Source organism: Streptomyces sp. NPDC001493, assembly GCF_053597235.1.
Map to the genome: position 1 here is coordinate 1 of NZ_JBSFHV010000023.1, position 113,604 is coordinate 113,604.

The 113,604-nt window shown below is 72.7% G+C and carries 91 protein-coding genes, 11 tRNA genes, 1 other RNA gene, 1 pseudogene and 2 riboswitches (1 of these 106 only partly in view); of the genes and pseudogenes, 48 read left to right on the forward strand and 56 right to left on the reverse strand.

The genetic code is table 11. From position 1 onward, the window contains the following. From ACWCWD_RS27800 to ACWCWD_RS27825, 6 genes and pseudogenes are all read left to right on the forward strand, one after another. A pseudogene (locus tag ACWCWD_RS27800) lies at positions 1-85 on the forward strand (IS5/IS1182 family transposase); the annotation flags it as partial. Between the two features lie 112 nt (positions 86-197). After that, complete coding sequence (locus ACWCWD_RS27805) at positions 198-1,121, forward strand: DUF2797 domain-containing protein (RefSeq protein WP_450776829.1); 924 nt, start codon at positions 198-200, stop codon at positions 1,119-1,121. A 220-nt stretch (positions 1,122-1,341) separates the two neighbouring features. Beyond that, a complete protein-coding gene (locus ACWCWD_RS27810) occupies positions 1,342-2,091 on the forward strand; it encodes a response regulator transcription factor (protein WP_450776831.1) in 750 nt (249 codons plus the stop codon). Positions 2,092-2,096: 5 nt separating this feature from the next. Next, complete coding sequence (locus tag ACWCWD_RS27815) at positions 2,097-3,749, forward strand: HAMP domain-containing sensor histidine kinase (protein ID WP_450776833.1); 1,653 nt, start codon at positions 2,097-2,099, stop codon at positions 3,747-3,749. Positions 3,750-3,851: 102 nt separating this feature from the next. Continuing rightward, positions 3,852-5,357, forward strand: a complete 1,506-nt coding sequence (locus ACWCWD_RS27820) for a glycosyltransferase (protein ID WP_450776835.1) — start codon at positions 3,852-3,854, stop codon at positions 5,355-5,357. Continuing rightward, complete coding sequence (locus ACWCWD_RS27825) at positions 5,354-7,612, forward strand: glycosyltransferase family 39 protein (protein ID WP_450776837.1); 2,259 nt, start codon at positions 5,354-5,356, stop codon at positions 7,610-7,612. Before ACWCWD_RS27820 ends, ACWCWD_RS27825 begins: the two co-directional genes overlap by 4 nt. 123 nt (positions 7,613-7,735) lie before the next feature. Here ACWCWD_RS27825 and ACWCWD_RS27830 read toward each other — a convergent pair whose 3' ends face one another. Next, entirely contained in the window at positions 7,736-8,905 is a 1,170-nt protein-coding gene (locus tag ACWCWD_RS27830; protein ID WP_450776839.1) for a serine hydrolase domain-containing protein, read from the reverse strand. 270 nt (positions 8,906-9,175) lie between these two features. Between ACWCWD_RS27830 and ACWCWD_RS27835 the strand changes: the two genes are divergently transcribed. Next, positions 9,176-10,750, forward strand: a complete 1,575-nt coding sequence (locus tag ACWCWD_RS27835) for an MFS transporter (RefSeq protein WP_450776841.1) — start codon at positions 9,176-9,178, stop codon at positions 10,748-10,750. Between the two features lie 106 nt (positions 10,751-10,856). Next, a complete protein-coding gene (locus tag ACWCWD_RS27840) occupies positions 10,857-11,669 on the forward strand; it encodes a TetR/AcrR family transcriptional regulator (RefSeq protein ID WP_450776843.1) in 813 nt (270 codons plus the stop codon). Here the strand turns inward: ACWCWD_RS27840 and ACWCWD_RS27845 are convergent. From ACWCWD_RS27845 to ACWCWD_RS27865, 5 genes are all read right to left on the reverse strand, one after another. After that, on the reverse strand, positions 11,663-12,658 hold the full coding sequence (locus tag ACWCWD_RS27845; RefSeq protein ID WP_450776989.1) for an NAD(P)-dependent oxidoreductase: 996 nt from the start codon (positions 12,656-12,658) through the stop codon (positions 11,663-11,665). The genes ACWCWD_RS27840 and ACWCWD_RS27845 overlap by 7 nt on opposite strands. 69 nt (positions 12,659-12,727) lie before the next feature. Continuing rightward, entirely contained in the window at positions 12,728-13,204 is a 477-nt protein-coding gene (locus tag ACWCWD_RS27850) for a PPOX class F420-dependent oxidoreductase (RefSeq protein WP_450776845.1), read from the reverse strand. 159 nt (positions 13,205-13,363) lie between these two features. Further along, a complete protein-coding gene (locus tag ACWCWD_RS27855) occupies positions 13,364-14,179 on the reverse strand; it encodes a YceI family protein (RefSeq protein ID WP_450776846.1) in 816 nt (271 codons plus the stop codon). A gap of 172 nt (positions 14,180-14,351) precedes the next feature. Then, on the reverse strand, positions 14,352-16,823 hold the full coding sequence (locus ACWCWD_RS27860) for an MFS transporter (RefSeq protein WP_450776848.1): 2,472 nt from the start codon (positions 16,821-16,823) through the stop codon (positions 14,352-14,354). Between the two features lie 23 nt (positions 16,824-16,846). Further along, a complete protein-coding gene (locus tag ACWCWD_RS27865) occupies positions 16,847-17,428 on the reverse strand; it encodes a MarR family winged helix-turn-helix transcriptional regulator (RefSeq protein WP_450776850.1) in 582 nt (193 codons plus the stop codon). A gap of 309 nt (positions 17,429-17,737) precedes the next feature. On the opposite strand from ACWCWD_RS27865, the gene ACWCWD_RS27870 reads away from it, so the two are divergent. Next, a complete protein-coding gene (locus ACWCWD_RS27870) occupies positions 17,738-17,956 on the forward strand; it encodes a hypothetical protein (protein ID WP_450776852.1) in 219 nt (72 codons plus the stop codon). Positions 17,957-18,246: 290 nt separating this feature from the next. Here ACWCWD_RS27870 and ACWCWD_RS27875 read toward each other — a convergent pair whose 3' ends face one another. The 10 genes from ACWCWD_RS27875 to ACWCWD_RS27920 form a co-directional block, all read right to left on the reverse strand. Further along, a complete protein-coding gene (locus tag ACWCWD_RS27875; RefSeq protein ID WP_266706395.1) occupies positions 18,247-19,101 on the reverse strand; it encodes an RNA polymerase sigma factor SigF in 855 nt (284 codons plus the stop codon). Between the two features lie 234 nt (positions 19,102-19,335). After that, positions 19,336-20,214 carry an RNA polymerase sigma factor SigF gene (locus tag ACWCWD_RS27880; protein ID WP_450776854.1) on the reverse strand — a complete coding sequence of 293 codons (879 nt, stop codon included), beginning with the start codon at positions 20,212-20,214 and terminating at the stop codon, positions 19,336-19,338. Positions 20,215-20,626: 412 nt separating this feature from the next. Further along, the gene (locus tag ACWCWD_RS27885; RefSeq protein WP_450776856.1) at positions 20,627-20,920 is read right to left on the reverse strand and encodes a Dabb family protein; all 294 of its coding nucleotides are present in this window, start codon (positions 20,918-20,920) and stop codon (positions 20,627-20,629) included. 12 nt (positions 20,921-20,932) lie between these two features. Then, positions 20,933-21,097 (reverse strand): hypothetical protein, encoded by a 165-nt coding sequence (locus ACWCWD_RS27890; RefSeq protein WP_266706389.1) that lies wholly within the window; start codon positions 21,095-21,097, stop codon positions 20,933-20,935. Positions 21,098-21,560: 463 nt separating this feature from the next. After that, positions 21,561-21,998 (reverse strand): PIN domain-containing protein, encoded by a 438-nt coding sequence (locus ACWCWD_RS27895; RefSeq protein ID WP_450776858.1) that lies wholly within the window; start codon positions 21,996-21,998, stop codon positions 21,561-21,563. Then, positions 21,995-22,237 carry a FitA-like ribbon-helix-helix domain-containing protein gene (locus ACWCWD_RS27900; protein WP_450776860.1) on the reverse strand — a complete coding sequence of 81 codons (243 nt, stop codon included), beginning with the start codon at positions 22,235-22,237 and terminating at the stop codon, positions 21,995-21,997. Before ACWCWD_RS27900 ends, ACWCWD_RS27895 begins: the two co-directional genes overlap by 4 nt. 123 nt (positions 22,238-22,360) lie before the next feature. Then, positions 22,361-22,445: transfer RNA gene (locus tag ACWCWD_RS27905), tRNA-Ser, on the reverse strand. A 45-nt stretch (positions 22,446-22,490) separates the two neighbouring features. Beyond that, entirely contained in the window at positions 22,491-22,919 is a 429-nt protein-coding gene (tadA, locus tag ACWCWD_RS27910; protein ID WP_450776991.1) for a tRNA adenosine(34) deaminase TadA, read from the reverse strand. A 111-nt stretch (positions 22,920-23,030) separates the two neighbouring features. Then, positions 23,031-23,606 (reverse strand): tRNA adenosine deaminase-associated protein, encoded by a 576-nt coding sequence (locus tag ACWCWD_RS27915; RefSeq protein ID WP_450776862.1) that lies wholly within the window; start codon positions 23,604-23,606, stop codon positions 23,031-23,033. 219 nt (positions 23,607-23,825) lie between these two features. After that, positions 23,826-24,080, reverse strand: a complete 255-nt coding sequence (locus tag ACWCWD_RS27920) for a hypothetical protein (protein ID WP_450776864.1) — start codon at positions 24,078-24,080, stop codon at positions 23,826-23,828. 151 nt (positions 24,081-24,231) lie between these two features. On the opposite strand from ACWCWD_RS27920, the gene upp reads away from it, so the two are divergent. Continuing rightward, complete coding sequence (gene upp, locus ACWCWD_RS27925) at positions 24,232-24,867, forward strand: uracil phosphoribosyltransferase (RefSeq protein WP_390963987.1); 636 nt, start codon at positions 24,232-24,234, stop codon at positions 24,865-24,867. Between the two features lie 76 nt (positions 24,868-24,943). Here the strand turns inward: upp and ACWCWD_RS27930 are convergent, their stop codons facing one another. From ACWCWD_RS27930 to ACWCWD_RS27950, 5 genes are all read right to left on the reverse strand, one after another. Beyond that, entirely contained in the window at positions 24,944-25,543 is a 600-nt protein-coding gene (locus ACWCWD_RS27930) for a LytR C-terminal domain-containing protein (protein WP_450776993.1), read from the reverse strand. A 178-nt stretch (positions 25,544-25,721) separates the two neighbouring features. Then, complete coding sequence (locus ACWCWD_RS27935) at positions 25,722-26,018, reverse strand: type II toxin-antitoxin system VapB family antitoxin (RefSeq protein ID WP_266706381.1); 297 nt, start codon at positions 26,016-26,018, stop codon at positions 25,722-25,724. A gap of 331 nt (positions 26,019-26,349) precedes the next feature. After that, positions 26,350-27,900, reverse strand: a complete 1,551-nt coding sequence (locus ACWCWD_RS27940; protein ID WP_450776866.1) for a M28 family metallopeptidase — start codon at positions 27,898-27,900, stop codon at positions 26,350-26,352. Next, positions 27,897-28,583 (reverse strand): HhH-GPD-type base excision DNA repair protein, encoded by a 687-nt coding sequence (locus tag ACWCWD_RS27945; protein WP_450776868.1) that lies wholly within the window; start codon positions 28,581-28,583, stop codon positions 27,897-27,899. The genes ACWCWD_RS27940 and ACWCWD_RS27945 overlap by 4 nt, the downstream gene beginning before the upstream one ends. A 60-nt stretch (positions 28,584-28,643) precedes the next feature. Beyond that, positions 28,644-29,063, reverse strand: coding sequence for a YciI family protein (locus ACWCWD_RS27950; RefSeq protein WP_450776870.1), 420 nt, complete (start codon positions 29,061-29,063; stop codon positions 28,644-28,646). A gap of 190 nt (positions 29,064-29,253) precedes the next feature. Between ACWCWD_RS27950 and cbiE the strand changes: the two genes are divergently transcribed. Both cbiE and cobM read left to right on the forward strand, forming a co-directional pair. Continuing rightward, entirely contained in the window at positions 29,254-30,546 is a 1,293-nt protein-coding gene (gene cbiE / locus ACWCWD_RS27955) for a precorrin-6y C5,15-methyltransferase (decarboxylating) subunit CbiE (RefSeq protein ID WP_450776871.1), read from the forward strand. Next, the gene (gene cobM / locus ACWCWD_RS27960) at positions 30,543-31,292 is read left to right on the forward strand and encodes a precorrin-4 C(11)-methyltransferase (RefSeq protein ID WP_450776873.1); all 750 of its coding nucleotides are present in this window, start codon (positions 30,543-30,545) and stop codon (positions 31,290-31,292) included. The genes cbiE and cobM overlap by 4 nt, the downstream gene beginning before the upstream one ends. 16 nt (positions 31,293-31,308) lie before the next feature. Here cobM and ACWCWD_RS27965 read toward each other — a convergent pair whose 3' ends face one another. Further along, complete coding sequence (locus tag ACWCWD_RS27965) at positions 31,309-32,427, reverse strand: cobalt-precorrin-5B (C(1))-methyltransferase (RefSeq protein WP_450776875.1); 1,119 nt, start codon at positions 32,425-32,427, stop codon at positions 31,309-31,311. Positions 32,428-32,476: 49 nt separating this feature from the next. Here ACWCWD_RS27965 and ACWCWD_RS27970 point away from each other — a divergent pair, with 49 nt between their 5' ends. After that, positions 32,477-33,289 carry a cobalt-precorrin-6A reductase gene (locus ACWCWD_RS27970; RefSeq protein ID WP_450776877.1) on the forward strand — a complete coding sequence of 271 codons (813 nt, stop codon included), beginning with the start codon at positions 32,477-32,479 and terminating at the stop codon, positions 33,287-33,289. Positions 33,290-33,293: 4 nt separating this feature from the next. Here ACWCWD_RS27970 and ACWCWD_RS27975 read toward each other — a convergent pair whose 3' ends face one another. The 3 genes from ACWCWD_RS27975 to cobG all read right to left on the reverse strand — a co-directional run bounded on the left by ACWCWD_RS27975 (position 33,294) and on the right by cobG (position 36,917). Continuing rightward, a complete protein-coding gene (locus ACWCWD_RS27975; protein WP_450776878.1) occupies positions 33,294-34,862 on the reverse strand; it encodes a precorrin-2 C(20)-methyltransferase in 1,569 nt (522 codons plus the stop codon). Continuing rightward, entirely contained in the window at positions 34,859-35,485 is a 627-nt protein-coding gene (locus tag ACWCWD_RS27980) for a precorrin-8X methylmutase (RefSeq protein ID WP_450776880.1), read from the reverse strand. The genes ACWCWD_RS27975 and ACWCWD_RS27980 overlap by 4 nt, the downstream gene beginning before the upstream one ends. 109 nt (positions 35,486-35,594) lie before the next feature. After that, on the reverse strand, positions 35,595-36,917 hold the full coding sequence (gene cobG, locus ACWCWD_RS27985; protein ID WP_450776995.1) for a precorrin-3B synthase: 1,323 nt from the start codon (positions 36,915-36,917) through the stop codon (positions 35,595-35,597). Between the two features lie 109 nt (positions 36,918-37,026). After that, a riboswitch (cobalamin riboswitch) is annotated at positions 37,027-37,143 on the forward strand. A 47-nt stretch (positions 37,144-37,190) separates the two neighbouring features. On the opposite strand from cobG, the gene cobN reads away from it, so the two are divergent. Further along, the gene (gene cobN / locus ACWCWD_RS27990) at positions 37,191-40,799 is read left to right on the forward strand and encodes a cobaltochelatase subunit CobN (protein WP_450776882.1); all 3,609 of its coding nucleotides are present in this window, start codon (positions 37,191-37,193) and stop codon (positions 40,797-40,799) included. A 16-nt stretch (positions 40,800-40,815) separates the two neighbouring features. Here cobN and ACWCWD_RS27995 read toward each other — a convergent pair whose 3' ends face one another. After that, the gene (locus ACWCWD_RS27995) at positions 40,816-41,601 is read right to left on the reverse strand and encodes a VOC family protein (protein WP_450776884.1); all 786 of its coding nucleotides are present in this window, start codon (positions 41,599-41,601) and stop codon (positions 40,816-40,818) included. Positions 41,602-41,901: 300 nt separating this feature from the next. On the opposite strand from ACWCWD_RS27995, the gene ACWCWD_RS28000 reads away from it, so the two are divergent. Together ACWCWD_RS28000 and ACWCWD_RS28005 are read left to right on the forward strand one after the other, a co-directional pair. Further along, the gene (locus ACWCWD_RS28000) at positions 41,902-43,014 is read left to right on the forward strand and encodes a hypothetical protein (protein ID WP_450776886.1); all 1,113 of its coding nucleotides are present in this window, start codon (positions 41,902-41,904) and stop codon (positions 43,012-43,014) included. A 151-nt stretch (positions 43,015-43,165) separates the two neighbouring features. Further along, on the forward strand, positions 43,166-44,731 hold the full coding sequence (locus ACWCWD_RS28005) for an alpha/beta hydrolase (RefSeq protein ID WP_450776888.1): 1,566 nt from the start codon (positions 43,166-43,168) through the stop codon (positions 44,729-44,731). A 21-nt stretch (positions 44,732-44,752) separates the two neighbouring features. On the opposite strand, the gene ACWCWD_RS28010 is transcribed toward ACWCWD_RS28005, so the two are convergent. Next, positions 44,753-45,280, reverse strand: a complete 528-nt coding sequence (locus tag ACWCWD_RS28010) for a peptidylprolyl isomerase (protein ID WP_450776890.1) — start codon at positions 45,278-45,280, stop codon at positions 44,753-44,755. Between the two features lie 218 nt (positions 45,281-45,498). Here ACWCWD_RS28010 and ACWCWD_RS28015 point away from each other — a divergent pair, with 218 nt between their 5' ends. The 3 genes from ACWCWD_RS28015 (at position 45,499) to ACWCWD_RS28025 (ending at position 47,828) form a co-directional block, all read left to right on the forward strand. Then, positions 45,499-46,968: a glycoside hydrolase family 76 protein gene (locus tag ACWCWD_RS28015; RefSeq protein WP_450776892.1), complete on the forward strand. Its 1,470-nt coding sequence runs from the start codon at positions 45,499-45,501 to the stop codon at positions 46,966-46,968. Between the two features lie 118 nt (positions 46,969-47,086). Further along, positions 47,087-47,299, forward strand: coding sequence for a DUF4287 domain-containing protein (locus ACWCWD_RS28020; protein ID WP_266706347.1), 213 nt, complete (start codon positions 47,087-47,089; stop codon positions 47,297-47,299). A 67-nt stretch (positions 47,300-47,366) separates the two neighbouring features. Continuing rightward, entirely contained in the window at positions 47,367-47,828 is a 462-nt protein-coding gene (locus ACWCWD_RS28025; RefSeq protein ID WP_450776894.1) for a redoxin domain-containing protein, read from the forward strand. Positions 47,829-47,847: 19 nt separating this feature from the next. Here ACWCWD_RS28025 and ACWCWD_RS28030 read toward each other — a convergent pair whose 3' ends face one another. Further along, positions 47,848-48,621, reverse strand: coding sequence for a hypothetical protein (locus ACWCWD_RS28030; protein ID WP_450776896.1), 774 nt, complete (start codon positions 48,619-48,621; stop codon positions 47,848-47,850). Positions 48,622-49,007: 386 nt separating this feature from the next. Here ACWCWD_RS28030 and ACWCWD_RS28035 point away from each other — a divergent pair, with 386 nt between their 5' ends. Both ACWCWD_RS28035 and ACWCWD_RS28040 read left to right on the forward strand, forming a co-directional pair. Continuing rightward, complete coding sequence (locus tag ACWCWD_RS28035; protein ID WP_450776898.1) at positions 49,008-55,904, forward strand: glycoside hydrolase domain-containing protein; 6,897 nt, start codon at positions 49,008-49,010, stop codon at positions 55,902-55,904. A gap of 306 nt (positions 55,905-56,210) precedes the next feature. After that, positions 56,211-57,554: a ricin-type beta-trefoil lectin domain protein gene (locus ACWCWD_RS28040; protein ID WP_450776900.1), complete on the forward strand. Its 1,344-nt coding sequence runs from the start codon at positions 56,211-56,213 to the stop codon at positions 57,552-57,554. A gap of 382 nt (positions 57,555-57,936) precedes the next feature. Here the strand turns inward: ACWCWD_RS28040 and ACWCWD_RS28045 are convergent. Continuing rightward, positions 57,937-58,024, reverse strand: a tRNA-Ser gene (locus ACWCWD_RS28045). A 154-nt stretch (positions 58,025-58,178) separates the two neighbouring features. Between ACWCWD_RS28045 and ffs the strand changes: the two genes are divergently transcribed. The 6 genes from ffs (at position 58,179) to ACWCWD_RS28075 (ending at position 67,546) form a co-directional block, all read left to right on the forward strand. After that, positions 58,179-58,273, forward strand: an RNA gene (gene ffs / locus ACWCWD_RS28050) — signal recognition particle sRNA small type. A 227-nt stretch (positions 58,274-58,500) separates the two neighbouring features. Continuing rightward, entirely contained in the window at positions 58,501-60,744 is a 2,244-nt protein-coding gene (locus tag ACWCWD_RS28055; protein WP_450776902.1) for a DNA polymerase III subunit gamma and tau, read from the forward strand. 132 nt (positions 60,745-60,876) lie between these two features. Next, positions 60,877-62,142, forward strand: coding sequence for a phosphoribosylamine--glycine ligase (purD, locus tag ACWCWD_RS28060; protein ID WP_450776904.1), 1,266 nt, complete (start codon positions 60,877-60,879; stop codon positions 62,140-62,142). Between the two features lie 446 nt (positions 62,143-62,588). Next, entirely contained in the window at positions 62,589-64,526 is a 1,938-nt protein-coding gene (locus ACWCWD_RS28065) for a hypothetical protein (RefSeq protein ID WP_450776906.1), read from the forward strand. A gap of 492 nt (positions 64,527-65,018) precedes the next feature. Beyond that, positions 65,019-66,476, forward strand: a complete 1,458-nt coding sequence (locus ACWCWD_RS28070; RefSeq protein WP_450776908.1) for a N,N-dimethylformamidase beta subunit family domain-containing protein — start codon at positions 65,019-65,021, stop codon at positions 66,474-66,476. Positions 66,477-66,631: 155 nt separating this feature from the next. Further along, on the forward strand, positions 66,632-67,546 hold the full coding sequence (locus ACWCWD_RS28075; protein ID WP_450776910.1) for a phosphoribosylaminoimidazolesuccinocarboxamide synthase: 915 nt from the start codon (positions 66,632-66,634) through the stop codon (positions 67,544-67,546). A gap of 157 nt (positions 67,547-67,703) precedes the next feature. On the opposite strand, the gene ACWCWD_RS28080 is transcribed toward ACWCWD_RS28075, so the two are convergent. From ACWCWD_RS28080 to ACWCWD_RS28115, 8 genes are all read right to left on the reverse strand, one after another. Further along, a tRNA-Gly gene (locus tag ACWCWD_RS28080) sits at positions 67,704-67,779 on the reverse strand. 24 nt (positions 67,780-67,803) lie between these two features. Further along, the gene (locus tag ACWCWD_RS28085; protein ID WP_450776997.1) at positions 67,804-68,406 is read right to left on the reverse strand and encodes a response regulator transcription factor; all 603 of its coding nucleotides are present in this window, start codon (positions 68,404-68,406) and stop codon (positions 67,804-67,806) included. Between the two features lie 71 nt (positions 68,407-68,477). Continuing rightward, on the reverse strand, positions 68,478-69,836 hold the full coding sequence (locus tag ACWCWD_RS28090; RefSeq protein WP_450776912.1) for a sensor histidine kinase: 1,359 nt from the start codon (positions 69,834-69,836) through the stop codon (positions 68,478-68,480). Continuing rightward, complete coding sequence (locus tag ACWCWD_RS28095) at positions 69,818-70,618, reverse strand: ABC transporter permease (RefSeq protein WP_450776914.1); 801 nt, start codon at positions 70,616-70,618, stop codon at positions 69,818-69,820. The genes ACWCWD_RS28090 and ACWCWD_RS28095 overlap by 19 nt, the downstream gene beginning before the upstream one ends. Next, positions 70,615-71,643 (reverse strand): ABC transporter ATP-binding protein, encoded by a 1,029-nt coding sequence (locus ACWCWD_RS28100; protein ID WP_450776916.1) that lies wholly within the window; start codon positions 71,641-71,643, stop codon positions 70,615-70,617. The genes ACWCWD_RS28095 and ACWCWD_RS28100 overlap by 4 nt, the downstream gene beginning before the upstream one ends. 236 nt (positions 71,644-71,879) lie before the next feature. After that, positions 71,880-71,955: transfer RNA gene (locus ACWCWD_RS28105), tRNA-Gly, on the reverse strand. Positions 71,956-72,034: 79 nt separating this feature from the next. Then, positions 72,035-72,106, reverse strand: a tRNA-Gly gene (locus tag ACWCWD_RS28110). A 178-nt stretch (positions 72,107-72,284) separates the two neighbouring features. After that, the gene (locus tag ACWCWD_RS28115; RefSeq protein ID WP_450776918.1) at positions 72,285-72,620 is read right to left on the reverse strand and encodes a histone-like nucleoid-structuring protein Lsr2; all 336 of its coding nucleotides are present in this window, start codon (positions 72,618-72,620) and stop codon (positions 72,285-72,287) included. Positions 72,621-73,028: 408 nt separating this feature from the next. Between ACWCWD_RS28115 and purS the strand changes: the two genes are divergently transcribed. Genes purS through purL form a run of 3 tightly spaced genes read left to right on the forward strand, consistent with a single transcriptional unit; the run spans position 73,029 to position 76,212 of the window. Then, the gene (gene purS / locus ACWCWD_RS28120; RefSeq protein ID WP_266706271.1) at positions 73,029-73,289 is read left to right on the forward strand and encodes a phosphoribosylformylglycinamidine synthase subunit PurS; all 261 of its coding nucleotides are present in this window, start codon (positions 73,029-73,031) and stop codon (positions 73,287-73,289) included. Next, positions 73,286-73,966, forward strand: coding sequence for a phosphoribosylformylglycinamidine synthase subunit PurQ (purQ, locus tag ACWCWD_RS28125; protein WP_450776920.1), 681 nt, complete (start codon positions 73,286-73,288; stop codon positions 73,964-73,966). Before purS ends, purQ begins: the two co-directional genes overlap by 4 nt. Continuing rightward, the gene (purL, locus tag ACWCWD_RS28130) at positions 73,963-76,212 is read left to right on the forward strand and encodes a phosphoribosylformylglycinamidine synthase subunit PurL (RefSeq protein ID WP_450776922.1); all 2,250 of its coding nucleotides are present in this window, start codon (positions 73,963-73,965) and stop codon (positions 76,210-76,212) included. Before purQ ends, purL begins: the two co-directional genes overlap by 4 nt. 76 nt (positions 76,213-76,288) lie before the next feature. On the opposite strand, the gene ACWCWD_RS28135 is transcribed toward purL, so the two are convergent. Then, positions 76,289-77,794 carry an MFS transporter gene (locus ACWCWD_RS28135; RefSeq protein WP_450776999.1) on the reverse strand — a complete coding sequence of 502 codons (1,506 nt, stop codon included), beginning with the start codon at positions 77,792-77,794 and terminating at the stop codon, positions 76,289-76,291. 211 nt (positions 77,795-78,005) lie between these two features. Here ACWCWD_RS28135 and ACWCWD_RS28140 point away from each other — a divergent pair, with 211 nt between their 5' ends. Together ACWCWD_RS28140 and ACWCWD_RS28145 are read left to right on the forward strand one after the other, a co-directional pair. Then, the gene (locus ACWCWD_RS28140) at positions 78,006-78,644 is read left to right on the forward strand and encodes a TetR/AcrR family transcriptional regulator (protein ID WP_450776924.1); all 639 of its coding nucleotides are present in this window, start codon (positions 78,006-78,008) and stop codon (positions 78,642-78,644) included. 86 nt (positions 78,645-78,730) lie between these two features. Continuing rightward, complete coding sequence (locus ACWCWD_RS28145) at positions 78,731-79,531, forward strand: sterol carrier family protein (RefSeq protein WP_450776925.1); 801 nt, start codon at positions 78,731-78,733, stop codon at positions 79,529-79,531. Between the two features lie 134 nt (positions 79,532-79,665). Here the strand turns inward: ACWCWD_RS28145 and ACWCWD_RS28150 are convergent, their stop codons facing one another. Together ACWCWD_RS28150 and ACWCWD_RS28155 are read right to left on the reverse strand one after the other, a co-directional pair. Further along, positions 79,666-81,219: a sulfatase family protein gene (locus tag ACWCWD_RS28150; RefSeq protein WP_450776927.1), complete on the reverse strand. Its 1,554-nt coding sequence runs from the start codon at positions 81,217-81,219 to the stop codon at positions 79,666-79,668. Between the two features lie 263 nt (positions 81,220-81,482). Then, positions 81,483-81,575 carry a putative leader peptide gene (locus ACWCWD_RS28155; protein ID WP_327269069.1) on the reverse strand — a complete coding sequence of 31 codons (93 nt, stop codon included), beginning with the start codon at positions 81,573-81,575 and terminating at the stop codon, positions 81,483-81,485. Between the two features lie 464 nt (positions 81,576-82,039). On the opposite strand from ACWCWD_RS28155, the gene purF reads away from it, so the two are divergent. Both purF and purM read left to right on the forward strand, forming a co-directional pair. Then, positions 82,040-83,566, forward strand: a complete 1,527-nt coding sequence (purF, locus tag ACWCWD_RS28160; protein ID WP_450776929.1) for an amidophosphoribosyltransferase — start codon at positions 82,040-82,042, stop codon at positions 83,564-83,566. Between the two features lie 57 nt (positions 83,567-83,623). Continuing rightward, positions 83,624-84,697, forward strand: a complete 1,074-nt coding sequence (purM, locus tag ACWCWD_RS28165; protein ID WP_450776931.1) for a phosphoribosylformylglycinamidine cyclo-ligase — start codon at positions 83,624-83,626, stop codon at positions 84,695-84,697. Positions 84,698-84,999: 302 nt separating this feature from the next. On the opposite strand, the gene ACWCWD_RS28170 is transcribed toward purM, so the two are convergent. Then, positions 85,000-85,251 (reverse strand): DUF3073 domain-containing protein, encoded by a 252-nt coding sequence (locus ACWCWD_RS28170; protein ID WP_327176660.1) that lies wholly within the window; start codon positions 85,249-85,251, stop codon positions 85,000-85,002. A 336-nt stretch (positions 85,252-85,587) separates the two neighbouring features. Beyond that, positions 85,588-86,688, reverse strand: coding sequence for a Leu/Phe/Val dehydrogenase (locus tag ACWCWD_RS28175; protein ID WP_450776933.1), 1,101 nt, complete (start codon positions 86,686-86,688; stop codon positions 85,588-85,590). Between the two features lie 174 nt (positions 86,689-86,862). On the opposite strand from ACWCWD_RS28175, the gene ACWCWD_RS28180 reads away from it, so the two are divergent. Together ACWCWD_RS28180 and bldC are read left to right on the forward strand one after the other, a co-directional pair. Continuing rightward, positions 86,863-87,708, forward strand: a complete 846-nt coding sequence (locus tag ACWCWD_RS28180; RefSeq protein ID WP_450776935.1) for a hypothetical protein — start codon at positions 86,863-86,865, stop codon at positions 87,706-87,708. A 965-nt stretch (positions 87,709-88,673) separates the two neighbouring features. Beyond that, positions 88,674-88,880 (forward strand): developmental transcriptional regulator BldC, encoded by a 207-nt coding sequence (gene bldC / locus ACWCWD_RS28185; protein ID WP_003949541.1) that lies wholly within the window; start codon positions 88,674-88,676, stop codon positions 88,878-88,880. Between the two features lie 1,258 nt (positions 88,881-90,138). On the opposite strand, the gene ACWCWD_RS28190 is transcribed toward bldC, so the two are convergent. After that, positions 90,139-90,213: transfer RNA gene (locus ACWCWD_RS28190), tRNA-Asp, on the reverse strand. Between the two features lie 136 nt (positions 90,214-90,349). Next, the gene (gene hrpA / locus ACWCWD_RS28195) at positions 90,350-94,291 is read right to left on the reverse strand and encodes an ATP-dependent RNA helicase HrpA (RefSeq protein ID WP_450776937.1); all 3,942 of its coding nucleotides are present in this window, start codon (positions 94,289-94,291) and stop codon (positions 90,350-90,352) included. Between the two features lie 634 nt (positions 94,292-94,925). Between hrpA and ACWCWD_RS28200 the strand changes: the two genes are divergently transcribed. Next, complete coding sequence (locus ACWCWD_RS28200; RefSeq protein WP_450776939.1) at positions 94,926-95,696, forward strand: DsbA family protein; 771 nt, start codon at positions 94,926-94,928, stop codon at positions 95,694-95,696. Between the two features lie 338 nt (positions 95,697-96,034). Here ACWCWD_RS28200 and ACWCWD_RS28205 read toward each other — a convergent pair whose 3' ends face one another. The 7 genes from ACWCWD_RS28205 to ACWCWD_RS28235 all read right to left on the reverse strand — a co-directional run bounded on the left by ACWCWD_RS28205 (position 96,035) and on the right by ACWCWD_RS28235 (position 99,758). Beyond that, a complete protein-coding gene (locus ACWCWD_RS28205; RefSeq protein WP_450776941.1) occupies positions 96,035-96,616 on the reverse strand; it encodes a hypothetical protein in 582 nt (193 codons plus the stop codon). Positions 96,617-96,742: 126 nt separating this feature from the next. Continuing rightward, complete coding sequence (locus ACWCWD_RS28210; protein WP_450776942.1) at positions 96,743-97,009, reverse strand: Txe/YoeB family addiction module toxin; 267 nt, start codon at positions 97,007-97,009, stop codon at positions 96,743-96,745. Next, positions 97,006-97,296 carry a type II toxin-antitoxin system Phd/YefM family antitoxin gene (locus tag ACWCWD_RS28215; protein WP_450776943.1) on the reverse strand — a complete coding sequence of 97 codons (291 nt, stop codon included), beginning with the start codon at positions 97,294-97,296 and terminating at the stop codon, positions 97,006-97,008. Before ACWCWD_RS28215 ends, ACWCWD_RS28210 begins: the two co-directional genes overlap by 4 nt. 379 nt (positions 97,297-97,675) lie before the next feature. Continuing rightward, positions 97,676-97,749: transfer RNA gene (locus tag ACWCWD_RS28220), tRNA-Phe, on the reverse strand. Between the two features lie 22 nt (positions 97,750-97,771). Then, positions 97,772-97,846 (reverse strand) — tRNA-Asp (locus ACWCWD_RS28225). A gap of 38 nt (positions 97,847-97,884) precedes the next feature. Next, positions 97,885-97,957: transfer RNA gene (locus ACWCWD_RS28230), tRNA-Glu, on the reverse strand. Positions 97,958-98,048: 91 nt separating this feature from the next. Beyond that, complete coding sequence (locus ACWCWD_RS28235) at positions 98,049-99,758, reverse strand: metallophosphoesterase family protein (protein ID WP_450776945.1); 1,710 nt, start codon at positions 99,756-99,758, stop codon at positions 98,049-98,051. A 156-nt stretch (positions 99,759-99,914) separates the two neighbouring features. Here ACWCWD_RS28235 and ACWCWD_RS28240 point away from each other — a divergent pair, with 156 nt between their 5' ends. From ACWCWD_RS28240 to ACWCWD_RS28265, 6 genes are all read left to right on the forward strand, one after another. Beyond that, the gene (locus ACWCWD_RS28240) at positions 99,915-100,265 is read left to right on the forward strand and encodes a metallopeptidase family protein (protein WP_327176650.1); all 351 of its coding nucleotides are present in this window, start codon (positions 99,915-99,917) and stop codon (positions 100,263-100,265) included. After that, positions 100,262-100,741, forward strand: coding sequence for a fluoride efflux transporter CrcB (crcB, locus tag ACWCWD_RS28245; RefSeq protein ID WP_450776947.1), 480 nt, complete (start codon positions 100,262-100,264; stop codon positions 100,739-100,741). The genes ACWCWD_RS28240 and crcB overlap by 4 nt, the downstream gene beginning before the upstream one ends. Positions 100,742-100,778: 37 nt before the next feature. Then, positions 100,779-101,159, forward strand: a complete 381-nt coding sequence (locus tag ACWCWD_RS28250) for a fluoride efflux transporter FluC (RefSeq protein ID WP_450776949.1) — start codon at positions 100,779-100,781, stop codon at positions 101,157-101,159. Between the two features lie 105 nt (positions 101,160-101,264). Further along, on the forward strand, positions 101,265-101,789 hold the full coding sequence (locus ACWCWD_RS28255) for a hypothetical protein (RefSeq protein WP_450776951.1): 525 nt from the start codon (positions 101,265-101,267) through the stop codon (positions 101,787-101,789). A 296-nt stretch (positions 101,790-102,085) separates the two neighbouring features. Then, positions 102,086-104,374 carry a DEAD/DEAH box helicase gene (locus tag ACWCWD_RS28260; protein ID WP_450776953.1) on the forward strand — a complete coding sequence of 763 codons (2,289 nt, stop codon included), beginning with the start codon at positions 102,086-102,088 and terminating at the stop codon, positions 104,372-104,374. Between the two features lie 374 nt (positions 104,375-104,748). Continuing rightward, positions 104,749-104,822, forward strand: a tRNA-Lys gene (locus tag ACWCWD_RS28265). Between the two features lie 120 nt (positions 104,823-104,942). Here ACWCWD_RS28265 and ACWCWD_RS28270 read toward each other — a convergent pair. The 4 genes from ACWCWD_RS28270 to ACWCWD_RS28285 form a co-directional block, all read right to left on the reverse strand. Beyond that, entirely contained in the window at positions 104,943-105,773 is an 831-nt protein-coding gene (locus ACWCWD_RS28270) for a protein phosphatase 2C domain-containing protein (RefSeq protein WP_450776955.1), read from the reverse strand. 266 nt (positions 105,774-106,039) lie between these two features. Beyond that, positions 106,040-106,882 (reverse strand): hypothetical protein, encoded by an 843-nt coding sequence (locus ACWCWD_RS28275; protein WP_450776957.1) that lies wholly within the window; start codon positions 106,880-106,882, stop codon positions 106,040-106,042. A 160-nt stretch (positions 106,883-107,042) separates the two neighbouring features. Next, positions 107,043-107,240: a hypothetical protein gene (locus tag ACWCWD_RS28280; RefSeq protein ID WP_450776959.1), complete on the reverse strand. Its 198-nt coding sequence runs from the start codon at positions 107,238-107,240 to the stop codon at positions 107,043-107,045. After that, positions 107,237-107,650, reverse strand: a complete 414-nt coding sequence (locus tag ACWCWD_RS28285; protein WP_450776960.1) for a hypothetical protein — start codon at positions 107,648-107,650, stop codon at positions 107,237-107,239. The genes ACWCWD_RS28280 and ACWCWD_RS28285 overlap by 4 nt, the downstream gene beginning before the upstream one ends. A gap of 108 nt (positions 107,651-107,758) precedes the next feature. Between ACWCWD_RS28285 and ACWCWD_RS28290 the strand changes: the two genes are divergently transcribed. Then, the gene (locus ACWCWD_RS28290; protein ID WP_450776962.1) at positions 107,759-108,514 is read left to right on the forward strand and encodes a GntR family transcriptional regulator; all 756 of its coding nucleotides are present in this window, start codon (positions 107,759-107,761) and stop codon (positions 108,512-108,514) included. Between the two features lie 245 nt (positions 108,515-108,759). Here ACWCWD_RS28290 and ACWCWD_RS28295 read toward each other — a convergent pair whose 3' ends face one another. Next, on the reverse strand, positions 108,760-109,203 hold the full coding sequence (locus tag ACWCWD_RS28295; RefSeq protein WP_450776964.1) for a hypothetical protein: 444 nt from the start codon (positions 109,201-109,203) through the stop codon (positions 108,760-108,762). Positions 109,204-109,692: 489 nt separating this feature from the next. On the opposite strand from ACWCWD_RS28295, the gene ACWCWD_RS28300 reads away from it, so the two are divergent. The 4 genes from ACWCWD_RS28300 to ACWCWD_RS28315 form a co-directional block, all read left to right on the forward strand. Then, positions 109,693-109,766, forward strand: a tRNA-Met gene (locus ACWCWD_RS28300). A gap of 492 nt (positions 109,767-110,258) precedes the next feature. Then, the gene (locus tag ACWCWD_RS28305; RefSeq protein ID WP_450777001.1) at positions 110,259-111,386 is read left to right on the forward strand and encodes a PP2C family protein-serine/threonine phosphatase; all 1,128 of its coding nucleotides are present in this window, start codon (positions 110,259-110,261) and stop codon (positions 111,384-111,386) included. A 292-nt stretch (positions 111,387-111,678) separates the two neighbouring features. Beyond that, positions 111,679-111,831, forward strand: a riboswitch (cyclic di-AMP (ydaO/yuaA leader). Positions 111,832-111,842: 11 nt separating this feature from the next. Beyond that, on the forward strand, positions 111,843-112,898 hold the full coding sequence (locus tag ACWCWD_RS28310; RefSeq protein ID WP_450776966.1) for a M23 family metallopeptidase: 1,056 nt from the start codon (positions 111,843-111,845) through the stop codon (positions 112,896-112,898). Between the two features lie 218 nt (positions 112,899-113,116). After that, positions 113,117-113,604: the 5' portion of an aldo/keto reductase gene (locus ACWCWD_RS28315; RefSeq protein WP_450776968.1), read on the forward strand. The gene runs 460 nt beyond the window's last position; only the first 488 of its 948 coding nucleotides appear in the window; it begins with the start codon at positions 113,117-113,119; its stop codon lies off the right edge, out of view.

Consider the following 113,604-nt stretch of genomic DNA (forward strand, 5'->3'; position numbering starts at 1 on the left):
CCGCGACTGCCGGCAACGCGGCAACGGCCTCCACTACGCAGTCCAAGCCGTCGCCACCATGCACAACCACGCCCTCACACCATGATCCACAAAGGTGCGGAACCCGGCTCCGCCTGCCCGCCCACAGGCTTCTGCAACACGCTTTAGGGTTGGTCCCTCGCCGATGGTGATGGTGGGAGTGACCGGGGGTTGTCGACGTGGGTTGGCGGTGCACCGGACTGCGGTGGCCCGGGGACGCCCCGGAGCTGGGCTGGGAGAACGGCCGGGACCGGCGCGGGAGCGTCCTCGTGTTCGGGAGCGACCTCGGCTTCCGGGCCCTCGGGGAGCGGGGCTGCGTGGGGGCGCGGGGGAACGCCTGCCCGCTGGGGGCGTCCGTGCCGGGCCGGAGCACGGGGGCCCGGTGCGCGGAGTGCGCGCGGCTGGACCGGGCGCACTCGGTGGCGGCGGACACGATTGCGGACGACCCGCGTACGTACCGGGTCTACCTCGCCTGGTTCGGGCCCGGGATGGTCAAGGTCGGGATCACCGCCGAGGAGCGGGGCGGCGCACGGCTGCGGGACCAGGGCGCCGTGGTCTTCAGCTGGCTGGGCCGGGGGCCGCTGATGGCGGCGCGGCGGACCGAGGAGGTGCTGCGCGCCGCACTCGGGGTGCCGGACCGGATTCCGTACGCCCGTAAGCGCGCGGTGCGCGGGGCGCTGCCGGACGCCCGGGAGCGTGCCGGCGAGGTGGCGGAGCTGTACGGGCGGGCGGCGGCGCTCGAAGGGCGCGGCTGGCCGGAGTCGCTGGAGCGGCTGCCGTACGAGGCGGTGGACCACGCCGGGCTGTTCGGGCTGGCGCGTCTGGAGCCGGACGCGAGGGTCGGGGCGGTACGGGAGCTGGTCGCGGGCGGCGGAGTGTCCGGGCGGCTCGTGGCGGCCGCCGGACCGGACCTGCACCTGGCGACCGGCGACGGCGGTGCGGTGGTGGTGCTCGACACCCGGCTGATGACGGGCTGGGAGCTCGTACGGGCGGCGGCGGGGCCCGAGGCGCCGGGTGACGAGGGCGGTGGTGGCCGGGGTCCGGCGGTGACCGTTCCGGTCGACGACCTGGGGCGCGGCGGGGTGCAGGACGGGCTCTTCTGAGCGTGCGGGGCGGGCTCTTCCGAGCGTGCCGGAGGGGCTCTCCGAGCGTGCGGCACTGGCTTTCCGGGCGTGCGGGGCGGTCAGTTCCGACCGGTTCCGCTTCGGTACGGATCGGTCTTGGAGCGTCTTGGGTTCTTCATGACCAGAGCCTGACTTGTTTCTCAGGCTTTTCACAGAAACGGGCAAGCTCCCTCTCAGAGCGGTCTCACAGGGTGGGGGGATGACGACGACCTCGCCCCAGGGGCGTACCGAAGTGCTCAGGGCCGACCGCAACTCCGCCAACCCCGTCCGCGTGCTGGTCGTGGACGACGAGCCGCCGCTCGCCGAGCTGCTCTCGATGGCCCTGAGGTACGAGGGATGGGACGTACGGAGCGCCGGGGACGGTGCCGGTGCGCTGCGTACCGCCCGGGACTTCCGCCCCGACGCGGTGGTGCTCGACGTGATGCTGCCGGACATGGACGGTCTGGCGGTGCTCAGCAGGCTGCGCCGCGACCACGCCGACGTGCCGGTGCTCTTCCTGACGGCCCGGGACGCGGTGGAGGACCGGATCGCGGGGCTCACGGCGGGCGGCGACGACTACGTCACCAAGCCGTTCAGCCTGGAGGAGGTCGTGGCGCGGCTGCGCGGGCTGATCCGCCGCTCCGGTACGCACACCAGCGCCCGCAGCGAGTCCACGCTCGTCGTCGGCGACCTGCTGCTCGACGAGGACAGCCACGAGGTGAGCCGGGGCGGGACCTCGATCCACCTCACCGCCACCGAGTTCGAACTGCTCCGGTTCCTCATGCGCAACCCCCGCCGGGTGCTCAGCAAGGCGCAGATCCTGGACCGGGTGTGGAACTACGACTTCGGCGGCCAGGCCAACGTCGTCGAGCTGTACATCTCCTACCTGCGCAAGAAGATCGACGCGGGCCGTACGCCGATGATCCACACCCGCCGGGGCGCGGGCTATCTCATCAAGCCCGGCGAGTAACGGGGATGAGCGGGCGTACCGGCCGGCGGGCGGCCACCCGTGGCGGAGCCGACGGCGGCACCGGCCGGAGGCGCGGCCGGCCCTGGACGCTGCGGACCCGGCTGGTGGTCTCCGCCGTCTCGCTCATCGCCGTCGTCGCGGCGGTGATCGGTTCGGTGACCGCGATCGCCTTCCACAGCTACATGTACGGGAAGCTCGACGGCCAGCTGGACTCCATCGCGGTCCGGGCGGGGCTCGGCCCCGGGGTCGGTGAGCCGGGGCCGCGCGGTGTTCCGGGCACCGGCCTGCTCGACTTCATCGGCAACGGCGGCCAGCCCATCGGTACGGTCGGCGCGGTCGTCGCCGAGGACGGTACGGTCCTCGACTCGAAGGTCCTCGCCGACCTCGGCAAGGACACCATGCCCAGCTCCGCGCCGCTGACCGGTGCCCAGTCGAAGGCGCTGGAGTCCTCCGGGGCCGCGGGCGACTCCGCCACGCACGACGTCGAACTCCCCGGACTCGGCTCCTACCGCGTCGAGTCCGCCGCCGGGAAGGGCGGCGTCACCTTCCTCGTCGGCATCCCGAGCGAGGAGGTGAGCAGCGACATCACCGCGCTCCTCCTGGTGGAGGTGTGCGTCACCGGGGCGGGGCTCATCGCCGCCGGTATCGCGGGGGCCACCATGGTCGGGGTGGCGCTGAGGCCGCTGCGCCGGGTCGCCGCGACGGCGACGCGCGTCTCCGAACTACCGCTGCACAGCGGTGAGGTGGCTCCGCTGGTACGGGTCCCCGAGGCGGAGGCCGATCCCCGTACCGAGGTGGGGCAGGTCGGGGCCGCGCTCAACCGGATGCTGGGGCACGTGGGTTCGGCCCTGGCCGTCCGGCAGGAGAGCGAGACGCGGGTCCGGCAGTTCGTCGCGGACGCCAGCCATGAACTGCGCACCCCGCTCGCCTCGATCCGCGGGTACGCCGAACTGACCCGCCGCGGGCGCGAGTCCATCGGGTCCGACACCCGGCACGCGCTGGGACGCATCGAGTCCGAGGCCGAGCGGATGACCGGGATGGTGGAGGACCTGCTGCTGCTGGCCCGGCTGGACGCGGGCCGCCCGCTCGACCACCGGCCCACCGACCTCTCGCCGCTCGTGGTGGACGCGGTGAGCGACGCCCGTGCGGCGGACCGTGCCCGGTCGGCGGAGGGCGGCCACCTCTGGCGGCTGGAGCTGCCGGACAACCCGGCGACGGTACGGGCCGACGCGACCCGTATCCATCAGGTGCTGGTCAACCTGCTCGGCAACGCGCGCACCCACACTCCGCCGGGTACCACCGTCACCGCCGGTGTGCGCCCCGCCGGGCCGGGGGTTCCCTGGGTGACGCTGGAGGTACGGGACGACGGGCCGGGGATCCCGGCCGCGCTGCTGCCGCACGTCTTCGAGCGGTTCGCCCGGGGCGACGCCTCGCGCTCGCGCCACGCGGGCTCCACCGGACTGGGGCTCGCCATCGTGCAGGCGGTCACGGCCGCGCACGGCGGGGAGGTCGCGGTGCGCTCGGTACCGGGCGAGACGGTGTTCTCCGTCCGGCTGCCGGCCTGTGCGGAACCCGGTGGCGCGCCCGGTGCGGGGCCGGGTGCGGGGCCCGGTACGGAGAGCGCTGGGACACCTGCCGTTCATCTCAACTCCCTTTGAATTAAGGTGTTGTGAGGATTCGTCAGGCAACGTCGGAGACTCACAGTCCGGTCACAGCCTCAGCACACCGTCGTGACAGCGCGGCCCGCGAATGTCGTGACCATGCGAACCGACAACCCCTGGAGCGCCGGCACCAGTGCCCTGCCGGCCCGGCAGCATCTCCCGGCCGGGACGGTGGACGCGCACGGAGCGCCCGTACTCGTACTCGACGTGGTCGTGCCCGTGTACAACGAGGAGAAGGACCTCGAAACCTGTGTCCGGCGGCTGCACGAGCACCTGTCCCGGACCTTCCCCTACCGCTTCCGCATCACGATCGCGGACAACGCGAGCACCGACACCACCCCGCAGGTGGCGTCCCGGCTCGAAGCGCTGCTGCCGGAGGTGGTCTCGTACCGGCTGGAGCAGAAGGGGCGCGGGCGCGCCCTGCGCACGGTGTGGTCGCGGTCCGGTGCGCCGGTCCTCGCCTACATGGACGTCGACCTCTCGACCGACCTGAACGCGCTGCTGCCGCTGGTCGCGCCGCTGATCTCCGGCCACTCGGACCTGGCGATCGGGTCCCGGCTGGCGCGCAGCGCGCGGGTGGTGCGCGGGTCGAAGCGCGAGTTCGTGTCGCGCTCCTACAACCTGATCCTGCGCTCCTCGCTCTCCGCCCGGTTCAGCGACGCCCAGTGCGGGTTCAAGGCGATCCGGCGTGAGGTGGCCGAACGGCTGCTGCCGATGGTCGAGGACACCGGCTGGTTCTTCGACACCGAGATGCTGGTCCTCGCCGAGCGGGCCGGCCTGCGCATCCACGAGGTGCCGGTCGACTGGGTCGACGATCCCGACTCCACGGTGCACATCGTGAAGACCGCCACCGAGGACCTGAAGGGCGTCTGGCGGGTGGGGCGGGCGCTGGCCGTCGGCGCGCTGCCGCTCGACCGGCTGGCCCGGCCGTTCGGCGACGACCCCCGGGACCGTACGGTGCCCGGCGTACCGCGCGGGCTGGCCCGGCAGCTGGTCGGGTTCTGCGTGGTCGGGGCACTCTCGACCGCCGTCTACCTCGCGCTCTACTCCCTCTTCCGGCTGGGGGTCGGCCCACAACTCGCCAACGCGGGAGCCCTGTTGGTCTCCGCCGTCGCCAACACGGCGGCGAACCGGCGTCTGACCTTCGGGGTGCGCGGCCGGGGCGGCGCGGTCCGCCACCAGGCGCAGGGCCTCGTGGTCTTCGCCATCGGCCTCGCGCTCACCAGCGGTTCGCTCGCCGCGCTGTCCACCACGGCCCCGTCCACCTCGCACTCCACGGAGGTCGCCGTGCTGATCGCGGCCAACCTGGCGGCGACCGTGCTCCGCTTCCTGCTCCTGCGCGCCTGGGTCTTCCCGGAGCGGCGCGGCGAGCGGCCCGCCCCGGTTCCGGCCGCCGCCGACGGGCCCGCCCCGACGCAGGCCACCGCCGACGACCGGCCCACCGCGCGCCCCGCCGGACACCCGGCCCCCGCCGGACACCCGGCCCCCTTCGACGCCTTCGGCACCGCCCCGCACGCCGACCCGTTCGCGGGCTCCCGTACGGCTCCGATCACGGCCCCCGGCACCGACCCGTACGCCGACGACGAACTGAGGAACGCCCGATGACCGCCTCCCTCCACCCCGACGCGTACCCCGCGCCGCCGCCCCCGGTGCCGCCCGCCGCGCCGCAGCCGTCCCACCGGGCGGCCCCCGCCGCCGGGACCGGCCGGGCCGGACGGCTCTGGCGCGGCCGGCCCGAGGACCCGGCCTGGGCGCGTCCGGCCTTCCTCGGGCTGCTGCTGGTGGTCGCGCTCGCCTACCTCTGGAACCTGAGCGCCTCCGGGTACGCGAACTCCTTCTACTCCGCGGCCGTCCAGGCCGGCAGCGAGAGCTGGAAGGCGTTCTTCTTCGGCTCCTCGGACGCGGCCAACGCGATCACCGTCGACAAGCCGCCGGCCGCGCTGTGGCCGATGGCGATCTCGGTGCGGATCTTCGGCCTCGGCTCCTGGGCGATCCTGCTGCCCGAGGTGCTGATGGGCGTCGCCACCGCCGGGGTGCTGTACGCGGCGGTGCGCCGCCGCTTCAGCGCGGCGGCGGGCCTCCTCACGGTGGGCGCGTTCGCGCTGACCCCGGTCGCCGCCCTGATGTTCCGCTTCAACAACCCGGACGCGCTCCTCGCGCTGCTGATGACCGTCACCGTGTACTGCGTGCTCCGCGCGGTGGAGAACGGCCGCACCAGGTGGCTGGTGTGGGCGGGCGTCGCGGTCGGGCTCGCCTTCCTGGCGAAGACCCTCCAGGCGTTCCTGATCCTGCCGCCGCTGGCCGTGCTGTACGCGGTGGTCGCGCCCGTGCCCGTACGGAAGCGGTTCGGTCAACTCGCCCTCTCCGCCGTGACGATGGTCGTCGCCGGCGGCTGGTGGGTGGCGATCGTCGAGCTCTGGCCCGCCTCCTCCCGCCCGTACATCGGCGGCTCGCAGAACAACTCCTTCCTCGAACTGACCTTCGGCTACAACGGACTCGGCCGCATCAGCGGCGACGAGACCGGCAGCGTCGGCGGCGGTGGTGGTGGCGGTCAGGGCGGCGGCTGGGGCGAGACCGGCATCGGCCGCATGTTCAACTCCGAGATCGGCAGCCAGATCTCGTGGCTGCTGCCCGCCGCGCTGATCCTCCTGGCGGCCGGGGTCTGGCTCACCCGGAAGGCACCGCGCACCGACGCGCGCCGGGCCGCGTTCCTCGCGTGGGGCGGCTCGCTGCTGATGACCGCGGTGGTCTTCAGCTTCATGGCCGGCATCTTCCACCAGTACTACACAGTGGCCCTCGCCCCCTACCTCGCGGCGCTCGTCGGCATCGGTGCCGTCGCGCTCTGGGAGGAGCGGGCCGCCTGGTGGGCGAGCGCGGTGCTCGGCGGGACCGTCGCGACCACGGCGGTCTGGGCGTACGTGCTCCTCGCCCGCACCCCGGACTACCTGCCGTGGCTGCGCTGGGCGGTCCTGCTCTTCGGCCTGATCAGCGCCGTGTGGCTGGTGTTCGCGGGACGGCTGGGCCGGCCGCTCGGGCTCGTGGTGGCGGCGGTCGCGGTCGTCGCGTCGCTGGCCGGCCCGGCCGCGTACACGGTGTCCACGCTGAACACCGGGCACCAGGGCTCCATCGTGACGGCCGGCCCCTCCGGCGCCAGCACGATGGGCGGTGGCGGCGGCCCCGGCGGTGGTGGTGGCGGCATGCAGCCTCCGGGCGGCATGACCGGCGGTCAGGGCAACGGCGGCCAGGGCTTCGGCCAGAACGGTCAGGGTCAGGGCCCCGGTGGCGGCGGCACGCCTCCCACCGGCACGGCCCCGAACGGTACGGCCCCGAACGGCACGTCTTCGAACGGCACGGCGGGCCAGATGCCCGGCCAGGGCACCAACGGGCAGAACGGCGCCAACGGCCAGAACGGTACGAACGGCCAGAACTTCGGCCAGATGCCCGGCGGTGGAATGGGCGAAGGCGGCCCCGGCGGCGGCGGAGGCGGCGGCATGGGCGGTCTGCTCAACGGCGCCACGGTCTCCGACGCCGCGAAGAAGCTCCTGGAGAAGAACGCCGACGACTACACCTGGGTCGCCGCGGCCATCGGCTCGCAGAACTCCGCCAGTTACCAGCTCGCCACCGAGGACCCGGTGATGGCCGTCGGCGGCTTCAACGGCAGCGACCCGTCCCCGACCCTGGCCCAGTTCAAGAAGTACGTGGCCGACGGGAAGATCCACTACTTCATCGGCGGCGGGATGGGCATGGGCGGCGGCGACAGCGGCACGTCCTCGAAGATCTCGTCCTGGGTCGAGGCCAACTACAAGGAGGTGACCGTCGGGAGCGCCACCCTCTACGACCTGACGCAGCCCAAGAGCTGACCTCGGTCCACGGCAACGCACCACCTCATGACCACCCGTCCCCACGGGCGGGCGGGCCCGGCAGCCCCACGGCTGTCCGGGCCCGCCCCGGTCGTGTCCGGGGGTGTCGCGAGGAGGCCCCGCTCAGTCCCCCGCCGCGTCGAGCCGCGCCGCGTACGTCCAGAAGTCCCGCATCAGCTCGGGCGGCTTCGGCCCGCCCAGCTCGACCTGGGTCAGCAGCAGGGTGACCAGCCCGGTCGACGGTACGAGGTGCCCGGCGGTGCCGGTGCCGCCGATCCAGCCGTACCGCCCGCGTACGTTCCACGGGTCCTGGGTCTCCACGTCGACCGACCCGCCGAACCCCCAGCCCTGCCCCTCCGTGAAGAGCCCGCTCGCCCTGCGCTGGGCGGGGGTGAGGTGGTCGGTCAGCATCTGCCGCACCGAGCCGGCCGACAGCAGCCGCCGCCCGTCGCCGGTCAGGCCGCCCGCGAGGAGCATCCGGGCGAAGGCGAGCCAGTCGTCCGCGGTGGAGACCAGGCCGCCCGCCCCCGAGGGGAACGCGGGCAGGGTGCTCCACTGCCCGTCCGCCGGGTCCACCAGGTCGAACCCGCCGTCCGGGTGCGCCCGGTAGTAGCCGGTGAACCGGCCGAGGTCCGCCGCCGGAACGGCGAACCCGGTGTCCTTCATCCCCAGCGGTTCGAACACCCGCTCCGCCAGGAACTCCGGCAGCGACTGCCCCGAGACCCGGGCGACGAGCACCCCGAGGATGTCCGAGCAGGTGTTGTAGAGCCACGCCTCACCGGGCTGGCGGAGCAACGGGATGTGGGACAGGGTCCGCATCCAGGTGTCCGGTTCCGCCACCGCCTGCGGCTGCGGCGGGCCCTGGTGCAGCTCGGAGAAGAGCGGTGCGACGGCCGGGAGCGCGAAGTCGGAGGGGAAGCCGTACCCGGCGCGGAAGGTGAGCAGGTCGAACACGGTGATCGGCCGCCGGGCCGGCACGACGTCCTCGACCGGGCCGTCCGGGGTGCGTACGACCCTGGGGGAGGCCAGCTCCGGCAGCCAGGTCCCGACGGGCTGGCCGGGGGTGAGACGGCCCTCGTCGACCAGCACCATCGTGGCGGCGGCGGTGACCGGCTTGGTGAGGGAGGCGATCCGGAAGAGGGTGTCGCGGGCCATCGGCGTGCCGCCGCCGGTGTCCGCCGAGCCGGACGCGGTCACGTCCACCCGGTCGCCGCGGGCCACGAGCGCCACGGCGCCGGGGACCGCGCCCCGTTCGACGTAGGGGTCCAGGAATGCGCGCAAGTCCGTCGTCATGGGTCCCACCCTCTCGGTCCGTTCGCCGCGAGGGTGACTCCCGCGCCGACCGGGATACGGCGGGGGTGCCGGCCGGCCGTACTGATGGACGCGCGCCCGTTCGACCCGTGCGGTCGGCTGTTCGCCCGTTCGGATGAGTGCCGGAGGCATGTCTTGTACGCCGTACAGCGATCGCCTTACGGTGTATGGCGTTCGGCTCCTCCCGCCGCTGCCCAGCACCCGTCCCGCACCGACAGGCCCGCCGCGGTGCGAGAGGCCCAAGGAGACCGCATGACGGCGAACGCCTCCACCCCTGCCACCGGCCCCGGCCCGACCGGGCACCCCCAGCGCTGGCTGATCCTCGGCGTGATCTGCCTGGCCCAGCTCACCGTGCTGCTCGACAACACCGTCCTCAACGTCGCGATCCCCTCCCTCACCGAGGAGCTGGGCGCGACCGGCGCCGAGGTGCAGTGGATGATCAACGCCTACTCGCTCGTCCAGTCCGGCCTGCTCCTCACCGCCGGCAGCGCCTCCGACCGCTACGGCCGTAAGAAGCTGCTGCTCGCCGGGCTCACCGTGTTCGGTCTCGGGTCCCTGGCGGCGGGCCTCGCCGAGACCCCCGGCCAACTCGTCGCGGCCCGTGCGGAGATGGGCGTCGGCGCCGCTTTCCTGCTGACCAGTACGCTCGCCGTGGTGGTCCAGGTCTTCGACGCGACCGAGCGGGTCCGCGCGATCGGGCTCTGGGCCACGGTCAACTCCCTCGGGTTCGCGGCCGGTCCGCTCCTCGGCGGGGTGCTGCTCGGCCACTTCCGATGGGGCGCGATCTTCCTCGTCAACCTCCCCGTCGCCGCCCTCGCCCTGGTCGCGGTGGCCCTGCTCGTACCGGAGTTCAAGAACCCGGGGAGCGAACGCCCCGATCTGGTCGGCGCGTTGCTCTCCACCCTCGGCATGAGCGCCCTGGTGTACGCGATCATCTCCGGCCCGGAACACGGCTGGAGCTCCTTCCGGGTGCTGCTCACCGCGTTCGCCGGGGCCGCCGTGCTGGCCGGGTTCGCGCTCTGGGAGCTGCGGGTGCCGTACCCGATGCTCGACCCGCGGTTCTTCCGGAGCCGCTCGTTCACCGGCGCGGTGGCGGGCGCGGTGCTGGTGGCGTTCGGGATGGGCGGCTCGCTCTTCCTGCTCACCCAGCACCTTCAATTCGTGCTCGGATACGGCCCGTTGGAGGCGGGCCTGCGTACCGCCCCGCTGGCGCTCACCGTGGTCGCGCTCAACCTCACCGGGTTCGGCGCCCGGCTGGTCCCCCGGCTGGGCACGCCCGCCACGATCGCGGCCGGGATGTCCCTGCTGGCGGCCGGTCTCGCCGCCGTGGCGCTGCTCGCCGGGCGGGGGTACGACGGCATGCTGCTCGGCCTGGTCGTGATGGGGGTGGGGATCGCCCTGGCGGCCCCCGCGATGGCCGCCGCGATCATGGGCGCCATCCCGCCGGAGCGCGCGGGGGTGGGCGCGGGCGTCAACGGCACCCTCGCCGAGTTCGGCAACGGCCTCGGGGTCGCCGTCCTCGGCGCGGTCCTCACCTCCCGCTTCACCGCCCTGCTCCCGCTCGCCGCAGCCGGAGCCGCCTCCCTGCCCGCCGCCCTGGCGGCCGTCGGGGACGGCCCGGAGCGCGCCGCCGTCACCGACGCCTTCGCCGCGGGGCTGGAGCGGGGCCAACTGGCGGGCGCGGCAGCGGTGCTGGCCGGCGGGCTGGTCGCGGCCCTCCTGCTGCGGAGGGCGGAGCGGACGCCGCGACCGTCCGCCGGTACCCGGGAATCCGCGCCGGAGGGAGAGGCGAACACGGCGGGGGAGCCGTCCGGTTCGGCGGCATAGCATCGGACCGGGCATCCGGGGCATCCGTGACGATGCCCCGCCCGGTCCGTCCCCCGCCCGGTCCGTCCCGCCCGGTCCGTCCCCCGGAGAACGAGGAGAGTGCGTCATGGAGTCCGCGGCCGACCCCGCGCCGGAACCCGCACCGGAGGCGGCCGACGCCTCCCCGCCGGCCGTACGGACCAGCGTGTGGCTGGTCCGCCGCCCGGCCTCGCGCACCCGCAGGTCGCAGGGGTCACCCGCCGGTCTCGACCGCGACCGGATCACCGCCGCGACGGTCCGGCTGCTGGACGCGGAGGGTCTCGCGAAGTTCTCCATGCGCCGCCTCGCCGCCGAACTCGACGTCACCGCGATGTCCCTCTACTGGTACGTCGACACCAAGGACGACCTGCTGGAGCTCGCCCTCGACGCCGTCCACGGAGAGATCGAGCCGCCCCCCGATGACGCCCCCTGGGCCGACCGCCTGCGCGAACTCGCTGGAAAATACCGGGCGTTGCTGGTGCGCCACGTATGGGCCTCGTCGCTCGTCGGGAGCTTCCTCAACATCGGCCCGCACTCCCTGCGCTTCACCCGCGCCGTCCAGGACGTGATCCGGGCGACCGGCCTGCGGCTGCACCAGCAGACCGGAGCGCTGTCGGCGGTGTTCCAGTTCGTGTACGGCTTCGGCACCATCGAGGGGGACCTCCGCAGGCGCTCCGCCGCCGCCGGGGTCAGCCAGGACGAGTACTTCCGGCAGGCGATGACCGCGTACCGCTCCGAGCCGAGCCTCAAGCAGGTCGTGGACGTCTCGCAGGACCTGATGGACGCGCGCGGTGGTGACACCGTCGAGGAGATGCGCGAGCGGGACTTCACCTTCGCGCTCGACCTGCTGATCGCGGGCATCGAGGCGATGCGGTACCGCACGCCCGGGGCCTCTCAGTAACCGCGGTCCACGTCCACGGTCAGCGCGGGCCGCCGCCCCGCACGCAACTCGCCCCAGCAGGCGGCGAAGTCGGTGAGGACGTCCTCGTCCGCCGTGATCCCCGCAGAGTGCGAGGTGACGACCGTGCGCGGCAGCCGCCAGCAGGGGTCGCCGGGGGCGGCCGGTTCGGACGCAAGCACGTCCAGCACCGCACGCCGTACGGCCCCGGTCCGCAGCGCCTCGTCCAGCGCCGCCAGGTCCACCGTCGCCCCGCGCCCCACGTTGACGAACGAGGCTCCCCGTACGCACCCGAAGCGCTCCGCCCCGAAGTAGTTCTCCGTGGCGGGGGTGAGCGGCAGCGCCGCGACGACCCAGCGCGCCTCGCCGAGCGCCTCCCGCTCCGCCTCCCCGCCGGCCGGCACCACCCGGTCGAAGCCGGGCGGCAGGGCGGCGGGCACGGTCCGGGCCACGCCGACCGTACGCAGCCCGCAGGCGCGCAGGCGCGAGGCCACGGCGGAGCCGATCCGGCCGGTGCCGTGGACCAGGGCGGTCTGTCCCGCGGCGAGTTCGGACGGCATGCGCCGCCACTCCTCGCGTGCGTGCATCGCGGCGAACTCGGGTACGGACTGGCACTCGGCGAGAACCCAGGCGAGGACGTACTGAGCGATCCGCGCGTCCATCCGGCCGACCGTCCGGGTCAGCAGCGCCCCTGCGGGCCAGGGCCCGGGGGCGAGCAGCGCGTCCGTACCGGCGTTGACGCTGTGGAACCAGAGCAGGTCCTCCTCCGGCAGTCCGACCGGCCGCGTCGCCCCGACGCAGACGACCGGCCCACCGCCCGGCCCACCGACCGGCGGACCGCCCGGCCCGCCGGAGGCCACCGGCTCCGGGTACGCGGCCCAGGGGCGGCCGGTGATCTCCGCCAGCCCGTCGCGCACCGCGGGTGCGAGGCCGGGGGCGGTGAGCAGCCGGGCGCGGGCGAGGAGGCCGGGGTCGGGCAGGACGGCGGTCACGGGAGGCACTCGGGGCGTTCCTCAGGCGTCGGTGGAGGTGGCGATGGCGCGGCAGGGCACGGGCGGGTCTCAGGCGTCGGCGTCGGGCACCAGCCGGGCGGGGAAGCCGCCGGTGGCGATCGGGCCCCAGCGTTCCGGGGTGATCCGGATGATCGACTTGCCCTGCTTGACCATGGCGGCCCGGTACTCGTCCCAGTCCGGGTGCTCGCCGGAGATGTTGCGGAAGTACTCCACGAGCGGCTCGACCGAGTCCGGCGAGTCGATCACCTCGGCGGTGCCGTCGATCTGCACCCAGGGGCCGTTCCAGTCGTCGGAGAGGACGACCACGCTGACCTGGTCGTTCCGCTTGGCGTTGCGGGTCTTGGCGCGCTCCGGATAGGTGGAGACGACGATCCGGCCGGAGTCGTCGACCCCGCAGGTCAGCGGGGATGCCTGGGGGCGGCCGTCGGACCGGGCGGTGATCAGCAGCGCCCGGTGGCGGGGCCGGACGAACTCCAGCAACTCGTCACGGTCGGCGGTGGTGTTGGTCGCGATGTGGGGAGCCATGCGGCCAGCCTAAAGGCGGGACAGCCTTTGAGCAGGGGGGTGCCCCGGACGCACGACGGGCCGGTCACCGGCGGAAGGCGTACCTTCCGCGCGTGACCGGCCCGTACGACGCGGCTCGGAACGGCCGCACTCGCGCACGGCCCAGGAGGGCCGCACGGCTCAGGAGGGCAGCGTGTTCCCCTGCACCGCCTGGATGTCCAGCTCCACGCGGAGCGTCGTGCCGATGGCGGAGATGCCCGCCTTCACGACCTGGTTGTAGTTCATCGCGAAGTCGTCGCGGCGCAGCTCGGCCGTGGCGCGGAACGCCGCGCGGACCCCGCCCCACGGGTCGGGGCCGGTGCCGAGGTAGGTGAGGTCGAGGTCGACCGGGCGGGCGATGCCCCGCATCGTCAGCTCGCCGTGCACGGTCCAGCGGTCCGGTCCTGCCGGGGTCAGACCGTTGGAGTTGTACGCGAGCTCGGGGAACCGGTCCACGTCGAGGAAGTCCGCCGACCGCAGGTGCTTGTCGCGCATGCCGTTGCCGGTGTCGATGCTGGCCGCGTCGATGACGGCGTCCACCCGGGAGCGGGCGATGTCCTCGTCGATCACGATGCGGCCGCTGAACTCGGTGAAGCGGCCGCGCACGCTGGAGATGCCCAGGTGCTGGGCGGAGGCGGCCACCGAGCTGTGCGCGGGGTCCAGCGACCAGTCGCCGGGCGGCGGGAGTTCCACGCCGCCCTGGCGGGCCAGGACCACGGTGCCGGCCTCGATACGGCCGCTGGCCGTGACGAGGGCGGTGGAGGCGGCGGGCGCGTAACCGATGGCGGTCACGATCACCGTGTACGCGCCGGCGGGCAGCGGTTCGTCCGTGCGGGTCGCTCCGTCCTCGTCGGCGGTGGCGCGCAGTATCTGGTTGCCGGTCATGTCGGTGACCGTGACGATCGCGTGCTGGACGGCCCAGCCGTCCCGCGTCCGTACCTGTGCGCGAAGTCCCATACCGTTCTCTCTCCTTGTTCACTGACTCGCTGACTCATGGAACGAGTCGGGCCCCGGCGGCGGGGCGGCAGGCCGTCCCCTGCCTGCCGCACGCGCCACCGGGGCCCATTTCCACCGGCCGGGACCGACTCTCCGCTGAAAGTACTGTCCCGGCAGGGGGCTTATCGCCCGGTCACTCGCCGGGGTGGACGAGTTCGATGTCGTGTCCGTCGATCCCGTGACCGGCGACGGTCACGGTGCTCGCCACCGGCGGGTAGCCGGTCGCGACGACGGAGTACTCACCGGCGTCCAGATCGGTGAAGGCGTACGCGCCGTCCGCACCGGTCGTGGAGGTGGCGACGACATTGCCCGCCGCGTCGATCAGGGTGACGCGGGCGTCCGTGAGGGCGTTGCCCGCGGACCCGGCGCGCACCGTGCCCTGGACCAGCGCGCCCGCCTGGAGGGCGGCCTCGGCCCGGGTGACACCCGTGCCGGCGATCTCCACCGGGAGGGCCAGCGGACGGTATCCGGCCGCGTTCACCGCGAGCGTCACCGGGCCGGGGACCAGCTCGCCGAAGGCGAAGTCACCGGTCTCGCCGGAGGTGCCGGTGGCGAGCACGTCGCCGCGCACGTCGGTCACGATGACCATGGCGCCCTGGATCGGGGTGCCGGCCTCGGCGGCCCGGACCGTACCGGCCAGTCCGCTGGTGCCGGAGAGCAGGATGTCGAAGGCCAGCGGCTCGTCACCGACGACGATCGTGGACGCCTGCGGCTGGCAGCCGTCGGCGGACGCGATCAGCACGTAGCTGCCGTTGCCGGGGGCGTCGAGGACGTACGAGCCGTCCTCCTGGGCCACCGAACGGCCCAGCTGACGGCCGCCGAGCGAGATCAGCGTGACGGCGGCCCGGGCGACCGGAGCGTTGTCCGCGCCGCGCACCACACCGCGCACCGGGGTGCCCTGGATGACGGGCGCCTCGGTCGGGGTGACCGCCGGAGCGACGGCCACCGGGGCGGCGACGGTCTCGGCCGGGGCGGCGTCCGCCGGGGCGGCGACGGCGGCGGCCGGAGCGGCGTCCGCCGGAGCCGCCGCGGCCTCGCCGCCGGCGTTCGTCCGGAGCGCGACCTCCTTGATGAAGATCGCGAAGAGGAAGGCGAGCAGTGCGCACGGGGCGGCGAACAGGAAGACGTCACCGACGCCGTGGCCGTACGCGGCCTCGACGACCGCACGCATCGGGGCGGGCAGCGTCGCCAGGTCCGGGATGCCGCCGCCGGTGCCGCCGGTGCTCTTGACACCGAGGTCCGAGAGACCGTCCGTCACGTAGTGGGTGACGCGGTTGGCCATGACGGCACCGAGCGCCGAGACGCCGATGGCGCCACCGAGCGAACGGAAGAACGTGACCACGGAGCTGGCCGCACCGAGGTCCTGGGGGGCGACCTGGTTCTGCGCGGCGAGGACCAGGTTCTGCATCATCATGCCGACACCGGCACCGACGAGGAACATGAAGATCGCGACGTGCCAGTACGTCGTGTCGTACCGGATCGTGCCCAGCAGGCCGAGACCCGCGGTGACCAGGACGCCACCGGAGACGAGCCAGTACTTCCAGCGGCCGGTCCGGGTGATGACCTGACCGGAGATGGTCGAGGAGAGGAAGAGACCCGCGATCATCGGGATCGTCATGACGCCGGACATCGTCGGCGTCTTGCCGCGCGCCAGCTGGAAGTACTGGCTGAAGAAGACGGTGCCCGCGAACATCGCGACACCGACGAAGAGCGAGGCCACGGAGGCGAGGGTGATCGTCCGGTTGCGGAAGAGCCGCAGCGGGATGATCGGCTCGCGGGCCTTCGACTCGGTGAAGACGAACGCGCCGATGAGGGCCACGACGCCCAGCAGCATCACGACGGTCTGCCAGGAACCCCAGGCGTACTTGTCGCCGGCGAAGGTCACCCAGAGCAGCAGCAGCGAGACGCCCGCGCTGATGAAGAACGCGCCGGTCCAGTCGACCTTGACGTCACGCTTGACGACCGGGAGCTTCAGGGTCTTCTGGAGCACGAAGAGGGCGATGATCGCGAACGGCACACCCACGTAGAAGCACCAGCGCCAGCCCATCCAGCTGGTGTCGGTGATGACACCGCCGAGCAGCGGACCGCCCACGGTGGCGACGGCGAAGACGGCACCGAGGTAACCGCTGTACCGGCCGCGCTCACGCGGGGAGATCATCGCGGCGAGCACGACCTGGGCGAGGGCGGAGAGACCGCCGACGCCGATGCCCTGGACCACGCGGAAGACGATGAGCATCCCGGAGCTGGTCGAGAGACCGGCGGCGCAGGAGCCCAGCACGTAGATGACCAGGGCTATCTGGACGAGCAGCTTCTTGGAGAAGAGGTCCGAGAGCTTGCCCCAGATCGGGGTGGTCGCGGTCATCGCCAGCAGGGAGGCCGTGACCACCCAGGTGTAGGCGCTCTGGCCGCCGCCGAGGTCGGAGATGATGTGGGGGAGGGCGTTGGAGACGACCGTCGACGACAGGATCGCGACGAACATGCCGAGCAGGAGCCCGGTCAGGGCCTCCATGATCTCCCGGTGAGTCATCGGCGTGCCGGCGGGAGCTTCTGAGCCCCCGTGCTTGGCGTGGCCGCCCCGCACACCGGTTGGTGTGGTCGTAGCCATGAATGTCCTTTGCTTTGCTTCTGTTACAGAGGTGTACGGGTGTCCGTCGGGTCGCCGGCGACCGGAACGAGCCCTTCCGCGGGCTTCTGGTCCGGGTCGGAACCCTTCGGGACGGTGGGTCCGGTGAGCCGCGCGCGACAGTCGTCGGTGTGCCGTCCGGGGGTGCACGCACTGGGCGTGCGGGCGGCGAAGCTGCCGCAGAGCCGTGCCAGCAAGGTGACGAGATGTCCGACTTCGTCGTCGGACCAGTCCGCGAGGGTGTGCGCGAACACCTCCGTGCTCCGACGGCTGAGGTCGGCGAGCACGTCGTGTCCGGACGAGGTCAGCCGCAAGATGCGCGACCGCTTGTCCGTGGGGTCGGAAAACCGCTCTATCCAGCCGCGTTCCGCCACGTGGGCGACGTGCCTGCTGGTCACGGACATGTCCACGGAGAGCAGCTCGGCGAGCCGGCTGATGCGCATCTCGCCGTGCTGCGCGAGCAGGGTGAGCACCGCGGCCGAGCCGCCGGGGCAGTCGGCGGGCAGCGCGCGGGAGAGTCCCCGCTTCACGACGCCCACCGCGCTGAGGTGCCGGGCCAGCTCTTCGTACTGACTCCGTGCGGCCACGGGCACCCCCAGACTTCTGCATATCTTGTTGCTTAGGGCAACCATAGAAGCCGTTGGTTGCTGCAGGCAAACTAAATGGTGCTTGCAAAAGTAAAGGAACCCAAAAGGCTGCGTAGGCTCTCGGTCAAAGCCCCAGCGTGTGGCCTCGGCGAGTCAATCGTGTGTCTCACACCACAGAGTGAAGGCGCCCGCGTGCTCATGTTGACGTCGCGCGGTCTTGTGGAGATGAGGGGAATGTCCGTACGAACCGGCGCCCGCCCGTCCCCCGGGGGTTGGGCGGAAGGCCCGAGTTCGCTAGGGTCCTGGCCCATGGCACACAACCCCCACGCCCCTCAGCAGGGCCCCGCGGGCAATGACGACCCGGCAGGCAGCACGCAGATGTTCCGCGCCTTCGTCGACGACGGAGAGCCGCAGCGCCGGCCGCAGCAGGCCGCCCCGTCCGGCGGCGGTCCGAAGACCGGGGTGATCGTGGCCGTCGTCGCGGTCGTCGTCGTCCTCGCCGCGGTCGCCTGGCTCGCACTCGGCTGATCCGCAGCACCGTCCGGCCACTCGGCGGCCTCCGTCCTACGGGGGCCGCCGACGCGTTTCCCGGCGCAGGCGCAGGCGCAGGCGCATGGCGCACGGCGGCGCACGAGGAACGGTGCGCCGCTTACGGCACGGCGCGGCACGGTGCGGCACACCGCGCAGGCGCGTCGCGGCGCCTGGAACCGGACCGGCCGGACGTACCGGGGCGCGACCCGGGGACGTCCGGGCACGGCCCGGGCTCTGGGGGTACCGCCGGGGGCGCGTGGACGCGTCTCCCCGGCGGCCGGGACCCGTCAGTCGGTGATGAGCCCCTCGCGCAGCTGCGCGAGCGTACGGGTCAGCAGGCGGGAGACGTGCATCTGCGAGATGCCGACCTCCTCGCCGATCTGCGACTGGGTCATGTTGGCGAAGAACCGCAGCATGATGATCTGCCGCTCGCGGGGCGCGAGCTTGGCCAGCAGCGGCTTGAGGGACTCGCGGTACTCGACCCCTTCCAGCGCGGTGTCCTCGTACCCCAGGCGGTCCGCGAGGGAGCCCTCGCCGCCGTCGTCCTCGGGGGACGGGGAGTCGAGCGAGGAGGCGGTGTAGGCGTTGCCGACGGCGAGCCCGTCGACGACGTCCTCCTCGGAGACACCGAGCGCCTTGGCCAGCTCCGGGACGGTCGGCGAGCGGTCGAGCCGCTGCGCCAGTTCGTCGCTGGTCTTGGTGAGCGCCAGGCGCAGCTCCTGGAGCCGGCGGGGGACCCGCACGGACCACGAGGTGTCACGGAAGAACCGCTTGATCTCGCCCACGACGGTCGGCATGGCGAACGTCGGGAACTCCACCCCCCGTTCGCAGTCGAACCGGTCGATCGCCTTGATCAGGCCGATGGTGCCGACCTGGACGATGTCCTCCATCGGTTCGTTGCGGCTGCGGAACCGCGCCGCCGCGTACCGCACCAGCGGGAGGTTGAGCTCGATGAGTGTGTCGCGTACGTAGGCCCGCTCCGGGCTGTCCGTTCCCTCGGGACCGAGTGCGGCGAGCCGCAGGAACAGGGAGCGGGACAGCGTACGGGTGTCGATGGCTTCCGACGAGCTGGTGAGCACGGCAGGCGCGGGCGCGCTCTTCGTGAGCGTGAGCACCTTCGAGCTGCCCTGGTCTACGGACATGCCACCCCCTTGAGGTCGCGGACGGTCGCGGTGGCCGCGACCATCGGAGGAACGCAGCCTCCACCTGAATACCGGAGGGGAGGCTGCGGCAAACGCGGTTCCAGCAGAATGTCACATGTCGGCAACACGCTGTAGTGACATGTCGATAAGTCAGCGCCGCGTATGCGCAGGAAGCAAGGGGTGCGGGGGAGAAGGGCGCCGGAAAACCGCTTGGAGACGGTCTACCCGTTCTGGTTAGGCCTCGATCCTGTTTGCGGATCGCAGTCGGGCGAAACTTCTGGCCAAAAGTCTTGACACGTGCATCTGGGAGACGCCCAGTTCGGCACTGATCTGGGACTGTGTCAGGTTGCTGTAGTAGCGCAGCAGCAGGATCCGCTGCTCGCGCTCGGGCAGCTGCACGAGCAGGTGCCGTACGAGATCGCGGTGTTCGACCCCGGCGAGCGCCGGGTCCTCGTACCCGAGGCGGTCGAGCAGGCCGGGCAGTCCGTCGCCCTCCTGGGCCGCCTCCAGCGAGGTCGCGTGGTAGGACCGGCCGGCCTCGATGCAGGCCAGCACCTCGTCCTCGGAGATCCGCAGCCGCTCGGCGATCTCGGCGGTGGTCGGGGAGCGTCCGTGAGCGGTCGTCAGGTCCTCGGTCGCCCCGGTGACCTGCACCCAGAGTTCGTGCAGGCGGCGGGGCACGTGGACGGTGCGGACGTTGTCCCGGAAGTAGCGCTTGATCTCGCCCACCACGGTCGGCATGGCGAACGTGGGGAACTGGACGCCGCGTTCGGGGTCGAACCGGTCGATCGCGTTGATCAGGCCGATGGTGCCGACCTGGACGACGTCCTCCATCGGCTCGTTGCGGCTCCGGAAGCGAGCCGCCGCGTACCGGACCAGCGGCAGGTTCGCCTCGATCAGCGCGGCCCGCACCCTGCGGTGGTCGGCCGTGCCCGGTTCGAGCTCCTTGAGCTGGCCGAAGAGCAGCTGGGTGAGTGCCCTGGTGTCGGCGCCCCGGGTTCTCGCTGGGGGCGCGGAGGGGTCGGGCGTCTCGGTCTGGATGTCGTCGGACAGCTCGGTCCGGTCCTTCTGGACGGTCTGGGGAGGCACTTGAGGCGCTGCACTGGCCGGCACGGTGACGCCACCCCTTCACGGTCGACTTCGCGGTCACGCGTCATGGTCGAACTGCACGGTCGACTGACAGCCAACGTGACGGACAACTGCGGTCAATTCATCCATCAAAAGCGGTCATAGCATCACAAGACATGTCCACTGTGTGCAAGCACCGTATATAGCCGTGTTGGAGTCAAACGGGTTTAAAAGCCAGCAAAAGCCCCCCACCTGAGAGGTGAGGGGCTGTGACCGACGACCGGCGGGCCGTGACCGCACCGCGCGGGACATCCGTACGAAGGCGGCGCGCACGTGCGCGAAGAGGGGGACGAAGGTGGCGCGCACCCGCGCGAAGTCGAGGAGTGACCGGGGCGCGAGACCCGTGCGCCCCGCGCGCAGGACCCGTGAACGGACCGTGCGCCGGGGCGCGTACGGTTCAGAAGGGGTAGTCGGCGATGACCCAGGTGGCGAACTCGCGCCACTGTCCGGCCGCCGCCTGGTGCGCCGGGTGCTCGATGTACCGCACGAGCGCGTCCGCGTCGGCGACGGCGGAGTTGATGGCGAAGTCGTACGCGATGGGCCGGTCGGTGATGTTCCAGGCGCACTCCCAGAACTCCAGCTCGGGGATGAGCCCGTCCAGTTCGCGGAATGCCTTCTCGCCGGCCACGACCCGCGGATCGTCCCGCTCGACGCCTTCGTTCAGCTTGAACAGGACCAGGTGGCGGATCATCGGCGGTCGCTCCTACTTCACCAGCTCGGACATGAAGTCCCCGACGCCCTGGGCGGCGCTGGAGATGCCTTCGAACCCTACCTGGACGAGGTCGGCGGCCCTCGCGGGCGACGTGATGATCGTGTAGAGCACGAAGACCACCACGATATAGAGCGCGATCTTCCTCGCTTGCGCCACAGCCCTGCCTCCCCCTCGGTCCCCCGCGCGGTCGGCAGATTCTATCCGTACACCTGGTCGGATTCGGGGCTCGCAGGCGATCGTTGTTCGAACGCCGCGGGAGGTCCGGCACTCGGTGCCCGGCCCTCTCGGGACCAACGGCCCTGCGACAGGGGCCCTTCACCGGCCCGCACGGGCGGCGCCGGCGGGCACGATGGAAGCACGGCCCGGCGGACCAGGCAGGAATCCGCAGGGCACGGGACAGGCCCTCTCTGTGGGGTCCGGTCGCGGCGCTCCCCCCGACCGCGGCGGGACCAGTAGGGACTGTCCCCCTCGGGGGAGGCGGCTTGTCCCCCCGATGCCGCTTCCCCCGCCCCAAGGTCCCCCGCCTTGGCTCCGGCCCCGGCCACCTCTTCCGTGAGGGCCGGGGCCGTCGTAGTGCCCGGGGCGGTGCGGTACCCGCGCCCCGGGATGCGTCGGTGGGTCAGCCGCGCATCCCCGTCGCCTCGTTCCAGGGATTCACGAGCGTGACGCCGGTGCTCTCGAAGTCCTTGACGTTCCTGGTCGCCAGCGTGGCCTTGCGGCTGGCGCAGATCGCCGCGATCTGGGCATCGGCGGCGGCGATCGGCCGGCCGAGCCGTTCCCGGGCCATCACGATGTCCGCGTACCGCGTGGCCGCAGCCGCGTCGAACACCTCGATACGTCCACCGAGGTCCTCGAACAGCATCGCGTCGATGCCTTCGGCGAGCTCGGACCTGCGCTTGCCGTCGGGCAACCGACGCACCCCGTACCACAGCTCCGCGGCGGTCATCGCGGTCGTCATGACCTCCTCGGGCACGAGGCTGTCGAGCCAGTCGACGACCCGCGGGTCGGGAACCGACTTCACCAGCTCCGACAGGACATTGGTGTCGAGAATGATCATTCGAAGTCAGCCGATCGTGGCGCGTCCTGTCGGGCGGGCAGGTCCAGTTCCGGTCCGTCGAGGCCGGCGAACCGTTCCCGGATGCGAGACCCCAACGGCCGGGAAGAAGGGGCGGACGTGAGCTGCTCGCTGAGAATCGCGCGCACCTCGGCCTCCATCGAGCGACCGTGCCGCGCGGCCTGTACGCGCAGCCGGGCGTGTATCGCGTCGTCGAGTCCCCGGATGGTCAGAGTTGCCATGGCGCCTCCCTCATTCTGCTTTCAATGCTAGCAGTGCTGTCGGTTCCTTGACTTGATCGAGGCGGCGGCTGAACGCAAAACACCCCCCTGACTGCGTTTCCGCAGATCAGAGGGGTGTAAGAGCGGTAGCGGAGGGATTTGAACCCTCGGTGAGTTTCCCCACACTCGCTTTCGAGGCGAGCTCCTTCGGCCGCTCGGACACGCTACCGAGAGAGAGCTTAGACCATGACGGCCCGGGATCAGAAATCAGTTGTCACAGAGCCCGGAAAAAGGCCGTGAGCTGTGCCGAACACTCCTCTTCCAGGACCCCGTGGATCACCTCGGGCCGGTGGTTGAGACGGCGGTCGCGCACGACGTCGAAGAGCGAGCCGGCGGCCCCGGCCTTGTCGTCGCGCGCACCGTAGACGACCCGGTCCACGCGCGACTGCACGAGCGCGCCCGCGCACATCGTGCAGGGCTCCAGGGTCACCACGAGCGTGCAGCCGTGGAGCCGCCACTGCCCGAGGGCGGCGGCGGCTCCACGTACGGCGAGGATCTCGGCGTGCGCGGTCGGATCGCCGGTCGCCTCGCGCTCGTTGCGGCCCGTGGCGATCGTCGATCCGTCCGGTCCCAGGACGACGGCACCGACCGGAACATCACCGGCCAGCGCCGCCTGCGCCGCCTCGTCCAGGGCATGGCGCATCGGGGCCCGCCACGGGTCCCGTACGGGATCGGTGGCGTAGGACGCGAGAAGGGGGGTGGGGGAAGGCGGGGGCGGGGGTTCTTCGGGGGGTGGTGCGGTCACCCGCGGACCTTAGCGGACGCTCTCCAGTACTTCGTCCGCCCCCAGCGCGTCGGCGATCTCCGCCAGCGCGTCGGTCCGCAGGGTCAGCAGCGCCTGCTCGGAGAGGCCGAGGTCGGCGAGGATCGAGGCGTCCCCGATCGGTCCCGCCGGCACGGCGTCCGGGTCGTCGTCCGCTTCGACGGGCGCGGCCCGCCGGGCGGTGGCGCCGTCGTCGTCTCCGTGGCCGAACTCCGGATCGTCGGCCTCGTCGTCTTCGAGCCCGACGAGTTCCTCCAGAGCGGCGATCTCGTCCTCGGCCCCCGGTTCGCGGCCGAGCAGTTCGTCGGTGAGCAGGATCTCCCCGTACGAGGATCGGGCGGCGGCGGCGGCGTCCGAGACGTAGATCCGGGGGTCCTCCTCACCGTCCACGCGGACGACGCCGAACCACGCGTCCTCCTGCTCGATGTAGACGAGGACCGTGTCCTCGTCCACCGAGGCGTCCCGGGCCAGATCCGTCAGGTCGGACAGGGCCTCCACATCGTCGAGCTCCGTATCGCTCGCTTCCCACCCGTCTTCGGTGCGCGCGAGCAGTGCGGCGAAGTACACCGTGACACTCCCACTGGTCAGAGGTGATATTCGGTCCGACGGGAGGGCAGACGATTGTCCGACTGCGCCGAGCCCCGCCCAATCGGCATCGTGGCAGAAACATCGGCCGAGCGAGACCTCTTCGGACGTTGCGTCGGCCATCAGTTCCGCAAGGGCCCGGTCGGCGGAAGCCGCTCCGGAGCACTCCGGCAGGGGCGAACGCGCCCGTCGGAGCCCCCGTCACCAGCGGAAGGTGCGCATCCGCATCTGTTGGCGCATACGGGCCGCGCGGGCCCGGCGGGGCTGGACCCGGTCCCGCAGCTGCTTCGCCTCGTGCAGTTCGCGGAGGAACTGCGCCCGGCGACGGCGGCGGGCCGCGTCACTCTCCTGCGTGTGCTCCGTACTGGTCGGCGCGTCGCGCTCGTCGCGCACGTCGCGTGCTTCGAGTCGTCCCCGCGTCGCGGGCTCGTCCCGCTTCGGCTCCCGGTCAGGCATCCGCACACCACCCCAAGGCTGGTCCGTATGCCTCACCTTCCCCCCGAACGAGTGGATGATGCCAGTGCTGGCGTCCGGGCGGGCTCGGGCGTGCCCCGCCTCCGCCGGGGAGGAAGCTCGCGGCGCGCGGGAGGCCGTTAGTGTTGACGGCATGCGGATCCATGTCGTCGACCACCCACTGGTGGCGCACAAACTCACCACCCTGCGCGACAAGCGCACCGACTCCCCGACCTTCCGCCGGCTCGCCGACGAGCTGGTCACCCTGCTCGCCTACGAGGCGACCCGGGACGTGCGGACCGAGCTGGTCGACATCGAGACCCCGGTCGCGCGGACGGCGGGCGTGAAGCTGTCGTACCCCCGGCCCCTCGTCGTACCGATCCTGCGCGCCGGTCTCGGCATGCTGGACGGCATGGTGCGGCTGCTGCCGACCGCGGAGGTCGGTTTCCTCGGCATGATCCGCAACGAGGAGACGCTCCAGGCGGAGACGTACGCGACCCGGATGCCGGAGGACCTCTCCGGCCGCCAGGTCTACGTCCTCGACCCGATGCTGGCGACCGGCGGGACGCTCGTCGCCGCGATCCGCGAGCTCATCAAGCGGGGCGCCGACGACGTCACCGCCGTCGTGCTGCTGGCGGCGCCGGAGGGCGTCGAGATCATGGAGCGCGAGCTGGCGGACGCCCCGGTCACCGTGGTCACCGCCTCGGTGGACGAGCGGCTCAACGAGAACGGCTACATCGTTCCGGGGCTGGGCGACGCGGGCGACCGGATGTACGGCACGGCCGACTAGAACGCGTTCACACGACGAAGACGGCCGGTCACAGGTGGGGTGACCGGCCGTCGTCGTGTCCGCGCGGGCTTTCGGCTCAGCAGGCGGAGGGGGTGGGAACGGGCTTCGTCAGCGCCGTCAGCGCGGCGGCCGCCGCCTGCGGGGTGCTGAACGCCGTGAACCGGGTGCCCAGGATCAGGTCCACCTCGGCGTTCTCGCGGGCCTCGGTCTTCCGGGCGATGCCCGGCAGCTGGGTCTCCAGGACCGGGAACGCGCTGTCGGCGGCGGTCGGCGGGCCGAGCAGCAGACCGGTGCCGGGAACCTTCTTGTCGTACGCGGCGGGAGCGTTGCCCACCTCGCCGATCTTGAAGCCGCGCTTCTTCAGCTCGTCGGCGGCGGACTTGGCCAGGCCGCTGCGCGGGGTCGCGTTGTAGACGTTGACCGTGATCCGGTTCGGCGCGGGCAGCGTCTTCACGGCCGCCGCCTGCTTCGGGACGGCTCGGCACTCCCGCTTGTGGTCGGCCGCCTGTGCCGTGGTGTCGCCGCCCGAGTAGACGTCGATGAGCTGCAGCGTGCCCCAGCCGGCCAGCCCGAGGGCCACCAGGGAGGCGACGACCGCGAGGACGAGCCTGCGGCGGTGGCGGGGGCGGCGCATCCGGGGATAGGCGTTGCCCGTGATGCGGTACTTTCCGCCCATGCCGGGGGGAGTGAGCATGCTCATGTGCGCAGCGTAGTGCGGGCCGCCGATGATGCGTACTAAATGATCAACCGATGGCACCCGCATGCGTCGGAAAACACTCGAAAGGGCCCGACGGCGCGGGGTCCGGGGCGCGGCGGTGGTAGAGGGGCGGACCGGGCCGCACCGGGTGGTGCCGTCAGCCGAGTTCGAGCACGCGGGCGTGGAGCACCTGGCGCTGCTGGAGCGCGGCGCGGACCGCGCGGTGCAGCCCGTCCTCCAGGTAGAGGTCGCCCTGCCACTTCACGACGTGCGCGAAGAGGTCGCCGTAGAAGGTGGAGTCCTCGGCGAGAAGCGTTTCCAGGTCCAGCTCGCCCTTCGTGGTCACGAGCTGGTCGAGGCGAACCGGGCGCGGCGCGACGTCGGCCCACTGGCGGGTGCTTTCCCGGCCGTGGTCGGGGTATGGCCGCCCATTTCCGATGCGCTTGAAGATCACACGGAAAGCCTACCGGGGAACAACCACCGTGCGCAGCCGGGGAAGGGGGTCATGATGTCAGTCGAAAGTGAGTGAATCCCCTGAAAACGGAAGGGTGATCTCCCGCAGAGGCGGTGAGGAAAGGGTGTACATCACGCCGACACCCTTGGAAAAAGGGGGAGTTCGTCCGTCTCCGGCGACCGGTGCGGGGACGGTGGGTGGTGTCGGGGTGAACGGGAGCGGTCCTCGGCCCCCGGCGCGGGCAGCGGCGCGCACCGTGCCTCCGCGCCCCTGCCCGCGGGGGCCGCGCGGAGGGCCCGGCGGGTCCGGCCCGCGCGGTGGAGGAACTTCCTCACGCCCTGTCACGGCCGTGGCCGGTACGGAGCCGGCCGCTTCCGTGTCCGTCCGTGCGCACCGCCGCGGGCGCCGGGCCGGTGAGCGGCCGCAGGTCCTGCGCGTAGCTGCCGACCGCGTCCGCGATCACGTCGATGTTGGTCTCGAAGGCGGCTGGGTCGATGTTGTCGAGGGTGTCGCAGGCCGCGTGGTAGCAGGGGTCGTACGCGATCCCCGCCTTGCCGCCGAACTCGGCTGCCTGCGCCGCCGACTTGATCCCCTCCGCGCCGGTGTCCGTACCGCCCGACGGGATGCCGGCCTCGATGAACGGTCCGTAGTCGGACCGCCCGGTGAAGTCGGTGCTCTCGTACGGGGTCCTGTGGCGGTCCAGGAACTCGGCGATCCCGCGCTCCAGTTGGGCGGAGCCGGCCGGGCCGGGGCCCGCGCCGGAGGCTTCCGAGTCGTCGCCGTCGAAGACGAACTGGACGCCGTTGGGCGAGGCGATCATGTCGAAGTTGAGGTAGAGGGCGATCTGTTGGCGCTGGGCAGTGGTCAGTCCGGCGACGTACGCGTCCGAGCCGACGAGTCCGCCCTCCTCGGCCGACCACCAGGCGAACCGGACGGCGTTCGCCGGGGTGCGGTGCGTCGCCGCGAGCCGCAGCGCGACTTCGAGGAGCCCGGCCGAGCCGGAACCGTTGTCGTTGATGCCCGGTCCGTCGGAGACGGAGTCCAGGTGCGCGCCGAGCATGACGGTGTGCGCGGGGTCGCCGCCCGGGGTCTGGGCGACGACGTTGCGGGTGGTGCGCTTCTCCTGGCGCTCGCGGAGTTCGAGAGTCACGGTGACCTTCTCGTCCCCGTCCAGCGCGGTGGCCAGCGCGTCGCCCTCGGCGCGGCTGATGCCTCCGGTGGGGATGCGGACGGCGGCGGGGTCGCCGAGGGTGCCGGTGAGCCTGCCGTCGAGGTCGTTGGAGATCAGCGCCGCGGCCGCGCCCGCCCCGGCCGCGGCCGTCTGCTTCTGCAGGAAGGAGCAGCCGCCCCGCCGGATCAGCGCGATCCGTCCGGTGACCTCGGTCTTCGCGTAGTCGGCCGCCTCGCAGCCGGTGGTCTTGTCGACCGGGACCCGGACCAGCTCGGCGGTGAGCCCGCCCTCCTCGGTCGACGCGGTGTACGTCATCGCCTCCACCTCGGCGTCCCGGGGCTCCGGGGCGACGACGGCCAGCTTCTCGGCGAGGGTCTCGGTCCAGGTGAAGGGGAAGGACTCGTACCCGGCGTCGTAACCGGCCCGGCGGAGCTGCTGGAGGACGTACGCGGCCGAGGCGTCGTGGCCCGCCGATCCTGCGGCCCGGTTTCCGCCCGCCGCGTCGGCCGCCTCCTGGAAGCGGCGCAGATGCCGGTACGCGCCCGTCGCGGAGGAGGCGGCGACGAGTTCCCGGGAGAGCCGGGCGGCCTCCCGCGCCGGGTCCGGTTCCGCGGCGGGCGGCGGGGCCGCCGCGCCCAGCAGCAGCGGGGGGAGCAGCGCGGCGGCGGCGAGGAGCGGCAGCGCGCGGCGGGTCCGTGCGTGGGCGTTCACCGGGCGGCCTTCTTGGCGGGCGCCGCCTTGGCCGCCTTGGCCGCCTTGGCCTCAGCCTTCGCCCGCTGCTTGAACGCGCGGACCTCGGCGAGCGACTCGGGGCCGGTGATGTCGGCGACCGAGCGGTGGCCGCCCTGCTCCCCGTACGCCCCCGCCGCCTCCCGCCAGCCTGGCGGCCGTACGCCGAACTGTTTGCCCAGCAGGGCCAGGAAGATCTGCGCCTTCTGGGTGCCGAAACCGGGCAGCGCCTCCAGCCGGGCCAGCAGCTCCGCGCCGGTGGCGGCGTCGGCCCAGACCGCGTCGGCGTCGCCGTCGTACTCCGCCACGAGGTACTGGCACAGCTGCTGCACCCGCTTGGCCATGGAGCCGGGGTAGCGGTGCAGGGCCGGTTTGTCGGTGAAGAACGCGGTGAACGCCTCGGGGGAGTACCCGGCGATCTCCCGGGCGTCCAGGTCGTCCGAGCCCATCCGCAGGGCCAGCGAGTGGGGTCCGGTGAAGGCCCACTCCATGGGGACCTGCTGGTCGAGCAGCATGCCGACCAGGGCGGCCAGCGGGCTGCGGGCCAGCAGCTCGTCCGCCTCCGGCTGCTGCGCGATCCGAAGGGTGGGGACGCTGTTCCCGCTGTTCCCACCGGACCCGCCGTTCTCAGGGGACTGCCCGGCGTTCTTCCTGCTCGTGGTCATACTGCCGATGGTGGCGGCGGTCGCGGCCGTCGGCGACTCCTGCTGCTGCCGACGGGACGGTCAGTCCCCTTCCGGGGCCTCGCCGACCGGGCGGATCGCCACCGCGCGGTACGGGGCACCCGCGGGCTGCGGGCAGGCGACGACGCGGGCGGCGATCTCGGTGACCCGGTCCAGGCCCGAACACTCCAGCACCCAGTACCCGGCGATCAGCACCTGCGTCCGGTCGTACGGGGCGTCGGCGACGACCGGGGGTCCGCCGTTCGCCCCCGCCGTGACGAACCGGGTCTGGTCCGGGGCGGTGAGGCCGTCGCAGTAGAGCATCTCGCCGGAGGCCTCCAGGTCCTTGTTGAGCGCTTCCATGTGCGCGAACATCGCCTGCCGGTCCTGCTCGCCCCACGCCGGGCCGCCCTCGGTGGACCCGTGGCCGGACATCGCGTCGTAGTCGGCCTGCGAGCCCTGCACCATCACCAGGTACTTCATACGCCTGCACCTCCGCCGTCGTCGTCCCCCCTGTCCCCCACTCCATCGGACACCGCACCGGCCGCCCGCGCGAGCGGGCCCGCCGGGCCCGGCCGGTGGTCGCCCGGGGGCCGGACAGTAGAGTGCGGCAGCGTCTCCCCCCGTCCTCCACCGAAACGCCCCCGAACGCCCCGAACACCGAGGTCCGGCCGTGTCCACCGCCCCGCCCGCATCACCCGGCTCCCCCGAGCACCCGCCCGCCGTACCCCCGGGGCTCCCGGTGGCCGTCGTGGGCATCGGCGCGGACGGCTGGGCGGGCTTGGCGGAACCCGCCCGCACCGCGCTGCTGGAGGCGGAGGTGCTGATCGGCGGCGGGCGCCAGCTCGGCCTGCTGCCCGCCGTCTGCGCGGGCCTGCGGGTGGCGTGGCCCTCGCCGCTGCGCCCCGCCGTCGCGGGTCTGCTCGCCGCCCACCGGGGCCGCCGGATCGCGGTGCTGGCCAGCGGGGACCCGATGTTCTACGGGATCGGCCGCGCGCTCACCGAGGAGCTGGGCGCCGGGGCGCTGCGCGTGCTGCCGCACCCGTCCTCGGTGGCGTACGCCTGCGCCCGGCTCGGCTGGCCCGCCGAGGACACCGAGACCGTCACCCTGGTGGGCCGCCCCGCCGCCCGGCTGCTCGCCGCCCTGCACGACGGCCGACGGCTGCTGGTGCTGAGCGCCGACGCGACCACCCCCGCGACGGTGGCCGCGCTGCTCACCGCGCACGGCTTCGGCCCGAGCCGGCTGACCGTCCTCGAACAGCTCGGCTCGGCCGCCGAGGCACGCCACGAGGGAACCGCCGAGGGCTGGGACCGCCCGGCGGGCGACCCGCTGAACCTCGTCGCCGTGGAGTGCCGCGCCACCCCCGAGGCGCTCCGCCTCGGCCTCGTACCCGGGCTGCCCGACACCGCGTACGAGCACGACGGGCAGCTCACCAAGCGCCATGTCCGGGCCGCGACCCTCGCCGCGCTGGCACCCGCGCCCGGCGAGCTCCTCTGGGACATCGGCGGCGGCTCCGGCTCGATCGCCGTCGAGTGGATGCGCGCCCACCCGTCCTGCCGCGCGGTCACCGTCGAACGCGACGAGGTGCGCGCCGCCCGGATCGGCCGCAACGCCGACCGGCTCGGTGTGCCCGGTCTGCGGGTGGTCTCCGGCCGCGCCCCGCAGGCGCTCGCCGGTCTTCCGGTGCCGGACGCCGTGTTCGTCGGCGGCGGGCTGACCGCCCCCGGGCTGATCGACGCCTGCTGGGACGCGCTGCCCGCCGGGGGACGGCTGGTCGCCAACACCGTCACGCTGGAGTCGGAGGCGCTGCTCGCCGACCGCTACCGCCGCCACGGCGGCGAACTCGTCCGGCTCGCGGTGGCCCACGCCGTCCCGGTCGGCGGTTTCACCGGCTGGCGCCAGGCGATGCCCGTCACCCAGTGGTCCGTCCGCAAGCCCCACGACTCCTCGGGAGAGACCTCATGACCGTGTACTTCATCGGCGCGGGCCCCGGCGCGGCCGACCTGATCACGGTGCGCGGCGCCCGGCTCCTCGCCGCCAGCCCGGTCTGCCTCTACGCGGGCAGCCTGGTGCCCCGCGAGCTGCTCGCCGACTGCCCGCCCGACGCCCGGCTGATCGACACCCAGGGCCTGGACATTGACCAGATCACCGCCGAACTGGTCCGCGCCCACGCCGAGGGCCACGACGTCGCCCGGCTGCACTCCGGCGACCCGTCCGTCTTCAGCGCGGTCAACGAGCAGATGAAGCGGCTCGACGACGCCGGAGTGCCGTACGAAGTGGTGCCCGGGGTCCCCGCGTTCGCCGCCGCGGCCGCCGCGCTCAAGCGGGAGCTGACCGTGCCGACGGTCGGTCAGACGGTCATCCTGACCCGGATCGCCCAGCGGGCCACCGCCATGCCGGAGGGCGAGGACCTGGCCACGCTCGGCCGCAGCGGCGCCCTGCTGGTGCTCCACCTGGCCGCCCGGTACGCGGACCGGGTGGTGGAGGAGCTGCTGCCGCACTACGGGGCCGACTGCCCGGCCGCCGTGGTGGCGATGGCCTCCCGCCCCGACGAGATCGTGCTGCGCGGCACCCTGGAGACCATCGCGGGCCAGGTGAAGGACGCCGGAGTGATCCGTACGGCGGTCATCCTCGTCGGCCGCACCCTGGGCGCGGAGCAGTTCCGCGACAGCCACCTCTACTCGCCGGAGCGCGACCGCCACACCTGCTGAGACACGGGCCCCCGGCTCAGCGGACCGTGCTGCGGCCGACCACCGTCCCGGCCCGGTCGACGCAGATCACGTCCACCGCGACCGGTGCCCCGCGCAGTACCTCCAGGGCCTGGTCCCGGGCGGCCACCGCCACCAGGTCGCCGAGCGGCACCCCGGCCGCCGCGCACAACTGGAGTGCGGCGAGCCCGGTGTTGGCGCCCGCCACCGCCTCGGCGAGCTCCTCGTCCGCACCGCCCGCCCGGGCCAGCCGGGCGAGGAACCCCTTGTCCACCTGGGACCGCGCCGAGTGCAGGTCCATGTGCCCGGCGGCGAGCTTGGACAGTTTGGCGAAACCGCCGCAGACGGTGAGCCGGGGCACCGGATGGCGGCGTACGTACTTGAGCACGGCCCCCGCGAAGTCGCCCATGTCCAGCAGGGCGATCTCGGGCAGGCCGTACTCCGCGACGACCGTCTTCTCCGAGGTCGAGCCGGTGCACCCGGCCACATGGGTCCGCCCGGCGGCCAGCGCCACGTCGACCCCGCGCCGGATCGAGTCGATCCACGCCGAGCACGAGTACGGCACGACGACCCCGGTGGTGCCGAGGATGGAGAGCCCGCCGAGGATGCCGAGGCGACCGTTCCACGTGAAACGTGCGATCTCCTCGCCGTCGTCCACGGAGATCGTGACCTCCACGTCGCCGGTTCCGCCGTGCTCCGCCGCGACCCGGGCCACGTGCTCGCGCATCAGCTGCCGGGGCACCGGGTTGATGGCCGGTTCGCCGACGTCCAGCGGCAGTCCGGGCAGGGTCACCGTGCCGACGCCCGGGCCGGCCCGGAAGACCACGCCGGAACCCGGCGGCAGCGCCCGTACCGTCGACCGGACCAGCGCCCCGTGGGTCACGTCCGGGTCGTCGCCCGCGTCCTTGACCACTCCGGCGGTCGCGACGCCGTCGACCAGGGACTCGACGGCGAGCGCGAACGCGGGGGTCTGGCCCTTCGGCAGGGTGATGGTCACCGGGTCGGGGAACTCCCCGGTCAGCAACGCGGTGTACGCGGCGGTGGTCGCCGCCGTCGCACAGGCACCGGTGGTCCAACCGGGGCGCAGGCCGGTGTGTTTGAGTTGGGCCTCGCGTCCGCCCCTCGCCTCACTGCTCATGGAAGGTCCCCTCGATGGTGGCCTCACTGCTCACGGAAGGTCCCCCTCGATGGTGCCGATACCGCTGCCCGACATGCCGGACGATCCCGAGTCCCCGGAGCACGTCCTCGTGCTCGGCGGCACGACCGAGGCCCGCCGTCTGGCGGAGGCGCTGGACGCGGAGATACCGGCCGGAGGACGCAGGCCCCTGCGGGTGACGAGTTCGCTCGCCGGGCGGGTGGCCCGACCGGTGCTGCCGCCGGGCGAGGTCCGCGTCGGCGGCTTCGGCGGTACGGAGGGGCTCGCCGCCTGGCTGCGGGAGCACCGGGTGGATGCGCTCATCGACGCCACCCATCCTTTCGCCGGAACGATCAGTTTCCACGCGGCCCGCGCCGCCGCCTCGGCCCATGTTCCCCTGCTGGCGCTCCGCCGCCCCGGCTGGGTGGCCGGCCCGGCCGACGACTGGCACCCGGCCGGCTCCCTGGAGGAGGCCGCGGCCCTGCTGCCGTCGCTGGGGCGGCGGGTCTTCCTCACCACCGGGCGGATGGGGCTGGCCGCCTTCGCGGGGCTGGACGAACTCTGGTTCCTGATGCGGTCGGTGGACGCGCCGGAGCCGCCGTACCCGGCGCGGATGGAGGTGCTCCTCGACCGGGGTCCGTTCCCCCTGGCGGGCGAGCGGGAGCTGATCCGCCGGTACGGCATCGAGGTGCTGGTCACCAAGGACAGCGGGGGCGCGGCCACCGCGCCGAAGCTGGCGGCGGCCCGGGAGGCCGGGATCCCGGTGGTGGTCGTGCGGCGGCCACCGGTCCCGGAGGGGGTACCGGTGGCCGCGACCCCGGCCGAGGCGCTGAGCTGGCTGAACGCCTGCCTGGGCCGGGGATGAGGCGTTACGCCTCCGGGTAGCGGCGCGGGGTCCAGACGAGGTGCCCGCCGTCCGGCCGGCCGACCCGGCGGGTCTGTGAGGACCCGATGATCAGGAGGGTCCGCATGTCCACCTCGGCCGGGTCGAGATCTGCGAGGCGCACCGTACGCACGCTCTCCCCGGGGCCGCCGACGTCCCGGGCGAGCACCACCGGGGTGTCCGGGGAGCGGTGTTCGAGGAGCAGGTCGCGGGCCTTGCCGACCTGCCAGGTGCGGCTCTTCGAGCCCGGGTTGTAGAGCGCGATCACCAGGTCGGCCGTCGCCGCGGCGCGCAGCCGTCCGGCGATGACCTCCCAGGGCTTGAGCCGGTCGGAGAGGGAGATCGTCGCGTAGTCGTGGCCGAGCGGGGCGCCCGCGCGGGCGGCGGCCGCGTTCGCCGCGGTGACCCCGGGCAGGACGCGTACCGGCAGGTCCGCGTACTCCGGCTGCGAGGCGGCCTCCAGGACGGCGGTGGCCATGGCGAAGACGCCCGGGTCGCCGCCGGAGACCACGGCCACCCGCTGCCCGCGCCGGGCCAGGTCGAGGGCGAACTCGGCGCGCTCCGCCTCCACCTTGTTGTCCGAGCCGTGGCGGGCCTGGCCGGGCCGGACCGGTACCCGGTCGAGGTAGGTGGTGTAGCCGACCACCGCGTCGGCGGCGGCCAGCGCCCCGCGCGTCTCGGGCGTCAGCCAGAGCGGTCCGGCGGGGCCGGTGCCGACCACCACGACCTCGCCGGAGCCGGGCTCCGGCTCGGGGCGGGGGGCGTCGATCCGGCTGGGCACCACGGCGACCGCGAAGTACGGCACCGAGCCGGGCTCCACCTCCGCGAGCTCGCCGGTGCGCTCCCCGGCCATCGTGGCGCGTTCGACGTACCGCGCCTCGGGCAGCCGCCCGGACGCCTCGAACGCGCGGCGCACCGCCGGGAAGGTCCGGCCGAGCTTCATCACCACGGCGGAGTCGGTCGACGCGAGACGGGCCGTCAGCTCCTCCTCCGGCAGGGTGCCGGGGAGGATGGTGAGGATCTCCTCGCCCTCCACGAGCGGGGTGCCGAGCCGGGCTGCGGCGGCGTTCACCGAGGTCACCCCGGGGATGACCTCGGCGGGGTAACGGTCCGCCAGCCGCTTGTGCATGTGCATGTACGAGCCGTAGAAGAGCGGGTCGCCCTCGGCGAGGACGGCCACCGTGCGGCCCGCGTCCAGGTGTGCGGCGAGCCGGGCCGCCGCCTCGGTGTAGAAGTCCTCCAGCGCGCCCCGGTAGCCGCCGGGGTGGTCGGTGGTCTCCGTCGTGACGGGGTAGACCAGCGGTTCCTCGATGTGGTCGGGCCGGATGTGGGCGGCGGCGATGGACCGGGCGATCGAGCGGCCGTGCCGGGCGCTGTGGAAGGCGATCACGTCGGCCTCGGCGATGGCCCGCACCGCGCGGACGGTCATCAGCTCCGGGTCGCCGGGGCCGAGACCGACCCCGTAGAGCCGGCCCGTGCCGCCGTTCGCCGCCTCGGCGTGTGCGGTGGCGGACGCGTGTGCGGCGTTCTCGTTCGCCGCGACGGTCCCGGTCACTCCTCCTCGCTCGCGAGGGCGTTGACGGCGGCCGCCGCCAGGGCGCTGCCGCCGCGACGGCCGCGCACCACGAGGTGCTGGACCCCGGAGACGTGCGCCGCGAGGGCCTCCTTGGACTCGGCCGCGCCGATGAAGCCGACCGGGACACCGATGACGGCGGCGGGCAGCGGGGCGCCCTCCTCGATCATCTCCAGCAGCCGGAAGAGCGCGGTGGGCGCGTTGCCGATGGCGACAACCGAGCCCTCCAGCCGGTCCCGCCACAGCTCCAGCGCGGCGGCGCTGCGGGTGGTGCCCAGTTGCCGGGCCAGCTCGGGCACCGAGGGGTCGGAGAGGGTGCAGACGACCTCGTTGTCGGCGGGCAGCCGCTTGCGGGTGACCCCGCTGGCGACCATCGCCACGTCGCAGAGGATGGGGGCCCCGGCGCGGAGCGCGGTGCGGGCGTCGGACACGGCGGTGGGGGAGAAGGCGAGGTCGCGTACGAGGTCGACCATGCCGCACGCGTGGATCATCCGGACCGCGACCTGGCTGACGTCGGCGGGCAGACCGGCGAGATCCGCCTCCGCGCGGATGGTGGCGAAGGACTGGCGGTAGATCGCCGGTCCGTCCTTCTCGTACTGATGCACAGTGCTGTCGCTTTCTTCGGTCGGGCACGGGCGGTCGTGTGCCGGGGCGTGGTCGGTTCGGTGGGGCGAGTGGGGCGAGTGGGGCGTGTGTTGCGGGGGTGCGGGCGGGTCAGGTACGGGCGCCCCGGGCCGCCGCCACCGCCGCGGCGAGCGCGGCCGGATCGTCCGGGACGGTCACCGGGGCGTCCCGGGGCTCCCCCCGCACCCGAGCGATCCGGTGTCCCGACGGGGTGGCGACGACGTCGATCCACTCCCCGTGCGGGTGGCCGCAGCGGCGTTCGCACCCGGACCAGTACACGGGCAGCAGCGCGCGCACCGGCCGGGGCGCGAGCGCGGCCTCCGCCTCGGCGCGCACGTCGGCCAGCGACTTCGCGCAGCCGGGGCGCCCGACACAGGCGCCGACCCCGGCCCAGGGCGACTCGGGCCCGGTCACCAGACCCGCTGCGGCGAGGACGTCCAACGCGCCCCGGGCGGCTCCGGCGGTCAGGCCCGGCACGACGACCCCGCGCCACGGGGTGCAGCGCAGTTCGCCGGAGCCGAGGCGTTCGGCGGTCTCCACGAGCGCCCGCCACCGCGCACTGGTCAGCCGCCCCATGGGTACGCCGACGTGCAGCGCGCTCAGGCCGTCGGGACCGGTCACCGTGCCGGGCCCGGGCGGGGCGGAGGGGGTACGGGCGGGAAGCGGTACGGCCGGCACCACGAGCCCCGCGCGGCGGGCGGCCTCGGCGGGGAGGGCGGCGCGGGCGGCGTCCGGGAGCGCGGAGATCCGCCAGACGCCCGGGCCGGCCGCCAGGTCGAGGAAGGCCTCGGCCGCGAGCAGCGCGGCGCGCGGGGCCGCGTCGGAGGGGACGGGGAGGAGGGGGCCGCCGGGGCCGGTCCGGAGCAGCGCCCGGTCGCCGTCGAGCGCGATCAGGGTGAGGTCGGCGCCCAGCGCGTCCACGTCGCCGCGCCCGTCGTCGAGGGCGAAGAGGAAGCGGCCGGAGAGCGCGGCGGCCCGCTCGCTCCCGCAGAGCAGGGCGTCCAACTCGGTGAGCCAGGAGCGTATTTCGGGGCGGCCGGAGGTGTCGAGGCCGGAGAGCGGGGAGGCGACTACGTTCCGTACGCGTTCGTGCTGTTCGGACGGCAACAGCCCAGCTGTACGCAGTAGTTCGGCGAGCTCGCCACCGCAACCACCGTCGAGTCCCCGGAGTTGGAGGTTGCCGCGCGAGGTGAGGTGCAGTTCGCCGTCGCCGAGCCGCTCGGCCGCCGCCAGCAGAGTGCGTGCCTGAGCGGCGGTCAGCACCCCGCCGGGTATCCGTACGCGGGCCAGCGCGCCGTCGTCCGCACGGTGCAGCCGCAGCGTTCCCGGACAGGCGTCGCCGCCGCTTTTCCGGGCGACGGCGGCCACGGGGGAACCGGGCGAATCGGCGGTTGCGGACATGGCGGCGAGCATACCCACGTCACTGAGAACGTCACCGGCGCGCACATGTGACCTGTGCCGCCCCCCGGAGGCCCCCTGCCGCGCCGGAGGCCGGGCCCTTAGGATGCTCGCGGTGGACCATTCGGTCCGCCGACGCCAGACGGCGCCATGGGAGGAAGCCCGGTGAGATTCCGGCGCGGTCCCGCCACTGTGAGTCCGGTCCGCTTACGCGGCCGTACGAGTCAGGAACTCCCGCCGTCCGACACCGCCCGGGGCGTGGACACCCCGGGGAAGGGCTGACTCGGCATGATCCTGCTCCTGTCGACCTCCGACACCGACCTGCTGAGCGCCCGCGCCTGCGAGGGCCCGGTCCGCTACCGGTACGCCAACCCCTCCCGCCTCCCGCTCGACCGGCTCCCGGCGCTGCTCGACGGCGCCGAGCTCGTGGTGGTGCGCCTCCTCGGCGGGGTGCGCGCCTGGGAGGAGGGGCTCGACCAGGTCAGGGCCGCCGGCCTGCCGGTCGTCGTCCTCACCGGCGAACAGGCCCCCGACGCCCAGCTGATGGCCGCGTCCACCGTCCCGATCGGCATCGCCGCCGAGGCCCACGCCTACCTCGCGCACGGCGGCCCGGAGAACCTCGACCAGCTGGCCCGGTTCCTCTCCGACACCGTGCTGCTCACCGGCCACGGCTTCGAGCCGCCCGCCCCGGCCCCCGCCTGGGGCCCGCTGGAGCGGACCGCCCGCGAGCTTCCCGGGGCCGCGCCCACGGTGGCGGTGCTCTACTACCGCGCCCACCACATGAGCGGCAACACCGCGTTCGTGGACGCGCTCTGCACCGCCGTGGAGGACGCCGGGGCCCGCCCGCTGCCGCTGTACGTGGCCTCGCTCCGTACCCCCGAACCCGGGCTGATCGACGCCCTGCGCGCGGCCGACGCGATCGTGACCACCGTCCTCGCGGCGGGCGGCACGCGCCCCGCCGAGGCGTCGGCCGGCGGCGACGACGAGTCGTGGGACGCGGGCGCGCTGACCGGGCTCGACGTACCGATCCTCCAGGCGCTCTGCCTGACCGGTTCGCGCGCCGCGTGGGAGGAGAACGACGAGGGCGTCTCCCCGCTGGACGCGGCCACCCAGATCGCGGTGCCGGAGTTCGACGGGCGCCTGATCACGGTGCCGTTCTCCTTCAAGGAGATCGACGCGGACGGCCTGCCCGCGTACGTCCCCGACCCCGAGCGCGCCGCCCGGGTCGCCGGGATCGCCGTCCGCCACGCCCGCCTGCGGCACATCCCGAACGCGGAGAAGCGGATCGCCCTGGTGCTCTCCGCGTACCCGACCAAGCACTCCCGCATCGGCAACGCGGTCGGCCTGGACACCCCCGCGAGCGCGGTCGCGCTGCTGCGCCGGCTGCGCGCCGAGGGGTACGACTTCGGGCCCGAGGGCGAGATCCCCGGTCTGGTCTCCGGCGACGGCGACGAGCTGATCTACGCGCTGATCGAGGCGGGCGGCCACGACCAGGAGTGGCTGACCGAGGAGCAGCTGGCCGCGAACCCGGTCCGTATCCCGGCGGCCGACTACCGCCGCTGGTTCGCCGGCCTCCCCGCCGAGCTGCGCGCTGCGGTGGAGGAGCACTGGGGTCCGGCGCCCGGTGAGATGTTCGTGGACCGCTCGTCGAACCCGGAGGGCGACATCGTCCTCGCGGCCCTGCGGCGCGGCAATCTGCTGATCCTCATCCAGCCGCCGCGCGGTTTCGGCGAGAACCCGATCGCGATCTACCACGACCCCGATCTGCCGCCCTCGCACCACTACCTGGCCGCCTACCGCTGGATCGCCGCCCGCGCCGAGGACGGCGGCTTCGGCGCCGACGCGATGATCCACCTCGGCAAGCACGGCAACCTGGAGTGGCTGCCCGGCAAGAACGCCGGGCTCTCCGCCGCCTGCGGTCCGGACGCGGCCCTCGGCGACCTGCCGCTGGTCTACCCGTTCCTCGTCAACGACCCGGGCGAGGGCACCCAGGCCAAGCGCCGGGTGCACGCCACGCTGGTCGACCACCTGGTGCCGCCGATGGCCCGCGCCGACAGCTACGGCGACATCGCGCGCCTGGAGCAACTCCTCGACGAGCACGCCCAGATCGCCGCGATGGACCCGGCGAAGCTGCCCGCGATCCGCGCCCAGATCTGGACGCTCATCCAGGCCGCGAAGCTCGACCACGACCTCGGGCTCGAAGACCGGCCCCAGGACGAGGGCTTCGACGAGTTCATCATGCATCTCGACGGCTGGCTCTGTGAGATCAAGGACGTCCAGATCCGCGACGGCCTGCACGTGCTGGGCAACCCCCCGGCGGGCGGCGACCGGGTCAACCTGGTCCTCGCGGTGCTCCGCGCCCGCCAGATCTGGGGCGGCACGGCCTCGCTCCCCGGGCTGCGCGAGGCGCTCGGCCTGGACGAGTCGGCCGCCACCCGCACCGCCGCCGACGAGATCGAGGAGCAGGCCCGCGCCCTGGTCCAGGCGATGGAGGACGCCGGCTGGGACCCGTCCGCCGTCGCGGGAGTGGCCGCCGGCCTGCCGTCCGCCGTCGCCGACATCCTCACCTTCGCCGCCACCGAGGTGGTGCCGCGCCTCGCCGCCACCACCGACGAACTCACCCACGCCGTCCACGCGTTGAACGGCGGCTTCGTGCCCGCCGGGCCCTCCGGCTCGCCGCTGCGCGGGCTCGTCAACGTGCTGCCGACCGGCCGCAATTTTTACTCCGTCGACCCGAAGGCCGTCCCCTCCAAGCTCGCCTGGGAGACCGGCCAGGCGCTCGCCGATTCGCTGCTGACCCGCTACCGCACCGACAACGGCGACTGGCCCTCCTCCGTCGGCCTCTCGCTCTGGGGCACCAGCGCCATGCGCACGGCGGGCGACGACATCGCCGAGGCCTTCGCGCTGCTCGGCATCCGCCCCGTCTGGGACGACGCCTCGCGCCGCGTCACCGGCCTGGAGCCCATCTCCTACGAGGAGTTGGGCCGCCCCCGCATCGACGTGACGCTCCGCATCTCCGGCTTCTTCCGGGACGCCTTCCCGCACACGGTGGGCCTGCTGGACGACGCCGTACGGCTCGCGGCCTCGCTCGACGAACCGGCCGAGCGGAACTTCGTACGCGCCCACACCCAGGCCGACCTCGCCGAGCACGGCGACGAACGCCGGGCCACCACCCGGATCTTCGGCTCGCGCCCGGGAACGTACGGCGCCGGGCTCCTCCAGCTCATCGACTCCCGCGACTGGCGCACCGACGCCGACCTCGCCGAGGTCTACACGGTGTGGGGCGGCTACGCCTACGGGCGTGAGCTCGACGGGCGCCCGGCCCGCGAGGAGATGGAGACCGCGTACAAGCGCATCGAGGTCGCCGCGAAGAACACCGACACCCGCGAGCACGACATCGCGGACTCGGACGACTACTTCCAGTACCACGGCGGCATGGTGGCGGCCGTGCGCGCGCTGAAGGGCACCGCCCCCGAGGCGTACATCGGCGACTCCACCCGCCCCGAGACCGTCCGCACCCGCACCCTGGTCGAGGAGACCTCGCGCGTCTTCCGCGCCCGCGTGGTCAACCCCCGCTGGATCGAGGCGATGCGCCGCCACGGCTACAAGGGCGCCTTCGAACTCGCCGCGACCGTGGACTACTTGTTCGGCTACGACGCCACGACCGGGGTCGTCTCCGACTGGATGTACGACAAGCTCACCCAGACGTACGTACTCGACCCGGAGAACCGGGAGTTCCTCCAGCAGGCCAACCCCTGGGCGCTGCACGGGATCGCCGAACGTCTCCTGGAGGCCGAGTCGCGCGGGATGTGGGCGAAGCCCGACCCGGCCGTCCTCGAAGCGCTGCGCCAGGTCTTCCTGGAGACCGAGGGCGAGCTGGAGGGCGGGGACGACTGAGCCCCGCCCGGGGCGGTCACATCCGGGGGTCGGGCTTCAGCAGCGCGAACACCGCGCCGAAGGGGTCCGCGAGCCAGGCCATCCGGCCGACGTCGGACATGTCGGCGGTCGGCATCAGCACGGTCCCGCCGTGCGACCGGGTCGCCTCCACGGTGGCGTCCACGTCCACCACGTGGAAGTAGGGCACCCAGCGGGACTGCTCGCCACCGCTGCTGTCGTCCGCCGGAGCCGCCCCGCCGAAGGTGGAGTCCTGCAGGTCGCCGTCCTCGGTGCTCAGCACCCGGTACGTCATCCCGGGCACCGGCATGTCCTGGGTCCGCCAGCCGAACAGGCCCTGGTAGAAGGCGATGTCGGCGACCGGGTCGGGCACGTGCAGCTCCACCCAGATGAGGCTGTTCGGCGCGGAGGCGATCTCCAGCCCGGCCGTCCTGCCGGGCTGCCAGAGCGCGAAGTCGGCGCCCTGCGCGTCGGTGACCTGGGCCAGCGTCCCCTCGCCCATGACGTCCATGGGCTCCATCCGGACGCTCCCGCCGCCGTCCCGGACCGCCTGGACGGTCGCGTGGATGTCGTCGGTCTTGAAGTGGACCGTCCAGGCGGACGAGGCGCCCTCCTCGGTGAGCGGGCCGAGGGCCGCGGCGGTCTTCCCGTCGGTCTGGAAGAACCCGTACCCGCCGGTCTCGGGCCCGGCGGAGACGAACTCCCAGCCGAAGACGGCCCGGTAGAACGCGGCGGCGGCCCGGGTGTCGGGGCTGCCGAGGTCGAGCCAGTTGGGCGATCCGGTACGGAAGTCGGTGCCGAGCATGAGTCCTCCTGAGTGACGGGACGGGGCGAGGCGGTGCTGGACGGGACGGGACGGGGCCGAGTGGGAGGGGGCGGTGCTGGACGGGACGGGGTGGGCCGGGGCGGGGCCGCGCCGGGCGGGACGGGACGCGCCGGGTGGAGGCCACGCGCCGGGTGGAGGCCACGATGCCGATCCGGCCCGCCGCCGCCCGCGTCCGGCGCCGGGGGTCCGCCGGTTTCACCCGGACGCCGGTACGGCGGAACCCCGCGGGTTCCGCCGTACGTCTCCCCGGCGTCACCCGGGCGGTGGACAATCGCGGCCATGGTGACGACGGGGGAAACGCCCGCACGCCCGGGGCGCCCGGCGGCCCGGCAGCTCCTCGCCCTGCCGGCCGTGCTCGTGCTGAGTGCCCTGGTCGGCGGCGTCCTGACCGCGTTGACCGTCGGCGTGATGCTGAGGGACGTGGCGCTGTTCGGCGGCGGTCTCGGCGGGCTGGCGGTGGCCGTGCTGCTGGTGGCGGTGCCCGCGCGGGTGCGGCACCGGCGGCAGGGCGTGCCGGTGCCCCGGATCGCGCTCGCCCGGATCGAGCACCGGCGGGTCACGAACGGCGAGTTCGCCGACGTACCGGTGCGGTTCGACCTCACGGTGGCCCCCGACGACGCCCCCGCGTACCGGGTGTACGTCCACGAGCAGGTCGGCCCGGCCGACCTGGCGCGGCACCCCGAGGGCCGGATCGTCGTGGTGACGTACGTCCCGACGCAGCCCTGGGGGGTGGAGCTGGACCGGCGGCCCACGGAGGAGTGGGCGCGCCGGGCGGCGTACGCACGGATCGACACCGCGCCCGAGCACACCCGGGTGAAGCCCGACGGGGCCTGCTGGTCCGGGTGCGCGGTGCTGCTGGGGGTGCTCGCCGGGGCGGCCCTTGCCCTCCTCCCCTACCGGGGCGAGCTGGGCGAACGCTTCGACGACACCCCGCCGGCCCCGTCCGCCTCCGCCCCGGCGGTCCCGGGAACGGGCGGCGGGACCACCACCACCGTCACCACCGTGACCGGCTCCGCCTCCTCCGCGTCGACGCTGCGCCCCGGCGAGATGCGCCGCCTCGCGGACACCCTGGTCACGGGCATGGGCACCGAGCTGGGCACCCGGATCACCATCGAGGAGAAGACGATGTCGGCCGTCGGCAGCAAGGGCCCGTCCACCGGCGACGGCCTCCCGATGAGCCTGCGCGCCCTCCCGTACGAGCTGCTCCCCGGGCTCGTGGAGACCGCGCGCACGGGGCTCGGCATCGACCACCCCGAGAGCTGGCGGATCGACATCGCGCCCGAGGGCGGCAGCCCGGCCCCCGTCGTCCGGGTGACGGTCTCCGGGCACGGGCGGAGCGCGTACCTGCTGGCCGACGCGGTGGGGCGGATCACCGCGCGCCACCCGGGCTGAACCGGCCATGAGGGGGATGTTCGGCCACGGTCGGGTGAGTCCGCGCGGGGGCGGGAACTCGGCTGCGCATCATGGGAGTTGAGTGTGTACGGGGGCGCGCTCCGCGCGTGTGCGTCCCGGTCCGTGCGGTAGGAGGAGGCGGAGGCGGCCGATGACGGCTTTCCTGTTGGTGCCCGGCACGTTCACCGGGGGCTGGATCTGGGACCACGTGGCGCAGGCGCTGGGCGAGGCGGGCGACACGGCTGTCCCGGTCACCCTCACCGGCCTGGCCGAAGGGGCGGAGCCGGAGGGGTCGCCGGGCGAGGGGGCGGAGCCGGAGGGGCCCGGGGCCGGGACCGGCCTCGCCACCCACATCGAAGACCTGGTGCGGATCATCGACGCGCTGCCCGCCGAGGAGACCGAGGTCGTCCTCGTCGGCCACGACTACGGCATCCTCCCCGTCCTCGGCGCGGCGGCCCTGCGCCCGGAGCGGGTCACCCGGATCGTCAACGTGGACGCCGGGCTGCCCCAGGACGGTGATCCCGCACTCGTCATCGAGGTGGACCCGGGGGTGCGCGAGCGTGCGGTGGCGGCGGTGACGGCTCCGCCCGAGGGGGCGGGTTCCGGCCTGGTCGCCCCGCCGTCCGCCGAGGAGTGGCGCGGTCGGCCGGGCGCCGCCGACCTGTCCGACGAGGCGGTGGAGCTGCTGGCGCGGCGGGCGGTCCCGCACCCGGCGGCCACGCTCGTACAGCCGCTGCCCCCGACCGGGGCCGCCGCCTCCATCCCGTACGCGGGCCTCCTCGCCACGGGGAACGGCTCGACCATCGAGCTGGTCGAATCCCTGGTCAGGATGGGGGAGCCGCGCGTCCAGGCGCTCACCCGGCCCGGCGTCACCCTCTTCGAACTCCCCACCGGCCACTGGCCGATGCTCTCCGCCCCCGCCGAACTCGCGGACGTGCTGCGGCGTGCGGTGGCCGGCGAGGGGCACCGCGTCGACGCTCCGCCGGCCGGACCGCCCGCGCATCTGGGGCCGTTCCTGTTGGACGTACCCGAACGCGAGCGGGAGCGGCACGGCCGCGTCGACCTCTACCTCCCCGACGCCGAGGGCCCGCGCCCCGCGATCGTGTTCGTCCACGGCGGCCCGGTCGCGGCCGACGCCCGGCCCACGCCCCGCGACTGGCCTTCGTACGTCGGATACGGCAGGTACGCCGCCGACCTGGGCGTGGTCGGCGCCGTGCTGGACCACCGGATGTACGGACTCGGCGCCCTCGCCACCGCCGCGGGCGACCTCGCCGAGGTGGTCGAGCAGGTCCGTGCCGATCCGCGCGTCGACGCGGACCGGGTCGCCCTCTGGGTCTTCTCCGGCGGCGCGCTGCTCTCCGCCGAGTGGCTGGTCGCGCCCCCGGTCTGGCTGCGCTGCATCGCGGCGACGTACCCGGTCCTCGCCCCGCTGGCGAGCTGGCCCCGGACGGCGGGGCGGTTCAACCCCGTGGAGGCGGTACGCGCCGCGGGGCCGCTGCCCTTCGTGCTGAGCCGGGTGGAGAGGGAGGGGCCCGACATCGACGCCACGGTCGAGGAGTTCCTCCTCGCCGCCAAGGGGACGGAGCTCCGGCTGGAGGTGATCCCCGTCCCCGGTGCGCGCCACGGCTTCGAGGCCGTCGACCACACCGACCCGGCCCGCCGCGCGGTGGAGCGGGCCGCGCGCACGGTGCTGGGGCACCTGGGGGTCGCGCCGTAGAGCCGTGGGGCTCCCGGGCGGTCAGCGGGTCTCGACGACGACCTGCTCGACGACCACGTCCTGCACCGGGCGGTCGTTGCGCGGGTTGGTCGTCGTGGTGCCGATGGCGTCGACGACCTTCTTGCTCGCGTCGTTCGTGACCTCGCCGAAGATGGTGTGCTTGCCGGTGAGCCAGGTGGTCGGGGCGAGGGTGATGAAGAACTGCGAACCGTTGGTGCCCGGACCGGCGTTCGCCATGGCCAGCAGGTAGGGCTTGGTGAACGCCAGGTCCGGGTGGAACTCGTCGGCGAACTTGTAGCCGGGGCCGCCCGAGCCGTTGCCCAGCGGGTCACCGCCCTGGATCATGAAGCCCTCGATGACCCGGTGGAACACCGTCCCGTCGTACAGCGGGGCGCTGCTCGGATGCGAGGTGTTCGGGTCGATCCACTCGCGCTCGCCCGTCGCGAGGTCCACGAAGTTGCGCACCGTCTTGGGTGCGTGGTTCGGCAGCAGCCGGATCTCGATGTCACCCTGGTTGGTCTTCAACGTCGCGTACAGCTCTTCCGCCATGACGATCCTTCGGTGTGCGTTTACGGGCCCGGCCAGTCTCGCGGCCCGGCGGGCGGGGCCGGGGCGGGGACGCGGCATGTCACCCGCACGAGTGGTCGGCACACACCAGTCCCAGGGGTGTCCGCGCAGATGTATTGACATGAACCTGGCTATCCGGTCGGCTGGTCGGACCGGCCGACCGCCGGCGCGTCCCCCCACCACCCGCAAGGAGTTGCCGCATGCCTTACCCCCGCAGAGGCCGGCGCCCGGCCGTCCTCGCCCTCTTCGCGAGCCTGCTGCTCACCGCCCTCCCGGCGGCGACCGCGCGGGCCGCCGAATCCGCGGCCGGTGCGGCCGAGGCTGCCATCTGCAACAAGCAGTGCGACGCCCGCGACCCCGCCGGAGCGACCTCGGACCGGACGCCGGTGAGCAGCGAGCTGTACGGGCGCAGCGTCCGGCTGCACCTCTCGGACAACGATGTCATGGGCTGGGGGTCGATCGAGAACGGTTCGCCCGGGGACGAGGTCTGGATCGACCGCTCCTTCGACGGCGGCCGGAGCTGGGCCTCCGGGAGCAGGCTGGGCGCGACGGCCGTCCCCGCCGGATCGAGCGGCTGGCGCACCCAGATGTACAACGTCGACGACTGGAACACCGCCGGCGTCGGCGCGCTGCGCGCCTGCGGCAAGGCCGGGGACCGCCCCGAGATCACCTGCACCGGCTGGGCGCGGGTGAACTGGAACGCCTGGAGCCGCTCCACCGCCGCCGCGACCGGGCTGATGATGTCGTACGACCGGGGCACCGGCCTCTTCGGCGGCAACGGCTGGTGGACCGCCGCCAACGCGCTCACGGCCGTGCTCGACAACGCGCGCCTCAGCGGCATGCCGAGCTACCAGTACGCCATCGCCTCCACCTACGACAAGAACATCAACGCCCAGGGCGGCAGCTTCCGCAACGACTACCTGGACGACACCGGCTGGTGGGGCCTGGCCTGGGTCGCCGCCTACGACGCGACGGGCGACAGCCGGTACCTCAACACCGCCCGCGCCGACGCCGATCACATGCAGGCGTCCTGGAACGGGACCTGCGGCGGCGGGGTGTTGTGGAACCGGACGATGACGTACAAGAACGCCATCACCAACGAGCTCTTCCTCCAGCTCAACGCGGCACTCCACAACCGCATGTCCGGCGACACGGTCTACCTGGGACGGGCGAAGGCCGAGTGGTCGTGGTTCCAGGGCAGCGGCATGATCAACGGCGACCACATGATCAACGACGGGCTCACCGACGCCTGCGCCAACAACGGCCAGCCCACCTGGACGTACAACCAGGGCGTGGTTCTCGGCGGTCTCACCGAGCTGTACCGCGCCACCGGTGACTCCGCGCTGCTGACCACCGCCCGTACCCTCGCCGACGCGTCCGCCGTCCGCCTCCAGACCGACGGCGTGCTGCGGGAGCCCGGCGAGGGCGACGAGTGCACCGGCGACGGCCCGTCCTTCAAGGGGGCGTACGCGCGCGGCCTCGGCAGGCTCGACGCCCAGCTGACCGACCACCCGTACGCGGCGGCCCTCGACCGCTGGGCCGACGCGGCCTACGCCAAGGACCGCAACGCGCTCGACCAGTACGGCCCGCACTGGAACGGGGGCTCGGGCACCAGCGACTACGGCTGCCAGCAGAGCGTCCTCGACCTGCTCAACGCGGCCGGGCAGTAAGGAAAAGCGCCTGCACGGGTGTGCGGTACGGGGGGCTCGCCCCGTACCGCACACCCTCTCGGGTCCGGCCACCTTCGTCGACCGATGATTTCCGGGCGGCCGAGGGGTCTACCCCGGCATGACGAACTCCTCCAAGGGTCCCGCGAGTTACTTCCCCTCGATAGAGAAGACGTACGGCCGCCCCGTGACGGAATGGAAGAAACTGATCCGCGCGTCTCCCCTGACCAAGCACATGGAGCTGGTCGCCTGGCTCAAGACCACCCACGGCCTTGGCCACGGCCACGCCAACGCACTGGTCGCCCACACCCGTGCGGAGGACGCCGTCGGCTGATGTTTCGCAGGGCCGGTGCGATGATCGGACCACGCCGATGCGCCGAATCCCCTCAGTGAGGACTCCCATGCAGAGCACCGTCGAGACCACCGAGGGCCCCGTCGCCGTCCCGTCCGGCGAGCACCGCTGGACCGCCCTGTTCTTCATCACCGAGCCCGGTATCGGCGAGGTGCTGCCCGAGCTGGCCGGCTGCACCACCGGCCTCTGCTCGGTACGCGACGAGGCCGCCCGGTTCGCCCGGGCCGACGTCCGGGTCCTCGGCGTCAGCGCCCACGCCCCGGGCCGTCTGGCCGAGTTCGCGGCCGAGCGCGAGCTGGGATATCCGCTCGTCGGCGACCCCGGGCTGACGCTCGGCCGGTCCCTGGGCGTACCCGAGGTACGGGTGGGGGAACGCACCCTGTTCGCGCGCGCCGGAGTCGTCCTCGACCGGACCGGCCGGGTGCGTGCGCTGCTGCACCCGGTGGCGGACCCGGAGCGCCACGCGGACCTGGTCCTGGCGGCGGTGGAGGAGCTGGCCGCGGGGGAGTGACCGGTCGCCGGGTGCCGGCCTACTCGTCGTCGGAGGGCGCGGGGGTGTCCCAGACGATGTAGTGGAACCGCATCCCGTCGTGCCCCCGGCCCAGCCAGGTGACGGCTGCCAGGTGGTTCGCGCTGGTCGGCATGCAGAACCACGTCCCCTCCAGGCCGGTGTTCATGTCCCCGGTGGCCTGCGGGAAGGCGAGGAGCACATGGGCGCACACCTTCGGCGTGGCGCCCTCGGAGGGTTCGGCCACGCGGCCGTTCAGGACCGAGAACGAGCCGCCGCCGCTCCACGCCATGTCGGGGCTCTCCACCGAGGCTCCGACCGTGCCGTGTTCGAGGTCGGCACTGTTCCCTTCGGCGAGGGTGAAGTCCCCCGTCCTGAGGATCTTCGTCGACGGCTCCGATGGCGACGGCTCCGAGGGCGACGGCGAAGGGGACGTCGTGGTGACGTCGTCGGCGGGCGTCGCGTCCGGGTCGGCGGTCCCCGACGTCCCGGTGGCGGCCGGGGTTTCGGGCTCGGCCGAGTCCTGGGCGGCGGCCGACGGCGGCGCGAGCGGGTCGCGGGACGTGCTGTTCCCCGTCTGGACGATCAGCGTGACGATCAGGCCGAGGACGGGGACCAGGATGCCGACGACCCACCAGGACCACTTCGGCGGACCGTGATCGGGCCGCGGGGGCTCCGGCGGTGCGGGCCTCGGCGACTCCGGCGGTGCGGGCCGGGGAGGCTCCTGCGGTGCGGGCCTCGGTGGCTGTGCGGGCATCGGCGGGTGCGGGCTCGACCCGCCCGTCTCGTGCGTCATGACGCCAAGTCCCCCGTATTCACTTCCGCGTCCGCGTCCGAAGAGGCTCACCGTACACAGCTGATCGCGTGCATGCCATGAATTCCCGCCGTGCCCGGACCGGGCGCCGTCCTGCCCCGTCCCCGCGCGGACCGGGCCCTCCGTGCGCGCTCCGGGCCCGGCCACCTCCCCGGCGGGAATTGTTTGCCCCTCGTACGTTTTCTCCGTGTCTGATGGTGGACGGGCGTGAACGCGGCGGGGATGATCGCGGTGTTCACTTCCGTCCTGCTGTTTCTGGGTTGCACGCCCGGTGTCGTGGGCTGACAACGTTGTCTTCTGGTGAGGCCGAACCGTGCGACGCAGTGCGACGCCTGAGAGGTTCCGTGTCCATCAGATCCCATCCCCCCTTGCCTCCCGCGATACCCGCGGCAGCGGCCCCCGCCGGTCGCCGGCCCCTGCGCGCGGCGGTCGCCGTGCTGCTCACCGGGGCGCTCGGCGCAGCCGCGCTGGCGGGTGGCGGCCTGGCCGTCGCCGCGCCCGGCGCGAACACGTCCGGCACCTCCGGAACGGATTACACCGCGCTCGTCGACCCGTTCGTGTCGACCGCCGGTGACGACGGCAACGACCTGCCCGGCGCGCAAGCGCCGCACGGCCTGGCCAAGGTCAACCCGCTGACCACGCCGAACCGGAACCACCCGGGGTACGACTACAACGAGGACCACATCGCCGGGTTCACCGCGACCAACCTCGACGGGGTCGGCGGCTCGGGCGGCGGTGGCGACCTGCTCGTCGTGCCGACCTCGGTGCGGTACGACAGCCGCCCCGCGACGAGCACGTACGCCCACGGGTACAGCCACGACGACGAGTCCGCGAGCCCCGGTTCGTACAAGGTGGGGCTCGGCGCCCTCTCCGGTACGGCCTCTTCCGTGCAGCAGGGGCCGGGCACCATCGAGGCCGAGATGGCCGCGACCACGCGCACGGCGCTGGAGCGGTACAGCTTCCCGGCGGGTTCGCAGCCCGAGCTCGTCCTCGACCTCGCGAACAACTTCACCAGCCGCACCCGTTCGACCCTGAAGGCGACGGAGCTCCCGGACGGCACCACGTCGATCACCGGGCTCATCGCGGGGTCGTTCAACGGCGCCTCGTACCAGATGTATTACGCCGCCACCACGAACGTCCCCGTGACCTCGCTGAAGAGCTGGGGCGGCGACGGCAAGCTGAGCGACGCGACCACGCGGGACGGTTCCGACACGGGCGCCGTGCTCGGCTTCGACGCGTCCCACGGGGACGACATCGAACTGCGCGTCACGCTGTCGCCGATCAGCGCCGAACAGGCCGTGACCGACCAGGCGGCCGAGGTCGGCGGCCTCACCTTCGACCAGGCGCGCGAGCGGACGAAGGCGGCCTGGAACAGCGCCCTCGGCGCGGTCGCCGTGAAGGCCTCGGCCACGTCCGACCCCGGGTCGACGCTGACCAAGGAGTTCTACACCCACCTGTACCGGATGTACGCGCTGCCCGTGAACGCCACCAGCACCAGCGGTACGTACCGCGGCGCCGACGGGGCGGTGCACAAGGCCAACGGCTTCACGTACTACGACGGTTGGTCCACCTGGGACGACTTCCGCAAGTACTCCGTCGAGGCGTACATCGACCCGGCCACCTACCGGGACATGGTGCAGTCGCTCATCGAGCTCTTCGCCGACACCCGTACCACCGGCAAGAGCATCGGCAGCCTCACCCACTCGGTGCCGACGGTGCGCTGGGAGCGCTCGGCGGTGCTGGTCGCCGACGCGCTGTCGAAGGGGTTCAAGAACTTCGACCGGCTCGACGAGGCGTACCCGGCGCTGATGGCGTACGCCGGGTACTACACCGGTGCGCAGCTGCGGCAGGGGTACGTCACCGGTGACCCCGGTACGACCGTGCAGCGCGGCTACGACCAGTGGGCGCTCTCCGTCATCGCCGGTGCGCTCGGCAGGACGGACGACGCGGTGAAGCTGCGCGAGCAGTCGACCATGGCGATCGACAACCTGGTGAAGTCCGGTGCCTGGAAGGCGCCCGACGGCACCCAGGTCGGTCTGCTCACCCCGCGCGCGGCGAGCGGCGACTGGCAGGCGGCCGACTACGAGAAGTTCGAGGAGGCCGGTCTCTACCAGGGCACGCTCTGGCAGTACCACTGGTACGACGCGTACGACATGGGCGGCCTCATCGAGGCCATGGGCGGCGCCAAGGCCGGCAAGGCCGCCGTCGAGCACATGTTCGGCGAGGACTCCTCCGCCGACGACGGCTCGACCATGCTGCACTCCAACGCGAACGAGATCGACCTGCAGGCCCCGTACCTCTTCAACTACGTCGGCGAGCCGAGCCTGACGCAGAAGTGGGTGCGCTCCATCTACACCGGCACCACCTGGAACCGGTACATCGCGACCGGCTCCACCAACGAAGCCCCCAGCGGTGGCGGCCAGTTCAACCCGCCGGTGAAGACGCAGGTCTACAAGCTCTCCCCGAACGGCTTCCTGCCGACGATGGACAACGACGCGGGCACCATGTCGACCATGTTCGTCGGCGCCGCCCTGGGCCTGTTCCCGGTGACCGCCGGGTCCAGCCAGTTCCAGATCGGCAGCCCGTTCTTCGACTCCACGACGATCACCTACGCCAACGGCGCCACGTTCACCGTGAAGGCGAACGGCGTCTCGCCGAGCAACTACTACGTGCAGAGCGCGAAGCTCAACGGCAAGAAGTTCGACAACACCTGGCTGGACTACGCGCAGATCATCGCGGGCGGCACCCTCGACTTCACCATGGGCGCCAAGCCCTCGAAGTGGGGCGCCGCCACCGAGCCCGCGTACTCGCTGGACACCGACGCCGGTGACACCGGTTCCGGTACGGCCCCGGGCAAGGGCGACACCGTCGTCTCCGCCGCCCCCGCCACCCTCGCGACCAAGGCCGACGGCACCGTCGACGGCAGCGTGCGGCTCACCCTCTCCGGACCGGCCGCCTTCGCCGCCCGCAAGGGCACCAGCCTCACCACGTCCGGGGCGGCCACCGTCACCGGCCTGCCCGGCGGGGTCACCGCCGACCTCCGGGTCACCGACGCGCACACCGCGACCGTCACCCTCAAGGGCAGCACCCAGGTCGACGCGCACTTCGGCATCACCTTCCAGGACGCGGCGTTCGCCCACGGCGGGAAGGCGTCCACCGTGCGCGGCACCGGGATCTCCCCGACCGACCCGCTCACCGTCTCCGCCGCCGCCGTGCACCGTACGACCCTGGGCGCACTCGTCGACCAGGCGTCCCCGGTGCGCCCCGGCAACTACTCGGACGGCTCCTGGAGCCTCTTCCGGTCGGCGCTGGAGCGCGCCCGGACCGTCCTCGCGGACTCCGCCTCCGCGACCGGCACGATCATGGCCGCCGAGGACGCGCTGCGGTCCGCCGTCGCCACCCTCACCATCGACGAGGGCGGCTACGCGGTCCTCCAGGCCGAGTCCCCCGACGAGAAGGAGGGCGCGAGCCTCGTCAGCGAGCGCAACAACTCGGACGGCAACCTCGGCGGCGTCTCCGAGGGCTCGTGGGAGCGTTACGCCAAGCTGGACTTCGGCGGTGTCGCCCCGCGCAGCGTCTCGGTGCGTTACGCCAACTCCCAGGCCACCGGCGCCAAGCCGAGCAGCGTGGACATCCACGCGGGCGGAGCCGACGGCCCGGTCGTCGCCACCGCCCAGCTCCCCGGAACCGGCGGCTGGCAGTACTGGTCCACGGTCCAGGCGACCGTCACCGACCCGGACGCCCTCCTGACCGCGAAGAGCGCGACCTTCGTGTTCCACGCCCCGGCCGGACAGCAGTGGGTGTCGAACTTCGACTGGTACCAGTTCTCGCCGTACCCGGTCGCCACGTCCTCCTCGACCACCCTGGCCACGCTGACGGCGGCCGACGCCACGTCGACCGGCGGCGGTTCGCTCCCCCTCAAGACGTCCGGGGGCATCTTCGAGAACACGACGAACGGCGCCTGGGCCGAGTGGAAGGCCACCGGCCTCGACACCGGAGCCGACACCGTCTCCGTCAGCTACGACAAGCCGCAGACGCGCGCCGCGTCCGACTCGCACATCGAGCTGCACCTCGGCTCGGCGGACGGCCCCAAGGCCGTCGACATCCCGCTCGACTACACCGGCTCGGGCTGGGGCACCCTCGCCACCACCACCGTCCGCCTCGACCCGGCCGTCTTCAAGGGCGTCCAGGACGTGTACGCGGTCTTCGCCTCCACCACCCAGACGTCGGCCCAGCCCTACGTGGCCAACGTCTACTCGCTGACCCTGGCGCAGGACGCCGCCGCCCCCGTGGCGGTCGACGCCACCGCCTTCCGCTCGAACAGCGGCGGCGGCCTCAAGAGCGAAGCCGTCGGCTGGAGCGGCGCCGGGTCCACCACGGACCTCGGCGGCACCTACGACGGAGCCTGGCTCGACTACGGGGACATCGCCTTCGGCTCCGCCGCGAAGAACACCGTCACCGTCACCTACGCCAACAACTCCGCACGGTGCGGCACCGGTTCGGCCGTCCAGATCTACCTGGACGCCTTCGACGCCGCCGCCCCCGGAACCCCGTACGCCACCGTCCCGCTGCCCGTCACCGGGAGCGCCTGGTCGTCGGGCGGCACCACGAGCCTGACGTTGCCCGCGGGCATCACCGGCACCCACGGCCTCCACCTGCGCCTGGTGACCACCGCGGACTCCGCGCACCCGTACGTGGCGAACCTCGGCCGGATCACCTTCGACCACGTCGACACCCCCGCCGCGACGGACCCGTCCGCGCTGCGCAAGGCGGTCGAGGAGTACGAGGGCCTGGCCGGCCACTCCGACCGGTACGACGCCATCGACTTCGGGGTGTACGAGCGCGAACTCGACGCCGCCCGCGCCCTGCTGGACGCCGGCGACGCGACCCAGCTCGAAGTCGACACCCGCACCCGCAGCCTCACCCTCGCGGCGAACCAGCTGATCCCGCTGGCGCGGCTCACCCTGGAGGACCTGGTCCAGACCGCCTCGGCCCTGGAGGACACCCGCTACACCGAAGCCTCCTGGAAGGGGTTCACCACCGCACTCGCCGCCGCGAAGACCGCCGCGGCCGACAGCACGGCCACGGACGCGACGCTCACCGCACGGTACGACGCCCTCCGGCACGCCGTCTCGGCGCTCACCACCAAGCCCAAGTCGGCACCGGCCGCGCCCGACGCGGTCTCCGCGAGCTCCACCGGCACCAGCGTCACCGTCGCCTGGTCCGTCCCCACGGACGACGGCGGCTCGCCCGTCACCGGCTGGACCGTCACCCTCGACGACGGCCACCAGGCCCGGATCGCCGACCCGGACAGCCGGAGCACCACCTTCACCGGCCTGCGGTCCGGCCGCTCGTACACCGCCCGGGTCCGCGCGGTGAACGCGTACGGCACCTCGCGCCCCAGCGCCGCCACGGCGCCCGTGGTGACCGCGGGCGGCAAGCCGCAGCAGCCCACCGTGACCGGCGTGGTCACCCACGGCAAGCACACCCGGGTGACCTGGCGGCCCGCCGCCGACGGCGGATTCCCGGTCCTCGGCTACACCGTCCGCCTCGGCGACGGCACCACCGCGCACCTCTCCGCCACGGCGGACACCGCGCTGCTCACCACCGACGGCAGGGCGAAGGCGCAGACCGCCACGGTGACCGCCGTGACCCTGGCCGGAACCTCCGCCGACCAGGCCGCGGCCCCCACCGCCGCGGCGACCGCTCCGTACGAGCCCTCCGCCTTCCCGGCGCCCACGCTCGACGCGAGCTACCCGTCGGACGAGTGGCCGACGACCGGCGACGGAAGTGACTGGTTCCGTAACCTGCTCGACGGCTTCGCCGGCCTCCCCGACGACATCCTCGGCGCCAACGCCAAGGTGCCCTCCGGCACCCCGCTCACCGCCGAGAACGACAGGATCGCCGTCTCCATCAACAACGCGGCGACCCAGAAGGAGGTGGACCGCGCCGAGGTCGACGCGACGCACAGCGCCACCGTCACGATGGCCGACGGCCTCGGCTCCCGGCTCGGCACGCTCTACGCCGACGCCCTGAGCGACGGCCGACTGCCCAAGACCAGCGCCCTGTTCTCCCGCGTCTCCTCGCAACTCGACGAGGTGGACCCGACGAAGAACCACTACGCCTACCAACGCCCCTACGTGCGTCTCGGGTTCGTGGGTGACGGCGGGGACATATACGAGTCCCAGGACGGCTCGTACGGCAGCCTCACCACCAGCGGCTCCTACCCCAGCGGCCACACCTACGGCGGCTACGAAGCCGGGACCGTCCTCGCCACCCTCCTCCCCGAGCTGGCGCCGTCGATCCTCGCCCGCACCTCGGAGTACGGCAACAACCGCGTCATCCTCGGCTTCCACTACCCGCTGGACGTCATGGGCGGCCGGATGAGCGCCCAGGCCACCGTGGCCCACCGCTGGGCGGACCCCGCCTTCGAGGAGCTGCTCGCCCAGGCCCACACCGAGATCGAGAACGTACTGCTCGCCGACTGCGAGAAGGAGGGATACGGCACCACCCTCACGGCCTGCGAGGGCGACGCGTACGCCGGTCTGAGCACCGCCCAGCAGGTCGACGTGTACACGCGCCGACTGAGCTACGGCTTCTCCCGGGTCGGACAGTCCGGCCAGGCCCTCCAGGCGCCCGCCGACGCGGCGGCCCTGCTGATCACGGCCTTCCCGGACCTCACCACCGAGCAGCGCACCCAGATCATCGAGCAGACCGCCACGGACTCCGGCTACCCGCTCGACCTCACCGGTGACGGCGGGGAGAGCTGGGAGCGGATCAACCTCGCCGCCGCCATGGCCGCGCAGGTGGTCGTCGACGCGGACGGCTCGGTCACCGTGACCAACTTCGCCGACGCCACCAAGGCCGCGGTCGCCGACGCGAGCGCGATCACGGTCGGCGGCGTGGCGATCGACGGGTTCGACCCGAAGGTCTCCACGTACGTGGTGGACGTGGCGAAGAACGCGAAGGCCCCCGCCGTCACCGCCGTACCGGCCCAGCCCGGTGCGAAGGTGAAGGTCACCGAGGGCAGCAGCATCCTGTCGTCCACCGGCTCCGGCTCGAAGTTCACCACCCGCACCATCAGGGTGACGTCGGCCGACGGCGCGGTCACCCGGACCTACACGGTCGGGCTGCGGTCCACCGCCCGCGACGACCTGCCGGTCACGGCCGGCGGCGGCCACGGCGTGGGAGCCTCCGGCCCGGGCGGCGGCTGGTCGCCGTCCACGGACTGGCGGGAGCCGCTGCGCCTGCCCGGTCTGCGGTAGCGGCCGGGCGTCTCCGTCGCACGGTTGGCGGGGGCGCGCGTCCCTTCGTACGGCCCTTCCGGGAGAACCTTCGCGGTTCTCCCGGAAGGGCCGATCGCGTTCCCGGGGCGACAGCCGTGCGATCGGGGACTCCCTTCAACATGTGAAGGCGAATGCACCCGAAGGAGAACGTGTCAGGTGTCTTGTCGAATGCAGGACCCACCGACAAGCTGTGTTCATGACATCTCAGGTCTATACCTGGTGATGCCCCGTCAGGGTTGCCCGAGCGGCCATGCGAAGGCACGCTTCTCCTCGGAGGTCGGACATATGCGCTTGAACTGGGCAAAATCGCGGCGCGGTGGGTGGACCAAAGCGCTCAGGCTGCTCCCCGTCGTCGCGGTCACGGCGGCGTTCACCGTCGGCGGTACGGCGACCGCGGAGGCGTCCGTACCGGCGCCGCCGTCGGGCTTCACCCTCACCTGGAGCGATGACTTCAACGGCGCGTCCGGCACCGGCATCGACCAGGGACTCTGGAAGTACGACACCGGGCCGGGCAGCAATTTCGGCACCGGTGAGATCGAGACCATGACCAGCAGCACGTCGAACGTCTACTACGACGGCCAGAGTCACCTGGTCCTCCAGGCGCTGCACTCCGGCTCCGACCCGAGGGCCGGATGGACCTCCGGTCGGGTGGAGACCCAGGCCGCCACCTTCGGCGCCCCGGCAGGCGGAGTCGTACGCATGGAGTCCGTCCTCCAGCAGCCCAACGTCACCACCGCCAACGGAGCCGGCTACTGGCCGGCGTTCTGGATGCTCGGCGCACCCCTGCGCTCCGGTGTCACCTGGCCGAAGTCCGGCGAGGTCGACATCATGGAGGACATCAACGGCCGCAGCTCCGACTTCTCCACCATCCACTGCGGCGTCAACCCGGGCGGCCCGTGCGGCGAGTCGACCGGCATCGGCTCGGGCGAGCGCGCCTGTTCGGGCTGCCAGACCGGCTTCCACGACTACGCGGTGGAGATCGACCGCTCGGTCTCGCCCGAGCAGGTCCGCTTCTACCTCGACGGGAACAACTTCTTCACCGTCAGCGCCAACCAGGTCGACGCGACGACCTGGGCGGACGCGATCGACCACCCCTTCTTCATCATCTACGACCTGGCGATCGGCGGCGGCTTCCCGGACGCCTTCGGAGGCGGCCCGAACGCGGCCACGGTCTCCGGCGGCAAGCTGATCATCGACTCGGTGGCCGTGTACAACAAGGCGCCCGGCTCGGGCGGCGGCACCACGGGCGGCTCGACGATCGTCGGGCCTGGCGGCAAGTGCGTGGACGTCGCCGGTGACGACACCGGCGGCGACGGCACCGCGGTCCAGCTCTGGGACTGCCAGGCGGCGGCCAAGGACCAGCACTGGACCTGGAGCGGCCAGACCCTCCGGACCCTCGGCAGGTGCCTCGACATCGCCGGGGGCAACAGCGCGGCCGGCACGAAGCTCCAACTCGCCACCTGCAACACCGGCGGCTACCAGTCCTGGGTGAAGCAGTCCGACGGCTCCCTGAAGAACCCGACCAGCGGCCGCTGCATCGACTCCCCGAGCGGCGCCACCGCCAACGGCACCCGGCTCCAGATCTGGGACTGCAACAGCTCCGCCGCGCAGAAGTTCACGGTGGGGTAGTACGGATCGGTACGGCGATGGGCCCCGCAGCTCGCTTGCTGCGGGGCCCATCGCCGTAGGTTCTCCGTTCCCACGGCGTGGCGTCGATGCCCTACGCGGCGGATCCGGCCTTACGGCGGCGTACGACGAAGACGGCTCCCGCACCCAGGACGACCGCGGCTCCCCCGATGCCGCCGCTGCCGCGCTGGGCTGCCCGCCGTGGGAGCTGGGTCCGTGCGCCGAATGCGGCCGGCTGATGCGCCGGTACGGGCGCGACGCGGCGATGTTCTGCGGCGTGTGCCGGGCCGTCCTCAACGGGCGATAGCCGCAACTGGGACACGCAACGTCGAAGGGCCCCGCAGCAAGCTGCGGGGCCCTTCGACGTATTGCCCGGTGAGAGCAATGGCGGAGGATACGAGATTCGAACTCGTGAGGGGTTGCCCCCAACACGCTTTCCAAGCGTGCGCCCTAGGCCACTAGGCGAATCCTCCGCCGCAAACAATACAAGACGTTGAGGGGTGCTCGCGAACACGTTCCCCGGAAGATCGTCGGAGCGAGGTCGCGCGGACGGATCGCGGGCGGATCGGGGAGGTCCCGTACCCGGGCGGGTGGACCTGGAGGGGTGGGGATCGGCTAAGGTGGGCGTCAGCCCCTCACGTGGCGCTATCTGACTGAACTCCCCCAGGGCCGGAAGGCAGCAAGGGTAGGTTGGCTCTGGCGGGTGCGTGGGGGGCCCTTGTGTTTTCCGGGCCTTCTCGGCGGCCCGTTCGGTCGCCCTCGGGGCGGCCCGTCTCGGGTGGGGTTCCCCGAAGGCTCGCTCGGGCACTCGAAAATCGGCCCCGGCCGCTCCGCCGCGCATGTGATCTACATCTCGTCGTCCGGGTAGTGCCCCGGTGTGACCAGGGTCCCCGGCCGGCGGGGCTCGATGCGGAGCCGGTTGTCGGTGCGTCCCGATAACCTCGTAACTGTGTCGTCCCTTGCGCTGTACCGCCGCTACCGCCCCGAGTCGTTCGCCGAGGTCATCGGTCAGGAGCATGTCACTGACCCGCTCCAGCAGGCCCTGCGGAACAACCGGGTCAATCACGCGTACCTGTTCAGCGGGCCGCGTGGTTGTGGAAAGACGACCAGCGCGCGCATCCTCGCCCGCTGCCTGAACTGCGAGCAGGGGCCGACGCCGACGCCGTGCGGGACGTGCCAGTCCTGCCAGGACCTCGCGCGCAACGGCCCCGGTTCGATCGACGTCATCGAGATCGACGCGGCTTCGCACGGTGGCGTGGACGACGCCCGTGACCTGCGTGAGAAGGCGTTCTTCGGGCCGGCTTCCAGCCGCTACAAGATCTACATCATCGACGAGGCGCACATGGTCACCCCGGCAGGGTTCAACGCCCTGCTGAAGGTGGTCGAGGAGCCGCCGGAGCACCTCAAGTTCATCTTCGCGACGACCGAGCCCGAGAAGGTCATCGGCACGATCCGGTCGCGTACGCACCACTACCCGTTCCGCCTCGTCCCGCCCGGCACCCTGCGCTCGTACCTCGCGGAGGTCTGCGGCAAGGAGAACAGCGCGGTCGAGGACGGTGTGCTGCCGCTCGTCGTACGGGCGGGGGCCGGGTCCGTCCGTGACTCGATGTCCGTCATGGACCAGCTGCTGGCCGGTGCGAGCGACGACGGCGTGACGTACGCCATGGCGACCTCGCTGCTCGGTTACACGGACGGGTCGCTGCTCGACTCGATGGTGGACGCGTTCGCGGCCGGTGACGGTGCCGCGGCCTTCGAGGTCGTGGACCGGGTGATCGAGGGCGGCAACGACCCCCGCCGGTTCGTCGCCGACCTGCTGGAGCGCCTGCGCGACCTGGTGATCCTGGCGGCCGTGCCGGACGCCGGGGAGAAGGGGCTCATCGACGCCCCCGCCGACGTCGTGGAGCGGATGTCGGACCAGGCGTCCGTCTTCGGCGCCGCCGAGCTGAGCCGCGCCGCCGACCTCGTCAATCAGGGGCTGACGGAGATGCGTGGCGCGACCTCGCCGCGCCTCCAGGTGGAGCTGATCTGCGCCCGGGTGCTGCTGCCCGCCGCCTTCGACGACGAGCGGTCGTTCCAGGCACGGCTGGACCGCCTGGAGCGCGGCGGCGCCTTCGCAGCGGGAGGAGCGGCGGCAGTGGGAGGAGCGCAGGCGTTCCAGGCCGCGCCGCCCGCCGTGGGGTACGTACCCGGGCCCGAGGCGCACCCGCCGATGCCGGCCGCGCCCGCCGCCCCGTACAACCCGCCCGCCGCGGCCCCGTACGCCGCGCCGCAGCAGGCCCCCGCGCCGCAGCAGGCCCCCGCGCCGCAGGCCCCCGCCCCGGCCCCCGAGTACGGGCAGCAGCCCCCGGCCGCCCCGGCCGAGGCCGCCGCTCAGCGGCCCGGTGCCTGGCCCACCCCGGCGGCTGCCGGTGGCGGGGAGCAGGCCCGCCGTCCCGGTGGCTGGCCCACCGCCTCGGCCCCTGGTGCCGGGGCGCCCCGCCCCGCCACCCCCGCTCCCGCCGCACCGGCCGCTCCCGCCGCCCAGGCGCCCGCTGCCGCACCGGCCGGGAGCCAGGACATGGCGCAGGGCGCCGGTCAGGTGCGGAGCATCTGGCCGGAGATCCTGGAGGCGGTGAAGAACCACCGCCGCTTCACCTGGATCCTGCTCAGCCAGAACGCCCAGGTCACCGGGTTCGACGGGACCACGCTCCAGATCGGTTTCGCCAACGCGGGCGCCCGCGACACGTTCGCGAGCAGCGGCAGCGAGGCGGTGCTGCGGCAGGCGCTGGCCGAGCGGTTCAACGCCCAGTGGCGCGTCGAGGCGATCGTCGATCCCTCCGGTGGCGGCGGCCAGCCGATGCAGGGCGGCGGCGGACGCCCCGGTGGCGGTGGCCCCGCGTACCAGGCGGCGCCGCAGCAGTCGTACGAGCAGCGTCCCGCGCCCACCGCGCCGCCCCAGCAGCCGTACCAGCCCCAGTCGTCCCCGCAGTCCCCGCCGCCCCAGCAGTTCCAGGGCGGGCAGGGGCAGGGTGGCTCCGGGCCCGCGCCCGCGGCGTACGAGCGGTCCGCGCCCGAGCCGGTGCACACGGTCGCGCCGGAGGACGACACCCCGGAGGCCGACGACCCGGACCTCGTCGACTCGGCTCTCTCCGGGCACGAGCTGATCGTCCGCGAGCTCGGTGCCACGGTCGTGGAGGAGTTCACCAACGAGTAACCCGGACCGGGGATCCGCTCCCCGGCGAGGGAATCCCCGGCCGCCCGCGCCGTGGTTCCGGCCCCCCGTCCCCGGCGTCCACGGACCGGAGGCCGTCGAGGCGTCCGGCCCCCGGCGGTTAGGCTGCACCCCGTGAAGGTCCTCGTCATCGGCGGCGGCGCCCGCGAACACGCCCTGTGCCGCTCTCTTTCCCTCGACCCCGAGGTCACCGCTCTGTACTGCGCTCCCGGCAACGCCGGTATCGCGGAGGTGGCCGAACTGCGCCCGGTGGACGCGCTCGACGGTGACGCCGTCGCGCGCCTCGCCACCGAACTGGGTGCCGGGCTGGTGGTCGTCGGCCCGGAGGCGCCGCTTGTCGCCGGGGTCGCCGACGCCGTCCGCGCGGCCGGCATCCCCTGCTTCGGCCCGTCCGGTGAGGCGGCGCAGCTCGAAGGCTCCAAGGCGTTCGCCAAGGACGTCATGGCCGGGGCCGGCGTCCCGACCGCCCGGAGCTACGTCTGCACCACCGCCGAGGAGATCGACACCGCGCTCGACGCCTTCGGTGCTCCGTACGTCGTCAAGGACGACGGGCTGGCCGCCGGCAAGGGTGTCGTCGTCACCGACGACATCGAGGCGGCCCGCGCCCACGCGCTCGCCTGCGACCGGGTGGTCATCGAGGAGTTCCTCGACGGCCCCGAGGTGAGCCTCTTCGCGATCACCGACGGCACCACCGTGGTGCCGCTCCAGCCCGCCCAGGACTTCAAGCGCGCCCTCGACGGCGACGAGGGCCCGAACACCGGCGGCATGGGTGCCTACTCCCCGCTGCCGTGGGCGGACCCGAAGCTGGTCGACGAGGTCCTGGAGACGGTTCTCCAGCCCACCGTCGACGAGCTGCGCCGACGCGGTACGCCGTTCTCCGGTCTCCTCTACGCGGGCCTCGCGCTGACCTCGCGCGGCGTGCGCGTCATCGAGTTCAACGCGCGCTTCGGCGACCCGGAGACCCAGGTGGTCCTGGCCCGTCTGAGGACCCCGCTCGCCGGTCTGCTGCTCGCCTCCGCGAACGGCACGCTGGACGAGGTGCCGCCGCTGAACTGGCTCGACGACGCCGCCGTCACCGTGGTCATCGCCTCGCACAACTACCCGGACACCCCGCGTACGGGCGACCCGATCGAGGGTCTCGCCGACGTGGCGGCCCAGGATGCCCCGCACGCGTACGTCCTGCACGCCGGTACGAAGGCGGACGGGCGTACGGTCCTGAGCGCGGGCGGCCGGGTCCTCTCGGTGACCGCGACGGGCCCGGACCTCGGCAAGGCCCGTGAGCGCGCGTACACGGCCCTCGGCCGCATCCGGCTCGACGGTTCCCAGCACCGTACGGACATCGCACTGAAGGCAGCCGAGGACGCCGCTGCCGGGGTCTGATCCCGTCCCACCCGGTGCACGAGTTCCACCCCGGTACGAGTCCCACCCTGTGTACGACCCTCAGTGGCGGCCGAGCGCGACAGCTCGGCCGCCACTGGCGTATCCGCAGGCAGGACCGTGGCACCACCGCCTACGCGCCCGCCTCACCGCCGCCAAGTCCGCCCCACCACTCCCACCGTTCCGTGCGCCGGAGCATGCCCCCGCGTATGCGCTGCGTGCGCGGGGGGAGAGGGTTGCCCATCTGCGGCGATAAGTCAGCAGCTTTACCCAAAGCCATTCCATCGGGTGACGGCTGGGCCATCCGGATGACGGCCGCGAAACCCCCAACTAGGGTGCGGCGCAAGGATTCCGGCACTTGGCCCACTGACATTGCGATGTCCGAGGGCGGTGCCACAGTGGGGGAGTGAGCAACACCGTCGCAGGGGCAGAGGGGGTGACTTCCGGTCGTGTCCGGTACGGAGACTGCTGAGGACCTGGGCATGCGGGCCGCCCGGGCGCGCGCCCTCGCGCTGCTGCGCATCCGCAGCCGTGCGGTGGCGCTGGCGATCCTGCCCGCGGCGGTGGCCGTGGTCATGATCGCCGCCACCGCGCAGGGGCGTCTGGCCGGCGTCGGCTGGAACACCGCCCGCTGGGTGGTGGGCGCGACGGCCGTGGTCTTCCTGGTGCTGGCCGCCGGGGTGGCGGTCACCGTCGCGCGGGCCCGGCCGGCGCTCAGTCCGACCGTCGCCGTGGACGAGAAGTCCGCCCCCGACCTCTACCGGCTCGTGCGCGAGCTCGCCGATCGCATGGACGTGCCCGCGCCCTCGGCGATAGCGCTCACCCCCGACTGCGACAGCTGGCTGGAGGACCGCACCCACCCCTCCGCGCGCGCCCATCCCTCCGCCCGCACCGACGTGCGGACCGGCCCCGGCGCCGACGAGCCGGCCGGTGACCGGCGCGACCGCGAACGGGCGGCGCCGGTGCTGGTCATCGGGTCGCCGTTCCTGTGGTGGATGCGCGTCGGCGAGCTGCGCGCGGTGCTCGCTCCCGTCGTCGCCGGTACGGGCCTCGCCGCGCACCCCGACATAGCTGCCGCCCGGCGGTTCGTCCGAGGCCTCGACGGAGTCGTCGCGGACGCCGGAGGCCCCCGGCCCGGGCCCGCGAGGTCAAACGTTTCGCTGGTCGGTGTGTTCGGCCGGATGTCCCGCGCCTTCACCGGCTGGGCCGCCCGGCTGCTGCTCCGCAGCTGCCGCGGGCATGCCGCCGAGATGGAGCGGTGCGTCGCGCTCTCCGCCTCGCTGCGCGCCCAGGGCGTGGACTACGGGGTACGCGCCGTCGCCCAGGAGCAGGTCGGGCTCGTCTACGCGGGCTGGGACCGGCTGCTGACCCGCGTCGCGCTGCCCGCCTGGCGGATGGGCCGGTGGCCGGCGCGGCTGGACGCGGGGGTGGTCTCCGCGCTCACCGAGCTCTCCCGGCGCGACCGGCTCGCCGAAGGGTTCGCCGCGCGCCTGGGCGAGCGCCCCGCCTGCGATCTCCTCGAGGAGCCCGGCCTGGCCGACGAGGCGGCGTCCCTGCTCGCCGCGCGGCTCTTCCACGGCGGCCCCGCCCGGGGCGGCGAGTGGTCACCCGTCGACTGGCAGCGGTACCCGGAGGAGGTCGTCGACCGGAAGTGGCGTACGGAGGCGGCCCGGCTGCACGGCGTCATGGACGCCCTCGGCACCGCGGCCCCCGGCCCGGTCGCGTCCGCTCCCACCGGGCCCACCGCCCAGCGCCCCTCGTGCTCCTCGGCGCAAGGAGCCGTACGGACCGCCGAGGCCGGAGCTCCCACGCTGGCCCGGGTCATCGACCACCTCGTGGGCCGGGGCGGCGGCGAGGAGCTCGCGGCCGCCGTCGGAGCGGCCGTCGCCCGTGAGGAGGCCGCGGAGGCCGCCGCCCGGGCCGAGGCCGAGTCACCCGCCGCCGGTACGGCGAAGGGCACGGTGCCCCCCTCGGCGGACAGCACGACGGCCAACAGCACGACGGCCAACGGCACGGCTGCGAACGGCACCGCGGCGGCCGGTACGGCGGGCCGCGGGGCGGCCGGCGGGAACGGCCAGACCGTGGACCCGCTCGACCTCTGGGGCCCCGGCCCGCTCCCGCTCTTCCCGCTCCAGCCGCCCCGTACGGGCACGGAGCTGCTCGCCGACCACGTCACGGCCATGGTCTGCTGCGCCGCCGTGGACACGGCCGGGGCGGCCCCCGGCCTCGACTGGCTGGACGGCCCCGCGCTGCTGGTCGACGGGTCGCGCCGGACGGATCTGGGTACTCCGGTGCTCAGCCTGGTGGAGGACGGCGACGCGGAACCGCTGCGCTCCTGGCTCTCCGAGCTGGGCATCCGGGAGGACAAGCCGGTCCGCCTGGTCTGACCACGACCGGCAGCCGCACCCGCGTACGACCGACGGCGCACCCGCGTACGACCGGCGGCCGGACCCGCGCAGGACCGCGCCCGTACCCGCACACGACGGCACCGTGGAGAACACCGTGCCCACCCGGCGCTCGGGCTGGTGCGCGCGCCCCGTGCGGAGTCAACACGCCCCCCGGATACGGAAATGTGTCCCGGTCCGCCGCAACGGGCCCTCCGTATACGGAAATATGGCACCGTGTACGCAATCGGTCCGCGCAAGCGGGGCCGACAGGGGGCCGTTTCGCGCCCCGCGCACGCGCCCTCGCCCGGCGCACGCCGCCTTCCGCGCGCTCGTGCGGACCTCGGTACGGGCCCAATACCCGGAAGGGTAGGTTCCGTTCACGTCAATTCACGACGAACGGTGACGAGCCGCATGCGTTATGTGATGTGCTGGGATCGGCCCTGACACAGGGCGCACCAGAGTGGTACGGGGGACGTGAGGGAGGGGCCGGTCATGGGGGCGGAGCACAGTAGCCGATGGGAGTCGGGCGCCCTCGCGCACGCCGTGAGCGATCCGTTCGGCCAGGGGCCGCTGCCCTGGCTGCGCAACAGCGAGAACTACCTCAACGACACGGGGCAGGTGGTCCCCTGGTACGCCGACCCCGAGCTGGGGCGCAGCGGCGGCGGCCCGCGCACCGCCGATGACGTGCGCCGACAGGTGAAGGGTTTCGCGTCGCCCGGGGCGGCGGCGCCCGGTGAGGCGATCGACTTCCACATCACGGTCGACCCGCCCCAGCCGTTCTACGTCGACATCTACCGCATCGGTCACTACGGCGGCGACGGCGCCCGGAAGATCACCACGGTTCCGCGCCAGTCGGGCATCGTGCAGCCCCCTCCGCTCGCCGCCGACAAGACTGTTTCCTGCCACCATTGGTGGCTTTCCTGGCGGCTCCAGATCCCGGCGGAGTGGGCGGTGGGTGCTTATGTCGCCGTGCTGACGACCGACGACGGTCACCGTTCGCACGTCCCGTTCACGGTCCGGGACGACCACCCGGCCGATCTGCTGCTGCTGCTCCCCGACATCACGTGGCAGGCGTACAACCTCTATCCCGAGGACGGTGTGACGGGCGCCAGCCTGTACCACGCGTGGGACGAGAAGGGCGGGCTGCTGGGCGAGGAGGAGGCGGCGGTGACGGTCTCCTTCGACCGCCCGTACGCGGGCGCCGGGCTGCCGCTCCACGTCGGCCACGCCTACGACTTCATCCGCTGGGCGGAGCGGTACGACTACAGCCTCGCCTACGCGGACGCCCGCGACCTGCACGCGGGCCGCGTCGACCCGGGCCGCTACCGGGGCCTGGTCTTCCCCGGCCACGACGAGTACTGGTCGGTCCCGATGCGGCGCACCGCGGAGCTGGCGCGGGACACCGGGACCTCGCTGGTCTTCCTCTCGGCCAACACCATGTACTGGCAGGTGTCGCTCTCGGCGTCCCCGTCCGGGGTGCCCGACCGCCTCCTCACCTGCCGCAAACGGCAGGGGCCGGGGAAGGCCGCGCTCTGGCGGGAGGTCGACAAACCGGAGCAGCTGCTGCTCGGCATCCAGTACGCGGGCCGGGTGCCCGAGCCCTCGCCGCTGATCGTGCGCAACGCCGACCACTGGCTCTGGCGGGGCACCGGGGCCGTGGAGGGCGAGGAGATCGCGGGTCTGGTGGCGGGCGAGGCCGACCGGTACTACCCGCGCACGGCGCTGCCGGAGCACGAGAGCCGCATCCTGCTCGCGCATTCGCCGTACGAGGACTCCGAGGGTGCCCGGCGCCATCAGGAGACCTCGCTCTACCAGGCGCCGTCCGGGGCTCTCGTCTTCGCCTCCGGGACGTTCGCCTGGTCGCCGGCGCTGGACCGGCCCGGGCACACCGACGCGCGCATCCAACAGGCCACGGCCAACCTGTTGAACCGGATCTGCAAGCGCGACTGACGCCTCGGCCAGGGCGGTCCGCAGGCCCGCGGACGTGCCGCGGAGGTGCCGTGCCCGGTGCCCGTACCCCGCCGGACCGCCCCACGCGGCGGGGTGGCACCGGCATACGGGACAATCGGACCCGCGACCCTTGGATCAACCTACGCGGAGGCAGCGTGTCCGGTTTCGTAGAAAAGCCCGAGCCCGTCCAGGTTCCGGGCCTCACCCACCTGCACACCGGCAAGGTGCGTGAGCTGTACCGGAACGAGGCGGGTGACCTCGTGATGGTCGCCAGCGACCGCATCTCCGCGTACGACTGGGTGCTGCCGACCGAGATCCCGGACAAGGGCCGGGTGCTGACCGCGCTGTCGCTCTGGTGGTTCGACCAGCTCGGCGACCTGGTGCCGAACCACGTCATCTCCACCGAGGTGCCGGCCGGCGCCCCCGCCGACTGGGAGGGCCGCACGACGATCTGCCGCTCGCTGCGGATGGTCCCGGTCGAGTGCGTGGCCCGCGGCTACCTGACCGGCTCCGGGCTCATCGAGTACGACGCCTCCCGCACGGTCTGCGGCATCGGCCTCCCCGAGGGGCTCGTCGACGGCTCCGAACTGCCGGGCCCGATCTTCACCCCGGCGACGAAGGCCGCCGTGGGCGACCACGACGAGAACGTCAGCTACGAGGCGGTCGCGCACACCGTCGGCGTGGAGACGGCGACCCTGCTGCGTCAGCTCACCCTCGACGTGTACCGGCGCGCCCGGGACATCGCGCACGGGCGCGGACTGATCCTGGCCGACACCAAGTTCGAGTTCGGCTGGGCGACCGGCGCGGACGGCACCGAAGAGCTGATCATCGGCGACGAGGTGCTGACCCCGGACTCCTCGCGCTTCTGGCCGCTCGCCGAGTGGGAGCCGGGCCACGCCCAGCCCTCGTACGACAAGCAGTTCGTCCGCGACTGGCTGACCTCGCCGGCCTCCGGCTGGGACCGCAAGAGCGAGACCCCGCCGCCCGCCCTGCCGCAGCAGGTCGTCGACGCGACCCGCGCCAAGTACATCGAGGCGTACGAGCGGCTGACCGGCCTCAGCTGGGAGTAGCCCCGCCCCCCCCCGCTGCCCGCCGCCCCCTGCCACGAGAGGGCGGCGGCAGCGCGTCTCCCGGCGGCAGCGCGTCTCCCCCGAGAAGGGGTACGGCTCCGAGGGGCGTCCGGACACGAAGAAGGCCCCGGTCCTGAGGACCGGGGCCTTTCTCACGTGGAGCGAACGACGAGGTTCGAACTCGCGACCTCAACCTTGGCAAGGTTGCGCTCTACCAGCTGAGCTACGTTCGCATCTGCGCCTGAGCGCGATGCCAACTATACCCATCCTTGAGCCCGAGCGAAACGCACTGCCGCATGACGGTTCTCCACGCCCAGTTTGGAGACCGCTGAGGAGAGGTAGTTGCGGACCGTTCCGGGGGAGAGCGAAGCCCGCACGGCGATCTCCGCGACGGGGGCGCCGTCCGCCGCCAGTTCCAGCACCTCGGCTTCCCGGGCGGTCAGTGGCGAGTCCCCGGCGGAGATCGCGTCGGCGGCCAACTCCGGGTCCACGTAACGGTTTCCGCCGTGCACGATGCGGATGATCTCGGCCAGCCGGCGGGCACTGAGCGTCTTGGGCACGAAGGCCCGCACCCCCGCGGTCAGGGCCCGTTTCAGATGCCCGGGGCGGCCGTGGCTCGTCACGATCATGGTGCGGCAGCCGGGCAGTTCGGTCCGCAGGGATGTGGCCACGCTCACACCGTCGGCGCCCGGCATCTGGAGATCGAGGACCGCGACATCGGGCCGGTGGGCCAGCGCCATGGCGAGCGCCTCGGGCCCGGTCGCCGCCTCCGCGACCACCACGAAGTCGTCCTCCAGCGCGAGCAGCGCGGCGAGGGCGCCCCGGATCAGATGCTCGTCGTCGGCGAGCAGCAGACGCACCGGCGCGGGTAGCCCGGCAGCAGCGGGTTCGGCAGCGGCGGGTCCGGGTGCGGCGGGTTCGGGTGCGGCGGTCAACGTTCCTCCACGAGTTCCGGCTCGCACACGATGAGCGAGCCCTCCGGCACCGGTACATCCACCGGCACCGTGGCGGTGAGCCGGAAGAGCCCGCTCCCGGCCGGCCCCGCCTCCAGCGAGCCGTCGAGCGCGGCGAGCCGCTCCCGCAGCCCCGGCAGACCCGAGCCCCCGGAGGCGGGGACGGGGCCGGGCCCCGGGCCGCCGGGCACCCCGTCGTTCTCCACCGTCAGCCGTACGGTCCCGGTCCCCGTGTCCGCCGCGAGCCGGATCACGCAGCGGCGCGGGTCGCCGTGGCGCAGCACGTTGGTGGTCGCCTCGCGCACCACCCAGCCGAGCGCCGATCCGGCGGCGGCGGGCAGCCGGTCCGCCGCGGCCCGGTCCTCCTCGACCGCGCAGTCGATGCCGGCCGACCGCAACACGGCCTGCGCTCCGTGGAGTTCGGCGCGCAGGTCCGCCTCCCGGTAACCGCGTACGACCTCGCGGACCTCCTGCTGGGAGGCCCGGGCGATCCGCTGCACCTCGACCATCTGGTCCACGGCCGAGGGCTTTCCGCGCCGGGCGAGTTCGACGGCGAGTTCGCTCTTCAGCGCGATCACCGCGAGATTGCGGCCCAGCACGTCGTGCATGTCCCGGCCGAACCGGAGCCGTTCCTCCGCCACCGCCAGCCGCGCCTGGAGGTCGCGGGCCTCCTCCGCCTGCCACATCACGCTCAGGCTCCACGCGGAGGGCCGCACCGCCAGCAGCATCAGGAGCCCGCTGATCAGCCCCGCGCCCGCCACCGCGGCCAGTGCCCCGCCGCGCACCCCGGCCGTGGCGAAGAGCCCGGCGCTCACCGCCGCGTACGCCAGGCAGTGCAGCAGAAAGTTCCGGACCGGCACGAGGAGGACGTACGGGGTGGCGAAGGCGACCGGCAGGTCGAGGGCGAACATCGCCAGCCCGTCGCCGTCGATCCCGTGCGTGGCGGCCAGCACCACGAGCAGCCCCAGCCCGGCGGCGAGCAGCACCACCGGGACGGCCAGACCGCGGACGGGGAAGGTGCCCCGGCCCAGGTAGGACCGGTGAGCGGGGAGCAGGGTCCGGTGCAGGTACGCGCACTGGGCGGCGCAGACCAGGGTGAACAGGCCGCCCAGCGCCCAGGGCAGCGGATCGTGGCGCAGGTCCGCGGCGAGCGGGGTGATCCCCCAGGCGAGGAGGAAGAACCAGGGCATCGTCTCCAGGGTCGCCCGCTGGTAGAGGTCGATGCGCTGGAGCCGGCCGCGCCCCTGCCAGCGGCGCCGCCACTCCCTCGTACGCCGGATCACCGTTTCTCCGTCCCCCGTGCCGTCGCCGCCGTGGTTCAGCGCCGCGGGTCCCATCGGAACCACCGCCGCCCAGCAAACACGGCGAACGCGGTCCAGGCCAGAGCGGCGACCATCGCGCGTACCAGCGCACCGCCGGACTCGCCGCCCAGCCATCCGGCGCGGACGAGGGTCATCACCCCGGTCAGCGGCAGCAGTTCGCAGGCGGCGGCGACACGGTCCGGGAGGATGGCGAGCGGGACGAAGAGCCCCGAGCCCATCCCGGAGACGAGGAAGAACGGCAGGGTGGTGAGCTGCGCGGTCTGCACGGTGCGGGTACCGGCCGAGGTGAGCGCCGCGAGCCCGGCGAGCAGGACGCAGCCGAGCAGCAGCCCCGCCACCAGCAGGGCGGGCCGCTCCGGCGCCCCCAGCCCCAGTGCGGCCCCGCCGACCGCCACGATCACCGCGCTCTGCGCGAGGAGCAGGAGGGCGGCGGGCAGCGCCGTCCCGCCGAGGATCTCCAGGTCCCGGATCTCCCCGGTCCGCAGCCGCTTCAGCACCAGCTCCTCGCGCCGGGCGACGTACGTGGAGACGAGGTTCATGTGGACGACCTGGATCAGCGCCACCCCGATCCCGCCGGTCAGCGCGGCCCCGGCGACGGACATCCCGGCGGGCCCGAGGTCGACCCGGTCCAGCGAGGACTTGAGGGCGACCGTCATCGCCAGGGGCATGAGGAGCGCGACGAAGACCGCCGTCCTGTTCCGGGCGAGCAGCGTGAACTCGGCCCGGGCGAGGGCGGTCAGCCGCCGCCCCGCCGTGGTGCGGGTGGTGGAGATGCCCGCCCTGGTGGTGATGCTCATGCCGCCGCCCCCTGCGTCCGTCGTGCCCCGGTCCGCTCCGGGTTCCCGGGAACCGTGCCCCCGGGAACCTCCCCGCCCCCGGTACGCGCGATCTCCAGGAACGCCTCCTCCAGCGACCCGGACCGGGCGTCGAGCCCGTCGAGGACGACGGCCTCGCGGGCCGCCCAGCCGAGAAGGGTGCCCAGCGACTCCTGGAGGACGTGGGTACGGATCTCGATCCACCCGCCCACGCCCACCACGGTCCGGTCCGGGCCACCCGGACCCACCGGCAGCCGGTCGGCCGGGACTCCCTCGGGCAGCCGGAACCTGATGCGGGCCGGCTGCCCGGCCGTGACCTCGGCCGTCGTCCCGGAGGCCACGATCCGGCCGCCGTGCATGATCGCCAGCCGGTCCGCGAGCGCCTCGGCCTCCTCCAGGTGATGCGTGGTCAGCAGCACGGTCGTGCCTCCGTCCCGCAGGTTCCTGACGAGCTCCCAGGTGTCGCGCCGGCCCTCCGCGTCGAGCCCGGTCGTCGGCTCGTCCAGGAAGAGGACCTCCGGACGCGCGACCAGGGCCAGCCCCAGGTCGAGGCGCCGCCGCTCACCGCCCGAGAGCTGCTTGACGCGGACCCGGGCACGGCCGGTCAGCCCCACCAGCTCCAGCACCTCCCCGACGGGCCGGGCGCCACTGGTGCACGCGGCCCACATCCGTACGGTCTCGGTCACCGTCAGGTCGGACGGGAAGCCGCCCTCCTGGAGCATCACCCCGGTCCGGGAGCGGACGGCACCCCGCTCGCGGTACGGGTCGTGGCCGAGGACGCGTACGGTCCCGGAGTCCGGCACCGCGAGCCCTTCCAGCAGCTCCACCGTGGAGGTCTTCCCGGCGCCGTTGGTGCCGAGCAGGGCGAAGAGTTCCCCGCGCGGTACGGAGAAGGAGATCCCGGAGACGGCCTCGAAGCCGCCCGCGTACCGCCGTCGCACCGCGTGGGCCTCGATCACCGCCGTACCGGCAGGGGTTGGGTCGCCGCCATGGGCGTCACTGGTCATGCATCCAGGCTGGCCGGGGCCGGAGCCCGGCGGCAGTGCGAGCCGTCACCACCCGGCATGACATCCGTCATGGCGGACACGGATGCCGACACCGCGGAACCGGATCCCCGAAAGAAAAAAGATCGGCGCCCGACCCGGCGCACGCATCCCACGCACGTATCAGGCGCACGTATCAGGCGCACGTATCCGGCGCACACGAGAAAGACCCCGGTCGAAATCGACCGGGGTCTTTCTTTTGGAGCGGACGACCAGGTTCGAACTGGCGACCTCAACCTTGGCAAGGTTGCGCTCTACCAACTGAGCTACGTCCGCATTGCCTCCGCTCGGCTTTCACCGGGCGGCGCGAGCACCACTCTACCCGATCCACCGGAGTGGTCGGAAAGCGATGCAGAGCGGGTGACAGGAATCGCACACTGCGCCTCCCCCCTGGAAGGGGGGTGTTCTACTACTGAACTACACCCGCACGCTGCTGTGGTTGGGGCCTTTCGGCCTTGCCCCTTGGCGTGATCCAGACTCTATCCGAACTGCGGGGGTGAAGCGCAAGTCGGCTCCCCCGGGGATGTTTGCGAGGACGCTCCGCACGGGCCGTCCCGGAGGCCCCTGCGGACCTCCGGGCGCCGCCGCCGGGTTCTGCCCCTCGCTCAACTCGCTTGTTCGAAAGCCTCGTAGACCCTCTTCGGGATGCGTCCCCGGGCCGGCACGTCCATCTGGTGCGACCGCGCCCACGCGCGGACGGCCGCCGGGTCGGGGGCGAGGGAGGTGTGGTGGTACGAAACGGGGGTCTTGCCGTGCTTTCCGGCTTTTGTCTGCTTTCGGCCGGCCGCCACGTACGGAGCCAGTGTCTTCCGCAGTTTTTTCGCGTTGGCGGGATTGAGGTCGATCTCGTAGGACTTCCCGTCGATGGCGAAAGTAACCGTTTCCGCCGCCTGTCCTCCGTCGATGTCGTCGGAGAGCGTGACCACTACGCGTTGCGCCACGGATATCGGTCCTTTCCTGCGGCGGCCGCGCGTCTGACGTGCGCGGCCGCCGGCCTTCCGGCTGCCTGGGGTTGTGTCGTCGGATCAGGCCGGGCTCGCTGGCTCCGGCCCGATCCCGAGGCGTCGGTGTTCCGGTGTTCTTCGAGCCGTGATGCTTTCCTTGGTAATCATTTGTACAGCGGTGGTACGGCATTGTGAAGCCCGTTCAATTGTTTCGCGTGTCCGTCCGCAATCGGTACTGATTTTTTCCTCGGACTTTTCCCCGGGCCGGTGGTGATCGATATCCGTACGTGATCCGCAGATCCTTGTCTACCCGCGTAGAAATTTCCGGCAGGTACGCTGACAGGACCCGCCGGGGTCTGGGGAACCCCCCGGAGACCCAGCCGCACCACACCATTGGGAGTGCCAGTGGCACGCGTCGTAGTCGACGTCATGCTCAAGCCGGAGATCCTCGACCCGCAGGGACAGGCGGTGCAGCGCGCACTGCCCCGTCTCGGCTTCGAGGGAATCGCCGACGTTCGCCAGGGGAAGCGTTTCGAGCTTCAGGTCGAAGGGCCGGTCGACGATGCCGCCCTGGCCCGGATCAACGAACTCGCCGAGACCTTCCTCGCGAACACCGTCATCGAGGACTTCGTCGTGAAGGTGGAGTCCGAGGAGGCCGCGAAGTGACCGCTCGTATCGGCGTCGTCACTTTCCCCGGCACCCTCGACGACAAGGACGCGCTGCGCGCGGTCCGGGTCGCGGGGGCCGAACCCGTATCGCTGTGGCACCGCGACAAGGACCTGCACCAGGTCGACGCGGTCGTCCTCGCGGGCGGCTTCTCCTACGGCGACTACCTGCGGGCCGGAGCCATCTCCCGCTTCTCGCCGGTGATGGAGACCATCATCGAGCAGGCGAAGGCGGGCATGCCGGTCCTCGGCATCTGCAACGGCTTCCAGATCCTGACCGAGGCACACCTGCTGCCCGGCGCGATGCTGCGCAACAACCACCTCCACTTCATCTGCCGCGACCAGAAGCTGCGGGTGGAGAACACGGGGACGGCCTGGACCGCGGACTACGCGGACGGCCAGGAGATCTCCGTACCGCTGAAGAACATGGACGGCCGGTACACCGCCGACGAGCGCACGCTCGACGAGCTGGAGGCCGAGGGCCGCGTCGCGTTCCGCTACATGGACGTGAACCCCAACGGCTCGCTCCGTGACATCGCCGGCATCAGCAACGCCGCCGGCAACGTCGTCGGCCTCATGCCGCACCCCGAGCACGCGGTCGAGCCGCTGATCGGCACCGGCGGCACGGACGGCCTCGGTTTCTTCACCTCGATCATCAAGAAGCTGGTCAACGCATGAGCCTGGATACGGTCAAGCACGCGGCCGAGACCCCGGACGCCGAACAGCCCTGGAAGGAACTCGGCCTCAAGGAGGACGAGTACGCCCGCATCCGCGAGATCCTGGGCCGCCGTCCCACCGGCGCCGAGCTCGCCATGTACTCCGTGATGTGGTCCGAGCACTGCTCCTACAAGAGCAGCAAGGTCCACCTCAAGCAGTTCGGCGAGAAGGTCCCGGCCAACGACGCGATGCTCGTCGGCATCGGCGAGAACGCCGGTGTGGTCGACGTCGGCCAGGGTTACGCGGTCACCTTCAAGGTCGAGTCGCACAACCACCCGTCGTACATCGAGCCCTACCAGGGTGCGGCGACCGGCGTCGGCGGCATCGTCCGCGACATCCTCGCCATGGGCGCCCGCCCGATCGCGGTCGTCGACCCGCTGCGCTTCGGTGCGGCCGACCACCCCGACACCAAGCGCGTCCTGCCGGGCGTCGTCGCGGGCATCGGCGGCTACGGCAACTGCCTCGGCCTGCCGAACATCGGCGGCGAGGTCGTCTTCGACGCCTGCTACCAGGGCAACCCGCTCGTCAACGCCGGCTGCATCGGTGTGATGAAGCACGAGGACATCCACCTCGCCCAGGCCTCCGGCCCCGGCAACAAGGTCATCCTCTACGGTGCCCGCACCGGCGGCGACGGCATCGGCGGCGTCTCGGTCCTCGCGTCCGAGACCTTCGAGTCGACCGGCCCGGCCAAGCGCCCGGCCGTCCAGGTCGGCGACCCGTTCCAGGAGAAGCTCCTCATCGAGTGCACCCTGGAGATCTTCAAGGAGAAGCTCGTCGCGGGCATCCAGGACCTCGGCGGCGCCGGGCTCTCCTGCGCCACCTCCGAGCTGGCCTCCGCCGGTTCCGGCGGCATGCGCGTCGAGCTGGACACCGTGCCGCTGCGCGACTCCTCCCTCTCGCCCGAGGAAATCCTCATGAGCGAGTCGCAGGAGCGCATGTGCGCGATCGTCGAGCCGCAGCACGTGGACCGCTTCCTGGAGATCTGCGAGAAGTGGGACGTCATCGCCACCGTCATCGGTGAGGTGACCGAGGGCTCCCAGCTGGAGATCTTCTGGCACGGCGAGCAGATCGTGGACGTTCCGCCGCGGTCCGTCGCCCACGAGGGCCCGACCTACCACCGCCCGTTCGCCCGCCCCGAGTGGCAGGACGCGCTCCAGGCGGACGACGCCGGCAAGCTGGCCCGTCCGGTGAACGCCGCCGAGCTGCGCGCGCAGGTCCTCCAGCTCGTCTCCTCGCCGAACCAGGCGTCGAAGACGTGGATCACGGACCAGTACGACCGGTTCGTGCAGGGCAACACCGTGCTCGCGATGCCCGAGGACGCCGGCATGGTCCGCATCGACGAGGAGACCAACCTCGGCGTGGCCATGGCGACCGACGGCAACGGCCGCTACGCGAAGCTCGACCCCTACACCGGTGCGCAGCTCGCGCTGGCGGAGTCGTACCGCAACGTCGCCGCCTCCGGTGCCAAGCCGCTCGCGATCTCGGACTGCCTGAACTTCGGTTCGCCCGAGGACCCGGACGTCATGTGGCAGTTCGCCGAGGCCACCCGCGGTCTCGCGGACGGCTGCCTGGAGCTGGGCACCCCGGTCACCGGCGGCAACGTCTCGCTGTACAACCAGACCGGTGACACCGCGATCCACCCGACGCCGGTCGTGGCCGTGCTCGGTGTGATCGACGACGTCACCCGGCGCACCCCGGTGGCGTTCGCGCAGGAGGGGCAGCTGCTCTACCTGCTCGGCGACACGCACGAGGAGTTCGGCGGCTCGGCCTGGTCCGAGGTCGTCCACCAGCACCTCGGCGGGATGCCGCCCAAGGTCGACCTGGGCCGCGAGAAGCTGCTCGGCGAGATCCTGATCTCCGCCTCGCGCGACGGCATGATCGACGCCGCGCACGACCTGTCCGACGGCGGTCTCGTCCAGGCGGTCACCGAGTCCTGCCTGCGCGGCGGGAAGGGTGCCCGGCTGGTCGTCCCGGACGGCCTGGACGCGTTCACCTTCCTCTTCTCCGAGTCGGCGGGGCGCGCGGTCGTCTCGGTTCCTCGCAGCGAGGAGCTCCGCTTCAACGACATGTGCGGCGCGCGGGGTCTGCCCGTCACCCGCATCGGTGTCGTGGACGGTGACGAGATCGAGGTCCAGGGCGAGTTCAGCATCCCGCTGAGCGAGCTGCGGACCGCGCACGAGGGCACGATTCCGGCGCTCCTCGCCTGAGTCCCCCTCCTGGAGTACGAACGCCGATGCCCCCGTCCGGTCCGCCGGGCGGGGGCATCGCGCTGTTCCGGGACGGTCAGGCCGTCTCCCGTACGGGTGCGGTGGCGCTCTTCGCCGGGTGCTCCGCCGGGTGCGGGGCGGGGTGCGGTTCCGGCAGCCGTGCGGCGAGGAGCGCGGCGAGGACCATGACCCCGGTGGCCGCCCAGAACACCACGTCGACCGAGGTGGTGAAGGCTTCCACCGCCTGCCGGCGCGCCTCGCCGGTCAGCGCGCCGATGGCGCTCGTCGTGCCGCCCGGGCCGCGCGCGGCGTAGACGCGGCTGAGTACGGTGCCGAGCACGGCCGCGCCCAGCGCGCTGCCGGCGGTCTGGAAGAAGCGGACCCCGGTGGTCGCCACCCCGATCCGGTCGGCGGGCACGCTGTCCTGGACCAGCTGGATCAACTGGCCGACGAGCTGCCCGAAGCCGATCCCCATGAGCAGCAGCGCCGCGCGGACCGTCCACAGGCTGGTGTCGGTGGAGAGGCTGGCGAGCCAGGCGAGAGCGCCGGCCGCGCAGACCGTGCCGCCGGTCACGAACCTCTTCTGCGACCAGCCGGTCTCGACGAGCCTTCCGCTGAGGAGTCCGACGGCGGTCATGCCGGCCGCCATCGGGATCAGGTGCAGCCCGGCGGCGGAGGAGCTGAGGTGGCGTACGACCTGGAGGTAGACCAGGACGTAGACGATCGAGCCCATCATGGCCAGGCCGACGAGGCCCTGGACGGCGAAGCCGTACCGGACCGGGCGGATGCGGAACAGGCCGAGAGGGAGCACCGGTTCGGCCGCGGTGGCCTGGCGCCACAGGAAGAGCCCGAGGGCGACGACGGCCGTACCGATGAGGACGACCGCGGTGGGGGAGGACCAGGCGTACTCCTTGCCGCCCCATTCGGTGACGAGCAGCAGAGTGGTGGAGAAGGCCGCGGCCAGGGCCGCGCCGAGGAAGTCGAGGGAGGCGAGGGCGGCCGCCGGGCGCGCGGGCATCCTGATCACGGTGACGGCTGCCACCAGCACGGCGATGCCCACCGGCAGGTTGACGTAGAAGATCCACCGCCAGTCGGCGTGGTCGGCGAGGAGTCCGCCGAGCCAGGGGCCCAGCGCCATGCCCGCGCCCGCGATCACCCCGCCGACGCCGCTGCTCCGGCTCCCGGAGCGTGCGGACGGGCCTCTCAGGGTGCGCAGCAGCACCATGGTGACGCCCATCAGTCCTCCGCCGCCGAGCCCTTGGAGCGCCCGCGCCGCGATGAGCGCGCCCATCGACGGGGCGAGTCCGCAGAGCGCCGAGCCGGTGAGGAAGGCGGTGAGCGCCGCGACGAAGACGCGCTTCGGGCCGAACACGTCGGAGAGCCGTCCGTACAGCGGGAGGGCGGCGGTCGCGGCGAGCTGGTAGGCGGCGATCAGCCAGGGGATGCGGTCGACACCGTGGGCCGGGTCGAGGTCGCGGACGATGGGCACGGTCGCCGCCGAGACGATGTTGGTGTCGATCACGGCCAGCAGGATCGTGACCACGCAGAGCGCCAGCCCGATGTGGTGCTGACGACGGGTCATCGTGGCGCCGGTGCTCCGGCGGGCCGCGGGTACGGCTGCGGGCGCGGGGCCGCTCGCTGGTTCGTTCGCGGGCTCGGGCATGGCGGTGTTCCCCCTCGGATGTGGCGCGGTGGGGTGCCGCGCCGCGTGGTCGGAACACCACCATGGAGCCAAAAATGTATCGGGTCAATATTTAGGCCGAGCCTAAATTTCATCTTGGTACGGTGTCGCCATGAGCGAAGGCATGAGCCTGCGGGAGCGGAAGAAGCTCCGGACGCGGCACCGTCTGCTGACCGTGGCCACCGACCTCTTCCTCGAACGCGGCTTCGACCAGGTCTCCGTGGCCGAGATCGCCGAGGCCGCCGACGTCTCGAAGATGACGGTCTTCAACTACTTCGGGACCAAGGAAGACCTGATCTGCGCCCCGCTCGAAGAGCACCTCGACGACGTCCCCCGGGCGGTCCGCGAGCGGGCCCCCGGCGAGTCGGCGCTCGCGGCGGTGCGCCGCCAGTTCCTCGAAGCCCTCGACGCCCGGGAACCCTCGGTCGCGCTCTCCGACGCCCCGGTCGTGCTGGCGGTCCGCCGGCTGATCGCGGAGACTCCGTCGCTGCTCGGCCGGGCGCACGCGTACTCCGTACGCAGCCGGGACCTGCTCGCCGAGGTCCTGGCCGAGGAGGGGGAGGACCCGGTCGAGGCCCGGATCGTGGCGGCGCAGCTGATCGCCACCCGTGGCGCGCTGATCCGCGAGATCCGCTCCCGGGTCCTCGCCGGTGAGCCGGTCGACGCCCTCGCGCCGGAGGCGGCGCGGCTGGCCGAGCGGGGTTTCGCCCTGCTGGCCGACGGGATCGGGGCCTTCGCGACCAGGCGGTGACGGGCGCCCCGGGCATCGCCGGAACCGGCCGGATTGCCCCGGGGGCTCCGGTGTCCGACGCCCCTCGGAGCCGTACGCTCGTCGTCATGCCGCCGTCCCGCAAGCGCGCCCGCCGCTACGACCCCGACCGCACCCGTACCGCCGTACTGGCCCAGTTCGCCCTGGCCGGGCGGGCGGTCGCGGGGATGACCGACGATCAACTCGCGCTGCCCACCCGGCTCGGCGACTGGACCGTGCGGGAGCTGGCCGTCCATCTCACGGAGGCGCTCTCGGCCGTGTCCCGGAACCTGGAGCTGCCCGAGCCGCGCGGCGCCAAGCCGGAACTGACCCCGGTCCAGTGGCCGTTCTCGACGGCGGCGCGGGCGGACCGGATCTACGAGGACACCCGCGCGCTCGCCGCCGCCCACCCCGACCCCGCCGCCCTGTACGAGGAGGTCGCGGCCCGCTTCGAGGCGGCGGTGGGCCCCGCCGACCCCGAGCGGCTGCTGCCGACCCGCACCGGCTCGATGCGCCTCGGCGACTACCTCGTCACCCGGACCGTCGAGCTGATCGCGCACACCGACGACCTCAGCGCGGCGACCGGCCTGGACATCCCGTACGACCGGCAGGCTTTGGCCGCCGCCACCCGGCTCCTCGCGGACGCCCTCGCCGAGCGGGCGCCCGGCGGCTCGGTGGAGGTGCGCGTCCCGCCGTTCGCCGTGGTCCAGTGCCTCGGCGGGCCCCAGCACACCCGCGGTACGCCCCCCAACGTCGTGGAGACCGACCCGCTCACCTGGATCCGGCTGGCCACCGGACGGGCCGGCTGGGCCGAGGAACGGGACGCGGCGCGGATCTCCGCGAGCGGGGAGCGCGCCGATCTCGCGGGGCTGCTGCCGCTGATGGGCTGAGCGGCGGGAACGCCCCGCTGCCCGCCGTCAGGAGCGGGCAGCGGGACGGGTCCTGTGAGGTGCGGCGGGACGCGGCTCAAAACGGCGAGGCGCTGCGGAAGCGGCTCAGAACGGCGAGGTGCGGCGGAAGCGGCTCAGAACGGCGAGGTGCCGGTGCTCGCCGGGTACGGCAGCAGCTCCGCGTTCGTCCGCTCCCAGAACGCCCGCAGCTCCGCCAGCAGCTCCGGCTCCTCCGCGGCCCGGTTCGCCTGCTCGCGCTGGTCCTCGCGCAGGTTGAAGAGCTGGTCGGCACCGGTCTTGCCCCGGTAGTACTTCCAGTCGCCCCGGCGCACCGCGCGCTCGCCGCGCACCCGCCAGAACAGGTCGCGCTCCGGCACCTCCTCGCCCCGCAGCAGATAGCCGCCGAGGCTGGTGCCGTCCAGCGGGTACGCGGGGGCGGGGCGGGCGCCCGCGATCTCCAGCAGGGTCGCGGTCCAGTCCGGCGAGAACACCGGCAGATCGCTGACCTGCCCGGCGTCGATCCGGGCCGGCCAGCGCAGCACCGCGGGCACCCGGATGCCGCCCTCCTGGAGCGAGCTCTTGTTGCCGGAGAGCGGCCACTGGTACGAGAAGCGCTCGCCGCCGTTGTCGCTGGCGAAGAAGACCAGGGTGTCCTCCTCCTGACCCGACTTCCTCAGCGCGTCGAGCACCTTTCCGACCGAACGGTCGAGGTCCTCGACCATCTCCTTGTACTTCTCGACCGATCCGCCGTCGTTGTGGAACAGGGCGGCGACATTGCCCGCCTTGATCTTCCGGACGACCTCCGCGCTCTCCTCGGTGTCGCCGTCCGCGATCCACGGCCAGTGGGGGGTGGTGAAGTTGAGGTTCAGCAGCCAGGGCTTGTCGTGGTCGCGCTGGACGTACTCGCTCGCCCGCTCGGTGAGGATGCGCGTGTAGTAGCGGAGGTCCTTGTACTCGGCGTCGCCCTCGTAGAGGTCGTACTCGCCGCCGAGGCCGAGCTTGGAGTAGTACTCCAGCGCCCCGCCGAAGTTGCCGAAGAACTCGTCCCAGCCCGACTTGGTGGGGCTGTAGTCCGGCAGGTAGCCGCAGTGCCACTTGCCGATCAGCGCGGTGGCGTAACCCGTGGAGCGCAGCAGCGAGGCGAGCGTCGGGTGGGTCGGCTCCAGGCCCACCGACCGGTCCGCGATCGGCTCCGCGAGCCCGCCCGCGGTGCGCCCCGGGTAGCGGCCGGTGTAGAGGCTGAAGCGGGTCGGCGAGCAGGTGGCGGAGCCCGCGTACGCGTCGGTGAACCGCACGCCCTGGCGGCCGAGGCGGTCCAGGTTCGGCGTTCTGATGTGCGGGGCGCCGTACGAGGAGAGGTCGGCCCAGCCGAGGTCGTCGCCGAGGATGAAGAGGATGTTCGGGCGGCGGGAGTGCCTGCCGCGCGCCGCCCGGAACGGCCGCTCCCCGGCCTCGGGCTCGTGCGACGCGGCGGCCGGGGCGCCCGCCGGGGCGGCGGACGCGGGTCCGGCCGACAGGCCCACGGCCGCGGTGGCGGCACTCGCGCCGACGACGGTCCCGAAGGCACGGCGGGAGAGCGAACCGGACGGCCCGCCGGCACCGGCGTTCCGGTCCGGGTTCGGGTCCCGGTTCTGGTCCGGGCTGAGGTTCTGGTTCTGGCTCTGGTTCTGGTTCTGGGCGGAAGACATGGCGACTCCGGGCACGGGGCCCCCGCAGGGCGTCCGGGTGCGCGCGGGCGCGCCCGGACCCGTACGGAAGCGGGCGGGAAGCGGGAGGAAGCGGGGTAAGGCGGAGACGGACACCGGACGGCACGGGCGGGCCCGGGAGGGATCCGGCTGCCGAGGGGTACGCGAAAGGGGGCCCGCACATGCGGCGCGGGCGGCCCGCTCAGGGATTCACGAGTCCGGGCGTTCCCGGGTCCGGGGACTCGGGAGCTCGGCGGCTCGGGCGCTCAGGAACAGCGACAGATGGCGCTCGCCAGGCGTCCCAGATCGACGTGGCGGCGCTCCACGAGCGTGACCGAGAGATCACCGAGGGGCTGCATGGCCCCGGAGCCTGCCGTCTGGACGTGTCCGTGTCAACGAGCGTCTCGCAGTCCGGACATGCGTACCGCTATCCGGACCCGGAGCGCCGCTCGGAGCGTCGGTACGGTCCCCGGCGCCCGTCTCCCGGACCGCGCAGTGTGAGGCTCGCCACGGAACGGACGGCCGACGGGCGCCTCCGGCACCCTCCGGGCCCGCCTCACCCAGAGCGACGGACGGGGCCGGCCGCCGACGGCCGCAACGGCACCGCCACCGGCCGGGAGAGGCCGCAGCGCTGGGCTCCGGCCGCTCCGCAGTCCGGGGGGTGTCGTCCGGGACCCGGCGCCGATCACTCCCGGTGATCAACGAGACCCCCCGTAAACGGACTTCCCGCTTCGCGTCCGCGCACGTCCGGGCGGCTCCGGCCGCCGGTGCGAGCCCCGTCCCCAATTCGGACCAGTGGTCGACCTCGCCTACACTCGGTGGCGTGCCTCGTGGTGATGGACGACTCAACCACGACCTGCTCCCCGGCGAGAAGGGCCCCCAGGACGCTTGCGGCGTCTTCGGTGTCTGGGCTCCCGGCGAAGAGGTCGCCAAGCTCACCTATTTCGGACTGTATGCCCTGCAGCACCGTGGACAGGAGTCCGCGGGCATCGCAGTGAGCAACGGGTCCCAGATCCTGGTCTTCAAGGACATGGGACTGGTCTCGCAGGTCTTCGACGAAACGTCTCTGGGGTCGCTCCAGGGCCATATCGCGGTCGGTCATGCCCGCTACTCCACCACCGGTGCCTCGGTGTGGGAGAACGCGCAGCCGACGTTCCGTGCCACCGCGCACGGCTCGATCGCCCTCGGCCACAACGGCAACCTGGTCAACACGGCCCAGCTCGCGGAGATGGTCGCCGACCTGCCGCGCAAGGACGGCCGCGCCACCCAGGTCGCCGCGACCAACGACACCGACCTCGTGACCGCGCTGCTCGCCGGGCAGACCGACGAGGAGGGCAAGCCGCTCACGATCGAGGAAGCCGCCACCAAGGTGCTTCCCGAGGTCCGCGGCGCGTTCTCGCTCGTCTTCATGGACGAACACACCCTCTACGCCGCCCGGGACCCGCAGGGCATCCGCCCGCTCGTTCTCGGCCGCCTGGAGCGCGGCTGGGTCGTCGCGTCGGAGTCCGCCGCCCTCGACATCTGCGGCGCCAGCTACGTCCGCGAGATCGAGCCGGGCGAACTCGTCGCCATCGACCAGAACGGTCTGCGCACCTCCCGCTTCGCGGAAGCGAAGCCCAAGGGCTGCGTCTTCGAGTACGTCTACCTGGCCCGCCCCGACACCGACATCGCCGGGCGGAACGTCTACCTCTCCCGCGTCGAGATGGGCCGGCGCCTCGCCGCCGAGGCCCCCGTCGAGGCGGATCTGGTCATAGCGACACCGGAGTCCGGCACCCCCGCCGCGATCGGTTACGCCGAGGCCAGCGGTATCCCGTTCGGTGCCGGTCTGGTCAAGAACGCCTACGTCGGCCGGACCTTCATCCAGCCCTCGCAGACCATCCGTCAGCTGGGCATCCGTCTGAAGCTGAACCCGCTCAAGGAAGTCATCAAGGGCAAGCGCCTGGTGGTCGTCGACGACTCGATCGTCCGCGGCAACACCCAGCGCGCGCTGGTCCGGATGCTCCGCGAGGCCGGTGCCGCCGAGATCCACATCCGGATCTCGTCCCCGCCGGTCAAGTGGCCCTGCTTCTTCGGCATCGACTTCGCGACCCGCGCCGAGCTCATCGCCAACGGCATGTCCGTCGACGAGATCGCCACGTCGCTGGGTGCCGACTCGCTCTCGTACATCTCGCTCGACGGGATGATCGAGGCGACGACGATCCAGAAGCCCAACCTCTGCCGCGCCTGCTTCGACGGTGAATACCCGATGGAGCTCCCGGACCCGGAGCTGCTCGGCAAGCAGCTGCTGGAGACCGAGCTGGCCGCCGGCCCCGCCGCCACCGCGGCGGCCGACGCGCTGCGTCGTCCGTGATCCGGACCGACCGGCGTTCCCACCAGCCCCGTATTCCCACACGAAAGATCCCGGGCAATGTCTGAGACAACAGGTGCTTCCTACGCGGCGGCCGGCGTCGACATCGAGGCCGGCGACCGCGCGGTCGAGCTGATGAAGCAGTGGGTGAAGAAGACGAAGCGCCCCGAGACCGAGGGTCTCGGCGGGCTCGGCGGTTTCGCCGGACTCTTCGACGCCTCCGCTCTCAAGCGCTACGAGCGTCCGCTGCTGGCCTCCGCGACCGACGGTGTCGGCACGAAGGTCGACCTGGCGCGGCAGATGGGCGTCTACGACACCATCGGCCACGACCTGGTGGGCATGGTCGTCGACGACCTCGTGGTCTGCGGCGCCGAACCGCTCTTCATGACCGACTACATCTGCGTCGGCAAGGTGCACCCCGAGCGTGTCGCGGCGATCGTGAAGGGCATCGCCGAGGGCTGTGTCCTCGCCGGCTGCTCCCTGGTCGGCGGCGAGACCGCCGAGCACCCGGGGCTCCTCGGCCCGGACGACTTCGACGTCGCCGGTGCGGGTACGGGCGTGGTCGAGGCCGACCGCCTGCTCGGCCCCGAGCGCATCCGCAAGGGTGACGCGGTCATCGCCATGGCCTCGTCCGGTCTTCACTCCAACGGGTACTCGCTCGTGCGCCACGTGGTGTTCGACCGGGCCGGCTGGACCCTGGACCGCCAGGTGGAGGAGTTCGGCCGGACCCTCGGCGAGGAGCTCCTGGAGCCCACCCGGATCTACTCGCTGGACTGCCTCGCCCTCACCCGTACGACCGAGGTGCACGGCTTCAGCCACGTCACCGGCGGCGGCCTGGCGAACAACCTGGCCCGGGTCATTCCCGACGGGCTGCACGCCACCGTGGACCGGTCCACCTGGACTCCGGGCGCGGTGTTCGACCTGGTCGGCAAGGCCGGCAAGGTCGAACGGCTGGAGCTGGAGAAGACGCTGAACATGGGCGTCGGCATGATCGCGATCGTCCCGGCCGACTCCGTGGACGTGGCCCTGACGACGCTGGCCGACCGCGGGGTCGACTCCTGGGTTGCCGGCGAGATCACCGACCGCGGCGACCACGCCACGGGCGCCGAGCTGACCGGCGACTACGCCCGCTGATCACACGCGGAACCACCGGGACGGGGCGGGGCAGGGCGATTCAGTGATCGTCCGCCCGCCCGCCGGCGGGGTCCGTGGTCCGCACGGCGGTCGCACCCGCCCGGCGGAGGCCTGGCGGTGCCGTCGCACCGGCCCGGACCGGACCGCGCGCAAGCGGGCCCGAACACCGGCCCCGAACACCACGTCTTCGAAGACAACCGCTTCGAAGATCACGGCCCCGAACACCAGGGCCCGACCGTGACCGGACAGCACAGAACCCGGTCCGGGACAGGCCCGGACCGGGTTGTTGTGTCAGCGCGAGGTCAAGCGCCGCGGCGCTGGGACGAAGGGCCGGACTCGTCGTCCTCGTCCTCGTCGTCGTTGTAAAGATCCGCGTACTGTGCGTACGGGTCATCGTCCTCGTCGTCGTCCTCGAACGGCTCGGCGTTCGGTGGCTGACTCGAAGGTGATGCGCCCAGCTCATTGGCCAGACGTGTGAGGTCGGTTCCGCCGCTGCTGTACTTCAGCTGGCGGGCGACCTTTGTCTGCTTGGCCTTTGCCCGGCCGCGCCCCATGGCTCGACCCCCTCGGTGACGGGGCTCGACGGCCCCAGAGTCTTGACACGCGTTCATGTTTCGGGACGGCCTCTCGGATGAGAGTCCGTGCCCGTAGAGCTTCAACGGTACCTGCTTCCGTGGCCATACGGTACGCCGCCCGCGTCTTGCGCCCCGGTACAGGACCAATGAGGAGCTCCGTCCTCGCTGGTCAACTGCGATTTTAACCTCTTCTTGGCGTACGACCCGCCGACCGGCGTGAGTCTTGTCTCGCGGATGCCGAGCGAACTCCCGCCGGCCGGAGCGGCCCCGGAAGGGGCGGGACTCCGGCCGGTCCGGGCCGGGCCCGGCGCCCGCTCAGGCGCGCCGGGAGCGGCGGGCCTGAGCCATCCTCCGCTCGGCGATCCGGTCCGCGGCGGCGGCGGGCGGAACCCCGTCCGCCTTCGCGAGTGCGAACAACTCCAGGGTGGTGTCGAAGATCTTCGCCGTCTTCGCCCTGGCCCTCTCGAAGTCGAAGCCGTGCAGCTCCTCGGCGACCTGGATCACCCCGCCGGCGTTCACCACGTAGTCCGGGGCGTAGAGGATCGCGCGGTCCGCGAGGTCCTTCTCCACCCCCGGGTGCGCGAGCTGGTTGTTGGCCGCGCCGCACACCACCTTCGCCGTGAGCACCGGCACCGTGGTGCCGTCCAGCGCGCCGCCGAGCGCGCAGGGGGCGTAGATGTCGAGCCCCCCGGTGCGGATCAGCGCCTCCGTGTCCGCCGCGACGGCGACCCCGGGGTGGGCGTCGGTGATCCGGCGCACCGACTCCTCGCGCACGTCCGTGACCACGACCTCGGCCCCGTCCTCCAGCAGGTGCCGGACGAGGTGCCGGCCGACCTTCCCGACGCCCGCGACGCCGACCTTCCGGCCGCGCAGCGTCGGGTCGCCCCACAGGTGCTGGGCCGAGGCCCGCATCCCCTGGAAGACACCGAACGCGGTGAGCACCGACGAGTCCCCGGCGCCGCCGTTCTCGGGGGAGCGGCCGGTGGTCCAGCGGCACTCGCGGGCGACGACGTCCATGTCCTCGACGTACGTGCCGACGTCGCAGGCCGTGACGTACCGTCCGCCGAGCGAGGCCACGAACCGGCCGTAGGCGAGCAGGAGTTCCTCGGTCTTCACGAGGTCCGGGTCGCCGATGACGACGGCCTTGCCGCCGCCGTGGTCCAGCCCGGCCATGGCGTTCTTGTACGACATCCCGCGCGCGAGGTTCAGCGCGTCGGCGACGGCCTCCGCCTCGGTCGCGTACGGGTGGAAGCGGGTGCCGCCGAGGGCGGGGCCCAGGGCGGTGGAGTGGAGGGCGATGACGGCCTTGAGGCCGCTGGCCCGGTCCTGGCAGACGACGAGCTGCTCGTGTCCACCCTGGTCCGAGTGGAACAGGGTGCGCAGCACGTCGACGGGTGCGCCGGTCACATCGGTCACGGTGGTGACTCCCAAGTACGAAGCGGCGGAAGGGGACTTCTGCGGGTGGGAAGGCCCCGGCGGGCCGGCGGACCGGCCCGTCCGGTTCAGAGCGTAGGCGCTGGTCGCGCGCGGATCGCCCCTGTCCCCGGGGATGCCCCCCTGAGGGAGTACGGGCGTGACACGATCAGGTTCATGCCGGTGGTGTCTTCAGTGCTCGTCCCTTACACGTCCTATCTGCGGGTGTACGAGCCCCTCGCCGCGTTCCCGGAGGCCGAGCGCGCCCACTGGGCGCGTTACGCGCAACGTGCCGAGTTCCCCACGGCACAGGACGAACTCCGGCGCTCGCTGGCCGACTTGGTGCCCACGCCGCCGGTCGGGGTGAGCCCCCACGAGAGCGCGGACGCCTTCGTCGCGGAGATCGACGGGGTGGTCTGCGTCTGCCCGTGGCGGACCCGGCTGCGCGGGTGGCTGGCCCTGGAGGAGCTCGAAGGGCTGTTTCCGGCCAATGTGCTGGACGCGGTGCTGCCTCCGGTGGTCCGGGACCAGCAGACCGCCGACCACGAGCGGTGGCAGCGCCGGAACCCCGACGCGCGGCCCTGGATCAGGACGGCGGTGTGGCACGTACCGGTCCGCTGGTTCGTGCTCTTCACCGACGAGGAGCGGGAGTACGGGGCGCCGGACGGTGCGGGCGGACCGGCCTCGCTGCGGTACCGGACGCCCATGGTGCAGGCGCGGCGCAGGCTGGCGCGCGGGCTGCGGACCCTGCGCGAGACCGTGGACGACGGACCGTTGGCGGACGGGCTGGTCGACGTGGGCCGCTGGCTGGAGGAGTTCCACCCCCGGTCCCTGGTCGAACTGGACTACGGGGGACTCGTGCACGCGGTGCCGGCCCCCCGGCTCGCCGAGGACCGGTCGGCCGCGGACGTGGCCGAGGGCCTCGCGGCACTGCGCGCGGGCGACAACGACCGCGCCGCGGTGGCGTACGGGCGGCTCGCGGAACGCTGGGGAGCGGTGCGGGACCTCCGGTCCGCCAACTGACCGCCGAGCGGCCCGCCGACCGAGGCGCCCGCCCCTCCGGGGTTCGAGGGCTCCGAGGGCTCCGGGCGCTTCGGCCTCCGAGGGCTTCAGGGGCTCGCGGCTTCGTGAAGTGAACGGGGAAAGGGCTGTCCGGCGTCAACATGTGTCGGCGCACCGCACCACCAATGGATGCGAATCGGAACACGGCGGCATGAAAGGTCCGAACCGGGGCAACCTCATGCCGAGGCGGTCGCAAGCAGGCCAACCGGATGGAATCGTGCCAAGGTGCGCCAACCGCCTCCTCCGCCAGGAAGGCCGGCCCGGACGGGCGGCCGTGACCGGGAAGGGGAGTTGAGGAAGCCGATGATCGCCGACGAGTTGTGCGAGCACGCACGCGAACCCACGGGGCGGGTCGAGAGGTGCCGGGCCGGGACGTGATCCGGCGGGGCCGGACGGGCTCGCAAGCCCGGCTGACGGCCCGTGGGATGCGACTCCTGTGGCGCGCGGGACCGGTGAGGCGGGAGGCTACGTCCCACGGCCTAGGTCTTACGTCCTGAACCGGTCCAATGGCCGCAAGCGTGACGGACGGCACTAAGGGCGCCCTTGCGCCCATCCCTACCCCTCGTGCCAAAATAGGACAAGGAGTCCGGGGAGGACTCTGTCCGTCCAACTATGGGCGGATTGCTCTGCATTGCGCACTATGGGGGGTCTAGTGACTCCTGATCGCTCTGTGACTGATCGTTACTGACGCGTGACTGTCCGCTATGGCATGGTCCATCGGCTTCCGTCGCTGATGAACACCTGGGAGGGCAATTCCATCGGTTTGGCCGACGTGGCTGGACGGATGGTGTAGTTGTAGTGCCGAGGACAAGCCGTTCGTCCTATAACCGACTCGGCCCCCGTCCGCCATTTCGGGCAACGTGGGCCAAGGTGCAGAATTTAGAGGAAAGAACCGAGATGGTTCGGTTCTCCCGAGGAGGCCGCTCATGACCGCTCGCACCCCTGATGCCGAGCCGCTGCTGACCCCGGCTGAGGTTGCCACGATGTTCCGCGTGGACCCGAAGACGGTCACCCGTTGGGCCAAGGCTGGCAAGCTCACGTCCATCCGTACGCTCGGTGGACATCGCCGATACCGCGAGGCAGAGGTCCGCGCACTGCTTGCGGGTATTCCGCAGCAGCGCAGCGAGGCCTGAAGTACCCCTGTCGCCGCATCACGACCGGGCAGCTGACGGCCCCCCAACCGCAGCCGCTCACCCATAGCTCCATACGACGGGCGCCCGCCCCAACGGGCGCCATACCTGTGCGATGCGGGTACGTCGTAAAAGATCGCGCTGGACTCCGCCGGGTCCAGCGCGATCTTTTTTTGTGCCCGAATGGCCGGTGAACGCCCTGGTGGCACCGGTGGGAGGCATGTGCGGCCGTCATGGCCGACCGGGGTGTGCGCCCGGAACGTGCGGCCGGCCGATGCGGCCGGTACGGGCCGCCGACCTGCTCCGCCGGGCGCCGGGTGCCTCGGTACGGGGCTTCCGGGGCGCCTTTCCGGCCGCTTCCCGGGATTCTCCGTACAGCCTGCCACGCCGCTCCCCGGGCCGGTACGGGTGGGGGGTGTGGGCAGGTGTGGGGTTCTCTGTGCGACCCGGTGAAGGAGTCTGTCCGGAGGCGGGGGAGCTACCCGTACGGGTCGGGAGAAACCGGAGGGATGGATTCCGTGAGAGCCCTCGAGGGAGGTGCAATTGCACATATTAAATTCGGATGTTGTATGGGGAGGGTAAAGCCACCCTGTCCAAAAACTGGTCCGGTGACTCCCGTCACACCCCCTGCCGCTTGCCAACATCCAGCCTGCCACTACGGGAAGCCGGGAAGCCTCGCCGGTGGTCACTGTCCGTGGGGACTTTCGTCCTCCGCCAGGGTGGCTTCCGCGCCCTCCCCGGGGGTGCCCGAGGGCGCCTCGGAGGCCCCCGCGCGGACCCGCCGGTGCGGGCGGGGTGCCCGTGCGGCCCTCGGAGGGTGCTCTCGCGGGCCCGACGGCCCCCTGGGGCCGGAGCGGGGGCCGACCGGGGCCGGATCGCCGCCCCGGAGCACCTCCGGGCGCTCTCCGGGCCCCCGGAGTCCCGGAGGGCCCGCCGGGGGCGTCGGAGACCCCGGCGGCGCCCGACGGGGCGCGCGGGGGCGAACCGGCGGAGGCGGCCGACGGGAGGCGGCGCACGCCCGGTGCGCGGCGGGGTGGCTTCGCCCGGTGAAGGGAACGGCATGCCCCGTTCGTTCCGGACCCGTCCGTTCCGTGCCCGTGCCCATGCCTGTGGGCGGCGGCGATGTGCCGGACACCTCCGGGGGAAGTGCCGCCACCCCGGCCGAAGCGTCAAAGCCCCGGCCGGAGCGTCAAAGCCCCGGCCGGAGCGGCCCGGAACGCGCGAAAGCCCGGATCGGGACGATCCGGGCTTTCGACTACTGCGGTCCTGACGGGATTTGAACCCGCGGCCTCCACCTTGACAGGGTGGCGAGCACTCCAAACTGCTCCACAGGACCTTGCTGTTGTTCTCCGCTTCCGTACTCTCGTCCGGCTGCGAAACAGGACTGTACAGGAGGTTGGCGGGCCAGGTCGAATTCACTCGGGGTGATGGCCTGCTCACGCCCCTGCGAGGGGTGTGAGCAGGCCGTTCGCCTACGGTGCGGCGGCGTCGATCGCCTTCACGATCCGCTTGTCCGACACCGGGAAAGCCGTCCCCAGCGCGTGCGCGAAGTAGCTCACCCGCAGCTCTTCGATCATCCAGCGGATGTCCAGGACCTCCTGCGGCACCGGCCGCCCCTGCGGCAGCTGCTCCAGCAGCCAGGCGTACTCGTCCTGCATCTCGTGGACCTTCTCCATGCGCGTGGTGTCGCGCTGGACGGAGGTCGGCATCTGCTGGAGCCTGCGGTCCGCCGCGACGAGGTAGCGCATCAGGTCGGGCAGCCGGCGCAGCCCGGTCGCGGTGACGAACCCGGCCGGTACGAGGCGCGCCAACTGCTCCGTCACGTCCGCGACGTTGTTGATCAGCGTCAGGCTGTTGGTGGCCTTCAGGCGGCGCTCGCAGGCCTGCCAGGCGGCCAGGATCTGCTGGACCTGGCCGACCGTGCGGACCGTGAGGTCCACCAGGTCGGCGCGGACCTTGTCGTACAGGGCCGTGAAGGCGGCCTCGTCCCACGCGGGGCCGCCGTGGGCGGCGATCAGTCGGTCGGCGGCGGCGGTCGCGCAGTCGTCGAAGAGCGCCTGCACGGAGCCGTGCGGATTGCGCGACAGGGCCAGCTTCTGCTGGTTGGTGAGCTTGTCCGAGGCGAACTTCGCCGGGTTCACCGGGATGTTCAGCAGGATCAGCTTCCGGGTGCCGCGCCACATCGCCTGCTGCTGCTCGGCCTCGGTGTCGAAGAGCCGGACGGCGACCGTCTCGCCCTGGTCCACCAGCGCCGGGTACGCCTTGACCGGCTGCCCGGCCCGCCGGGTCTCGAAGACGCGCTCCAGCGTGCCGATGGACCAGCCGGTGAGGCCCGAACGCTCGATGGAGACGCCCGAGGGCCCGGCGGTGGCCGCGGCGGCCTTGGAGAGCGCCTGGCGGGCCTTCGGGCGCAGCCGGAGCTTGAGCGCCTCCAGGTCCTTGTCCTCGGCGACCTTGCGGCGCCGTTCGTCGACGATCCGGAACGTGATCTTGAGGTGTTCCGGTACGCGCCCCAGGTCGAAGTCGTCCGCGGTGACCGGCACCCCGACCATCCGCTGGAGCTCGCGGGCGAGCGTGGCGGGCAGCGGCTCCTGGAGCGGGACGGCCCGGTCGAGGAACGCGGCCGCGTAGTTCGGGGCCGGTACGTAGTGGCGGCGGATCGGCTTGGGCAGCGAGCGGATCAGCTCGGTGACGACCTCCTCGCGCAGGCCCGGGATCTGCCAGTCGAAGCCCTCGGAGGTGACCTGGTTGAGCACCTGGAGCGGGATGTGGACGGTCACGCCGTCCGCGTCCGCGCCGGGCTCGAACTGGTACGTCACCTTGAACTTGAGCTTCCCCTGTCGCCAGGAGTCCGGGTAGTCGTCCTTGGTGACGGCCCCGGCCTTCTCGTTGATGAGCATGGAGCGCTCGAAGTCCAGCGCGTCCGGCTCGTCCCGGCGCTTGTGCTTCCACCAGGAGTCGAAGTGCGCGCCCGAGACGATGTGCTCGGGGATGCGCTGGTCGTAGAAGTCGAAGAGCGTCTCGTCGTCCACGAGGATGTCGCGGCGCCGGGCGCGGTGCTCCAACTCCTCGACTTCGCCCAGGAGTTTGCGATTGTCATGGAAGAACTGGTGGTGCGTCCGCCAGTCGCCCTCCACGAGCGCGTTCCGGATGAAGAGGTCCCGGGACGCCTCCTGGTCGATTCGGCCGAAATTGATCTTGCGCTGGGCGATGATCGGTACCCCGTAGAGCGTGACCCGCTCGTACGCCATCACCGCCGCCTGGTCCTTCTCCCAGTGCGGCTCGCTGTAGGTGCGCTTCAGCAGGTGCTGGGCGACCGGCTCGATCCACTCCGGCTCGACCTTCGCGTTCACCCGCGCCCAGAGCCGGGAGGTCTCCACCAGCTCGGCCGACATCACGAACCGGGGCTGCTTCTTGAACAGCGAGGAGCCCGGGAAGATCGCGAACTTGGCGCTGCGCGCGCCCAGGTACTCGTTCTTCTCGGTGTCCTTGAGCCCGATGTGCGACAGCAGACCCGCCAGCAGCGAGGTGTGCACCGCCTGCTCGGGGATGCCCGCGTCCGCCGCGGGCTCCTCGACCTTGATGTCCATCTGCCGTGCGACCGTGCGCAGTTGGGAGTAGATGTCCTGCCACTCGCGGATGCGCAGGAAGTTCAGGTACTCCTGCTTGCACATCCGGCGGAAGCTGGCGGAACCACGCTCCCGCTGCTGCTCGCGTACGTACTCCCAGAGCTTCAGGTACGCCAGGAAGTCCGAGGTCTCGTCCTTGAACCGGGCGTGCTGCTGGTCGGCCTGCGTCTGCTTGTCCGAGGGCCGCTCGCGCGGGTCCTGGATGGAGAGCGCGGCGGCGATGACCATGACCTCGCGGGCGCAGCCGTTGCGGTCGGCCTCGATGACCATACGGGCCAGGCGCGGGTCCACCGGCAGCTGCGAGAGCTTCCGGCCGAGCGGGGTCAGCCGCTTGCGCGCGTCCTTCTCCGCCGGGTCCAGCGCGCCCAGCTCCTGGAGCAGCTGCACGCCGTCGCGGATGTTGCGGTGGTCCGGCGGGTCGATGAACGGGAACTTCTCGATGTCGCCGAGCCCGGCCGCGGTCATCTGGAGGATGACGGAGGCGAGGTTGGTCCGCAGGATCTCGGCGTCGGTGAACTCCGGCCGGGTGAGGAAGTCGTCCTCGGAGTACAGCCGGATGCAGATGCCGTCCGAGGTACGGCCGCAGCGGCCCTTGCGCTGGTTGGCGCTGGCCTGCGAGATCGCCTCGATCGGCAGCCGCTGCACCTTGGTGCGGTGGCTGTAGCGGGAGATGCGGGCGGTGCCCGGGTCGATCACGTACTTGATGCCGGGGACGGTCAGCGAGGTCTCGGCGACGTTGGTCGCCAGCACGATGCGGCGGCTGATGCCGCTGGGGGTCCGCTGGAACACCCGGTGCTGCTCGGCGTGGGAGAGGCGCGCGTAGAGCGGGAGCACCTCGGTGTGGCGGAGGTTGCGTTTGCCGAGCGCGTCGGCGGTGTCGCGGATCTCGCGCTCGCCGGAGAGGAAGACCAGGACGTCGCCGGGGCCGGCGGACTGGAGCTCGTCCACCGCCTCGCAGATCGCGGTGATCTGGTCGCGGTCGGCGTCCTCGCCGCCCTCTTCGAGGAGCGGCCGGTAGCGGACCTCGACGGGGTAGGTGCGTCCGCTGACCTCGACGATCGGGGCGTCCCCGAAGTGCCGGGCGAACCGCTCCGGGTCGATCGTCGCCGAGGTGATGACGACCTTCAGGTCCGGGCGCTTCGGCAGCAGCCGGGCCAGGTAGCCGAGGAGGAAGTCGATGTTGAGCGACCGCTCGTGCGCCTCGTCGATGATGATCGTGTCGTAGGCGAGCAGCTCGCGGTCCGTCTGGATCTCGGCCAGCAGGATGCCGTCCGTCATCAGCTTCACGAAGGTCGACTCGGGGTTCACCTGGTCGGTGAAGCGGACCTTCCAGCCGACGGTCTCGCCGAGCGGGGTGTCGAGCTCCTCCGCGACGCGCTCCGCGACCGTGCGGGCCGCGATCCGGCGGGGCTGGGTGTGCCCGATCATGCCGCGCACCCCGCGCCCCAGCTCCATGCAGATCTTCGGGATCTGGGTGGTCTTGCCGGAGCCGGTCTCGCCCGCGACGATCACGACCTGGTGGTCGCGTATCGCCTCCAGGATCACGTCCTTCTTCTGGCTGACCGGAAGCTGGTCCGGATACGACACGGTGGGCAGCCGGGAGGCGCGCGAGGCGAGCCGTTCGGCGGCCTTGCCCGCTTCGGCCGCGATCTCGTCCACGACGGACTGACGGGCCTCGGGCTTGCGGATGCGGCGCGCCCCTTCGAGACGCCGGCCGAGCCGGTGCGCGTCACGGAGCGAGAGCTGTCCGAGCTGGGACTGGAGATCAGCGAAGGAAGTAGACATACGGATCCCAGGATCTCACCCGCGCCCGAAGAGTGGCGAACCGATTTCGCGCGTGCCACGCCCCGGGCCGGGCACGGCGTGGCGGATGCCCGGCACGGCACCTCGCGGCGTTGTCGGACCACCCGCGTACATCCGGTACGCGGGCGGTCCTCCGCCTTGCGATGCACCGCACCGGACACCGCCCGCCGATCCGACGCGAATGGCCGGACACGGCCCCAGGCCACGTCCGGCCATTCCCGTCGGGCGGGCGGCGCCCGGCACGGCTCCTCGCGGCGTTGTCGGACCGCCCGTGTACATCCGGTACGCGGGTGGTCCTCCGCCTTGCGATGCACCGCACCGGACACCGCCCGCCGATCCGACGCGAATGGCCGGACACGGCCTAGCATTTCCGGCAGTCGACCGCCGAGACCGTCCGGGAAGGGGCCCTCGCCTTGTCCCGTACGACGCGTCCGGCGCTCCGGACCGCGCTCCGGACCGCTTCTCGGGGGTGCGGCTCCGGCTCCGGTGGCTCCGGATGCTCCGGCAGGCGAATAGCCGCCGTCCACCGCGCGCCCGGCCGGTAGAGCCGCCGCTCCGCGCGCGGGTCCCTCTTCCCCGCCGTCCCCGCATCCGTACGACGCTCCCGGAGTGCCGCATGCCCCTGCCCCAGAAGAGCCGGTCGAAGAAGCCCCTGCTGTACGGCTCCGCCGTGGCCCTCGCCGCAGCCCTGCTCGGTTACGCCTCCTACCGGGCCACCGCCCCCGGTCCGGCCCCCGCCGCGGTCGGCGTGTCCGCCCGGCCCGACGCGGGGGAGTACGAGGAGGCCGCGAAGCTCGCCCGCCGCGAACCCGGCGACCCGCTGGCCCTCGGCCGTACGGACGCCCTCGTCGTCCTCGTCGAGTACGGCGACTTCCAGTGCGGCTACTGCGGCACGTTCGCCCGGGACACCGAGCCGGAGCTGATCGACGCCTACGTCGCCGACGGCACCCTGCGCATCGAGTGGCGCAACTTCCCGATCTTCGGCGCGGAGTCCGAGGCCGCCGCCCGCGCCGCCTGGGCGGCGGGCCGCCAGAAGCGCTTCTGGGAGTTCCACCGGGCCGCGTACGCCAAGGGCGCCAAGGAGAAGGGGTTCGGACCCGAGCGGCTCACCGCCCTCGCGAAGGAGGCGGGCGTGAAGGACCTCGACAAGTTCCGCGCCGACCTCGACAGCGTGGCGGCGTCGGAATCGGTCAGCAGGGACCAGGCCGAGGCGTACGGGCTCGGCGCCACCGCCACCCCGTCCTTCCTCGTCAACGGCCGCCCGCTCGCGGGCGCCCAGCCCGACGCGACCTTCACCTCGGCCATCGAGGAGGCCGCCGAGGTGGCCCGTACCGGCAGCGCGGCCCCGGCCGAGAGTGTCACCCCGGTGGGGAACCCGGCCGGGTGACCCGAGCCCGGTGACGCCGGGCGTCGGACGGGGAGGAGAGGCGCCCGGTCCGCGGTCCGGGCGATGACTGCCGGGCCGGCGGCCTCGGGAACGGCGGAGGCCCCAACCGTGTGGGTGGGGCCTCCGGGAGGTGGCTGGGGCCGGGATCGAACCGGGGATTCACCTTCGTGACCTGGGGCTGTACCGGAGAGGCGGACCCGCAGGCCTGTTTCCGTCCTCTTCCGTCCCGCTCGGTCCGGCGTGATTCGGGGTTCGTGCCGCCCTGGTCCGTACGCCCTCGTCGGCGTTGCCATGGACGATCGATTCGAGGGGCCCGGTCGACGGCTGCGCGGGGGCGTTCACACAGGGACGCGGAGGAAAGCGGCCAGCGCCCGCTGGGCAGTGGACAGACCGTCAGGGATGCCGTCCACCTCATCGTGCGGGCCTGGCTCCGGGCCGCCGGCCAAGCGCGCGATACCGAGGGAGCGGAGGTCGCCCCGGACCAGCTCGTCGCGGATGCCGATCAGTTCGCCCAGGGCGCCGTGGTCCTCGTCGTCGTCCCATTCGGGCTCGCGCACCCACCAGTCCTCGTCGAACCCGTCGTCCTGGCTGGTCATGTCGATGATGACGTGCTCGCCGTGGCGGTGTGCGGTCAGAACGTCTTCGCGGCAGTACGGCGCGACCGTGTCCAGGGGGACGCGGGAGGCCGGTACGCGCAGCACCAGTCGGCGATCGCCCCAGTTGGCGAAGTAGAGGTGTGCGTCGAAGTACCGCTCGATCAGTGAGATCGGATCGCCCTTGAAGTCGCCCCACTCGTAGTGGTTGATCATCCGGTTCGCGGTGATCTGGGCGCGCGTGGACAGCGCCCGCAGCTCATCCCGCTGCCGCTCGCTCAACGGCCGGTCGACTGCGAGGAATTGGTAGGACTGGTATTCGCTCATGCCGTACTCGCCAAGATCCCGCTCCCCGGGAATACCAAGAATTCGAAGATCGGGCGCCCACTCCCTGGGGAAGGCCGACGTCCATGTGGGACGGTGCCGGACGTCTGCCCACGGATGGGCGCGCCCTCAGCGGCGTTCGTAGTGGAAGCGGCAGGCCACGATGTGGATGGTCTCGTCCTCGTCGATGCGGTAGACCAGCCGGTGCTCGGAGTTGATGCGCCGCGACCAGTAGCCGGAAAGGTCGTTGCGCAGCGGTTCGGGTTTGCCGATCCCCTCGTGGCCGTTGCGGTCGACGTCGGCGATCAGCTGGTTCAGCCGCTTCAGCAGCTTGCGGTCGTTCGCCTGCCACCACAGGTAGTCGTCCCAGCCGTCGTCGAGGAAGAGGACCTTCACGCCGCGCCCTGCCCGCTCTCGTCGTCCGGGTCCACCAGCTCGCGGATCGTGCCCCTGCCCGCCCGGTCCTGCTCGATGGACCTGCGCAGGCGCTCGGCCATGGCCGGTGACCGCAGCAGGTAGTCGGTCTCCTTCAGCGCCTCGTACTCGGCCAGCGAGACGATGACCATCGGCTCGTGGCCGGCGCGGGTGATGACCAGCTCCTCGGCGTCGTCCTCGACCGCGTCGAGGGCGTCGGCGATTCCGGCGCGCAGTTCGGTGACGCTCATGGTCTTCATGGCGTACACGATAACGTACAGAGGCGAGGCTTTGTGGATGTCCGGTCGACATCGGTGCCCGCGGCACCAAGTGTCACGCCGTTCCGGCCGTCGGGTAGGCGTCGATCCGCCGTGCCGCCCTCCGGCTCATGGGGTCGACCTGCCGCTGTGCGTGCGCCGGCGCGGGAGTCCCATGGAGACCGGCAGGGCTTCGCACTCCGAGATCGCGGGGGCGACGGTGGTCGGTGTCGGCGCCGCCGTGCTGACCACGTCGGTACGGCAAACCGCGGGAAAAGGTCCTCGATCCGGCGGACATGCAGGTCGGTGGCCGTTCGCCGGCGAGGAGTGGCGCGCCGGCGACCTCGGGAACGGCGGAAGCCCCATCCGTGGGGATGGGGCTTCCGGGAGGTGGCTGGGGCCGGGATCGAACCGGCGACCTATCGCTTTTCAGGCGATCGCTCGTACCAACTGAGCTACCCAGCCACGCAGCTCCTGAGAACTGCAGCGGTCCTGACGGGATTTGAACCCGCGGCCTCCACCTTGACAGGGTGGCGAGCACTCCAAACTGCTCCACAGGACCAAGCAATGTGCGAGACAAGTCTCGCACACGGTAATGCGTGCCCCCAACGGGATTCGAACCCGTGCTACCGCCTTGAAAGGGCGGCGTCCTGGGCCACTAGACGATGAGGGCTAAAGGCCCGCCGGTTCGCTTTCCAGCGCGTCGGGGACGTCAGAAGCATATGTGATGGCGGAGCTAACGCCAAAACGGTTTCCCGGCCGGGTCACGGCGACGGGCCGACCCTGCCGGGCGAGCCGTCGGGCGAGGTGCGGGGAGAGGCGCCGGACGAGGTGTTCGGCAGGGCGCCGACCGGGGTCGGCGGCGGGCTGCCCGGCGGACCGGTCGGCGGGGCCGACGAGGCCGGCGGGGTCGGCGACGGGGTCGCGGCGGGGGAGTTCTCCTCCGGCAGATGGCGGCTCACCTCGGCCGTCGTCAGGCCGAGTCCGCCCAGGGTGATCTCGTCCCAGGCCTGGAGCCGCCGGGTCGCGCGGTCCAGGTAGAGGACCGAGGCGCGCACCTTCTCCGGCTTCTCGTTCTGCACCGCGCGCAGCCCGCCGCCGCCGGTGGAGCCCTCCACCTTCAGCCGGGTGCCGAGCGGGAGCACCTCGTTGACCCGATGGTGGACATGGCCGGCGAGCACGAGCGGAACCGTGCCGTCCGTCTCCCGGGCGGCCTGCGGATCGTGCGTCACCGCGATGTCCACCGGGGTGCCGGCCCGGGTCTGGTCGCGGAGGGCGGATGCGAGGCGGAGACCGGCCATCCGCTCCGCCGCCTCGCCGCCCCGGGCCAGCGTCCGGTCGGGGGTGAACTGGGGGTCGCCGGTGCCCGCGATGCGCAGCCCGGCGACGGTCACCGCGCTGCCCCCGTCCAGGACGTGCACGTTCCTGAGGCCCCGGAGGTACTTCTGCGTCTCTTCCGAGTCGTGGTTGCCGCGCACCCAGACGTACGGGGCGCCGAGGTCGCGGATCGGGTCGAGGAAGCCGTTCTCGGCGGTGGTGCCGTGGTCCATGGTGTCGCCGGAGTCGATGATCACGTCGATCCCGTACTGCTCCACGAGCGAGGCGACGATGTGCCAGGACGCCGGGTTGAGGTGGATGTCGGAGACGTGCAGGACCCGCAGGGTGCCCGGGTCCGGCTGGTAGACGGGGAGCGTGGAGGTGGCGTCGTACAGCCGGGAGACGTTGGTGACCAGCCGGGCCAGCTCCTGCTGGTAGACGTCGAACTCGGTGACGATCGAACGGGCGTCGCCGACCACCGAGGGGGCGCTGGAGAGCAGCCCGGAGAACTTCGGCTCCAGCACCGACTTCGGGTTCCAGGTGGCGTACGCGCTGACGCCCGATCCGGCCAGCAGCACCAGCGCGAGTCCGCCGGCGGCCAGGGCCGGGCGGGGGCGCCGGTAGACGATCAGCCCCAGCGCGGTCGCCCCGGTCAGTACGGCCACCACCGACCGCACCGCCAGCTCCCGGGCGCCGTCCGCGATGTCCCGGGTGACCTCGTCCTGCAGCCCGGAGAAACGTTCGGGCTGCTCCACGAGGCGCTGGGAGCGCCCGGGGTCGAGGCGGTCCACGTCCACGTCGAGGCGGACCGGCGCGACGTGCGAGTCCAGTTCCAGCGAGCCGAGCGGGGAGACGTCCACCCGGGTGCCCCCGGTGAGCGAGGGGCGCAGGGCCATCGTGGTGTCCATGGGGCCGACGGGGGTCTTCACGTCCCCCACCACCAGCAGCCCGAGCCAGGCACCCAGCACCACCACCGCGAGCATCACGAGCACCCGCACCAGCGGACGCGGCCGGGCCCCGGCGAGCGCGGGCACCTGCATCGGGGCGGTCCGGGGGCCGCGGCGTCGGCTGTCGCGGGCAGGGTCGGAGGCGGAACGGAACGGACGGAACGGGACACGCGCCATTGGGCCCGTATGCCCGGTCCGCGCTCCGGACATGCGGCCGGGCCGCTGCCTGCCCGCGTACGGGGTCGCACCCGGGGGCGGACGAGGACTCTTCGGGGCTTACGGGGGCTCACGTGGGCTTACGAGGGCGTACGGGGCGGGTGGCGGCCGGGCGGGTGCGCCGGGGCGGGGGTGCGTGACAATGGCGGGGTGCTGGAGATGACGCGCGAGCAGTTCGAAGAGCTGGTGAGTGAGGCGCTCGACCGGATTCCGCCGGAACTGACGCGGCTGATGGACAACGTCGCGGTGTTCGTCGAGGACGAACCGGACCCCGGCGACCCCGAGTTGCTCGGACTCTACGAGGGAACCCCGCTCACCGACCGGGGCGAGTGGTACGCGGGTGTCCTGCCGGACCGGATCACCGTCTACCGGGGGCCGACGCTGCGGATGTGCGAGACCCGCGAGGACGTCGTCGCGGAGACGGAGATCACCGTCGTCCACGAGATCGCCCACCACTTCGGCATCGACGACGCACGGCTGCACGCCCTGGGGTACGCGTGAGCGGTTCCGGAGCGGGCGTGCCGGGCGGGGCCGCTCCGGCCGGGGCGGCCCCCGCGAGGTCCGGGCCGCGCGAGGCGGCGGTGCTCGGGGTGGTCGCGGCCGGCGGGGTGATCGGCACGCTGGCCCGCTACGCGGCGACGCTGGCGTGGCCGACCGCCGTGGGGGCCTTCCCCTGGACGATCTTCCTCGTCAATGCCGTCGGCTGCGCGCTGATCGGTGTCCTCATGGTGCTGACCGTCGAACGGTCCGTCGTCGAGCGCCCCTTGGTGCGCCCGTTCCTCGGGGTCGGCGTGCTCGGCGGTTTCACCACCTTCTCCACGTACGCGGCCGACGTCTCGAAGCTGCTGGCCCGCCAGGAGGTGGCGACCGCCATGGCCTACGCGGCCGGCACGGTGGTGGTGGCGCTCGCCGGGGTGTGGGCGGGGGCCGCCGTCACGCGGGCGTGCGTGGACCGGGCGCGCGGGGGCGTGCGGTGAACCGGCTGATGGCGACGGCGACGACCGGGGGTGTGCGGTGAACTGGCTGCTGGTGGCGGTCGGCGGGGTGGTGGGCGCCCCGCTGCGGTATCTGACGGACCGTTTCGTGCGGCGGTACCCCGGGGCGGGGCTGCCGTACGTCTTCCCCTGGGGCACCTTCGCGGTCAACGCGGCGGGCAGCCTGCTGCTCGGGGTGCTGACCGGGGCCGCCGTTTCCGAGCCGACGTACGCCCTGCTCGGTACGGGGCTCTGCGGGGCGCTGACGACGTACTCGACCTTCTCGTACGAGACGCTCCGGCTGGCCGAGACCGGGCGGGCCTTCCTCGCCGGGGCGAACGTGGTGGCCTCGGTCCTGATGGGGCTCGGCGCGGTGTTCCTCGGTGCGGAGGTGGCGGGCGGGGCCGGACTCGGGGGGTGACGCCCGCCGGTCGCCCACCGGTGGCGCGGTGGGCGTGTCCCCGGCGGGGTCCGGGGAGTTGGGTACCACGCACCCGTTCCCGCGTTCCCGTCCCGGAGGTGCCCCGTGCGCCCGTTCCCCGTTCCCGTCCGCTGGACGGTCCTCACCGCGTTGATCCTGGGCGCCTCCCTCGGGTGCGTGAGCGTGGACGCGGAGAAGTCCGGCCCCCGCCCCACGAAGTCCGCCGGGGCGGCCGGGGCCGCCGAGGCCCAGGACAGCGGGGTGTCCGGCACGTCCGGCCGCTCCGGCCCGGGCGCCGGCGGCCGCCACCACACCGACCGGGGCGAGGACGGGAAGCCGGACCCGAAGCACTCCGGCGACCCCGCCTCGCCCAGCCCCTCGGCGGCGGGCCAGGACCCCGGCGCGCCGACGCCCAGCGGGAGCGGCGCGGTGGTGGTGGTCCCGCCGGGGGTCACCGCGGGACCCGGTGACCCCGTCGTCACGGCCGCGCCCGTCACGCCCGACCCGACGCCGCCGGCCGCCACCGAACCGGCCTCGGGCGGCGACGCGGGCGGCGGCCCGGGGCAGCCCGCGGAGTCGCCGGCCCCGCCGGAGGAGCCGTCGCCGCCCGCCGCGTCCCCGGCGGAATGAGCGCTCGGCCCGGTCCTGCCGATGCGGGGCATCACCGCAGGTCGGAGGCGCTTTGACCGAGTGCCGACGAAGGGCGGTTTGCGCAATGTGGGGGAGGGTGCGTATGGTAGTAGATCGTTTGATCCCATTGCCCGGCGCCGACACAGAAGAGCGCCGTGTGGCGCGTACTCTCCCTTGCCGTGGCTGGACCGCATTGAGGCGGTCGAAATTGCGAAAACACGGAGTTACGGGCGCGTGCCGAGACTCCGGAAGGTTTCGCATTTCGCATGTCAATTTCCAGTTCTGACCACACCGTCATGTCCGAAGACATCGACACCGAGCTCGCGCAGACCGCCGAGCTCGTCGCCGAGGCCGTCGTGGCCGAGGCAGCTCCCGTCGCCGCCGAGGTGACCGAGGAGAAGGCCGCCGAGGCCGCCGCTCCCGTCGTCGAGACCGAGTCCGCCGAGGCCGCAGCGCCCGTCGAGGCCGTCTCCGACGAGGCCGCCGAGTCCGACGAGGACGCCGAGCCGGGTCTCACCTTCGCCTCGCTGGGCCTGCCCGAGGGCATCGTCCGCAAGCTGGCGCAGAACGGCGTGACCACCCCCTTCCCGATCCAGGCCGCGACCATCCCGGACGCCCTGGCCGGCAAGGACATCCTGGGCCGTGGCCGTACCGGCTCCGGCAAGACCCTCTCCTTCGGTCTGCCGACCCTGGCCGCGCTGGCCGGTGGGCACACCGAGAAGAAGAAGCCCCGCGCGATCATCCTCACGCCGACCCGTGAGCTCGCGATGCAGGTCGCGGACGCGCTCCAGCCGTACGGCGACGTGCTCGGCCTCAAGATGAAGGTCGTCTGCGGCGGTACGTCCATGGGCAACCAGATCTACGCCCTGGAGCGCGGTGTCGACGTCCTCGTCGCCACCCCGGGCCGTCTGCGCGACATCATCAACCGCGGCGCCTGCTCGCTCGCGAACGTCCAGGTCGCCGTCCTCGACGAGGCCGACCAGATGTCCGACCTGGGCTTCCTGCCCGAGGTCACCGAGCTGCTCGACCAGATCCCCGGCGGCGGCCAGCGGATGCTCTTCTCCGCCACCATGGAGAACGAGATCGGCACCCTGGTCAAGCGCTACCTGACCAACCCGGTCACGCACGAGGTCGACAGCGCCCAGGGCAACGTCTCGACCATGTCGCACCACGTCCTCGTCGTGAAGCCGAAGGACAAGGCGCCGGTCACGGCCGCCATCGCCGCCCGCAAGGGCCGCACGATCATCTTCGTCCGCACCCAGCTGGGCGCCGACCGCATCGCCGAGCAGCTCATCGAGTCCGGCGTGAAGGCCGACGCGCTGCACGGCGGCATGACGCAGGGCGCCCGTACCCGCGTCCTCGAAGACTTCAAGAAGGGCTACGTCAACGCCCTGGTCGCCACCGACGTCGCCGCCCGAGGCATCCACGTCGACGGCATCGACCTGGTGCTGAACGTGGACCCGGCCGGCGACCACAAGGACTACCTGCACCGCTCGGGCCGTACCGCCCGTGCCGGCAAGTCCGGTGTCGTCGTCTCGCTGGCGCTCCCGCACCAGCGTCGCCAGATCTTCCGCCTGATGGAGGACGCGGGCGTCGACGCCTCGCGCCACATCGTCCAGGGCGCGGGCGTCTTCGAGCCCGAGGTCGCCGAGATCACCGGTGCGCGTTCGCTCACCGAGGTCCAGGCCGACTCCGCGAACAACGCCGCCAAGCAGGCCGAGCGCGAGGTCGCCGAGCTGACCAAGCAGCTGGAGCACGTGCAGCGCCGCGCCGGCGAGCTCCGCGAGGAGGCCGACCGCCTGGTGGCCCGTGCCGCGCGCGAGCGGGGCGACGACCCGGAGCAGGCGGTGGCCGAGGCCGTCGCCGAGGCGGAGGCCGCCGTCGAGGCAGCCGTCGCCGTGCCGGAGCCGCAGCCGGCGGTCCGCGAGGAGCGCCGTGACGAGCGGGGCAACTACGAGCGCCGCGACAACCGCGGTGGCGACCGTGGCGGCTACCGCGGCGGCAACGACCGTCGTGACGACCGTCCGTCGGGCGGCTTCCGCTCCGGTGGCGACCGTCGTGACGACCGTGGCGGCCGTTCCTTCGAGCGTCGCGACGACCGTCCGTCGTTCAACCGCGACCGTCGTGACGACCGTCCGTCCGGTGGCTTCCGCTCCGGCGGTGACCGTCGTGACGACCGTGGCGGCGACCGCGGTGGCCGTTCCTTCGAGCGTCGCGACGACCGTCCGTCGTTCAACCGCGACCGTCGTGACGACCGTCCGTCCGGTGGCTTCCGCTCCGGCGGCGACCGTCGTGACGACCGTGGCGGCCGTCCCTTCGAGCGCCGCGACGACCGTCCGTCGGGCGGCTTCCGCTCCGGTGGCGACCGTCGTGACGACCGCCCCTCCGGCGGCTTCCGCTCCGGTGGCAGCGACCGTCCGTTCAACCGCGACCGTCGTGACGACCGTCCGGCCGGCGGTTTCCGCTCCGGTGGCACCAGCGACCGCCCGCAGGGCCGTCGTGACGACCACCGCGGCAACACCGGTACGAACACCGGCAGCTTCGGCCGCCGTGACGACAAGCCCCGCTGGAAGCGCAACGGCTGACCGGCCGTCCGGACCGCCGACCGGCGGACCCGCGACCTGACGGCCGCGTGAGCCGTCCGATCCGACGCCAGGGCCCGTACACACACCGCGAGGTGGTGTACGGGCCCTGACGCGTGTACGGGGGCGTCTGCGGGCTGCGAGGGGGTGCGGGCTGTTGGCTGCGGGCGCTGCGTGGCCGGGCCGCGTGGTTGGGGCTGCGGCTCGGGATTGCGGTGCGGGGCCCGCAGTCCGTACCCCGTAGCGGCGTTCACAAGGTCACGATCCGCCCGTCCTGCGGCGCTCGGGCGGCCCGTTCTCCCGGCGCAGCGGCCCATCACGGGATACCGGATCGGCTCGCGGGTCCGGGCGGGCTATGCTCGTGGGTGATCCGGTAGGGGCCGTTAGCTCAATTGGTCAGAGCAGCGGACTTTTAATCCGTTGGTTGTGGGTTCGAGTCCCACACGGCCTACCGATCGCAGGGTGGGGAGAGATCTCCTCCGACCTGCGGCGAAGCGCCCCGACAGGCTCCGGCCGGTCGGGGCGCTCCGTCATTTCCTCCGTCGTCCTCGGGTGCCGCGTACGCGCGTGATCACCAGGTGCGGGGCCGGCAGAAGACCGCGGTGGCGTCGTCGTGCACCTTGTTCCTCGGCTGCCGGAGCCCCTGGGGATCGGCGAGTTCGGCGGTGCGTACGCGGCGGATCAGCTCGGCCGGGCCGTCCGCCCCGGCCAGTACGTCCAGCAGCTCGGGCCACTTCAGCTCTCCGAAGGTGTCCGCGATGATCGAGGCCCCGTCCGTGAGTACCGCCGCCCGGGCCACGGAGGACCGCGGGGCGCTCCCGGTCAGCGCCTCGTGGGCGGCCTGCGGTGCGGCGGCCGCCACCCAGTAGCCGCCCGGCACGTTGCAGTGGACCCGCAGTTCGAGGGCGAGCGCGCGGAGCGCCCCGGCGTGCTCGGCGGTGCCCAGCGGAACGGCGGCGAGCGCCCGGTGCTCGGCGACGGCCACCTCGTCGAACCGGCTGTCGGTGACGACCCGTACGCCCTCGGGCAGGTCGAGTACGACCGAGGAGTCGCCCAGCACCAGGTACTCGTACGCGTCCTCGTTCTCCCGCAGGAGGGCGACCGTCGCGGACGGGTGGCCGGGATGGGCGATGTCGCAGCTGCGGCCGTGTTCGTCGGCCGTGGTGGATATGGCCTCGGCCAGCGCGTCGGCCAGTGGCAGACCGGGTTCCGGCGCGAGCAGGGAGAGGAGCCGGCCGCCCAGCTTCCGGGTGAACCACCGGGTCCCGTGGCCGCATCCCGTGTCCAGGCCGCCCGGGACGGTGGCGCCGTCGAGGACGACCACGAGGTCGTCCGTGACCGCGACGAAGTCCTCGTTCGGACGTTCGGGCCTGCTGGGCAGAGTGGCCAGAGCGATGTGCATGACGTGGGCGTCCTTCACTCGTGGGACGTCGGGGCGCGAGCACGGCGACCCGCTCCTTCCCGGTCCATGGCTGCGACGAGCGGCCATGATCCTTTCTTCTCCCGTACCGCTCAAGGGAATTCCGGCGGGCGCCCCCTCCAGAGCCGTACGAGGGCTGCGCGAGGGCCCTACGAGGGCGATACGCGGGCTGCGCGAGGGTGCGCGAGGTCGTGCGCTGATCGCTCCGGTCCGCGCCACCGACCTCGGGCCGGCCGGGCGCCCATCCGTCAGGCGACCATGCCCATCTCGTCGCTCCCGACCTCCACTTCGGCGTGCGGGGCCGTGACCTCGACGGGACGTCCCAGATCGGTGAGGGTCAATGTGCTGACGGACGACCCGGCGGTACCCATCTGCAGGGTCGTCCGTATCCGGACCGCCCGCCCCTGCCCGTCCACCCATACGTCGACGGGTACGAAGATCTCGCCGCCCATCATCTCGCGCAGCTTCCCCACGGTCTCCAGCGGCTTCCTCGCCAGCTTCAACGTGAGCGCCTCATAGGGGAGTTGGCCGCGATAGTGGGTGGCCGGGACGGAGCCCACCCGCTCCGAGCCCGTTCTGGTGAAGTCGGTGGCCATGGCGGCCTGCTCCAGCGTGTACTCCGGGTCGTTCGCGGGGGACCTCAGCACGTGCTGGGCCTCGATGCCGGACCGGTCGATGGCCGTCCACTCCATCGTCTCGGCCCCTGCCGTGCCCCGCATGTAGAGCTTCCCGTCGGTGAAGACCTCTTCGAACCGGGCCGCTGACGCCACGCTGACCGTCGTGGTGCCCCGGTGGCGGGTGAAGTCGTACGCGCCACCCCCGGAGATGAGGTACGTCGTGCCCTCGCCCGCGCCCATCTCCGTGCGGTGCGTGGTGCGTGCCGTCGTACGGCCGGTCGCCTCGACGGCGGCCAGGACGGTTCGTGTCGGGTCGGCGCTCGCGCTCGGCGAGGGGGACCGGTGCTCCGCCGCGCTCGTCCCGTCCGCGCTCGTTCCGTCCGCGCTTGTCCCGTCTGCCGGGGCGGACGTGCTGCAGCCTCCCGCGAGCAGGGCGGTGCAGGCGAACGTGAGGAGAAGAGTGCGGCGAAGCAAGGCTGACCCCTGTTGGCTGGGAGCGGTGGTGTGCGACCCGATGCGGCACGCCTACTGCTCCGGCCAGCCTATGTACCTGTGTGTGCGCTGTGGGTGAACGGGGTGCGGCCCGTGGGGGGATGGGGCCGGACCCGGCCTTCCGTGGGGGTCCGGCCCGTGCTCAGCGCCGGACCTGGCTCTCCGCGAGCGCCTTTCTGATGCGGTGGCCGCGGCTGCGCGCCGGGGGCCGGCAGTCCGGGGAGTCCGACGGGTGGGCGTAGGCGTCGGGGCGGGCGCCCGAGGCCGAGTGGCCCTCCGCCGTGATCACGGCCGGGCCGGTGATGGTCCGGTCGCAGTCGACGCAGATGCGGGGGATCACCGGCGGGCCGCCCGCCACGCGCGGCTGAGCCGGGCCGCGATCTCGCACTCGACCCGCTCCGAACGGCAGGCCGTGCATTCCGCGGTGTGCGTGATCAGCGTGCGGTACTCCGCGTCTCCGGGAGCGGTGCCCCCGGACGGTTCTGCCATGTCGGTTCTCCTTCGTCTCGGAGCGGGGTGGTCGATCTCGGCCCACACACGGGCGATGCCGTCGGCGCCGGCCTCGTGGCCGAAGCGGTCGCCGTGCGCCAGCGTCATGAGGATCGTGCTGTGGATGGCGCTGCTCAGAGGGGAGGGAAGAGCCGCGCAGACCCGGAACGCGCCGGGAGTCTCCGTCACCTGCGGCTCGGCGCCGGTCGCGGCGGCGAGCATGCCCGCAAGGGCAACAACGCGCGGCGGCACAGAGGGCATGGCTCTCCCCTGGATGAGTTCATCACGGTTCGTGATGCTGAATATTCAGCTTCGACCTGATGGGTTAGCTTTGTCAATGTCCGACTTCCACGGCTGGGAGCTGTGCATATGCCTCGCGACACCCCTTACCTTCAGGTGGCCGACGCTCTCCGCGACCGGATTCGGTCGGGCGAGTGGGCCGTGGGCGACAAGTTGCCCAGCCGAGCCCGGATCGCCGAGGAGTACGGGGTCGGCGCATCCGTCGCGCAACGCGCCATGGAGCGGCTCACCATCGAGGGCATCCTGGAAGGCCGCGCCGGGTCCGGCACCTACGTCCGCCGGCCGCGTGAGCGCGGAAGGATGATCCGCACCAGGCGTCCTTACGCCACCTCGCCCTACCGTGCCACCCTCAACGCCCAGGACCACGAGGGGAAATGGGAGTCGCGGTCCGCGGCACGGACTCCGGCGCCCGAACGCATCGCGGAGCGGCTGGACATCGAGCCCGGCGACCTCTGTGTCGTCACCGACTACGAGTTCCTCGTGGAAGGGCTGCCCGTCCAGCTCTCCAGGAGCTGGGAACCCATGGCGATCACCGGGGACACCCCGGTCGTGCTCCCCGAGATGGGCCCGCACGCCGGGATCGGCGTGGTCGAACGGATGCGGTCGATCGGCGTCGTCGTGGTGCGCGCCGTCGAGATCCCGCGCCCGGCCCGTGCCACCCAGGAGCAGGCGAACCTCCTCGGCATCAGCATCGGCGGCCTGATCACCGAGATGGAGCGCACCTTCTACGACATCGACGGCCGCCCGGTCGAGACCGCGGACATCGTGGTGCCGGACGTGCGGTGGGAGATCGCGTACGAGATCGCCGTCGAGCGGCGCGAGTAGGAGCGCCACCGGCTCACCGCCGAACAGGCGGTGGCCCAAGGGGAGTTCGCGGTGTGGCGCCCGCCGGTCGGCGTCTGCCGTTCGCCGCTGCGCGCCTGCCGCCCGGCGTCCGCCGGCCGACGTGCGCTGTCCGGCGCCTGCTGCCTGCCGCCCGCCGGCCGAGGTGCGGGCCCGCAGAAGTGACGCCGCCCCCGCCCGGCCGTGTGGCCGGACGGGGGCGGTCGTTCCGCGCTCCGGGGCGGGGGTCAGGCGACGGTCGGGGCCTTGGTCTCGGCCGCCTCGGTGGTGGCTGCCTCGGTCGTGACTGCTGCCTCGGCGGCGGCCACCGGTCTCGCGGAATCGGCCGTCGCGGAAGCCGTAGCGGTGGTCGTCGCGGTGGTCGTCACGGCGGCTTCGGCCGCCGCCGCGCGGGTCGCCGCTGCCGCCTTGCTCTGGTGGATCATCAGGCCGATGAAGCCGGCCAGAAAGCCGCTGATCAGGCTGGATATCGCGTTGTTCAGGGCGTTGGTGCCCTCGCCGTCCGGCATGCCGATGAGGAAGTAGACCACCACCGCGCTCATCACGGCCCCGGCGAGGCCGCCGATGATCGCGCTCGCCGCCGAGGTGCGTACCCGGACCCCAAGAGAAGCCTCCGACGGAGCGGAAGGGGCAGAAGGAGCGGAAGGGGCGGGAGTGACAGAGGTGGTCATGGCGGGGTCCTCCAGGAGGGGGCTGCGTTGCGGGACCGGGGCGCGTGGCCGGCGCCGGAGCAGGGCGAAAACCACCGCCTCGGGGCACGCGTCCTCACGGGCAGCCCGCCGGTTCTGGGGGATGCAGCCACATCCTTGGCCAGAAGCGCACGCCTGGCAACCGCCTGATGCAAAAGCACCGTTGAGCGATGTGCTGCGATGCTTTGACATCAACTGTGGTGCTCTACACCCGTGGTGGCGTGACAATGGCGCCACTGGAGCGCGAAACCACTCTGAGAAAAGGGTGGTTGTCACCTCTCTGCGGCCCACGGCGGCCCGGTCCACCCCTGCTCGGGCACTGCCGCCCCCGCGCCTCCGTCGGGCGGCCCCGGCGGGGCTCGGGCCGGTTCGTGCCGCCTCCGCGGCGCCCGCTTCCCGCCGTCTCCCGGGTGGCCGTACGCCGGGGTGGTCAAGAGCCCGTTCAGGATGGCGTAGAGTTGTGTTCATCGACGCGGGGTGGAGCAGCTCGGTAGCTCGCTGGGCTCATAACCCAGAGGTCGCAGGTTCAAATCCTGTCCCCGCTACTGAAGGCCCGGGCCCGGCACGCACAGCGTGCCGGGCCCGAGTCGTTTCCATGGCCCTGTGCCCGCTCGTCACCGCTCGGCCCTGCCGCCCGCTCGCGTACGCGGTCCCGCGGCATAACGATCTGCCGTACCGGGCATGAAATGGTCCATCCAGGAAATGTCTCGCACGCCTGCGCGGTCCGTGCCGCCCGACCGAATGCGTGGACGGGCGTCCGGCCGGCCGGGTAACCGGTCCGCCGCTTCCGTGTGCGGCGCGCCGGGGCTCGCGGCGCGGCGCGGAACTCATCGCTTCGCCGGTCCTGACCGCCCGGCGTACGCCGGCGATGGGGGGCGCTCGAAGGGGAGTCGCGCGCTCCCCCCTATGGACGACGGGGAGTCGCCGCGCGGCGCGGTTCGGGCCAGCCTGGGCGGGGCGCGGTAGGTTCCGCAGCCGTGGCGGGACAGGGCAGGAGAAGCGCAGAGGTGGGGAAACCGCTGTACGAGCATGGCTGGATGGCCGGGGGTGTGGGCGCCCGGCGTTTCGTACGGATGCTGCCTGCCCTGCTCATCGCCGGCGGACTCGTATTCGACATCGCTTCACCGCCCCGCTTCACGGCGGTGCCCCTGTTCGTCGCCGCCCCTCTCATCGCCGCTCCGTTCGCCTCCCGGGCGGGGACCATCCGGATCGGTGTCGCCTCGCTCGCCGCCGTCATCGCGATGCGGGTGTACGTGGGCACCATCGGGCAGATCGTCCCGATCATCGAGACGCTCACCGTGTTCACCACCGCCGTGCTGGCGCTCGTCATCAACGGCGTCGTGCGGCGCGGCAACGAGCAGCTCGCCTCCGCCCGGATCATCGCGGAGACCGCCATGCGCGCGGTGCTGCCCGTTCCGGCCGACCGGGTCGGCGGGCTCCATGTCGCCGCGCGGTACGAGGCGGCGCAGGCGGACGAGTACGTCGGCGGCGACTTGTTCGCCGTCGCGGACACCCCGTACGGCGTGCGCCTCGTGCTCGGTGACGTACGGGGCAAGGGGCTCGACGCGGTCGAGGCGGTGGCGGTGATCATCGGCGCCTTCCGGGAGGCCGCCGAGCAGGAGGAGACGCTGGAGGGCGTGGCGCAGCGGCTGGAGCGGGCGCTGGCCAGGGACGCCGCGCGGCGCGGGGGGCTGGACCCGGTGGAGGGGTTCGTCACCGCGGTGCTCGCCGAGATCCCGGAGGGCTCCGCGACCTTGCGGATCGTCAACCGGGGCCACCCCGAGCCGTTGCTGCTCCATGCCGGAGGGGCGCTGGACGTGCTGCGGCCGAGCATGCCCGCACTCCCTCTCGGCATGGCGCTGGGCGCCTGGCCGGACCAGGTGGACGAGTGGGAACTGCCGCCGGGGGCGACGCTGCTGACCTACACGGACGGGCTCTCCGAGGCGCGCGACCGGGCAGGCGTGTTCTACGACCCGGCGGAGCGGCTGCGCGGGCGGATCTTCCCCGGTCCGGACGAACTGCTGACGGCGCTCACCGACGACGTCCGCCTGCACACCGGTGGCCGCTCGACGGACGACCTGGCGCTGCTCGCGGTCGCCCGGCCGGCGGAGGACCAGCCGGAGCGCCGGACCACCGTGCCGATCGTGGGCCGCGGGGACGGCTGACGCGGTGGTGCGCGCCGTCGTCCCGGGGCGCTTCCGCGCTTCCCCGGGGCTGCCGGACGGATGCGGCGACGGTCCGTAGCAGACCGGTGCCGCTCGATAACATATGACACACCGTCAGAAAAGTCGGGGTGCACCGGCAGTCCGCAAGTCGCCCCGATGAGTGGTGATATGCGGTGGTAAATCCCGCCCCGAAGTGGGAATGATCAAGGGGAACGGCTTGGAATCGGAGCCGTGTGTCTATTAACGTTCGATAACGCAGCGCGGTCGTCCCAGCCGTCGTCAGAGACGGCGCCGTGCGCGAGCGCCGAATTCCGCAAGGGAACCGGGGAACCACTTCTTGGGGTGAATCGGACACCTGTGTCTCGTCAGAGACGTCAGGCGCCCGTAGGAGACCTTCCTGCTCCGAACCCGTCAGCTAACCCGGTAGGCGAGAAGGAAGGAAAGGAGTGCGCCCCCGTGGCGTCCAACCAGCCTGCCCCAGAAGCCCCGTCACCCTTTGCCACCCTCGACGGCTTCGGCTCCCCCGGCGACTCCGACAAGGCGTGGGAGGAATGGAACCCCACCGAGGATTCCCTCCGCCCCGTCCGCGGCCGGCACCGCGTGGCCAAGCAGCGTGGTCTCGCGCGTAGTTCCACCGTCCTCGGGGTCGGCGTCATCGCGGCCGTCGGTGCGGGCGGCATGGCCACCGCGCAGAGCAAGCCGCCGGTCTCCATCTCTCTTCCCGATTCGCTCGCGGACAACCTTCCCGACGCCAAGTCCGTTCCCGGGCTGGGCGCTCTGATCACCGCGGTCGAGTCCCACGACGCCCCGGCCCCGGTCGCGGCGGCCGCGCCGTTCACCACGGCCGGGCTCACCACGGCCGAGACCGAGCAGGGCGCCACCGACGCGGGCGAGGCCCTGCGCGCCCGCATCCTCCAGCAGGCCGAGCAGCAGCAGTCCGCCGCCGACGCGGACGCGAAGGCGGCCGAGGAGGCGGCGGCCGCCACCAAGGCCGCCACCGAGGCGAAGAAGCAGCAGGACGAGGCGGAGGCGAAGGCCGCCGCGGAGAAGAAGGCGGCCGAGGAGGCCGCGGCGAAGAAGGCCGAGGCCGAGAGGCTCGCCAAGCTCGCCGCCAGCTACTCGCTCCCCACTTCCGCGTACACGATCACCTCCACCTTCGGCGAGGCCGGCACGATGTGGGCCTCCGGGCAGCACACCGGCCTCGACTTCGCCGCGCCGACCGGCACCCCGGTCAAGGCCGTGCACGGCGGAACGGTCAAGTCCGCGGGCTGGTCGGGCTCGTACGGGTACCGCACGGTCCTGGAGCTCGACGACGGTACGGAGATCTGGTACTGCCACCAGTCCTCCATGGACGTGGTCGTCGGCCAGCAGGTCAGCACGGGCGACACCATCGGCCGCGTCGGAGCCACCGGCAACGTCACCGGCCCGCACCTCCACCTCGAAGTCCACACCCCGGACGGCACCGGCATCGACCCGATGGCCTGGCTGACCGGCAAGGGCCTCACGGTCTGACGCTCGGCGCACGGCTGAGCCCCCGAACCCCGGCAGCCTCGACGCCCCACCCCCCCCCAGGGCGTCAGGGCTGCCGGTTCTCTTTCCATCCGCGGCTCCGCGTCGGCCCCGAGCACGGACGCGGAGTACGTGCCAGGAGCGCGCCCCGGGCGGCGGACGGCCGCGATTCGGAGCCCCGGACCGGAATACGGCTCTCCGTCCACTCCGTTGAACCCCTCATGACTTCTTCTCTCCGCAAGCTCGGAACGTCCGGCATCGAGGTCTTCCCCCTCGCCCTCGGCGGCAACGTCTTCGGCTGGACCGCCGACGAGGCCCAGTCCTTCGCCGTCCTCGACGCCTACACCACGGCCGGCGGCAACTTCGTCGACACCGCCGACGCGTACTCCGCCTGGGTCCCCGGCAATCAGGGCGGTGAGTCGGAGACCATCATCGGCAAGTGGCTCAAGGCCCGCGGCAACCGGGCGGACGTCGTCGTCGCCACCAAGGCCGGTGCCCACCCCGAGTACCGGGGGCTCGCCTCCGGCACGGTCAAGAGCGCGGTGGAGGAGTCCCTGCGGCGGCTCGACACCGACTACATCGACCTCTACTACACCCATTACGACGACGAGGGCGTCCCGGTGGAGGAGATCGTCACCACCCTCGACCAGCTGGTCAAGGAGGGCAAGGTCCGCGAGATCGCCGCCTCCAACATCAGCCCCGAACGCCT

What these genes read in the sequence shown, in the direction of transcription:
- ACWCWD_RS27810 (WP_450776831.1), top strand. Translation starts at nt 1,342, where the DNA reads ATGACGACGACCTCGCCCCAGGGGCGTACCGAAGTGCTCAGGGCCGAC.
- ACWCWD_RS27815 (WP_450776833.1), top strand. Translation starts at nt 2,097, where the DNA reads ATGAGCGGGCGTACCGGCCGGCGGGCGGCCACCCGTGGCGGAGCCGAC.
- ACWCWD_RS27820 (WP_450776835.1), top strand. Translation starts at nt 3,852, where the DNA reads ATGCGAACCGACAACCCCTGGAGCGCCGGCACCAGTGCCCTGCCGGCC.
- ACWCWD_RS27825 (WP_450776837.1), top strand. Translation starts at nt 5,354, where the DNA reads ATGACCGCCTCCCTCCACCCCGACGCGTACCCCGCGCCGCCGCCCCCG.
- ACWCWD_RS27830 (WP_450776839.1), bottom strand. Translation starts at nt 8,905, where the DNA reads ATGACGACGGACTTGCGCGCATTCCTGGACCCCTACGTCGAACGGGGC.
- ACWCWD_RS27835 (WP_450776841.1), top strand. Translation starts at nt 9,176, where the DNA reads ATGACGGCGAACGCCTCCACCCCTGCCACCGGCCCCGGCCCGACCGGG.
- ACWCWD_RS27840 (WP_450776843.1), top strand. Translation starts at nt 10,857, where the DNA reads ATGGAGTCCGCGGCCGACCCCGCGCCGGAACCCGCACCGGAGGCGGCC.
- ACWCWD_RS27850 (WP_450776845.1), bottom strand. Translation starts at nt 13,204, where the DNA reads ATGGCTCCCCACATCGCGACCAACACCACCGCCGACCGTGACGAGTTG.
- ACWCWD_RS27855 (WP_450776846.1), bottom strand. Translation starts at nt 14,179, where the DNA reads ATGGGACTTCGCGCACAGGTACGGACGCGGGACGGCTGGGCCGTCCAG.
- ACWCWD_RS27860 (WP_450776848.1), bottom strand. Translation starts at nt 16,823, where the DNA reads ATGGCTACGACCACACCAACCGGTGTGCGGGGCGGCCACGCCAAGCAC.
- ACWCWD_RS27870 (WP_450776852.1), top strand. Translation starts at nt 17,738, where the DNA reads ATGGCACACAACCCCCACGCCCCTCAGCAGGGCCCCGCGGGCAATGAC.
- ACWCWD_RS27875 (WP_266706395.1), bottom strand. Translation starts at nt 19,101, where the DNA reads ATGTCCGTAGACCAGGGCAGCTCGAAGGTGCTCACGCTCACGAAGAGC.
- ACWCWD_RS27885 (WP_450776856.1), bottom strand. Translation starts at nt 20,920, where the DNA reads ATGATCCGCCACCTGGTCCTGTTCAAGCTGAACGAAGGCGTCGAGCGG.
- ACWCWD_RS27895 (WP_450776858.1), bottom strand. Translation starts at nt 21,998, where the DNA reads ATGATCATTCTCGACACCAATGTCCTGTCGGAGCTGGTGAAGTCGGTT.
- ACWCWD_RS27900 (WP_450776860.1), bottom strand. Translation starts at nt 22,237, where the DNA reads ATGGCAACTCTGACCATCCGGGGACTCGACGACGCGATACACGCCCGG.
- tadA (WP_450776991.1), bottom strand. Translation starts at nt 22,919, where the DNA reads ATGCGCCATGCCCTGGACGAGGCGGCGCAGGCGGCGCTGGCCGGTGAT.
- ACWCWD_RS27920 (WP_450776864.1), bottom strand. Translation starts at nt 24,080, where the DNA reads ATGCCTGACCGGGAGCCGAAGCGGGACGAGCCCGCGACGCGGGGACGA.
- upp (WP_390963987.1), top strand. Translation starts at nt 24,232, where the DNA reads ATGCGGATCCATGTCGTCGACCACCCACTGGTGGCGCACAAACTCACC.
- ACWCWD_RS27930 (WP_450776993.1), bottom strand. Translation starts at nt 25,543, where the DNA reads ATGGGCGGAAAGTACCGCATCACGGGCAACGCCTATCCCCGGATGCGC.
- ACWCWD_RS27945 (WP_450776868.1), bottom strand. Translation starts at nt 28,583, where the DNA reads ATGACCACGAGCAGGAAGAACGCCGGGCAGTCCCCTGAGAACGGCGGG.
- ACWCWD_RS27950 (WP_450776870.1), bottom strand. Translation starts at nt 29,063, where the DNA reads ATGAAGTACCTGGTGATGGTGCAGGGCTCGCAGGCCGACTACGACGCG.
- cobM (WP_450776873.1), top strand. Translation starts at nt 30,543, where the DNA reads ATGACCGTGTACTTCATCGGCGCGGGCCCCGGCGCGGCCGACCTGATC.
- ACWCWD_RS27965 (WP_450776875.1), bottom strand. Translation starts at nt 32,427, where the DNA reads ATGAGCAGTGAGGCGAGGGGCGGACGCGAGGCCCAACTCAAACACACC.
- ACWCWD_RS27970 (WP_450776877.1), top strand. Translation starts at nt 32,477, where the DNA reads ATGGTGCCGATACCGCTGCCCGACATGCCGGACGATCCCGAGTCCCCG.
- cobG (WP_450776995.1), bottom strand. Translation starts at nt 36,917, where the DNA reads ATGCTCGCCGCCATGTCCGCAACCGCCGATTCGCCCGGTTCCCCCGTG.
- cobN (WP_450776882.1), top strand. Translation starts at nt 37,191, where the DNA reads ATGATCCTGCTCCTGTCGACCTCCGACACCGACCTGCTGAGCGCCCGC.
- ACWCWD_RS27995 (WP_450776884.1), bottom strand. Translation starts at nt 41,601, where the DNA reads ATGCTCGGCACCGACTTCCGTACCGGATCGCCCAACTGGCTCGACCTC.
- ACWCWD_RS28000 (WP_450776886.1), top strand. Translation starts at nt 41,902, where the DNA reads ATGGTGACGACGGGGGAAACGCCCGCACGCCCGGGGCGCCCGGCGGCC.
- ACWCWD_RS28005 (WP_450776888.1), top strand. Translation starts at nt 43,166, where the DNA reads ATGACGGCTTTCCTGTTGGTGCCCGGCACGTTCACCGGGGGCTGGATC.
- ACWCWD_RS28010 (WP_450776890.1), bottom strand. Translation starts at nt 45,280, where the DNA reads ATGGCGGAAGAGCTGTACGCGACGTTGAAGACCAACCAGGGTGACATC.
- ACWCWD_RS28015 (WP_450776892.1), top strand. Translation starts at nt 45,499, where the DNA reads ATGCCTTACCCCCGCAGAGGCCGGCGCCCGGCCGTCCTCGCCCTCTTC.
- ACWCWD_RS28020 (WP_266706347.1), top strand. Translation starts at nt 47,087, where the DNA reads ATGACGAACTCCTCCAAGGGTCCCGCGAGTTACTTCCCCTCGATAGAG.
- ACWCWD_RS28025 (WP_450776894.1), top strand. Translation starts at nt 47,367, where the DNA reads ATGCAGAGCACCGTCGAGACCACCGAGGGCCCCGTCGCCGTCCCGTCC.
- ACWCWD_RS28030 (WP_450776896.1), bottom strand. Translation starts at nt 48,621, where the DNA reads ATGACGCACGAGACGGGCGGGTCGAGCCCGCACCCGCCGATGCCCGCA.
- ACWCWD_RS28040 (WP_450776900.1), top strand. Translation starts at nt 56,211, where the DNA reads ATGCGCTTGAACTGGGCAAAATCGCGGCGCGGTGGGTGGACCAAAGCG.
- ACWCWD_RS28070 (WP_450776908.1), top strand. Translation starts at nt 65,019, where the DNA reads ATGGGGGCGGAGCACAGTAGCCGATGGGAGTCGGGCGCCCTCGCGCAC.
- ACWCWD_RS28090 (WP_450776912.1), bottom strand. Translation starts at nt 69,836, where the DNA reads ATGGGACCCGCGGCGCTGAACCACGGCGGCGACGGCACGGGGGACGGA.
- ACWCWD_RS28095 (WP_450776914.1), bottom strand. Translation starts at nt 70,618, where the DNA reads ATGAGCATCACCACCAGGGCGGGCATCTCCACCACCCGCACCACGGCG.
- ACWCWD_RS28100 (WP_450776916.1), bottom strand. Translation starts at nt 71,643, where the DNA reads ATGACCAGTGACGCCCATGGCGGCGACCCAACCCCTGCCGGTACGGCG.
- purL (WP_450776922.1), top strand. Translation starts at nt 73,963, where the DNA reads ATGAGCCTGGATACGGTCAAGCACGCGGCCGAGACCCCGGACGCCGAA.
- ACWCWD_RS28135 (WP_450776999.1), bottom strand. Translation starts at nt 77,794, where the DNA reads ATGACCCGTCGTCAGCACCACATCGGGCTGGCGCTCTGCGTGGTCACG.
- ACWCWD_RS28140 (WP_450776924.1), top strand. Translation starts at nt 78,006, where the DNA reads ATGAGCGAAGGCATGAGCCTGCGGGAGCGGAAGAAGCTCCGGACGCGG.
- ACWCWD_RS28145 (WP_450776925.1), top strand. Translation starts at nt 78,731, where the DNA reads ATGCCGCCGTCCCGCAAGCGCGCCCGCCGCTACGACCCCGACCGCACC.
- ACWCWD_RS28150 (WP_450776927.1), bottom strand. Translation starts at nt 81,219, where the DNA reads ATGTCTTCCGCCCAGAACCAGAACCAGAGCCAGAACCAGAACCTCAGC.
- ACWCWD_RS28155 (WP_327269069.1), bottom strand. Translation starts at nt 81,575, where the DNA reads ATGCAGCCCCTCGGTGATCTCTCGGTCACGCTCGTGGAGCGCCGCCAC.
- purM (WP_450776931.1), top strand. Translation starts at nt 83,624, where the DNA reads ATGTCTGAGACAACAGGTGCTTCCTACGCGGCGGCCGGCGTCGACATC.
- ACWCWD_RS28170 (WP_327176660.1), bottom strand. Translation starts at nt 85,251, where the DNA reads ATGGGGCGCGGCCGGGCAAAGGCCAAGCAGACAAAGGTCGCCCGCCAG.
- ACWCWD_RS28180 (WP_450776935.1), top strand. Translation starts at nt 86,863, where the DNA reads ATGCCGGTGGTGTCTTCAGTGCTCGTCCCTTACACGTCCTATCTGCGG.
- bldC (WP_003949541.1), top strand. Translation starts at nt 88,674, where the DNA reads ATGACCGCTCGCACCCCTGATGCCGAGCCGCTGCTGACCCCGGCTGAG.
- hrpA (WP_450776937.1), bottom strand. Translation starts at nt 94,291, where the DNA reads ATGTCTACTTCCTTCGCTGATCTCCAGTCCCAGCTCGGACAGCTCTCG.
- ACWCWD_RS28200 (WP_450776939.1), top strand. Translation starts at nt 94,926, where the DNA reads ATGCCCCTGCCCCAGAAGAGCCGGTCGAAGAAGCCCCTGCTGTACGGC.
- ACWCWD_RS28205 (WP_450776941.1), bottom strand. Translation starts at nt 96,616, where the DNA reads ATGAGCGAATACCAGTCCTACCAATTCCTCGCAGTCGACCGGCCGTTG.
- ACWCWD_RS28235 (WP_450776945.1), bottom strand. Translation starts at nt 99,758, where the DNA reads ATGTCCGGAGCGCGGACCGGGCATACGGGCCCAATGGCGCGTGTCCCG.
- ACWCWD_RS28260 (WP_450776953.1), top strand. Translation starts at nt 102,086, where the DNA reads ATGTCCGAAGACATCGACACCGAGCTCGCGCAGACCGCCGAGCTCGTC.
- ACWCWD_RS28270 (WP_450776955.1), bottom strand. Translation starts at nt 105,773, where the DNA reads ATGCACATCGCTCTGGCCACTCTGCCCAGCAGGCCCGAACGTCCGAAC.
- ACWCWD_RS28285 (WP_450776960.1), bottom strand. Translation starts at nt 107,650, where the DNA reads ATGCCCTCTGTGCCGCCGCGCGTTGTTGCCCTTGCGGGCATGCTCGCC.
- ACWCWD_RS28290 (WP_450776962.1), top strand. Translation starts at nt 107,759, where the DNA reads ATGCCTCGCGACACCCCTTACCTTCAGGTGGCCGACGCTCTCCGCGAC.
- ACWCWD_RS28295 (WP_450776964.1), bottom strand. Translation starts at nt 109,203, where the DNA reads ATGACCACCTCTGTCACTCCCGCCCCTTCCGCTCCTTCTGCCCCTTCC.
- ACWCWD_RS28305 (WP_450777001.1), top strand. Translation starts at nt 110,259, where the DNA reads ATGGCCGGGGGTGTGGGCGCCCGGCGTTTCGTACGGATGCTGCCTGCC.